This window comes from Streptomyces sp. CBMA152 (assembly GCF_014596475.1).
In the GTDB taxonomy this organism is placed as follows: domain Bacteria; phylum Actinomycetota; class Actinomycetes; order Streptomycetales; family Streptomycetaceae; genus Streptomyces.
Genome location: NZ_MECJ01000002.1, coordinates 1 through 113,077 on the forward strand (window position 1 = coordinate 1; position 113,077 = coordinate 113,077).

The following is a 113,077-nucleotide window of genomic DNA, read 5'->3' on the forward strand; positions in this document are numbered from 1 at the left end:
CAGGCCCTCGGCCTTGAGGATGCGGCAGGCCTGGGTACCCGAGTAGTCGAACTCGGCGGCCTGACCGATGACGATCGGGCCGGAGCCGATGACCAGGACGGACTGGATATCGGAGCGCTTAGGCACGGCTGTGGTTCCAGTAGGTCCGGGCCGACGGGTCGGGCCTGCGCTTCAGGGGGTCGCGCAGCAGCCGTACCGCGAGGCCGACCGGTGTGACGACCAGCAGATAGACGATGGCGAGCAGCGTCGAGACGAACACGCGGTGTGCGGGAGCCATGGGGAGAGCCCTCTCATGTCGAGCCGTGAGCTTGGGACTTCGGTCGTCGATCCGCTGGGGCGTCGGTGAACTGTCAGTCCAACGGAATCAGTTCGCGCCAGTCCTCCTTCTCCGACCACTCCGGCTGCGCGGTCTTCTCCAGCAGGAAGTCACCCATCGCCAATGTGTCGATGTTGGTGCGCATGAAGCACCGGTACGCGTCCTCGGGGGTGGCCACGATGGGTTCGCCCCGTACGTTGAAGGAGGTGTTGACCAGGACCGGGCAGCCGGTCGTCGCGTGGAAGTCCCGCAGCAGCCCGTACAGCCGTGCGTCCTGCTCCGGCGTGACCGTCTGGACCCGGGCCGAGTGGTCCACGTGGGTGACCGCAGGGATGGTGGAGCGGGGGATCCGGAGCCGGTCCAGACCCTGCGCGCCGTCCAGGTCGCCGTTCAGCTCGGCGGTGCGCAGGCGCTGCTGCTCGGCGATGGGGGCGACGATCAGCATGTACGGGCTCGGCTGGTTCAACTGGAAGTATTCCTGGGCGTGTTCGGCGAGCACGATGGGGGCGAAGGGGCGGAAGGACTCCCGGAACTTGATCTTCTGGTTCATCACGGACTGCATCGCGGGATTGCGCGGATCGCCGAGAATGGAGCGGGCGCCGAGGGCTCGCGGCCCGAACTCCATACGGCCCTGGAACCAGCCGACGACCTTGCCCTCCGCCAGCTGTTCAGCCACCCTGCGCGACAGCTCCTCTGGGCTGAGGCGGGTGTGCGGGATCGCGAGCGCGTCGAGGTACGCCTGGACGTGGTCGTTGTCGAACCCCGGACCGAGGCGTGAACCGCGCATGGCGTCACGGGAGTTACGGGTCAGGGTACGGTCCCGGGGCCGTCCGCGCTGGGCGAGCAGGGCCGCGCCGAGCGCACCGCCCGCGTCTCCCGCTGCGGGCTGCACCCACACCTCGTCGAAGATCTCGCGCTCGACGATCTTGCCGTTGGCCACGCAGTTCAGGGCCACCCCGCCCGCCATGCACAGCTTGGACTCACCGGTGAGCTCGCGCGCCGTCCGGGCCAGCTTGACCATGATCTCCTCGGTGACCAGCTGCACCGACGCCGCCAGGTCGAACTCCCGCTGGGTGAGCGGCCCTTCGGGCTCCCGGCGCGGTCCGCCGAACAGCTCCTCGAACGCCCGGCCCGTCATGACCTGCCCGTACAGGAACTCGAAGTAGCGGGTGTCGAGCCGGAAGGAGCCGTCGCCCTTCACATCGACGAGGTTTTCCCGGATCACCCCGGCGTGGACGGGCCTGCCGTACGGGGCGAGGCCCATCAGCTTGTACTCGCCCGAGTCCACCTTGAATCCGCAGAAATAGGTGAATGCCGAGTACAGCATCCCGAGGGAGTGCGGGAAGGACAGCTCGGCGACCGGCTCGACCCGGTCGCCCCGGCCGTGCCAGATGGAGGTCGTGGTCCATTCGCCCACCCCGTCCACACAGAGCACGGCCGCCGACTCGTACGGGCTGGGCAGGAAGGCCGAGGCCGCGTGGGACTCGTGGTGCTCGAAGGACTCGATCTCCGGTACGGGGCCGAGGCCCAGCTCCGCGAGCTTGTCCTTGACCGTGCTGATCGTCCGCATCTTCCAGCTAAGCCAGCCGGGCATGACATCGCGGAAGGAGGTGAAGGAGCGGGGTGCGGTGCCGAGGTAGGTGGCCATGACCCGGCGGAACTTGCGGGTCGGCCGCTCGTAGTAGGCGATCCGGTCGAGGTCGGCGAGGGTGAGCCCGCCCTCGTCCAGGCAGTAGCGCAGGGCCAGTTCGGGGAAGGCCGAGTCGTGGCGGCGCCGGCTGAAGCGCTCCTCCTGGGCGGCTGCCGTGATGCCCTGGCCGGTGACCAGGGCGGCGGCGCTGTCGTGGTAGAAGGCCGAGAGGCCCAGAACGGTGGTGGCCGGTGCGTTGGTGGCCATGCAGAGGTCAGCTCCTCATATCCGAGAGGTGCGGGTCGTACGGCGTGTGCGGTGTGCGCGGCGGCTGCGGATCGTGGCGTACAGCTCGGCGGCCGTGCCGCCGGGGGGATTGAGCGAGCGATAGCCCACCCGTATCCGCTCCCAGACGGCGTCCTGCTGGCCGGGCCCGAGGACCCCGGGCAGATCGGCGAGATAGGCGTCGATCGCGTCGGCCGCCCAGGCCGAGTGGCCGGTGGCCACGTTGTCGATCGTGTTGTGCAGATCCACGAACTGCGTGCTGAATTTGTGGTGGCGCAGCGCCACGCGCGCGTCGCGGTAGCTGCCGCCGACTCCGGAGAGCTCCATGGCGAGGTTCAGGCCGAGGATTTCCGGCATGAACGTCTCGGGGAAGCGGGACACGCTCAGCCAGAAGGCGGGCATGGCGAAGGCCTCGTCGCGGAACCCCGGCCAGTCGCTGAACTCCCGTGACGCGGTGGGCGGAAGGTCGATGCCCATGTCGCGCAGCAGCGCGCGGTAGATACGTGGATGGTTGAGCTCCAGCTCGCCGTTGCCCAGCTCGTCCCAGTACGTACGGAACAGGAAGTGTCCCGAGCGGGACGAGGCGTGCTGGTAGTCCGTGAACCCCTGGAGCCACCCGCCGTCGATCATGATGAGCGGGGCGAGCTGCACGGTGGAGTCGATCAGCTCCGCGCGGCTGGGCAGGACCGCCTCACCTCTCTGGAAGGTGTCGGCGTGCCGGTCGTGCGCGCGGGCCAGCCACTCCCGTAACCCGTTCTCCGGATCCCAGCGCGGCGGCAGCTGCTCCGGCGCGCGCTCCATGGCGTAGCGGGAACGGGCCAGCCAGCGGGTCGCGTACGCGTGGGCGAAGCCGCGCAGCTCGGCGGAGTCCTCGCGGCCCAGCAGGGCGCGGTAGGCGGCGCGGGCGGCGGTGGTGGTCAGAGCGTGCGGTGGCGGGACAGCGGTTGGTCGTGCCGACTCACCCGCCAGGTCGGTGCCCTGGGTATGCCAGGAGTCCTGGGCGCGGTGCAGATCCTGGTGGGTGGTGGTTTCGCTCCCCGGCAGCGGATGCAGGACCGAACCCTCCTCCGGCAGGAGGGCGATCCACCGGTGGAGCGTGGCGATCTCCTCCTCCGTGAAGATCCGGAACATCGGTCCCTTGGGGCCGATCAGCCGCCCGAGCAGCGGGCTCGCGTCCGGTTTTCCGGGGCGTACGAGACGGCTCTTGGCCAGCGCCGTCAGGAACGGTCGCGGGCCCGCGTCCACATTCGCGAACCACTCCGAGAGCGGGCGTCCGGCGAGTTTGAAGCGGGAGTGGTAGACGGCGGCCTGCCGGGCCCGGGCGTGGATCAGCCGCCAGACCCCGTAGTCGGGATGCCGGGACAGCGTCGCCTCGCTGTGCAACTGCTCGCTCCACGCGCGTATTTCACGCTGCGCCCAGCGGAAACCACCGAGCAGTCGGCGCGTTGCGGCCTCGCCACCGGCCGGTCCTTCGAGAGCGTGCTGGTCGTCGAGGTACGCGCGCGTGGCGGCCAGCGACAGCTCACGGCCGCTCACCGCCGTGCCCGGGCGGGCGCCGCCCATGTCGAGGACGTCCGCGTCCGCGCCGAGCGCCGCCGCCAGCGGCGGCAGCAGGCCCACGGTACGCAGACACAGATCGGCCCCGAGGATCTCCGGCAGGAACGTGCCGGGGCGTCGGCTCATCGCGAGCAGCAGCGCGGGCAGCCGAAAGCTGAAACCCTCGACGTACTCGCTGCTCGCCAGTTGTACGCCCGGCAGCTCCTCCACGATCCCGTGCCCGCGCAGCAGCGCGCGGTACGCACTGCCACGGTCCGCCAGCGGACGGCCCGCGCCCACGTCGGACGCGTACAGCGAGAGCACTCGGAGGACCGGCTCCGTCTCGGAGTTGCCGGGGCTGGCGATCCACTGGAGCCAGGCTCCGGCGGAGAGGGCGAGCGGGGCGCAGTTGCGCAGCACACGGCGAACGGTCTCCTGCTGCTCGGGCCCGGCGGGCCCGGGACCGGGCGCGGCCAGGACGGCGCGGAAACGCTCGGCCTCCTGCGCGCTCCAGTGCCCGGCCGCCTCGATCAGAGCGGACAGCTCCTGCCCCTCGTCATCCACTGTCAGCGTCGTACGTACGTGGCGGAGATCGTCGGCGCCGAGCGACAGCGGGCCCTCGGGGGCCAGGGCGCGCAGATAGAGGCTGCGGTAGCGGGAAGACATGACAGTGGCAGACCTTCCCCTCAGAACATCGGGTAGATGGAACTGTCGTTGCGGCGCTTCTTCTTGCGTCGTTTGAACAGCGCGGCGAGCTTGCGGAGCATGGCTGATCACCTCACTTCCGGGTTCGGGTGAGCAAAGGGGGGAGCGGCTCAGCGGTCGAGCCCGAACTCGGCCTCGATGAGGCCGGTGACCACGCGGTTTCCCTCGTCGGTGAGGTGCGTCTGGTCGAGGAAGAGCCAGCGGTCGCGATCCGGCGAGGTGTTCAGCGCCCGGCTGGCGTCGAGGAACGGGACCCCGCGCTGCTTGCAGGCGGCCTCCACCTGCTCGGCGTACGCGGTGTGGACGGCGGGGTCGAGGATCTGCTTGAAGAGGTTCCACATCCGGGCGCGCTCGGTGTCGTTCTCCTCGATGAGGAGCCGCTCCTCCTCGGTGAAGCGCTTTCCGGACCAGGACGCGGTGGGCTGGAGTACATAGCGGACGCGGGCACCGGTCGGCGCGGCCAGTTCCAGGAGCCGGTCGAGATCGCGTGCCGTGTTGCGCAGCGCGATGGCGATGCGCTCCTCGGGGTCCGCGAGCTCCGGCTTCTCCTCCTCCAGCGCGCCGCCACGGCCGATGCGGCGGGCTGCCTGGGCGAGCTTTCCCCGGGCCCAGCCCGGCTGTTCGCCCTGGTCGACGTTGGACGCGCCGAGCTGGCGGAAGAACTCGCCGGAGAAGAAGAACTGCCCGTAACCGGAGCCCGCCATGGGCAGTCCCGCGACGACCAGGTTGTTGAGTCCGGAGAACACGACGATGTCCCGGATGTCGGGCAGCAGGTCGCGGTGCATCAGGAAGATGAGGACTTCCTGGGCCGAATTGAAGGCGGGCGCCGCAAGATTGAGCCAGGTGGCCGACGCCGGTCCCCGGGAAAGCAGTGAGGAAAGGGTGGCGGCGTCACTGGTCGCCCCGAAGCCGAATGCGGGGGAGGCACCAAGGAGGACGCTCACATCGCCCTTGGGGAGTGTTCCCCGGAGCGAGTACGCACCCGATTTCCCGGCCGACATCCGGAACCCACCCGCATCGGTGTTCACCACCGGGGAGCGGAAGTCGGGGCGGTTGAAGAACATGACGTACGGCATCCAGCGGATGTCACCCGTGGCGAATTCCTCGTAATGCCTCATGTGCGGAGTCAGCTTCTTCTGCTGTTCCACTGGTTCCCCTTAGAGCCGATGGGAGCCGACGGCGGGACCGAATGCGTCCGGGCATTCGGTCCCGTCAATTCCGTTCGCTCGGCTGTCGACTCTCGGGACCGGGGCTTGAGCACGGCTCGAAAGCCGTCGGAGCAGGGGTGGGTTCTTGCTGCAGCAGGGGGCATTCGGCCTCCAGGCGGAACCAGCCGCCCTCCGCCGAAGTGCGCAGGCTGCCGTCGACGGCCTCAAGGCGGGCCGCCATGTTGTCGAGCCCGCTGCCCCGGCGCTCCTCGATGAGCGGGGTGGGCGAGCCGGACGCGCCGTCGTTGGAGACGCTGAGCCGGATGGTGCGGCCGCGCAGCGCGGAGTGGCGCTTGAGCTGGATCCGGCACTGGGTCGCCTGGCTGTGCCGCAGCAGATTGGTGACCGCCTCGCGCAGCACGACGGCCAGGACGCCGCTGACCCGTGGCTCCACCTTGTCGAACTCGCCCTGCACGCTCACCGCGAGCCCGGCGGAGTCGAGGACCCGGGAGGCCAGGTCGATCTCCTTGGACAGCAGCATCCTGCGGTTGCCGTGCACGACGGATCTGATCTCGGCGAGCGTTCTGCGGGTGATCTCCAGCGACTCGGAGAGCTCACGCCGGGCCCGCTCGTCATTGGTGCCGATCAGCCGGTACGAGAGCTCGCTCTTGAGCGTGATCGCCGAGAGGCTGTAGCTGAGTACGTCGTGCAGATCCTGGGTGAACCGGACGCGTTCCTTCGACACCGCCACCCACGCCGTCTCCGCGCGCCGCCGATGCAGATCGAAGACGAGATCCCCAAGTCGGCTCAGTGCGAAGGTGATCAGCCCCACGGCACAGGTGGCGAGCGCCATGAAGAGGGTGGTGAGGAAATCGTCCTCTTCCGCCAGGGCGATCAGTACGACAGCGCTCGTGATGAGCCCGAAGAGAAACCAGCCCAGCCGGGGACCGAGAATGACGGTCGCGGCGCCGGCCAGAAATCCGCACATGATGCCCGATTGATGGCCGGTCTGCACGGGGGCGAAAGCGATGAACGCCTGAAGCCAAAGCGTCCAGCGTCCGTACCGGGTCCGTAGCCGCTGGGTGTACGGACTGCAGTGCAGCATCTGTATCGCATAGCAACAGACGACCAGCACGACCGAGCTGTACGAATCGAGCGAACTGTCCGACATCTTCAGGAGGTTGGCGGTGCCGATGGCGGCGAAACCCGCGTAGACCGCAGCCATCAGGTAGACGGCATACCGCGGAGCCATCATCGCGGAACGGGGAGGTCGAGCGAGGTACCCGCCAACCGCTCGATGGATTTCTCCCGCGTACCGACCATCTGGGTACCTCGCGCTTCTGGTGGGGGGCAGCAAAAAGACACGCGATCACGACTCCTACCCGGGCCGGTTGAACGTAAAACCGGAGTCTGTGCTACGTGCAAATAGCTGGCCGAAACGGCATGGGTGCGAGCGACGGCCCGAGGCGGCCTCGACCACGAGTGGAGGCGCCGAGCCTGTCCTACGTGCCGTGTACGTCACAGGGAGGTGCGAGCGTGGCTGATCCTGATGAACTCGACGTCAGCGCACGGGGGTTGCTGGTGTCCGTCTTCGAGAGTGCGCGGAGCTCGCTGGTGGCGCGGGTGGGCGGCGGCGGTGCGGCCGACCGGCCATCGCCGGGAGGGTGCCCGTGCCGATGCCCTCTGTCCCCGCCCTCGTCCTCGTCCGAGGTGTCGGCTGCGTATGTCATCAGCCGACGGTGAGGCCGTCTTGCCCAGCAACACGGTCAGTCGTCCGCGACTTGGAGCGCGATCGCGAAGTACTCGCCGTTCGTCCCGGCTATCAGACTGTCGAAGGCGGGGGTGATTCCGTTGACGGCGCCGCATTCCACGTCGTGATTGGTCCACCATGTCGCGTCCTGCCCGAGCAGTTCCACGACGCGGGACGCGGCCTGCCTGGCCTTGTCGTCGTCCATGAGGCGATGCGAGGGCCAGATGATGTCGACGGCGGCGATACGAGCCATGAAGGCTGAGGCGTCATGGTTCTCAAGGGGTTCCAGGGAGTACCCGATGTCGTTCACGGCCATCGGTTCGCAGCGTGCGAAGAAGCGCTTCCAGGCGTCGTCGACGAAGACGACCTCGGTGAGCAGGGTATGGATCTGCGCCGCCAACTCCCTTATGTCGGCGTCCTCTTCGGTGAATTGTCCGTACGAGACAAACACGCGCGCGTCGGTGGCGAGAGCCGCCATGCGGCTGCCCAACTCGGTCAGAACATCGATGGCTTCCACCACAGTATTCTGACCGCATCGCTGAGGTCGTCCGGTCAGTCCACGATGATGCCCGGGTAGCAGTGCTCGTGGTGCCAGTCCGGGGCCATCGGGTAACCGCAGTGACAGAACTCGGGGCGAGCCGACTCGCCCTTGGCGCGCCGGGTCAGGGCGACGATCAGGGGCTGGCGGTTCAGCCAGGACGCCGCGTCGTCGCGGTCGGTCAGGCCGAGGGCCTGCGGCGTCACGTCGAGCCCGTCGGCGAGCAACTCGATGAGAGCGTCGGCCTGTTTGCGGATGAAGCGCAGGACGTTGCCGCAGTAGGACGGTGGCATCTCGTCCAGTCGGTGGCGGCGGTCCTGGATGTCCTGCCAGACCTCGTCCTGGTTCAGGAGGTTCACCCAGTGCTCCTCCGAGGTCCAGCGTGTGGTGCGCCTCACCGGCGAGTACGCCGTCGACGCCGAGCTGATCCGCAAGGCCGACATCTGGATCGCCACCACCGAGAAGTTCGAGGCCATCTGCCGCACCGGCTCGCTGCGCGACGCCCTCGCCGACGTCGGCTGCCTCGTCGTCGACGAGGTCCACCTGCTCGGCGACCCTGGCCGCGGCCCCATCCTGGAGGCCCTGCTCGCTCGCGTCGGCGAGGACACCGGGCAGCTGCGCGTCGTCGGCCTGTCCGCGACGGTCGCCAATGCCGACGAGGTCGCCGACTGGCTCGGCGCCCGCCTGGTGCGCACCACGTGGCGGCCCACCCGGCTGATCTGGCAGATACCCGTCCCCGCCGCGTCCACCAACAGCGACCGGGGCGCCCGCGCCGTGGCCCGCACCCGCGCCGCCGTACGCCAGGTCCGCGCCATCGCCGACGAGGGCGGCAGCGCCCTGGTGTTCTGCGGCAGCAAGCGCGGCGTGCGCATGACCGCGCTCGCCCTCGCCGAGGAGCGCGGGGCCCGTACCAAAGGCGTCGACAAGGACGACCCGGAGGTCGTCGAGCGGCTCTGCTCGCCGACGGGCGTGCGCATCCACTACCGGGACTGGCCCCACAAGCGCGAGGCGGAACAGGCGTTCCGGAACCGCGAGGCAAACGCTCTGGTGGCGACGTCCACCGTGGCGGCCGGGGTCAACCTGCCCGCGCGTGCTGTCGTCGTACGCGACACCGAGATGTGCGACCGTATGGCTGTGGGACGGCACGGCCGTGGAGTGCCACCCGGTCGAGCGCGCCCCGGTCGAATTCCCCTACCCGCCCCCGGCACCGGACGACCCGGAACCCGGCCACCGGGGCGCGGTCGTCTTCACCCGGAGCGACCACTCGGCCACGGGCTGGCTGACTGCGTACAGCGGCTTGGACTGAGAGCCGCCTGGGTCGGGGCAGCTCGTCGTGCCTGGAAGAAGCCGAGCTTCTTCACCGACGTACGACACCAGCGAGTTCTTCGGCTGCTGGCGGTACACGCCCTGACCTGCTTCCGACCTGGGGCGACGGGTGGAATCTCCTGATGCGAAGTCGAGTTGGTCCGCACCTGGTCCGGACCGGTGCACCGCGCACCCGCGTCCAGGCCGCACCCGTACCGCGTTCACCGGGGCCCTGCTTGAAGCGGTGTCCCCGGCTGGAGGGGAACGCCGCACACCTCTGCTACTGCGACTGGGACCGACCATCTCTCTTCCTCGTGCACGAAAATCTATGTCGGCCGGAGTAGACATTGGGCAGTGCTGTGGTTATGGTTTCTCTCGTAGCCGAGATCAAGCAAGCCCGGCAGAGACGAACTGCCGGACAGCAGTACGCGCGGTACCCGTAGTTGCAGTGCGCAGGACGGTGCGGTGGTGGAGTTTCGAAGCCAGAGAGGTTGCAGGACGGCGACGGGGCTGACGACCGGACCGGGTGGCCCGCAGTGATCAGGGGCCACCGCAAGCAGGACCCGCAGTTGACGCGGTGGCAGTACCGGTAGGTGCAGTACGTAGTACCCAGCAGTGAAGTCAGTGGGCGGTACTGGCAGTACGCAGTTCCGCCCAGCAAGATCAGAGGGAAAGAACGGAGGAGCCAGACGCCATCAGGATCGCCCGGGTCGAAGTTTTGGGCCCGGGTACCGCAGGACATCGATAGTGAGGTGGTCTCCGGTCAAGCAACCGCGATCCCCGCAACCGCCGCTTATCCCCCCGGTGGCGGTGCGGACACAGTAGGTCGGCGCAGTATCAGGCCGGCAGATGGTGTAGCAGTTCCTTCGGGGCCCTGGTGCCATATGGCACCAGGGCCCCTCAACGCGTTCCACAGAGAGGTGCAAATGACAGCAGGCGACTCCAACAGTCGGCTCGATGACGACGACTACCCCGCCTACACCATGGGCCGGGCCGCCGAGATGCTCGGCACCAGCCAGGGTTTCCTCCGCGCCATCGGCGAAGCCCGCCTCATCACCCCGCTGCGCTCCGAGGGCGGCCACCGCCGCTACTCCCGCTACCAGCTTCGCATCGCCGCCCGCGCCCGCGAACTCGTCGACCAGGGCACCCCCATCGAAGCGGCGTGCCGCATCGTCATTCTCGAAGACCAGCTCGAAGAAGCCCAGCGCCTCAACGCCGAATACCGCCGCGCCGGCGAAGCGGCGGACCCGCCCGTGGAGTGAGGCAACGAACCTGCCGGGTGTCGGCGGTCCCGCACGCGTATGCCCGGGTGTGACACAGAGGCGCAGAGGCATCTCCCACGGCGCCAGGGTGCAGACATCAACCGCACCGCCCGCGCTCCACGTTCAGCCATGACCGCTCCGGCGCGACCGACCTTCGTGCCCTCGCCCGCCGCCGCGTCCAGCCAGGGAACCTGGCCAGGGTTGCTGGCGCCGGGCGGGTGGATCCAACTGGTAGGGATCCTCGGCCGGGGCCCCTGGCAGTATGAGCTTGTGGAGACTGTCGACAACTCGGGTGCCCCCCTCCGGCTGCTGTTGGGCCGTGAGGTGAGTGACGTCTGTTTCGTGCGGGACTACGTCGAGCTGCACTTCGACGGACCGGTCCTGCGGGCGCTGAGCGATCCCTTCGGGTTGTACGGCTGCCTCGGGTGGCGCTTTCCTGCGCGGGGGGCGCCGGCGATCATGCGCTACTACGTCGGCAAGACCGTCGACGGCTATGAACTGGATCCGGACTGGATGCTTGCCGTGGACTTCGGCGAACACCGATTCGCCATCCCGCTGGACCGGGCTTCGCGCGTGGGCCCCGAGGCGGCCCACCTGATCGGCGTCGATGAGAGAGGCCAGACTGACGCGACAGCGATGTGGGTCTGGTAGCCGGGGCGGATCCCGCACGGAGTACGCCCTCCAGTTCGCCCGACCCCTGCCCGCCACCGTCGACGCGCGTCACGACACCGAGCTCCCAGGGACATTGCGCCTCGCATGAATAAATATCTGCGCCCGCGAAGTGAGAGTTTGACGGACCGCGCGATCAGGGTTTTTGGCGCAATGACCGAGGGTGAATTATTCAGCGCACACAAACCGTTGCGGCATGCTACTGTCGATCTCAGTTGCAGTTGTGGTTCCCAAAACTTCAAGCTCTCCGATCCGGTTTCCACCGGCGGGAGTGCTTATGTATTTCCGGTCATTTTCCGGGCGGGGCAATCATCGCGGCGACACGGTGTCCGCACAGTGTGGATCCCGATGCACTGCCCCAAAGGAGATATGACATGGCTGCTGGTACCGTGAAGTGGTTCAACGCGGAAAAGGGCTTCGGCTTCATCGAGCAGGACGGTGGCGGTCCGGACGTGTTCGCCCACTACTCGAACATCGCCGCCCAGGGTTTCCGTGAGCTCCAGGAAGGCCAGAAGGTCACCTTCGACATCGCGCAGGGCCAGAAGGGCCCGACGGCCGAGAACATCGTTCCGGCCTGACGCTGACGCGTACTTTGTAGCTGGGGCCCGCATCCTTCGGGGTGCGGGCCCCAGCTATACGCATTTTCACGCGCTCGTTTCACCTGCGAGAGCGCACGGCTCGGAGAAATCCGCAGTCCCACCACACGCGGATCCTGCGTCAGGGATGCAGGAGCCAACCAGAAGCGCTGCACGCGGCCGACGCCCGGATTCCACATCCTCATCACGCCGCCCCTTTTCAGTGACCGCGCCCGCGTGAGTTTTCCGCCAGCAGCATTCGCTTTCTTTTTCCACTGGTTCATACCTGTGATTGCCCGCGCCGCTCATCGCTGCGGGAATTCCTTGATATGTGCCACATTGAGGAAGGTTCCGTATGAACCGCACACGTATGAACGACCGCTCCGCCCGCCCCCGTACCGGCGGTGCCGACGCTGGAAAGGGCGGTAGCCGCTTCGGCTCGCAGGCGCCGCGCCGCTCCGGCGGATCGGCCCGTTCCGGTGGCTACGGCCGCCGACCCGCCGCAGTGCAGGGCGAGTTCGCACTTCCCAAGACGATCACCCCCTCGCTGCCTGCGGTCGAGGGCTTCGCCGATCTCGACATGCCCGAGCAGCTGCTGGCCGAACTCGGTCGGCAGGGCGTGACGGTACCGTTCCCGATCCAGGGAGCGACGCTGCCGAACTCCCTGGCGGGTCGCGACGTTCTGGGCCGTGGGCGCACCGGTTCCGGCAAGACCCTTGCCTTCGGCCTCGCCCTGCTCGCCCGTACGGCAGGAAAGCGTGCCGATTCCAAGCAGCCGCTGGCCCTGGTCCTCGTCCCCACCCGGGAACTGGCCCAGCAGGTCACCGACGCGCTCACCCCGTACGCCCGCTCCCTGAAGCTGCGCCTGGCCACGGTCGTCGGCGGTATGTCGATCGGCCGCCAGGCCGGTGCGCTGCGCTCCGGCGCCGAGGTCGTCGTGGCCACCCCGGGTCGGCTCAAGGACCTCATCGACCGCGGCGACTGCCGCCTGGACCAGGTCGACATCACCGTCCTGGACGAGGCCGACCAGATGGCGGACATGGGCTTCATGCCGCAGGTCACCGGGCTCCTCGACCAGGTGCGCACGGACGGTCAGCGGATGCTGTTCTCGGCCACCCTGGACCGCAACGTCGATCTCCTGGTGCGCCGTTATCTGACCGACCCGGTCGTGCATTCGGTCGACCCGTCGGCCGGTGCGGTCACCACGATGGAGCACCACGTCCTGCACGTCCACGGTGCCGACAAGCACGCCGCCACGACCGAGATCGCGGCCCGTGACGGCCGGGTGATCATGTTCCTGGACACCAAGCACGCCGTCGACCAGCTCACCAAGCACCTGCTCCAGAGCGGTGTGCGGGCGGCCGCTCTGCATGGCGGCAAGTCCCAGCCGCAGCGCACCCGCACCCTGGCGCAGTTCAAGACGGGGCACGTCAGCGTCCTGGTGGCGACCAATGTCGCGGCGCGCGGCATCCACGTCGACAACCTCGACCTCGTGGTGAACGTCGACCCGCCGACCGACCACAAGGACTACCTGCACCGCGGCGGCCGCACCGCCCGCGCCGGTGAGTCCGGCAGCGTCGTCACCCTCGTCCTGCCCAACCAGCGACGTGAGATGAGCCGCCTGATGATGGCCGCCGGGATCACCCCGACGATCACCCAGGTCCGCTCCGGCGAGGCCGAGCTGAGCCGCATCACCGGCGCCCAGGCCCCTTCTGGGGTTCCGGTGGTCATCACCGCACCGGTGGTCGAACGCCCCAAGCGCAGCGCCTCCTCCCGGGGCCGACGCCGCCCCTCTTCGGCAACCCGGCGCGCCTCCGCCCACCGCTCCGGCATCAGCGCGGCGGCCTAGAGCCTTCGTGATCGACAAGCTGACCCGTTCTCTGCAGGAGGTACCTCTTGACGCTGGTCCAGATGCAGCCCCGTCCGGCAGTCGCCGATCCCGTGCACAGGGCGATGGCCGAGGTCATCGACGCGGCCGGACCGCAGGTCAGTGACGACATGAGTGTCGAGGTGGCACTGGCCGTCCTGGCCGCCGCTCGCACGGGTCGGCTGGTCGTCTGTGACCAGGACGGCCAGTGCACCGGCCTGGTCACCCAGGCCGACCTCGCCGCTGTCCGCGACAGCTCCGGCTACACGGACCGCGTCCGCCTGCGTGACATCCTCGGCGGCCACGGATCCGCCGCACCCGTGACCACTTCTGCTGAAGCCGGCCACGCGACGCGCTCCCTCCGGTTCGGTGCCCTGCCGGCAGTCGACGAACCAGGCGGCGCCCGGGGCCTCCTCGCCCTCTCCCGCTGAACCGCCGTACGGCAGGTCCGTGTCCGTTCCCCCTCTTCTCCCTGTGAGGCCACATGCGCTGCGTCATCGCCCGCTTCCCCTTCGAGCTCACCAAGAGCGGCGTGCTGGAATCGATGAAGGGCATCAAGCCCGAACCGGACACCGGCGAATCCGTGACCATCGGCCGTCGCCACTACCCCGTCAAGCAGGTCGGCCAGGTCATCACGCGTCAGGACCGCCGTGACTTCACCGCCGCCGAAGTCCTCCGGGCCATGACTCAGCTCGGTTTCACCTGCCGCACCGTTCCCACGGCCGCACCCGTGCGCACCCTCAGCCCGATGCAGCATGCTTCCGCGATGCTCGGCACCCCTGTGTCCGTCTGACCGAGGGAACAGGCGCGAGCCGACACGTGAACAGCAGGGTGGCTCCGGCCGGCACGCGCCGGCCGGAGCCACCCTGCTGTTCACGTGTTCCCGCCGCAGTGCGTGTCGGCAGGCGGTGTACCGGTCAGCCGGGGGTGCCGTCTGTCGTCGTGGTGGGGTTGGCCAGGGCGTCGAGCCGGGCGGCGAGGTCGGGGTGGCCGGTCGCCAGATGGGGGCGCGCGGCGTTCAGGGGGCTGATGAGGGCTGCGGGGTCGTCCTGGCCGAGGGCCGCATCGAGCTGTCTGAGCGGGGTGCGGGCCGCGGGGGGCAAATCGGTGAGGGCCGTGATCTGGCCGGCGAGACGGCGCAGATCGGCGGCGTTGTCCCGGGCCCAGGCGGCGGCGGTGCGCACGGCGGCACGACGCTCGCGCGTGGCCTGGACCCGCTCTTCTCCCGTACTCCCCGCGAGGCCGGGGCGGTTGCGCAGATAGCGCCTCTCCGCTGCCTGGCGGCTGGCGACGCCGAGAGGCTGGGCGAGATCGGCCCAGCTGGCTCCCGCGTGGCGGGCTGTCTCGATCAGGCCGGTCTCCCATCCGGCGAGCTGCTCGCGGACCTGTCGCAGCAGCAGCAAAGAGGCCAGAGCCTGCTCCGGGCCCACGTCGGGCGCGTCGAGGGACTCGTTCTGGGCGTCGCGCAGGGCGTCGTCTATGGCGCGAAGAGCCGTGGCGGCGGCGAGGAACGAAGCCGGGCCCTGGGCGTCCGTGCTGGACGAGGCGGGGCGTTGGGCTGCCGGCATGGGCACCTCCCTCGGGTTGTCATCCTGCTGATGACATCTTGTTTGTCATCCAATGGATGACATGCTACAACGGTTTCTGTGAGGCGCATTGGCAGCAACTGCCCTGATCTCCTGGAGGTGTTTCACGATGTTGATGCGCACCGACCCCTTCCGTGAGCTCGACCGGCTGGCCCAGCAGCTGATGGGCCCGGGCACCTGGTCGAAGCCGGCCGCGATGGCGATGGATGCCTACCGCGAGGGTGACGAGTACGTGGTGGCCTTCGACCTCCCCGGCGTCACCGCGGAGGCGATCGACATCGACGTCGAACGCAACATGCTGACCGTCAAGGCCGAGCGCCGCCCCGCCGTGAAGTCCGACCACGTCCAGATGGAACTCTCCGAGCGGCCGCTGGGTGTGTTCTCCCGCCAGATCGTGCTGGCCGACACCCTGGACACCGAGCACATCCAGGCCGACTACGACGCCGGGGTGCTGACCCTGCGCATCCCGATCGCCGAGCGAGCCAAGCCCCGCAAGATCACCATCGGCGGGGAATCCGTCCGCAAGGAGATCTCCGGCTGAGCCGGACGGTCACCAGCGGTGACGGAGGACGGGCACAGGGTTCGCCCTCGCCCGTCCTCCACAGCCCCCGGAAACCGCACGAGGGAGGCGGCGGACATGCCCCTGCGCTGGGAAGCATTCCTCGACCACGTAGTGGAGCGCGGCCAATACGGGAACCGGGCCGAAGCAGAGCGCGCGGCGCGGGTCGTGCTCGCCCTGCTGGGCGCCCATATGGTCGGCGAGGTGCGCGCCCACTTGGCGGCGCGCCTGCCGGAAGCCTTCGCGCTGATCCTCCTCAACCCGCTGCAGAGCGCCGAACCGCTCTCCCCGGAGCGATTCGTGCGCGCGACGGCGGCCTGGATCGAAGGGGCCACCGAAAGAACCGCGGCCTGGGATGTGAGCGCCGTCCTCAGCACGGTCGCCGACGCGGCCGGTGACGACCTGCTGGAGCAGATCCTGCTCCAGCTCCCGGCGGGCTACGACCTCCTCTTCGGCCGCCCCCAGCTGACCTGACCACCACACACCCTGCGGTCTCCGGGCCCCGTGGCTGTCGGTGACCGCGACGAGAGAAAGGCGATCTCCCCATGACGCGCGACCAGCGGGCGCCGGGGCAGCACGTGCCCGTGATGACGTACGAGCAGATGCTGGAGACAGTCCGCTACGAAGGCGCCTACCCCACCCGGGAACGGGCCGAGGAGGCCATCCGCCTGGTCCTCGCAGGATTCGGACGCCAGCTGACGGGAGACGAACGCGTCGAACTGGCCGCCCGCCTGCCCTTTGAGGCCGCACGCATCCTCACCGCACAGATCCCCGCCATCCGGCCCCTCACCGGCTGGGCCTTCGTCAAGGATCTCGCCACCCGCTCCGGCGCCCCGATGGGAGCCACCCGCTGGGACACCGGCTCCGTCCTCCACGCCGTCGCAGCCCTGGCCGGCCCCGACCTCCTCACCCGCATCCTGCACCAGCTCCCCTCCGGCTACGCCCTGCTGTTCGGCCGCGCCGAACTCGCCAGCGCCGCCTAGGCCGCCCGGGCCGTCCCGGACCCGGGTGTGGGACGGCGGGACGGGTGCGGGACGGCGGGACGCCCCGCGCGGATCGCTAGGTTTCCGTTGTCGCCGTCCGGTGCGACACCTGCTGCGGGGGAACGGTCCGATGGCGCGATCCCCCTTCGACACCTCTTCGGGAACACTCACATGCGCATGCGCTCTGCCGTCGTGGCCTCCCTCGCCGCGACCGTCGCCGCCCTCGGCACCCTGGTGACCGCCGCCCCGGCCCAGGCGGCCCCGCACCCCAACGTGACGATCAACATCGCCGACAGCTACTGCCTGGACATCCCGAACAGCAACGCGTTCAACGGGCAGGTCGTCCAGCAGTGGCCGTGCAACGGCACCAACGCCCAGCAGTGGAACATCCTCGACGCCGGCGCCAGCCACTTCAAGATCCAGAGCGCTGCGTGGCCGTCCTTCTGCCTGAACAACTGGAGCGGCGGCAACACCACCGGCGACTACATCAAGCTCTACAACAACTGCGACAGCCCCGACGCGGCCTTCAACATCGTCGGCAACGACGGGGGCAGCAACTACATCCGGTTCCAGCCGATGAAGGCGACCAGCAGCTGCGTCAACATGTGGGGCGGCCAGACCCAGGGTGCGGTCGCGCGCCTGTACCCCTGCAGCGAAGACGCCCCCAACGCGCGCTTCCGCCTGTGGATGTCCGGCACCATCTAGCCTCGCCGTTTCACTCGGGTACGGCTGTACGTGCGGCGGAAAAACGAAAGTGCCTTCCTGACCTGGGACGATGAACCTCGCTGAGAGATTCTGTCGGCCCAGGCGGAGGGCACTTTCTCCGTTGACGGGTAAAAGCCCAGGTCAGGCGCCTTTTCTTGTGCCCTTAGAAGAAGCCCAGCTTCTTCGCCGAGTAGCTCACCAGCAAGTTCTTCGTCTGCTGATAGTGATCCAGCATCATCTTGTGGTTCTCCCGTCCGATCCCCGACTGCTTGTAGCCGCCGAAGGCGGCGTGGGCGGGGTACGCGTGGTAGCAGTTGGTCCAGACTCGGCCTGCCTGGATGGCGCGGCCCGCTCGGTACGCCTGGCTGCCGTCGCGGGTCCAGACGCCGGCGCCGAGGCCGTACAGGGTGTCGTTCGCCGTGCGGATCGCGTCGTCGAAGTCCGTGAAGGACGTCACCGCGACGACCGGGCCGAAGATCTCCTCCTGGAAGATCCGCATGCGGTTGTCGCCCTCGAAGATGGTGGGCTGGACGTAGTAGCCGCCCGCCATCTCCCCGTCGTACTCGATGCGCTGACCACCCGTCAGGATCTTCGCGCCCTCCTGCTGGCCGATGTCCAGATAGGAGAGGATCTTCTGGAGCTGGTCGTTGGAGGCCTGCGCGCCGATCATCGTGTCGGTGTCCAGCGGGTGGCCCGCCACGATGGCCTCGGTGCGGGCGATGCCCGCGTCCAGGAACTCGCCGTAGTGGCCGCGCTGGATCAGGGCGCGGGACGGACACGTACAGACTTCGCCCTGGTTGAGGGCGAACATCGTGAAGCCCTCAAGGGCCTTGTCGCGGAAGTCGTCGTCCGCGGACCAGACGTCGTCGAAGAAGATGTTGGGGGACTTCCCGCCGAGTTCGAGCGTCACCGGGCGGATGTTCTCCGACGCGTACTGCATGATCAGGCGGCCCGTCGTCGTCTCGCCGGTGAACGCGATCTTCGCCACCCGCGGGCTCGACGCCAGCGGCTTGCCCGCCTCCACGCCGAAGCCGTTGACGATGTTCACCACGCCCGGCGGGATGAGGTCGGCGACCAGGCCGAGCCATACGTGTACCGACGCCGGGGTCTGCTCCGCGGGCTTCAGGACCACCGCGTTGCCCGCCGCGAGGGCCGGGGCCAGTTTCCATGTGGCCATGAGGATGGGGAAGTTCCACGGGATGATCTGGCCGACGACACCGAGCGGCTCGTGGAAGTGGTACGCGACGGTGTCCTCGTCGACCTGGCTCAGCGAGCCCTCCTGTGCGCGCAGCGCGCCCGCGAAGTAGCGGAAGTGGTCGATCGCCAGCGGGATGTCGGCGGCCAGCGTCTCACGGACCGGCTTGCCGTTCTCCCAGCTCTCCGCGACCGCCAGCTCCTCCAGATGCGCCTCCATCCGGTCGGCGATCCTGTTGAGGATGTTGGCGCGCTCGGTCGGGGCGGTCCGGCCCCACGCGGGCGCCGCCGCGTGGGCCGCGTCGAGGGCGCGTTCCACGTCCTCCGCCGTACCCCGGGCGATCTCGGTGAAGGGTCGGCCGTTGATCGGGCTCGGGTTCTCGAAGTACTGGCCGCCGGCCGGCGGTACGTACTCGCCGCCGATGAAGTGGTCGTAGCGGGACTGGTACGTGACGATCGCGCCCTCGGTGCCGGGCGCTGCGTAACGGGTCATCTCCGTGGCCTCCCTCCGGCGCCACCCGCCCTCGGACGGCGCTCGGTGCGGAGGTTAGGCCCCCGGACGTTGCGGCTCCGTTGCGATGAGGGCCGACGTGGATGGTCGCCCGGGACGACCGACAGCGATCGTCAGTTGTCCGTCGTCTCCCGCAGTGCCCGCCACGCCGTCCGGTCCTCCGCACCCCACGGGCTGCGCGCCCAGTCGGCGAGCAGGCCCGGGTCGGCGCGTTCGATCAGTGCCGCCCGCAACTGACCGGCCAGCCGGGTCCGCATCCGTACGATCGCGGGCGCCTGTGACCCGGGGAGCAGCGGGCCCGCGTACGCGTTCATCGCCGCCGCGACCGCGCCCGAGCCGAGGCGGCGCGCCACCGTGTCGAAGTCGGCGTCGACCGGGAGGGCCAGCCGGTAGGGGCGCGAGCGCAGCAGGTCGGGGCCCAGGAGGCGGCGCAGCCGGGAGAGCTCGGCGCGGATCGTCACGGGGGTCACCGACTCGTCCTCGTACAGATCGACCAGGAGCTGATCACCCGTCAGGCCCTCGGGGTGGCAGGTGAGCAGTACCAGGAGCTCGCTGTGACGGCGGCTGAGACGGACCTTGCGGCCTTCGGCCACCAGGAGCGCCTCGTCGCGGCCGAGGGCGCTCAGGCCGAGCGCGGTGCCGGTGGGCGGCGGGGCGAGCAGGGCGAGTTCCGCCTCCGCCGCGCGGGCCACCGCCTGCACGAACGCCAGGCTGTGCGGATGCGCGAGACCGTCGCCGCCGGTGATGTCGACGGCCCCGAGCAGCCGTCCCGTACGCGGATCGTGCAGCGGCGCCGCCGCGCATGTCCATGGGTGCACCGGGCGCCGGAAGTGCTCGGCGGCGAAGACCTGTACGGGCCGGTCCTCGGTCAGCGCGGTCCCGGGGGCGTTGGTGCCGACGGCGGACTCCGCCCAGCGGGCGCCCGGCACGAAGTTCATCCGGTCCGCCTTGCGCCGGGTCCCGGGGTGTCCGTCGACCCAGAGCAGCCGGCCCTGCGCGTCGCAGACGGCGACCAGATGCTCGCCGTCTCGGGCGTACGCGCCCATCAGTTCCCTGATCACCGGCATCGCCCGGGCCAGCGGGTGTCCGTCGCGGTACGCGGCCAGCTCGTCCTCACCCAGCTCCACGCGCGCGGTCCCGTCCGGGCACACGCGGGCCCGTGCCGAGCGCTGCCAGGACGCCGCCACCAGCGGTCGTACGGGCCGGACCACCCGCCCCGCCGAGGTGAACGCGTCATGGGCGCGGCGCAGCGCACCCGTGCGTTCGGCGGGATCGGCCCCGGCTTCGAGGGCGACCCAGGACTCGTACCGCGAGTCATACCGCGTATCGGTCAACTGGGCCTCCAGAAGGGCGGGGTGCGCTGCGACCGGTCCATCGTCGGCCTGCGTCGAACACCCGGCAAGGCACCTCGCACGCGCCTGGCCGATTGCCGCCCGTGCCCCGGGGCGACCGGCTCGGTGGAGCACCGGCCGCCCTGGGGTTCGCGCGCTACTCCTCGTCGAGCGGACGCACGAACTCCAGCGTCCACGTCTCCTGGAAGTCAGGCTTCGGCGGGACGAACTCGATCTGCGCACCGCGATGCCCGGCGCGCATGGCGAGACCCTTGTCCGAGAGGATCTTCACACCGCCGATGACGTGCTCGAACGTGAACTTGGCCCACTCCTCGCGCGGCACCGCGTTGACGAAGAGCTTGTCCTGGGGGCTCACGAGACCCGCTGCGTCGTGCTGGGCGAGATGGATCACATACGGCGCCCCCGGCACGGGCTCGACGGGCTCGATGATCCATTCCTGCTCGATCGGGAGCGGGTTGAGCCGGTCGGTGATGACGGGGGCGCCGTGCTCGACGGCGTACTCGGTAGCCGTCACCACAGAGGAGGGGCCGATGATGTGTGCGTGGATCTTGTAGATACCAGGTCGTACCGGGACGGGAGGCATACGGAGAATTCCTCTCTCGCGGTTCGCTTCACTGGTGTGGTCAGTTCCACCAGTGCACGCCCAACCTCACCTCATGGGTCACCGCATCAACAGGGCGCGATACCGCCAAGTCGGTACGGCCCGGACTGATCGGTCATAGGTGCGAATCTTGACGCCGAGGGGGCGGAGTACGTACCCGTCGGGCGCGTCGGATCACGCGAAGTTGACGAGGCGGATGTAGCGCACCCAGTCCCAGTTCGGCCCCGGGTCGGTGTGGTCGGTGCCGGGGACCTGGTAGTGGCCGATGATGTGCTCGCGGTCCTTGGGAATGCCGTACCGGTCGCAGACGGACGCGGTGAGCCTGGCCGACTGCTCGTACAGGGCGTCCGTGAAGTACGCGGGCTGGTCCACCCACCCCTCGTGCTCGATGCCGACACTGCGCGTGTTGTAGTCCCAGTTCCCGGCGTGCCAGGCGATGTTCTGCTCGCGCACCATCTGCGCCACATATCCGTCGGCGGAGCGGACCACATAGTGGGCGGAGACCTTCTTGGTGCGGTTCTGGAAGATCCCCAGCGTCGGCGCGAACGCCTCCTGGGTCACATGGATGATCACGTATTCGATCGGATACGTCCCGGGCCGCCCGGACGCCGTGTAGTTGGAGGGCGATGCCGCGACCCAGTGCGCACCCGGGTAGTCGGTGTCCCCGGCGGCCTCGGCGCGGGTCGCGGGGAACAGCATGCCCGCGGCCGCGCTGGCGGCCGCGCCCTGGAGGAGTCTTCTGCGGTTCACGGGAAACGGTGCTCCTGTACGTAGATCGTCGGCGTCGATGGACGTCGATCGTCTCGTTCAACCGGCAAAAACCTGGCCGAGGTTACGGTACGGGCCACCGAACGCGGGACGGAAGACTCGGCGCGCCTCACGGACGCGCGCGCCGCGACGCGCGGTGCGGCTGACCGACTTTGGCGTAACTGCCGTGCAGGGGTGGCGAGATGACCGATTCGGGCCGACTCTGGTGGCTATGGTCACGCCGCCCGTACCGCCACGCCCACCGGGGCCGCCGCCCCCGTCCGGCGGGGGCTTCGGTCCTCCTGCCTGGGAGCCGCCGTCTTCACCGCCACTTCCACCGTCGCCGGGTGCGGGCGGCCGCAAGGGCGTCTTCATACTGCTCGGCATCATGGTGGCCGCCGCAGCGGTCGTCGCGGTGGTGCTGGTGGTGAACGGCAAGAGTGGTGGGTCGGGCGGTAAGTCGACGCGGAGTCCTTCGCCGACGGCGACCGGGTCCGCGACCCCGAATCCGACGCCTTCGCTGAGTCTGCCGAGCGTGCTCCCGTCGGGGTTCCCCTCCGACCTGCCGTCGACGCTTCCGTCGGAGCTGCCGAGCGACTTCCCGAGCGATCTGCTCCCCAGCGACCTCCCCAGTGACTTCCCGAGCGGCCTGCCCACCGCGCTCCCGGGCGACATACTGCCCTCGGCGGCCGACGAGGGCGGCGACGAGCTGCCCTTCTACGAGCTTCAGGCGGGCGCGGTCCTTGGGGGCCATCAGGAATAGGGCGCCCGTCCCGGCCGCACCGGCCGACAACCCGTGGGCGGCTCTGCTCGGCACGCAGCCCCACCGGCCCTGAGTACTGCAGGCCTCAGCGCGCGACCGTTCGCGCGATCGTCGCTTGGCCGCCGACCCGGATTCGGTGCTCCACACCGTCGTGGTGAACGGTTGCTGTGATGGTCGACGGGCAGCCGAGGTGGTCGCCCATGTCGACGACGAGGCGGTCCGTACCGGATCCGGCCGCGTGTGCGGCCAGGCAGGCGGTGCTGTTGGCGTTGGCGATGTCCTCGGGGACTCCGATCGACGGCGCGAACATCCGGGCTGCCGCCCGGCCGTGCCGGTCCGGGAGCGAGTAGGCGTAGCAGCCCAGCAGACCGTGGCGGTCGCAGGCTGCGCGCAGCAGGGTGAAGTCCGGGGTGAGTTCGGCCAGTACGGCGCGGGACCGGACGGGCAGCAGAAGCCTCGGCCGCCCGTTCGACGCCACGCAGGCGTCCCCGGCGACTGCGTCCTCGGGCAGTCCGAGGCCGTGTGCGACCGCCTCCAGTTCGGGCCGTCGGACGTCGCTCAGGCTGACCGGGCCTGGATCGAACGATGCTGTCAGGCTGTCACCGTTTCGGGTGGCCCGGCCGTCGAAGCTGCGGTAGGTCGTCCGCAGGACGGCGCGGTAGTCGTCGCCGCCGTCACGTTCGGCGAGCAGCGCGAGGGCGGCGACGGTGCCGTGGCCGCAGGCGGGCAGTTCGCCTGCGGTGGTGAAGAACCGGAGGGTGTACGAGGGATGGCCGTGCTCGGTTCCGGTCGCACGGAGGAAGACGGCGTGCGATGTTCCCAACTCCGCGGGAATGCGGCATCGTTCCTCGTCGGTCAGCGGCGCGTCGTCCAGAACGGCGGTCGGGCTGCCACCCCTGCGCTGACGCTGACACGCGTCGACGATCGCTACCTCGGGCATGGCACCGGGCCGGTGGTCAGCAGCATCGTCAGGTCGAGTGCGGGCGCGCTGTGTGTCAACGCTCCGACCGAGATGAGGTCGACGCCCGTTTCGGCGATGGCACGGACACTGTCCAGGCGGACGGTGCCCGAGGCCTCCAGCAGGATCCGGGGAGCGTCGGTCCGTCCGGCCCGGATCTTCACCACCTGCTCGATGTCGGCCAACGGCATGTTGTCGAGCATGATCCAGCGGGCCCCGGCATCGAGCGCCTCAGCGGCTTCCGCCACGGTCTGCACCTCGACATCGACCTCCACCGTCTGCCCGGTACGCACCATCCCGTGGCGGACCGCCTCGATCGCTGCGGTCACCCCGCCCGCCGCGGCGATGTGGTTCTCCTTGAGCAGGACCATCGCCGCGAGGTCGAGCCGGTGGTTGCGGCCACCGCCGACGGTCACCGCGTACTTGTCGAGGGCACGCAGGCCCGGTGCCGTCTTGCGGGTGTCCAGAATGCGGGTCTCGGTCGCGGCCACGGCCTGGACGTAGCGGTCGGTCAGTGTCGCGATGCCGCACAGGCGCTGCAGGAAGTTCAGCGCCGTGCGCTCGCCGGTGATCAGGCTGCGCGCCGGGCCGGACAGGCGCAACACGACGTCGCCGTCGGTCAGCCGGGCCCCGTCGGCGACGCTCGCCTCGATCTCGATCTCGACCTCGGGATCGACCTGCGCGAAGACCTCGGCGACCACGGGGAGGCCGGCGGCAATGCCACTCTGCCGGGTGCGGACTTCGGCCGTGGCCGCCAGGCCTTCGGGAACACTCCACGCGGTGGTGATGTCGTTCCCCGAGGCGTCCTCGGCCAGGGCGACGGCGACGGCGGTTCGTCCCGCAGCCGAGGGAAACGGTGTCGTGGTCATCTGGTCTCCATCTCCGAGTGGGCGTTGAGCCTGGCGGTCACCACCACTGACGCAACTGCAGCGAAGGCAGTGCTCCCAGGCGGTGATCGTGGGATTCCGCAGCGCACGGTGCGGGGCGACGCGGATGGGTGGTTGCCACGACGGCCCCCTTCGTTTCGTTTTCCGAAGCGGTCACCGATGCTAGCGTATCGGAATCCGAAGCATCAACCTTGGAGGCTGGACTCCACGCCATGTCAACTCCCAAGCCCGGCAAGCCAGTTCGTGGTTCGATCACCGGTCGCCCCCTCATGGCCGCACTCGACCTGTTCGGGCGGCGGTGGAGCCTGCGCATCCTTTGGGAGCTGCGCGGGGGCCCGCTTGGGTTCCGCCCCCTGCAGAAGCAGTGCGACGACATGTCCTCCAGCGTGATGCGGCAGCGCCTGACCGAACTGCTGGATGCCCACGTGGTTCACCAACTACCCGACAGTCGGTACGAGCTCACTCCACTGGGGCGGGATGCCTCCCTCGCACTCGACCCCCTCGTCCAGTGGTCGAAGCGCTGGGCGGCGATGCTCGACCCGCAACCGGCGCACCGCGACAGCGGGCAGCCCGCCGACTGACACCCGTGCGGCCTGAGTTGACGGTGCGGCCATGGCCGGGCGCCCTGAATCGGACCCTCGTACCTGTGAACCCGGCCGAGGCGTTCTGACTTCCACGTCTACTCCTTGCGCTTCTGGTTTCGAAGCATCATAGTGATGCGAAAACCGAAGCAGGAGGTGTCCATGCCGCGCATCGAACCGCTCACCCGCCATATCCCGCCCCATCGACCAGGCATTGCGTCGATGGCTGCCTCCGGGCGTGACACACGAGGCCCTGGGGCGCCCCGTTCCCGGCGCAGTGAGCCTTTCCAACGTCTATCTCAACAGCACACCACAATCAGCCAGTTCCTTGCGAGCCGTCCTCTGAAATGCCCGGCGATCCGTCGCCGGGGCCGATCAATCCGAGTGTCGAATCGAAGCCTGGCACGCTTGTCCGAACACAGGAGGTTTCCATGGCCAAGGGCTACTGGGTCAGCGTCTACCGCACCATTTCCGATCCCGAGAAGCTGGCCGCCTACAACAAGCTGGCCGGTCCGGCCGTCACGGCCAGGGGCGGGCGGAGGCTCGCCGTCGGCGGTCGGGTCGTCGCCCACGACGCCGGAATCGCCGAGCGCACCATCCTGATCGAGTTCGACACCTTTGAACAGGCGGTCGCGGCACGCGAGAGCGCGGCATATCAGGAGGCGCTGGTCGTCCTTTCCGACGCCGTCGAGCGAGACTTCCGCATCATCGAAGGCGTCGACTCACCGGCGCACTGACGTTCAGGCCGGCCTGGCGGCCCCGCCGGTCTCAGTGCGCGCCATCATGCGCGCTGGGTGGTGATGGTGCACAGGCGCTTGGTGGCCCGGGTCAGGGCCACGTACAGGTCCCTCTCCCCGCCGGGGCGAGCCGTGATGATCTCCTCGGGGTTCAGGACGACGACCCCGTCGAACTCAAGGCCACGTGCTTCGGACGCGGGCACGATGCGTGCGTGGTCGGCGATGCCGTGAGCCGTCAACTGGCTCACCCGGGTGTCCGCGCAGATCACTCCCAGGAGTTCGTCCGGCTGCGCGGTGCTCTGGGCGCGCAGTTCCTCCACGACGGCGGTGACCAACCCGTCCCCATGTGCGGTCACGGTGCGCGGGCTCTCACCGCTGCGCAGTGACCTTGTGGGCCGCTGGTCCGGAGCGATCCGCGCGAGCAGGTCCCGGACACTCTCCAGGATCTCCTGCGTGGTGCGGTAACTGACCGTCAGGTCGTGCAGCCTGAACCGCGTCCCGACATGCGGGCTCAGGGCTTCCTTCCAGTCGCGTGCCGTCGTGACCGGGCCCGACTGGGCGAAGTCGCCCACCAGCGTCATCGCCCTCGCCGGGCAGCGGCGGACGATCATCCGCCACTGCATGGCGGTCAGTTCCTGCGCCTCGTCGACGACGACGTGCCCGTACGTCCGCTCGGGCGGGCCGTCGACCAGGCTCGCCGCCTCGTCCAGCAACGGCACGTCCGCATCGGTCCACGGGGCGTCCGGGGCGCGTAGGAGAAGGGACCGCTCCTGCGGGGTCAGGTTCGGCAGGCGCTCGGCCAGGGCGTCGGCATCCGTCAGCAGTGCCTTCACGAGGTCGCCGGGTACCAGCCTCGGCCACAGCGCCTCGACCGCCCGGTCGACAACGGCGTCGTCGAGGAGATCGGCCCCGATGGCGTCCAGGTCCAGCTCGTGGACCGGGCCCGGGTCGGCGGCGCCCTCGGCGCGGCGCTGGGCGACCCCCGTGAACCGGTCGAGGTTCAGGCCCGTCATCTGCTCGGCATCGGCGTCGATCTGCTCCAGGAGGTCGCCCATGTCCCGTTGCATCGCGTCGGTGACGGCGTCGACCAGGAGTTCCTTGAACGCCTGGCGCGCGGGGTTGTGGCCGGATGCGGCCGCCAGGGCGGCGGCGCGTGCAGTGGCGACCTCCTTCTCGGACAGGTGGACCAGTTCCTGCCCGACCCGGACGGTGAAGTCACCCGCGGGGGCCTGGTGGTCTCGCAGCAGGCCGGCCAGGGCGTCGGCGAGGTCCAGGCCGCCCTTGAGGCGCGCCGTGTCGAACGGGTCCACCGCGTCCGGGGACACTCCGGCCAGCTCCTGACAGGTCGCCAGTTCGACGTCGTTCTCCCCGAGCGAGGGAAGGACCTGGGAGATGTAGTCGAGGAAACGGGCGTTGGGGCCCACCACCAGGACGCCTTCCTCCGCGGCGCGCGGGAACGCGTACAGGACGTAGGCCGCCCGGTGCAGGGCGACCACCGTCTTGCCGGTGCCGGGTCCGCCCTGCACCACGGTCACCCCGCGGTGGGCGGAGCGGACGATCTCGTCCTGCTCGGCCTGCAGCGTCGCGACGGCCGCGTGCATCCTGCCCGTACGCCGTGCCGACAGAGCCTCGGTCAACGGGCCGTCCCCCACGACGTCTTCGTCGGTCGGGGCGGTCCCGTCGAGCAGTTCGTCGCTCACCGAGACGACCGTGCGCTCTTCGAGGCGCAGGTGCCGGCGCCGCCGCAGATCCATCGGGTGGACCGGTGTCGCCTCGTAGAAGGGCCGCGCCGCGTTCGCGCGCCAGTCCACGAGCAGCGGCAGGTCGTCCTCCTCCGTGTGCAGTCCGATCCGCCCGATGCGCAGGGCCGTGCCGTCCGTCCAGTCGATGCGACCGAAGACCAGCCCCTTCTCGGCGCCTTCCAGTCGGCCGATCTCCTTGGTCAGACGGTCGGCGGCGAGCTCTCTCTCGTACGCCTCGCCGGCGCCGTCCGCTGGGGCCTTCAGCACACTCGCCCGATTCGCTCGCGCCTCGGAAATCCGCTCGGTGAGCAGCTCATACAGTGAGGACACATAACCTTGCTCTGATTCAACCGCACGCACGGCAGAATCATTTATCTTTGACAACAAGGGGCTCCTTCGATTCGAGCCGCACCATACGGCCAAAGTTCCCTGAAGGTAAGTCTTGACTTGCTTGTTGCGTCTATGGCCTTACGGCTGGCCGCACTTCAAGTCATGTATTCCGTCGTTTTCCTTGAATGCCGGTGATACTTCCTGTGCACGGGAAAGTCGGTGAATCCACGGGAAAGGTTCGTGGTCGCGTCACAGGCCGGGACGGGGCTGGCCCGCATTCCCAATGCGGACACCGGCGGCCGCCGTGATCCGGTTGTGCGACGCGGCGAGTTGGGTGGTGTTCCCGCCGCCGTGCAGGGAGATGCGGACGCCCCCGTCGTGCCCGGTGGCCACATCGGCCGCCCAGGCACGCTGCTCCGGCAGCCGTTGGGGTGCCTCGGCGGGCAGGAAGGCGACGTGGCGGCGGGCGAGTTCGTCGATCGCGGAGGGTGGGGGAGAGGGCGTGGACGTGGGGAGCGTGTGACCGGTGATGACACATTCCTCAAACTTGACTACTGCGGGTCGGAATCGCCGAGGATACAGGGCGGGGGCGTAGACCGGACGCCCCCACGCCGTGACCTGGGTCACTGTTCAGGCGGCGGCTGACGCCCTTGCGGGGACCCCCTACCGGTGCACCCGACCTCTCAGGGTGGCGTCAGCACCACCCTGCCCCCGGGACAGTCCCCCCAGCGGTCCGGGTGGTGGCGCCATGGCGGCAGTGGGCCCCCGATTCGTACGTTTCATGAGGTCAGCGCAGGTCACCGCGAGGGACCGCCGACCGCCTGCCGACCCGCTATCGACCGGAGATCCGTCATGCCCCAGGCCATCGTGAACGCCGAGTCCGGCACGGCCACTGTGAGGCTTGTGCCTCCTTCTCGCCCCGCAGGCCGGAGCAGCGAATTCACCCCGCTCCTCAAGGCGGTGAAGGGGCAGGGGCTGCTGGAGCGGCGCACGGGCTGGTACGCGGTGGGCATCGCCGTCAACTTCCTCGCCCTCGCCGCGACCGTCACCGCCATGGCGCTCACCGGCGACACCTGGTGGACCCTGCTGTACGCCGTACCGCTCGCGGTGCTGTGGGCCCGCACCGCGTTCTTCGGGCACGACGCGGGCCACGCCCAGATAACCCGCGGCCGACGCGCGGGCAGGATCATCGGCCTGATCCACAGCGATCTGCTGCTCGGGATGAGTTACGCCTGGTGGAACGACAAACACAACCGCCATCACGCCAACCCCAACCACGTCGACAAGGACCCGGACGTCGGCGTCGGCGCGATGGTGTGGACCGAGAAGCAGGCGGAGCGCCGTGAAGGCTTCGCCCGCTGGCTCACCCGCAACCAGGCCCGGCTCTTCTTCCCGATGCTGCTGCTCGAAGGCATCGCGCTGAAGGTGTACGGATTCCAGGACCTGCGCAGGCAGCCACCGCGCGAACGCGTCGTCGAGGCCCTGCTGCTCCTCGCCCACCTCGCCGGATACGCGACCCTGCTCCTCACCGTGCTCTCGCCGGGCAAGGCGCTGGTCTTCGCGCTGCTCCACCACGCCCTCTTCGGGCTCCACCTGGGCATGACCTTCGCGCCGAACCACAAGGGCATGGAGATGCCGGACGCTGACGACGAAGGCTGGGGCCATCTGCGCCGCCAGGTCCTGACCTCGCGCAACGTACGCGGCGGACTCCTGACCGACTGGTTCCTGGGCGGCCTGAACTACCAGATCGAGCACCATCTCTTCCCGAGCATGCCCCGCCCGCACCTGCGGCTCGTCCAGCCGATGGTGCGCGCCCACTGCCGTGCGGTCGGCATCCCGTACACGGAGACCTCGCTGATCGACTCCTACCGGCAGGCCCTGCGGCACATGCACGCGGTCGGGGCGCCGCTGCGGCGGGGTGGGGCGGGGTAGGCGCTCGCGCTCGTGTCGTCCTCCTGGAGGAGTGCCGTACGGCGGGGGTGCGCCGCATAGTGGAAGCAGACGGCCGGTGTGCGGTGCGGATGACGGATTCGGGACATGTGTACGTAATCGGATGCCGGGCGGCGGAACCAGGGGAGATCCCCACACGTTCCCCAGACAGAGAGCGGCGGCAGCAGCGGCCGCGAAGGAGGCCACGGACATGTCGAAGCGCGCGATGATCGCCGCCGGTGGAGTGGTGGTGGGACTCATCCTGATCCCGCTGATCGGATTCCTGCCGGCGTTGCTGGTCCTCATAGGGGTGCCCGTCGTGGCCTATCTGATGCTGGACCCGAGCCAGCGCCGCCGGCTGCGCCACATCACCCGCAAGGAACTGGGCCGCTGACCTGCTGAGACCGTCCGGGAGGCCCCCCGACCGCCCGGACGGCTCGCCACCGCGCCGGGATAGGGTCGCGGTGATCGACGGCACGGTATGCAAGGGGGTCCGCGCGATGGGCGGAACGGTCACAGCGGTCAGCAGCAACGGCGAGTACACGTTCACCAAGCCGAACAGGGACAGCATCACGCTGCTCCGGGGTCTCGGTGTGGAGGGCGACGTCCATGCGGGTGTGACGGTCAAGCACCGCTTCCGGGTGGCACAGGACCCCACTCGGCCGAACCTGCGCCAGGTCCACCTCATCCATGAGGAGCTGTTCCGCGAAGTGGCCGAGAAGGGCTTCGAGGTCCTCCCCGGCCAGCTCGGCGAGAACATCACCACGGGCGGTCTCGACCTGCTCTCCCTGCCCACCGGCACCTTGCTGCACATCGGCGCGGAGGCGGTCGTCGAGATAACCGGCCTGCGCAACCCGTGCGCGCAGATCGACACCTTCCAGAACGGTCTGCTCAAGCAGGTCGTCGGCCGCGACGAGACGGGCGCCGTCGTGCGCAAGGCCGGGATCATGAGCGTGGTCCGGTCGGGCGGCGTCGTCCGGCCCGGCGACCCGATCGAGGTGGAGCTCCCGGCGGAGCCCCATCGCCCGCTCGAACAGGTCTGAGCCCGGCCGAGCCCCGGTGACTGGCCGGGCCGGGCGGCGGGGTGGCCGGGAGCACCGCCGGGGTGGGTGGCGAGGTGACCGGGAGCGCCGCGTCGGGGCGGGTGGCGGCCTCAGTCGCCCACGCCGCTCTACGCTCCCGCCTCACCCGCGTAGTAGTCCCGCATCAGCTCCGCCGACCAGGCCGGCTGGACCGTCTCGCCGCGCGGTCCGAACTCCGCCATATACGGCTTGATGTCCAGCACCGGTGTGCCGTCCACCGCGTCGAGGCCGGTCACATGGACGTCGAGCCCGTCGACCTTCACGAGTCGGCAGCGCGAGACCCCGAGCCGGTTCGGCCGGTTCTTGCCGCGCTGGGCGAAGATCCCGACCAGCGGCCACTCGGGGTTGCCGCGCGGGTGCCGGGCGCCCGACTCGATCTTCTCGGTCGCCACCTGGTCGAAGTGGTAGACGACCTCCAGATGCGAGAACTCCGCGAGTCCGAACAGCGCGTCGGGGCCGAACTGTTCGGCATCGAGCCGGATCACCGCCGACTCGCCGCCCCAGTGGTCGTCGACCACCTCCACCCGTCCGCCGACGACCCGCGCCACCGGACAGCACACCACTTCGCCGCCGAACCCGCCCACTTCACCCTCAGCAGCCATCCGCGTTCCTCCCGTAGGCCCGTATAGGACGCCCAACCCACCGCGTTCCGGAACGTTCCCGGCGTACGCGAACGGGTCCCGCCGTACTCGTAATTGCGTTGCACCCGTGATCCACGGGCTGCCAGGATCGTACGCATGATGATCCGAAAGGAGGCCGTCCGATCCCACGGTGATCGCTGATGGCCCACTCCACCCCGCCCCAGCCGCTGACCCCCGAGTGGATCAGCACCCACTTCGGCTCCCTGCCGTTCCCGGCCCGGATGCCCGCCCTCGCGCGGTACGCGCGTGCTCTCGACCCGGCTGCCTATGCCACCCTGCACCGCGCGCTCGACGTCGGTGACCAGGACGAACGGCACACCGGACTCTTCCTCGCCACCGCCCGCCGCGACCTCGACACGGTGGCGGCCGCGCTCGACGACCCGGTGCTCCGGCGCCGCGCGCTCGCTGCGGCCATCCGCCTGCCCGTGCCCGAACAGGCCCTGGCGGACCTGGTGTTGAGCGACATCTCCTCGGTCCGCCACTCCACGTATCGCGTACTTCGGCTCAGCCGCCGTGCGCGCCTCGCCGACCGCCTCCTTCCCGAGGTGTACGAACGCCACGGCGCCCCGGAGGCGGCCCGGCTGCTCACCGCCTGTTCCCCGCGCGTGGTCGACCGCTGGCTGCCGAGGACCGGTGCCCCGGACGGCGTGCTGTCCTCGCTCGCGCGCACCGCGCCCGCCGCCGTCGCCGTACTCCTGAGCAAGGAGTACGGGGAATGGGCAGGCGGTCCGTATGTCCACCGCTATGCGATGCGGCGCAAGCTCCTCGCTGCCGTCGTTGCGGAACGCGACCCGGCGGCGGGGCTGCATCTGCTGCGGAACGCGCCCTGGCTCATCGGGGAACGAGCCGCGGTCGCCCTCCTGCGGCGTCCCGCCGACCTCCTGGAAATCCTTCGTACACTCCAGACCTCCGCGTCCGACGACGAGAACGCCTCCTTCGAACTCGCTGTACCACCTGGCCCATTGGCACCGACAGCTGTCGCGGCCCTGCGCGCCCTGCCCGAGTCCGACCTGGTGGAACTGGCGACCCGGTGTCCGAGCAGAGGCGGCCGACTGCGCCGTCCAGGACGACTGGAGGTGGCCGCCGACCCGCTGCTGGCCTTGTTGCCGCCGGGCGAACGGCGACGGCTGGTGGCCGAGCGTGCCCGTGATCCCCGTGGGCGCAGGATGCTGCCGTCCGCGTTCGCTGCCCTCGATCCGGCGGACCGTGCCGAATTCAGCGACGTGTGGCTGGAACGCTGGAAGCGGCGCCCCGCCCGGCTCGCCGCGCTCGCTGTCACTCTGCCGCTCGCGACCGTCGAACCCGTCCTGCGGGAACAGGCTTCCCGACACCGTGCCCACGATCGGGCCCTGGCCTGGCCCGTACTGCTCGCCTGTGCCGAACTCGGCGGTGATCCGGCGGAGTTCGCGCGGATCGCCCTGAGCTGCGAGCGGGCTTGGCATGATCAGGAGGAGGTGCGTCGCCACACCCTTCAGCAACTTGCGGGAACGGCGGGGAGGTTGCTGCACGCCGTTCCTGAGCAGGTCCTCCGAGACGTGACCATGACGGTCGTCGAGTCCCGCGACTCCACGGCGGCAACCCTGGGCCCCGCCGCCCTGCTGCTGCGCCGGGCCGCCGAGAGCGCCGCCGCCCGAGGCGACCGGGCGCGTGCGGCGTACGCCGCCGCGCTGCTCTGCCGGGTGGTGACCGATCCCCGCCACACCGGTTCGTATCGTCCGCTGAACGTTGATCTCCCGACGGCGCGGCACATTTGGGCGGCGACGGACCCGGCGGTCGCCGATGGTCCCGGCGTGCGTATCGCGCTCGCTGCGCTCCTCGCACCCCATCTCACCGAACTGCCCGAGGCCGGCGCCCTGATGCGGCGTACGGCTCTGGAGGACGAGGATCCCGAGGCGGCGGCGCGTGCGGCAGCGGTGTGGATCACGCCGACGGCGGTCAGGGAGGAACGGTGTGCCCAACTGATCGCCGTTGACCCCTCCTTCGCCGCCGTCCCCGAGGTGCTGGTGACGATCGCTGAACGGCGGACGGATCTGCTCTACACCGTCCTCGCCGCAGCGGTGGCGTCGGTCGGCGGTGGCCGGGGGTTGCGCGGCAGAATCCGGCCGAGGGGCGGTGCCTGGGTGCCACGTCCGCGAGCCGGAGCCACGGGACGCTGGCACCCGAGCCAACGCCAGGCGTGGTACGACGTGTTGGCGACCGTCGCCACGGATGAGCACGCTCCGATACGGGACCGCGCCGACGCGGCCGCATACCTCCGGTCGCCCGCGCGCCTCCATGCCCTCGCCGAGCACGCGCCCCAGCCGGTGGCAGCCGCCGCCCTCACCGCCCTCGGCGAAACGGGCCCGGCAACTCCGGACCTCCTCGACACCCTGCTGCGACACGCCGGAACGGGCGGCGTCCGGGGCCGAGCGGCCGTCGCCTCCGTACGCCGTCTCCTGACCGAAGCCCCCGACGGCGAAGCCGTCCGACAACTGGGACCCCTCCTCAACTCACCCTCTTCACCGATCGGTTCACGCAAGGAGGCCGCCCGGACCCTGGGCGTCGTGGGTGGTTCCGCTGCCGCCAGCACACTGCTCGCCGCCTGGGACCAGCCGCATCAGCACCGCGACGTACGGGCGGCGATCGCGCCCTTCCTGCTGCGGCACGTGGATCACGAGGACATCGTCGTACGGCTGGTCGAGGGCGCCCAGGAGCCAGCGATACGCGAAGCGGTCATCACCCGGGCCATCACGTCCCCCGCGTATCTCACGTTTCTCACCCGCCTCGTGCGCGACGGCGAGGACGACGCGGCGGCTGCCGCGTGCAGTGCTCTGAACGGGCGGATCGTGGGAGCGACGGAGGCCGTCGTCGACGCGGCTCGCGCGCTCGGCGGGGCCGCCGTCGACCCGGTCCGGCCGAGGGCGGTGTGGTACGCGGCGATGACGACACTCGCCACGGCCGCCGACCCACCGGCGGACGCCGCGGTGCGCGAGATGCTGAACACCCTTGTACGCCGGGGCAGGGCGGCGCTGGGAGCCTCGGTGTCGCGAGCGGCCGCCCTCCGGCGGCTCAACAGCTATGCGAGCGTGCTCCATTCGATGTACGGCCCAAGCGTCGCGGAAGAGCGTGCCGCCGCGCTGTCGGCCGCGCTGGAGGAGACCGGTCTGCTCCGCGAGGCCGCACGTCTCGCAGTGGACGCCGCGTTGGCGGCACTCCGGCGCGACGACCCGGCGCCCGAGCGGTGGGCGAAGGCGCTGCGGCTGATCGAGGGACACCCGGCCCGGATGCCCGACGTCGGCTCGTACGGCCTCGGCTCCGCCGTTGACCACCCCACCGAGACCGCGCGCCTCACAGCCCGGACACTACGCGAGCGCGGCACCCCGGCCGCGGGACTGCTGGCCCTGGCACTCGTACGGGAGGCAGGCGCGCGGACTCGGTGGGACGAGGCGTGGCGAGCCGAACTGGACGCGCTCCGCCGCCATCCGGATGGGGATGTGGCCATGGAGGCGTTGCTGGTCGAGCCAGTTGATGCGTGTTGAGGGGTTGCTGACGGGCCCGGTGACCGGGCCGGGCTGGTGGCGCGGGGCGTGCGGCCTCAGGACGGCCGTACGGCCATGGCATCCAGGGCTTCGAGCAGCCCCGGCAGCTTTGGCCCGCGTCCCACGGGCACCAGCTGGCCGGGCTCGTCGTCGAGCAGTATGAACGCGATGTCATCGGTCCTGGCGACCATCGACCACCCCGGACCATCGGCCCGCAGCATCCGCGCTCCGCCCGGCGCAAAGCTCGACCGCACGCGCCCGAGCGGGGGAGGGGAGTCGAGGTACTCGCGTACCTCGGCGAGCACTTGCTCCACGCGCGCGTTGAGGTCGTCCGCGGCGGAGTCGGGGGTGCCTTCGCTGTCGTCGTCATCGGGCGCGACCGTCGGGGTGTCGTCGTCAGGTCGGCGGACCTCGGCGTCCGTCTGGTCCTCCTCCGCCTCACCGCCCGGGCTTGCCGCCTCATCCTCGTCGCCGTCGGAGATCTGCTCCCGCCACATCGCCCACTGCAACGCGACCTCGTCGGCGCCGAGGCGCCGCTGCGGCGCGCCCCACATACTCGTGTCGGGCGGGGTGAGCGGCGGCCGCACCGTGCCGTCTTCGTCCGGTTCGGGCTCCGGATCGTGCGGCGGGGCAACTCCCGGCGCGGCGACGGCGAGTTCCAGTGGCCAGCCGGGCAGCGCGGCGACCACCGTACGCTCGTCCGGCGACAGGTCGTACTCCATGCCACAGTCCCAGGAGGCGATCGCGACCGCGACCAGCGAGACGTCATCGACGACCACGGTCCAGCGCGCGCCGGCTCCGTCCTGGCCGAGGACCATCCCGTACCCGCCCGCGTACGGTTCGAGGCCGAGTGCCGCGCACGCCTCCGGGAAGTCGTCGCCGAGCACGCTGGGGAACTGCGCGGGCGTCAGCAACACCGCCGTGAGCACGTACAGCGCTTCGTCGGCTGTCGCGGCTGTCTCGGCCTCGGCTGTGGCAGCCGCCGCCTCGTCCGTCCCGGTCACGGAACCCACCCCTTCGGATCGCTCGTCGGCGCACCATAGCTACTCCACAAGCCGATCGTCGAGGGTTTGCGGCACCGGACGCCGCAGATGACAACAGCCGAGATCAGACGGCATGAAGAAGCTGCACGACGAGATCCGCCAAGATCAGATGGATCAGGCGGGATCAGCCGATGTGAGCCGGGATCGGACGGGTTGAGGAGGGGTGCTCACCAGCGGCGCTCTCCGGCCAGCGCGCTGAATCCTTCGTTTTCCGATGGGCGCCGGGGGCCGGGGAGGCTCAGCTGACCGGCAGCCCCATCAGCGACCGCGCGACGGACTGCGGCGACTCATCGCGCTCACGCGCCAGCGCGATCACCGCGCGGCACGCCAGCTCCCGCACCCCGAAGGACATCGCCTCGGGCGACACCCACCCCGCGACCTCGTCGAGCGTCTCCTGGTCGTCGTCCGCGCAGGCGGCGACATACATGGCCGCCGCCTCGAATATGTTGTGCCGCCGTACGGGCTCACGCCGCGCCGGTTTCCGGACTCTGCCGAACATACGAAACATCCGGACTGCCTTCCCCATGGGTGCTTCTCGCAAGTTGCCCATGAGATGCCCACCAAACGTCCTTTCTCAACGTGGAGTTGAACGCCAGGCAAAAGAAGGCCTCGCGCGGCGTCCGACGGATGCCGCCCGCGCGACCGCTCACGATTCGAGCGTACGAAGCGTGGTACGCAACCACTTCAGCTCCGCCGCACTCGTGGCCCGCGCCACCACGAGGATTCCGTTGCGGAACGGGTCGTCCAACTCCTCGGCCGCGAGCGGTCGTTCACCGTCGTAGAAAAAGCTCGCCGGCTCTTCGAGGAAGCTCAACCGCCGACGCAGCACCGCCGCCTGCCGCTTCGGTTCGGACAGGTGCCGCAGAAAGGCGAGCAGCGTGAACCACCGGTTCTCGTCCGTGATCTCCACCTGCTCGGGCTCGGCGAGCCGCCGCCGCAACTCCGCCCGGCCCTCGTCGGTGAGCGTGAGCACATGGCGGGGCGCCGCCCCCGCCCCCGGCTGCGTCTCCCGCGCGAGCAACCCGGCCTTCTCCAGCCGCTTGATCGCCGGATAGAGGGTGCTCTCGCCGACCGGGCGCACGTGCCCGGTCAGCGCCGTGATGCGTTTACGCAGCTCATACCCGTGCAGCGGCGCTTCGTACAGAAATCCCAGGATGGCGAGCTCAAGCATGCGTGCAGTCTGCCGTACGCACGCATTACATCGCTATCGTAGTACATCGATGTCGATGTATAGTCGCGCCGCAAGAAGAGGCAGCAGGCACAACGGGGGAGTGGACCATGCGACAGACAGCGTTCGACGAGCACGGCAGTCAGATCCGGTGGACCGAGTCGGCGGGAGCGAGCCGGGAAGGCGCGAGCCTCGGGAACCCGAGGCCGGATGGACCGAAGCGACCGAACGCTTCGAGCACGCCGAACGCTTCGAGCGCGCTGGACGGTTCAAGCGGGCCGGACGGTTCGAGCGGGCTCGACCGCTTGAGCGAGGCCGACCGTTCGAGTGGGGCCGCCCGGCTGAACGGGGCCGACGGATCCAAGTCGCCCCTCGTGTACGTACACGGGCTCGGCTCGGCCTCGACCGTCTACCACGCCCACATCGCGGCCACCCCCGAACTCGCCTCCCGCAGGCAGATCTTCGTGGACCTGCCCGGCCATGGCATCAGCGACCGCCCGGCCGACTTCGGCTACAGCCTGGAGGAACACGCGGACGCTCTCGCCGCCGCCCTCGACGCCGCAGGCGCCACCGGGGCCGAGGTGGCAGGCCACAGCATGGGCGGCGCGGTCGCCATCGTCCTGGCCGCCCGTCGTCCCGACCTCCTGTCCCGCCTGGTCCTCACCGAGGCCAACCTCGACCCCCACCCCACGCCGACGGCCGGGAGCAGTGGGATCGCCACATACACCGAGGACGACTTCGTCCATGGCGGCGGCTTCGCAGCCGTCCTGGACCGGATCGGCCCGCTGTGGGCGGCGACGATGCGGCTCGCCGACCCACTCGCGCTGCACCGCACGGCCGTCGGCCTCGTACGAGGCACGCGGCCCACCATGCGCCACCTGCTGATGGGCCTGCCCATCGACCGCACCTATCTGGTGGGCGGAATCGACGACGACCTCGCGGGTCGCGACGAGCTCATCGCCTCGGGGGTCCACGTCGAGGTCGTACCGAACGCGGGCCACAACATCATGTTCGACAACCCGAGCGCCTTCGTCCGGGCGATCGCCGACCGGCCCTGACCGTCACGCGAGCCCACCACCCTCCCTCCTGCTACCCCTCGCGCACCGCGAGCGCGAGGAACCGCGAGTCCTCGTCCACATACGACACCAACCGCCATCCCGCCCCCGCGAGCAACGGCCGCAACTGCGGCTCCGCTCGCAGATCCTCCGGCGTGATCTGCCGCCCCTGGCGCGCGGCGAGAGCCACGCGCCCGATGGGGTGGAAGAGCGCCAGCTGCCCGCCCGACCGCACCACTCGCGCCAACTCCCGCAGGTTCTCCACCGGTTCGGGCAGATGCGAGATCAGGCCCGCGCCGAAGACCGCGTCGAGCGAACCCATGCGCAGCGGCAGCCGGGTCACATCCCCCAGCAGCAGCTGCCCGGCCTCGTCGCGCCCGGCCCGCACCGCCGCTTCGAGCATCTCGGGCGTCAGGTCGACCCCGAGCACGGCCCCCGTGGGGCCCACCGCATCGCGCAGCGGGGGCAGCGCCCGACCGGTCCCGCAGCCGGCGTCGAGCACGGTGTCCCCCGCACGCAGCCCCAGCTCCGCGACAGCTGCCGCATACGCCGGACCGTCGTCCGGAAAGCGACTGTCCCAGTCCGCAGCTCGGACACCGAAGAATTCCTGAACCTGCGTGTGGTCGTCGGCCATGTGCCCATGATCCCTCATTGGCTCGTCTCCTCCACCCTGGCGTGGATGGCTGAAACACATGCTCGATGCGCACGTTCGAACCCTGCTCGATCGTTCGGTAGCGCAGCTGTGTCAAATTTCAACAGCTTTCGAAATGCGCCCCAACCGCGCGCCCCCTTCCGGACTACCGTCCCGGGGTCATGGGACACCTGGACCACGCCGCCTTTGGCTGGCTGACCCCCGTGCTGTCGTATCTGATGGCCTGCATCGGCGCAGCTCTCGGGCTGCGCTGCACCGTACGGGCGCTCGGTGCGACCGGCCGCTCCCGGCGCAACTGGCTCGTCACCGCCGCGTCCGCGATCGGCACCGGCATCTGGACCATGCACTTCGTGGCGATGCTCGGTTTCGCTGTCACCGGCACGGACATCCACTACAACGTTCCACTCACCCTCCTCAGTCTGCTCGTCGCGATGATCGTCGTCGGTGTCGGAGTCTTCGCCGTCGGCTATGGCAAGGACCGCACCCGGGCCCTGCTGCTGGGCGGCCTCACCACCGGCCTCGGCGTGGCCAGCATGCATTACCTCGGCATGGCGGCTCTTCGCATGCACGGCCAGATCCACTACGACCCGGCGCTCGTGGGCCTTTCCGTGGTCATCGCCGTCGTCGCGGCCACAGCTGCCCTATGGGCGGGACTCAACATCAAGTCCCCTGCCGCCGTTGCCGTCGCGGCCCTCGTCATGGGCGCGGCCGTCAGCAGCATGCACTACACCGGAATGATCGCGGTGAGCGTGCACGTCACCCCGTCCGGTGGCGGACTGCCCGGAGCCACGGCGATGCAGTTCATCTTCCCCCTCGCTGTCGGTCTCGGCTCCTACCTCTTCATCACCTCTGCTTTCGTCGCGCTCTCGCCGACGGCCCGCGAACGCACGGCGTACCGCTCCGCCGAGTTCGCAGAAGCCGACGATCCCGCCCTCGCGTACGTCGACACGGTCATCCCTCATCCAGCTGACGCGTCCAGGTGACCCCGTTCACCTTCCGCGCCACCGCTGCCTCACCCACCCACTCTCACAATGGCATTCCCCGCATCGAAGTTCCGCTCCCCGAACGGAAGTTCCTCGGAATTCCGCAGAACCGTTCCCCTTGACGCAGAACCGTTTCCCGTAAATGAGGCGATCCGTGCGCATACCCCGCAAGGCCCCGGGCGCCGCCCCCCGGCCGCTTCCACCGTCACACGCCCGCGGCCGACGTGCGCATGCCGGGCCGCCCGCCGCCGAGGAATATTCGGCCTCCGAGCACCTCGGCGCCGACGAACATGTCGGTGGGGCGGGCCGGTTCGAAGGGGGCGGGGCATACGAGCGTGGAGCGGGTCCGGCGGCGGATGCCGGGTTCGGGGCTGGTTCTGTGGCTGAGACCGGGGCGGGCGGGATCGGATCCGGCGCCTGGCTGAGGGGACGGCTGAAGCCGACGACGGTCCGGGCCAAGATCGTTTCTCTGCTGATGGTTCCGGTCGTCTCGCTGCTCGCCCTCTGGGGATTCGCCACCGTCACGACCGCGCAGGACGTCTCCGCACTGCGTGAGCTTCGCCGCGTCGACGAGCAGGTCCGCACGCCGATGGCCTCCGCCATCACGGAACTGCAAGCCGAACGGCGAGCTGCGGTCCGGTATTTGGCGGTACCCGCCGACGACCGCTCGGCCGCGCTGGCCCAGCAGGCCAAGCGGACGGACACCGCGATCGGGCGACTCCGACTGGGGGAGAGGAACACCGTCGCCGACGCCGGGGACCTGCCGGGTGACGCGGCAGACCGACTGCGGCAGTTTGTGGCCCGGGCCCAGCGCCTGTCGGTTCTCCGGACCGACATCGCGGATCGCAAGGCGAACTGGGACACCGCATATCAGCAGTACACGGACACCATCACCTCGGCCTTCGATGTCACCGGTGCCCTCACCGGGATCCGGGACTCCGAAATCGGCTCCTACGCGCGCGTGGTGTACGAGTTCGCCCGCGCCGGCGAAATGCTCGCCCGTGAGGACGCGTTGCTCACCTCCGCCCAGCTGACGCACGTATTCACCGCTGCCCACCACGCCAGGTTCACCGGTGCGGTCGACACCCGCCGCACCCTCACCGACGCGGCCACCACCGACCTGAGCGGCGCCGAACGAGCGGCATGGCACACCCTCGACGAACAGCCCGCATACGCCGCGCTCCGTACAGCCGAGGACAAGGTTCTGGCCGCCGCACCCAGTCACGAAGCGGCCCAGGCTGTCCCGGGATCGTCGTGGGACGACGCGCTCGGCACTGTCCAGAAGGGCATGCGCGACATCGAGAGCGGCGCTGCACGCGATGTCGTCGGCCGCGCCGATCCGTTCGCGCGAGGCCTCATCACCCCGGCCGGCGCGGCCGTGCTCTTCGGCCTCGTCGCAGTCGCCGCCTCTCTGGTCATCTCCGTACGCATCGGCCGTGGCCTGGTCGTCGAGCTCGTCAGTCTCCGTAATACCGCCTTGGAGATCGCCCGCCGCAAACTACCCGCTGCCATGGGCAGGTTGAGAGCTGGCGAGGATATCGACATCGAGGTGGAGGCGCCCCGAGGGCCGGTGTCCGAGGACGAGATCGGGCAGGTCGGGGAGGCGCTCGGCACCGTCCACCGGGCCGCCCTCGCGGCCGCTGTGGAGCGCGCTGAACTGGCGAGCGGCATCTCCGGAGTCTTCGTCAACCTGGCCCGGCGCAGTCAGGTGCTCGTCCACCGCCAGCTCAATCTGCTCGACAGCATGGAGCGCCGAGCCGAGGATCCGGGTGAACTGGGTGATCTGTTCCGGCTCGACCATCTCACCACCCGGATGCGCCGCCACGCCGAAAGCCTGATCATCCTGTCCGGTGCCGCTCCCGGCCGGGCATGGAGCGTGCCCGTTCCGCTCACCAGCGTCGTACGGGCTGCGGTTTCCGAAGTCGAGGACTACGCGCGCGTAGAGGTGCGCCAACTACCGGAGGCGGCGGTCACCGGAGGAGCCGTCGCCGACCTCACCCACCTGCTCGCCGAACTCGTCGAGAACGCCGCCCAGTTCTCGCCACCGCACACCAAAGTGCGCGTCAACGGCGAGCCGGTGGGCAACGGCTACGCCCTGGAGATCGAGGACCGTGGCCTGGGCATGGGCCGGGAGAGCCTTGACGAGGCCAACCACCGGATCGAGCACTCCGAAGCGGTCCACCTCTTCGACACCGACCGGCTCGGCCTCTTCGTCGTCAGCCGACTCGCGGCGCGACACGGCATCAAGGTCCACCTGCGAACCTCGCCGTACGGCGGCACGACCGCGGTTGTCCTCCTGCCGACAGGGCTGTTGGACCGCGCCATCACCGTCGCCGCGCAGCAGACCGTGCATGTGGCGCACCACACCGCCGGACACGGTGACCGACATGCTGTCGCCGGGGGCGACACCCCGTCGTCATCTGCCCAGCACAACGATCAGGCGGCGCTCACGGTGATGAGAGACGACCTCGCGCCGGGACACACCGACACGCCCGCTCTCCCCATGTCCACCCCGGCGCGTCCGACCTTGGTTGCCCAGTCCGACACCGCCTCCACGCGCGCGACCCCACCGCCCGTTGCGCCACCGACACCATCACCTGGTGTCGCCACCCTCCGCCAACGGGCCCGTACGGTCGCCCCCGAGAGTGGCCACGGCGAAGGACTCCCGCGCCGCGTACGCCAGGCGAGCCTCGCCCCCCAACTGCGCGAAGCCCCTACCGAGGAACCCCCGATGGTCGAAGCCGACATACGCACCCCGGAACTGGTCCGCGACCGTATGACCGCGTACATGGGCGGCTGGACTCGTGGTGGCGCCTCGCGTGCCACCGCAGCCGTCGGCGGCACCGAGCGCGCTGCCAGCGGCACGTCCCCCGTCGACAGCGCCTCCATAGACGACGACACGAGCGAAGGAGACCACACATGATCGATCACCAGAGGCTCGACTCCCCACACCGCACCGGGGAACTCGACTGGCTGCTCGACGACCTGGTCGTGCGGGTCGGCGAGGTCCGGCACGCCGTTGTGCTCTCCAATGACGGGCTCGCCGTCGGCGCGTCCACTCACCTGAGTCGCGAGGACGCCGAGCATCTCGCCGCCGTTGCTTCCGGGTTCCACAGCCTCGCCAAGGGCGCCGGACGCCACTTCCACACCGGAGGTGTGCGCCAGACGATGGTCGAGATGGACGAAGGCTTCCTCTTCGTAGCGGCTGCCGGGGACGGCTCGTGCCTCGCCGTACTGACCGCCCTCACGTCGGACATCGGGCTGATCGCGTACGAGATGGCCCGCCTTGTGAAGCGCGTCGGCGAGCACCTTCACACCCCGCCCCGGCACACCATGCGGCCTCCGGCCGCTGGATGACCGAGCGACAAGGGCGCCCCATCCCATGACCGACGATCAGGCAGCCGCTCCGAAACCGGCAGGAGACCGCTGGTACGACGCCGACGCGGGCCCGTTGGTGCGTCCGTACGCCATGACCGGCGGGCGCACCGAACCTGCCGTCGGCAGCATCCGGCTCGATCTCATCGCCCTCGTCTCCATGGCAGCCGACACGCCGGGCGCCGCCGAGGAGTCCTTGCTGGGGCCCGAACACCGGTCCCTGCTCGCCTTGTGCCGGACGGAAACCCAGTCCGTCGCCGAGCTCTCGGCGGACGCCGACCTGCCTGTAGGGGTCGTCCGCGTCCTCATCGGCGACCTCCTGGAGGCCGGTCACATCACCGTGCGGCGGCCCGTGCCGCCGGCCCTGCTACCCGACGAGAAGATCCTGAGAGAAGTGATCGATGGCCTCCGAGCACTCTGACCCCACGCCCGCTCTCGCGTTGAAAATACTGGTCGCGGGTGGATTCGGGGTCGGTAAGACCACCCTCGTCGGAGCGGTCAGTGAAATCCGGCCGCTGCGCACCGAAGAAGTCCTCAGCGAGGCGGGCGAGTCAGTCGACGACACGGGCGGCGTCGACCACAAGACGACCACTACCGTGGCCATGGACTTCGGGCGGATCACCATCCGCTCGGGGCTGTCCCTCTACCTCTTCGGCACCCCAGGGCAGGACCGTTTCTGGTTCCTGTGGGACGAACTCTCCCAGGGCACGCTCGGCGCGGTCGTTCTGGCCGACACCCGCCGGCTGGAGGACTGCTTTCCCGCCGTCGACTACTTCGAGCACCGGCGCATCCCGTTCGTCGTCGCCGTCAACTGCTTCGCGGGCGCACGCACCTTTGGTGCCCACGAGGTGTCCCAGGCCCTCGACCTGGACCGGGGCACCCCCGTTGTGCTGTGCGACGCCCGAGACCGCGACTCGGGAAAGGAGGTCCTGATCCGGCTCGTCGAGTACGCCGGACGCGTCCACACCGCCCGGCTCCTGGATTCCGTTGGCTGACCCATGCCTTTTCTGCCTCGGAGACCTGCTTGCCCCCGAGCGTCCCTTGGGTAAGGCTTGCCGCAGACCTGGGGGGAAACGGGGTACACATGAGCGGGGTGAGGCCGTAATGGCACTGAACAAGGAACTCGACTGGCTGCTCGACGACCTGACCAAGCGGGTCGAGCACGTACGGCACGCCATCGTCCTGTCCAACGACGGTCTGGTCACCGGAGCCAGCGCCGACCTGCCCCGTGAGGACGCGGAGCATCTCGCCGCCGTGTCCTCCGGGCTTCACAGCCTGGCCAAGGGATCCGGGCGCCATTTCGGGACCGGTCATGTGCGTCAGACGATGGTCGAGTTCGACGAGGCGGTCCTCTTCGTCACGGCGGCGGGGGACGGCAGCTGCCTGTGCGTGCTGGGCACGGCCGAGGCCGACATCGGCCAGATCGCGTACGAGATGACGCTCCTGGTCAATCGCGTCGGCGAGCACCTCGGCGTCTCGGCCCGCCGCCCCGGCCCGTCCATATCTGGCCTCTGACCAGCGGGTTCTTGGGCGGAACGGAACAGCCGACGGGAGTTATCCACAGGCCAAGCGCGATGTCCGCACGGAGGGTTACGGTCGTCACCGAGAGTATTCGCACTCACGGGGAGGACCTCATGATCACAGACTTCATGACCGCAACGGACGCGGCCGAAGTGGGCGGCAGGACGCTGGCCTTGGGCCGCGCCGCACAGCAACTGGAGCTGAAGCGGGGCGAATTCGACCTGGCCGTGCAGCTCGGCCATGTCCGTACCGTGCGGGAAGACCTGAATGCGCGGCCTCGGGTCGCCGTCGAGGAGATCGAGCGTATTCGCTCGGCCGAAGGGTTCCCGGACGCCCTGCGCGAGCGGGTCCGGGTGGTGGGGACGACGGAGGCGTCCCAGCTGCTCGACATCGCCACCCACCGCTTCACCCGCCTCGCGCGCGCGGGTCACTTCACACCGGTCAAGTGCTATCTGAACCGCTACCGGGCAGTGGTCTGGCTCTATCTCGCCGAGGAACTGACGGACATGGCCCTTCGGCATCCGTCGCTGCTCTCCGACCGACGGCTGCCGAAGGAACTGCTGGGCCGACTGGAGACGGGAGAGGACCGGCGCCCGCGCAACTGGCGCGGGCGCCGCGCCTCGATGCTGCTGCGGCAGACCGAAGATCCCTGGGAGCGGGCGGCGGGCATCGCCACCGCACTGGACGCCGCGCATCTGGCGGAGATCGTGAGTGATCCGTACGAGCGGGCGTATCTGGCCCGGTTGCGGCCCGAGCCGACACGGGTCGGCCCGGACTCGCCGGCCGCCCGGGAGATCATCGAGCGGCTACAGCTGGCCCAGGATCCGGACGAGGTTCTCTGGTACCGGACGGATCTCGCGCGGACCCTCGAAGTCGCCCGCTTGACCCGTCCGGCACCCCGGCCGGAGTGGGAGCGCAGGCCGTTCGAGGCAGCGGCGCTTCCGGTTTCTGCGGTTGCGGATTCTGTCCCCGCAGCCTCAGCTCCTGAACCCGTGGTTGCGTTTCCCGCACCCGCACCCGCATCCGCATCCGCCGTTCCAGGCGGGGCGCTTGTGCTTCCCGTCCCCGCAGCCGCCGTTGTCGACCCTGAGGTCGGGGCTCCCGCTCCCACGCCCGCCTCTGCCGTTCCCGAACCGACGGTCGCGGTTCCCGCCGCCAGGCCGCTCACCGCGTACCAGCCTGCCCCGGCCCTGATCCCGAGGCCCCAACAGGTAGAGCCCGTGGCAGGTCGGGGAAGGCTGCGGCGCGGGCTGGCGCGCATCAGGCGCCCGAGGGCGGCCCGTGCGACGACAACGACCGCGCCCTGATCGCGGCGGCGATGAGAGTGCGACGCTTCATGCGCCGGATCGGGGCGGCGATGTCAGTTCTGCAGCGAATGCTGCGCCGTGGCGGGCGACCTGCCCCGGCGCCCGCGCCTTCGCCCGCGCGTCCGGTCTCTTTGTGGCCACAGCAGTACGTATGTGGTGGAGACCACCACGAAGGCGAGCCGTATCAGTCCCTTCGTGGAGTCGTCCGGGATGACGAAGACGGTGCCGTAGAGGGAGATCAGCGCGAGCCAGCTCCACCACGGAACAAGCCGGCGCTGTCCGATGACGTCCCAGAGCAGCGTGCCCAGCAGGACCGACGCCGTGTAGTACGTGTAAACGCTCGGGTCGAGAACGATTCGGGCGTTGGCGCCGAGCAGCACTACGGCAGCCCAGCGCTTGCGCCAGACCGCGATGCCGCCGAGTGCAAGGCTCAGCGCGGCCTGGGCGGGCCGGTCCCAGCCGGGTGTCTCGGCATCCCCGACACCGAGCCAGCGCAGTGCCGACGCGGGTTGGTTGGGTATGGCGAATCCGGTCGCCGCGAAACTGCCCGAGTTGCCTATGAAGAACGGCAGCCAGGCCACGGCGATCAGCCCCGCGCACCACAGTCCGGCGCGCAGCCACGACTGTCTTGGCAGCGCGAACAGCAGCATGGCGAAGCCAAGCGCCGTCGGCTTGGAGTCCACGGCGAGTGCCAGCCAGATGCCGGTGCCGACCGCGTTGCCCCGGGTGACCGCGCGCACGGCGAGGGTGGTGAAGAACAGCGCCAGCACATCGTCGAGGTGGCCGAACCGGACCGAGACCTCGATCCACATCGGGATGAAGGCAAGCCCCGCGATCAGGACTCGCTGGCGCAGCCGCTGATGGTTGGTGCCGGTGCCCAGGAAGTGCCAGGCGGCGCTGCGGCCGACCAGCACCACGATCACCAGACCGAGCACCGACATCAAGGCGGCGGCGAGGAACTGGCCGGTCGATTCGCGGAACGGGTTGAACAACCCGGCGACGAGGAAGCTGATCGGCCCCATCTGGAGCTCGGGGTGGTGCGCGTAGAGGTTGAGACCACCGGTGCCGTCGCCGGACGGCCCCTGGTAGATCAGCTCCCCGCCGGTGCGCAGATAGTGCCAGGAGAACCCACCGTTCGGCTCCACCACGACGAACCAGAGGACGGTCCACGCGGTGAGCAGCACGAGGTGCATCCGCTGACTGATGACCGGCACGTGTGTTCAGCTCCTGATTCCCCGCCGGGTGCGTCGACTGCTCTCAGGGGCCTGCGGAGCCCAACAGTGAAGACGGGAGTCTGGAGTGACTCGTTCATCCAGAAGCGAATTTGTGCTTCCGCCCACACCCGAAGGGTGACGAATGGGTCAGTCGGCGCTGATGACACCGGTGAGGGTAGGTATGCCGTGTGTACGGATTGCGAACGGCCGGTGAGCGCCGGAAAGCAAGATCCCGGAGTCATGGCCCATCCGGTGTCCGCTCGTTGCTTCTCCGTCCTATCTGTCGCGTATCTCGCGTCTACCGCGCCACTTCGTACGCCGTCGCGCCGGCCCTCCGCCCCGCCATCGCCAGCAGCGCGACACCGGTCAGGGTCCCGGCCACGAGGACCCCCGCCCCGGTCCACGCCGCGTACCTCACAGCGTCGGTGAAAGCCTCGCCCGGGTTCGTGGTGCCTCCTGCGAGGCGGTCCGTGAAGCGGGAGGTCATCAGGGTGCCCAGGATGCTGGTGCCCAGGACCGCGCCGACCTGGCGGGCGGCGTTGACCGTGCCGCTCGCCTCGCCCTCGCGGCCGCGCGGCACATGGCTGACGCCGAGCGCGGTGGAGGGGGCGTTGGCAAGGCCGCACCCAAGGCCGAAGACGACGAGGGCTGCGGCGTACCCGGTGAAGGTGTCGCCCGGCTCGACGGTGGCGAAGAGTCCGGCGCCGAGTGCGGCCAGGAGCAACCCCGCGACGATCAGCGGCCGCGGCCCCCACTTCCGTATGAGAAGGCCCGACGCCACCGACGCGGCGATGAACGTGACGAATTCGGCGAGGAGCTGGCCGCCGACCTCCAGCGCACTGAGCCCCCGCACCCGCTGGAGCCAGAGCACCTGCAGAAGGGAGATACCGACGAAGCCGAACAGGACGGTCGCGGCGAGCAGCAGGGAGGCGCTGTACGTGGGGTCGCGCATCAGGCGCAGGTCGACCATGGGGTGGTCGCGGCGCAGTTCGACGGTGACGAAGACGCCGAGCAGCACCATGGCCCCGCCGAGAGAGGAGAGGGCGCGGGCGGCGCCGTAGCCGTGGTGGCCGCCGTCGATCAACCAGTAGATGAGCAGGGCGAGTCCGGCCGTGCCGAGCACCTGCCCGGCCCAGTCGGGGCGGCCGCCAGGGACACGGGACTCCGTCACACGGGTCAGCGCGACGAGGACGGCGAGCGCGCCGAGCACGAGGTTCAGCCAGAACGCCGCGTGCCAGGTCCACCACCGCAGCGCCAGCCCTGCCGTGACCGGGCCGATCGCCAGACCGAGCCCCGAAGTGGCCGCCCAGGCGGAGATCGCTCCGGCGCGGCGGCGCGGGTCGGGGAACGCGTGGCTCACCAGCGCGAGTGAGCTCGGCGTGATCAGCGCGCCGCCCAAGCCTGCCAGCGCCTGGCCTGCGAGGACGGTCGACAGGCCGGTGGCGAAGACGAGGACCAACCCGCCCGCACCCATCGCCACGGCGCCCGCCACGAAGATCCGCCGGCGCCCCCAGCGGTCCGAGAGGGCACCCGCACCGAGAACGAAGGAGGCAACGACGAGTGTGTACATGCTGGGCACCCAGACCAGGTCGGCGGGCGCGATCCCCAAGTCGTCCTGGACGGCGCTGAGCGTGCCGATCGTCTGGGTGGTCTGCAGGAAGACGGTGAACAGTCCGAGGCAGGCGGCGATCAGTACGGCCCGGGGGCTGTCCGTCGGGCGGAGTTCAGCGCGCGCCATGCGGTACTCCCGAGAGGGCGGCCTTGACCTGGCGGGTGATCTCGTCCGCGAGTACTTCCTCGTGGCCTGCCTCGACCGCGTCGAGCACCTGGTGGGCCACGTCGGCGGGGCTCGTCTTCGGGTGGTCGACGCCGGTTGCCATATCGGTGTCGATGAAGGCCGCGTGCACCGCGACGGTCAACGTGCCCTGCGGGCGCAGCTCTTCGCGTATCGCGTTGGTCATCGACAGGGCGGCCGCCTTGGAGACACCGTACGAGCCGATCTGGGGGTGTGTGTGCCAGGAGAGCACGGAGAGCATGTTGACGAGGGCGCCGCCGCCGTTGCGAGCGAGTACGGGGGCGAAGGCGCGGGACATTGCGAGGGTTCCGAAGAGGTTGGTCTCCAGCTCGGCTCTTGCTCCGTCGAGTGATTCGGATCTGATCAGTGAACTGCCGTTCAGAATCCCGGCGTTGTTGATGAGGAGGGAGGTGTCGGAGCAGAGTTCGGCGGCAGCGGCGACCTGGGCCGAGTCGGTGATGTCCAGTGCGACGGGGACGAGGCCCGGGTCCGTCACCGTGCGCGGATCGCGCGCCGCCGCGTAGACGGTTTTCGCGCCCCGCTCCAGCAGGGCGAGCGCGAAGGCGCGGCCCAGACCTCGATTGGCGCCGGTCACCAGCGCCGTGGTGTTGCGCATGCGCGTCTTCTTTCACGTTGTCCGAGGCGCGTGCGCCCCGTTATGAGTGAGTAGGAAATCTGGACTCACCATAGCCGAGTGGGTTGGATATTCAAATGAACTAGGGGAGGTGGGTGTGGGGTTAGATCGCTGGCTCGACTTCGAGGTGGCGGTGGCGGCGTGCGCCTCGGTACTCCAGTGTTTCCCAGCCCAGTGGTCGCAGTGCGTCCGCGCACCGCCGGAGTGCCTCGGCCTCATCCTGTGCGGCGCCGCTCCCGGCCGGGCCCAGCCATTCCACGATGACGACTTGGGGTCGGTCAGCCGGGGTGACGCGGTAACCGGTCGCGTTGCGTCGGCCTGTGGCGTCGACGGTGGATGGCGGGATTCCGGCGGCCTCCAAGGTCAGGGCCACTGCCCGCACCATCTGGTTGTGCTCCCAGACGGCGGGCGTGGAGAGCGGGTCGGGGTGGTCGGTGTTCATCAGGCGGCGGATCTGTCGCAGTCCCTCGAACGCCACCCGGACGGCGGTCTCTCGCTCGGCAGCCGGTTCGGTTGATGCCAGCTCGTTGCCTGTCGCTGGCTCGAAGGGGGAGGTCCGTTCGCTGTGCTCGCTGGAAGGCGCCACCGTCATTCCTTCCGTGCGGGGATCGGGGTGTCCAGTGTTGCCGACTGGGTGGCTGGAGTGTGGGGGAGTTCGGGGTGCTCGCGTTCCCCGCCCGCGCTCCGATTCCCTGCTCGCCCTGGAGGCTGTGGACCGCATTGCCCTTCGCCGCCGTCATTCGTGAGTAAAGTTTGCACCATGTGAGACAGATTTGTATCATATGAAGCATGGGAGGATCGTCATGCTGAGAGATGAAGAGCTGCTCGATGCGGCGGCGCGGGTGCTCGCGGACAATCGCGGGGCCTCGCTGGTGCAGGTCGCCACTGGTATCGGCATCAGTCGCGCGACGCTGAGCAGGCGCTATCCGACCCGGGAAGCGTTGATCAGAGCCGTCGCGGCGCGCGCCATCGAGGTCATCGACGAGCGGCTGGCCGAGACCGATCTGCCTGACGACGCCGACGCGGCGGCCTTCGACGCGTCACTCGAACGGCTGATCGCCGACCTCGCGCCCGCTGTCGATCTGTACGGGTTCACCGCGCACGACGGCCTCGTTCTCGCCGACCCGGTCTTCCGGGCCGGGCTTGAGCGGCACGATCAGCGGGCGCTGCGTTTCGTGGCTCTCGGGCAGCGGCTCGGACGGCTTCGCGGTGATCTGCCGCCGTACTGGATCTGGTACATGCTGTGGGGACTGCTCGACGCGGCCGCCGAGGGCGTCCGTGACGGGCACCTCGGTCACCGGGAGATCCGCCGCCTGGTCGGCACAGTGTTCCGCCATGGCGCGGAACCACCGGACGCCTCGCCCTGACGATCGCGTCCACCTTGCTCGTACCGGCTGACGCCACGGCGTACAGGCCGGGTACGGCACCTCGAACAGCTCCGAACGGAACACCCATGCAAGCCCCTGTCTCCCGGCCCGTTACCGCCGACCTCACCGAGCGCCTGGATCCCCGGCGTTGGATCGTTCTGGCGATCCTCTCCGGGAGCCTTCTGCTGATCGCGATGGACACCACGATCCTCAACGTGGCGTTCCCGTCGCTCGTCGCCGACCTTCAGCCCGGCTCGGTCGAGCAGCTCTGGATCATCGACGTGTACGCCCTCGCCCTCTCCGGGCTCCTCGTCACCGCGGGCGGTCTCGGTGACCGATGGGGGCGCAAGCGCCTGCTGCTGCTCGGCTTCGCGATATTCGCGCTTGCCTCGCTGCTCGCGGTGTTCGCCACTGCAGCCTGGCATGTCATCGGGGCGCGGGCCCTGCTCGGCGTCGGCGGCGCCGCGATCATGCCGTCCACGTTGTCGATCCTGCGGGATGTCTTCACAGACGCGCGCGAGCGGGCGTTCGCGTACGCCGTGTGGGCGGCGGTGCTCGGCGGCGGCATGGCGCTCGGCCCGATCATCGGTGGGCTGCTCGTCCAGGACCACGGCTGGCAGTCGGCCTTTCTGCTCAACATCCCTGTTGCCGCGCTGGTGATCGGCTTCGGGTTGTGGTTCCTGCCCGAGTCGCGGTCGGCGCGGAGTGGCAAATGGGACTGGTGGGGTGTGGGTCAGTCGGTCGTCGGCATGCTCGCTCTCGCGGGCGGTATCAAGCAGCTCGGCAAGAGCGGTGTCACCGACCCGATGCCATGGGTCCTGCTGGGGATCGCGGCGGTCGCGCTGACCGTGTTCGTGCGCCGTCAGCTGCGCCTGCCTGTTCCGCTGCTACAGGTGCGGCTGTTCACCAACCGGGCCTTCAGCATCGCCGCCATCGCCATTTTCCTCGGCATGGTCGGTATGGGTGCGGTGTTGTTCCTGGTGACGCAGTGGTTCCAGTACGCCCAGGGGTATACGCCGTTGCAGGCCGGGTTGCGGCTGCTGCCCGCGCCGCTGGGGCTGATCGTCACCTCGATGGTCACGCCCACGCTGATGCAGCGTTTCCCGATCCGGCATGTCATGGGTGCCGGGCTCGTCGCGATGGCGGTGGGGCTGGCGCTGCCGTGGGTTGTCCAGCGGTTCGCGGAGGTCGGGTACCCGGCGTTCGGTGTTGCCTTGGCGGTGCTCGGCCTGGGGGTCGGTGTGGCGACCACGGTTGCGTCCGTGACTCTGATGGCTGCGGCTCCGGCGAGCGACGTCGGTGGTGCGGCGGCGATCGAGGAGACGTGTTACGAGCTGGGTGCCGCGATGGGTGTGGCCATCCTGGGTAGCCTCGCGACCGCGCTGTACACGGCCAACCTGCCGTCGGTGGGGCTGGATGGGGTGGCCGTTGGCAAGGTGCGCGACTCTGTTGGCGAGGCGGCGCATGTGGCCGAGGGGATCGGCGGGCCGGCCGGGAAGGCGCTGCTCGATGTTGTGTCGCACGCGTACAGCACGGCGATCACGCCCGCGTTCTTGGTCGGTGCCGGGCTGGTGGTCGCGGCTGCCGCGATGGTGTGGGCGTGGATTCCGCGGGATCTGCGGCCGACTGAGAATGCGCACTGAGTGAGCCCCCACCCCACCCGTTCCCTTAACCCTCCGGGGGGAGGGGGGTTTCCCGGGGCTCCGCCCCGGGCCCCGGCGGGGGCTACGCCCCCTGCACCCCGCTACAGAGCTCCGCCCCGGACCCCGGCGGCGGCTGCCCGCCCTCTGCGCCCCGCTACAGAGCTCGCCCCTGCGCCCCGGGCCTGGGGGCGGGTGGGTAGCGGCCCCCTGCGCCTTCTCCCACCTTCTCCGGGCTGCGCCCTGGACCCCCAGCGGAGGTTGCGCCCCTGCACCCCGCTGTGGGGCTCCGTCTCCGTGCCCCGGGCCCGGGGGCGGGTGAGTAGCGGCGCCTGCCACCCATGCGCCCCGCTATGGGAGTTCGCCCGTCACTCGCCGTACCCCCGACCAACGCCCTTGAGCTTCTCAGGGTTCACCTGGAGGCGCAGGCGGTGGATTTGGTTGTTGCGTAGGTCGAAGGTGAGGGCGCCCAGGGGGTGGCCGGCCAGCGTGAACAGGACGCCCTGTTCGCCGTTTATGGATGCGGGGTGGATCTCCAGCGCATCGAGGCCCGGCTTGGTCAGGACGCCCACGATCCAGCGGGCGACGCGGTCCGGGGTGTGCAGGGGCTTGCGGGCGGCGGTGACCTTGCCGCCGCCGTCGGACCAGGCGACGACGTCGGGGGCGAGCAGCTCCATCATGGCGTTGAGGTCGCCGCCCTGGCAGGCGGCGATGAAGCTGCGGGTGACCGTGTCGCGGCGGGCCGGGTCGGCGTCGTAGCGAGGGCGGCGCGCTTGGACGTGCTGCCTTGCGCGGTGGGCGATCTGACGGATCGTCGGTTCCGGGCGTTCGAGGACCTCGGCGATCTCCGCGTGGCTGTAGCCGAAGACTTCGCGCAGGAGAAAGACGGCCCGTTCTACCGGGCTCAGCGTTTCCAGGACTACCAGCATCGCCATGGAGACGGTGTCGGTCAACTCCGCCTCCTCGGCGATGTCGGGGGTGGTGAGCCACGGCTCGGGCAGCCAGGGGCCCACGTACGCCTCGCGGGTGGCCGCCGCCGAAGTGAGCCGGTTGAGGGCCAGGTTGGTGACGGTGCGTACGAGGTAGGCCTTGGGGTACCGGATGTCGTCACGGTCGGCGGCGGACCACTTGAGCCAGGCGTCCTGGAGGATGTCCTCGGCGTCGCTGACGCTGCCGAGCATGTGGTACGCGGTGGCGAACAGCAGCCGTCGGTGCTCGGTGAACGGGTCGGGGGTGCCGGGCTCGGCCGTCGGGTGGATCATGGCGGCCAGGGTGTCAGGCACCCAGGTCGCGGGCAAGGGACCGGACGCCCGCCACGCTGTCGGGGTGGCTGGGCTTCCAGCCCAGCTCCGCCTTGGCCTTGCTGCTGTCGAGCCGCAGGTTCGTGGCCATGATGGTGTGCGCGAGCGGCGCAGCCCTGAGCAGCCACAGTGGTACGCGCAGTGGGGCCGGTGCGCCGAACGCCTCGGCCACCGCACGCACATGGGTGCCGAAGCCGGTCGGTAGATCGTCCGCGATGTTGTACGCCTGGGAGGGGCGGCCACGTTCGACAGCGGCCGCCAGCGCGCGGGCCGCGTCGTCCACATCCACCCAGGCCAGCTCGCGGCCGTTGTCGGTGACGGCCGGTAGGCTGCGCTTGCGCAGCATGGAGAGCACGGTGGTGTCGGTGACGTCCTTGCCGTAGAAGAGGCCGAACCGCAGGCTGACGGCGTCGATTCCGTCCGCGCCGAAGGCCAGTTCCTCCTTGGCACGCATCGCGCCGACATGGCGCTCCAGCCAGGCGTTGGTGCCCGCCGGGCCGAACTTCGTACCGTCCTCGGTGAGGGGCCGGTCGCTGTGGTCGCCGTAGCCATAGCCGAACATCATGTTCTCCAGGACGATCCGGCGGGCGCCGGTGGCGCGGGCGGCGGCCAGCAGGTTGGCCGTGCCCCGGGTGCGCAGGGCGTTGGTGCCCGCCATCTCCTTGTGGCGGATCAGCGACGTGCCCTGGAGCGCGGTGGCCGCGTGGATCACGACGTCGAACGCCAGGCCGTCCACCGCCCGCAGCACCGCGTCCCCGTCGAGCAGGTCCGCCCGTACCGTGTTCGAGGCGCCGCGCCCGAGCCCGGCCACCTCGTGTCCGGCGGCGGTGAGCTCCCGTACCGTCCGCCGACCCAGCACACCGCTCGCCCCTGCCAGCAGAATCCTCATCGCCGCGCTCCCTGCGTTGTCCCGTTGTTCTGTCGTGGTGACACGTATACGACAAGCGAGGACGGGCGGATGTGACAGGCCGCGGGGTGACCCGTGTCACGAGTTCAGGAGTTCCACTCCGATCTTGTCGGTGGTCTCCGCGTCGCCGCTGAGCCGGTGGACCACGACCCAGCGGCCGTCGGGCAGGGCGCCGGTGAAGACGGAGGCGTCCTTGGTGGCGCCGTTGTGCCACAGCAGGCCGCCGGCCCGCTGCCAGGAGGGAGCCGGGTCGCCGAGCCGCCGTTCGACCAGGAGTGAGGTGACCAGCCGGGCGGTCGAGTGGGAGGTCGCCCACAGGCCGCCGGCCGGGAGGATCGCGCCGGTCATCGTCCATGGCGTGACCGGGCGGCCGAAGAGTCCGCGGGCGACCAGCCGTCGGTCGTGCGGGGGAGTGGAGGTGACGTCGGATATGCCGAGCGCGGCGAGGACGTACCGGCCGAGGAGTTCTTCGTACGGCGCACCTCCCGCCACCGCGAGCGCCGAACCGAGCACCGCGTAGCCGAAGTTGGAGTACTCCTCGCGCTCGCCCGGGCGGGCCGTCGTCAGCGAGTCGAGGCGGCGGAGCAGGCCGTCGAGTGCCGGGGCGTCGAAGGGGGCGTAGGGGTCCCGGAAGCGGCGCAGTCCCGGAGGCAGCCGGGGCAGGCCGGAGGTGTGTTCGGCGAGGTGGCGCAGTGTGATGCCGGTGCCGGGTGGTACGGGCAGGAAGCGTTCGAGGGGGTCGTCGAGAGCGAGCGCGCCCTCTGCGGCGAGGCTGACCAGGAGCGTGCCCGTGAGGGGCTTGGTCAACGAACCTATCTGGACGAACAGTCGGGGGTCGTGACCGTTCTCGATCCGCAGTGGGGCGGATTCGCTGAGGACGCAGAGCGGGACGGGAGCCATCGTCCCATGATCACCGACGCCGGATCGCGGGCTGCTGCGGGGGCCGCCGCTGGACATCGCGGGCCCCCATCTCGCCGGGCCCGCCCCCAAGTTGCTGAGGAGGCGGGCCGGTCATCGCGTCCCTCGGACGTCAGCCTCGCGGCAGCGTCAGGCCCTGGACCAGGGGAAGCGCGGTCCAGTCGTTGGAGGCGATGGTCGCGTGGGACTTGGCGAGCAGGGCGATTCGGGCCTGGGCGTCGGCCGGGGACGGGTTCTTGTCGTCGAGGGCCGGTGCGACGTTCTGCGCGTCGGTCATGACCAGCAGATAGTGCCGGGCGTCGTACCACGCGGTGTCGATCGTGCCGTTGAGATACGTGGCGGCGTCACCGTCGAAGACGACGAACCACGGGCGGAGCGAGGTGTCCGAGTAGCGGGTGCGCGGGTCGCCGCTCTGGGCGTTGTGGACGGTGGGGAAGACCTGGGCCTGGGCCGTGCGCCCGGCGGTGTGCAGATCGCGCAGGTAGGTCGCGTACTCCTTGTCGGTCCACAGCGTGTCGGTCGGATTGTTCTCCTCGACCGTGCCCGGGATGATCTCCAGGATCACCTTTCCGGCGAGCTGCGCGCGCGTGGGCCAGTTCCCGGCGGTGGCCGCCTCGTCGAGCGTCGCGTACTGACCGCCGCCGGGCTTGGCCAGCAGATCGGCCGGGCGGAAGACGGCGGAGCCGAGGTGGGCGCTGATCGTCTGGTCCAACTGGGCCGGGCCGAGGCCGAAGCGGGCCTGGAAACCCGCCTTCATCTCCAGCTTGATCATGAGAGGCGCGTGCCCGGGGTGGGCCGCGAGCCAGACGCGTACGTCGTCGAGGCAGCTCTCCAGGTCCTTGTTCGCACCGCCGGAGTAGAGCTGCGCGGGCGTGCTGGCGTTCACGCAGTTGTTGCTGTTGCCCAGGGGGTTGGAGTGGCTGACCTTCCACTCCTTGGTGATGAAGTCGTCCCACACATCGAGCTCGATCATGGAGGTGCCGGTGTCGAGCGCCTGCGCCAGATACTTGAACGCGGCCGGGTCGTATGTGTTGTGCAGACCCGACGAGGTGGCGCCGGACAGCGGCAGGCCGTCGGTTCCGGAGGCTCCGGCGGTCCCGGCGGTCCCGGCGGTTCCGGCGGTTCCGGCGGTTCCAGTGGCGGAGGCGGCCTGGCTGCCGGCGGTGCCGACGAGCACGAGACCGGCGGCGAGCGCGCCGGCCAGCGCGGTGCGCAGGACTACGGGAAATCGGCGCCTGGGCAGGGGTTTTGACACGGGTGTCCTCCTGTGGGGGATGGCTCTTCGCCGGACGGTGACAGCAGAGTGTGAATCGACGAAGTCATGACAAGCAACACGAGCTGCATTCCGGTTGCATTCCGCCTGCGTGGCCGTCGGACGACGCCATGACCGAAAGGTGCTCTGGCCGCCCCGTCATCGGCACAGCAGGATGCTGTCCGGCTTGGGCGGTGCTCGGCGCGTCGCCCCACGCGCCGGGAGAAGGAGATCATGCCGATGACCCGAAGACCGTTGAGGCAACTACTGTGCGGAGCCATCGCGTTGGGCCTCCTCTGCGCGGCTGGTACAGCCACCGCCTCCACCGCCGAGGCCGCCTCGGCCACCGCTTCCACCGCGGAGGCCGCCTCGGCCACTGTCGCCTGCGCGATGGACAACGGCGCGCAGGGGCTCGCCAGCAGCCCCGTCGCGGGGAGCCTGTTCTCGGTGCCGCGTGCGGACGGGCGGGTCGATCAGTTCCAGCTGTTCTACGACTCCACCGCGACCGGCGGGCTGCCCTTCATCTGGCATCGCGACCAGTCGGAGCCGAACGGTGCGTACGGGCCGTGGGTGCGGGTCAGCGCCGCGACCGTCGGTCCGAAGGCGCCCTATGTCACCGCCGCCGAGAACACCGACGGCAGCATCGAGTTGCTCTTCGCGACCTACGGCCAGTTCTGCCACTCGGTGGAGGACGACCAGGTGGGGTGGACCGCGCCGGAGCCGTTCGGGCTCGTCCCCTCCCCGTACATGGGCGGCGTCGTGCTGTTCAAGGAGCGGGACGGCAGTCTCGACGCCTTCGCGTCGACCATGGCCACGGGCAGCTCGATGCAGCTGCGCACTCAGCGCGCCCCGAGCATCGACTGGGGGACCGTCGAGTCGATGGGGAAGGTGCCCGATCCCAATGTCGGGCTCAGCCAGCCGAGTACGGTCGACGAACTGCCGGACGGGCGGCTGCACTTGACGGTCCGCGAGTGGAATCGGGACCGCTACTGGCAGATCACCCAGCTCGCCCCGCAGGGTGCCTGGGGCTCCTGGGAGCTGTGCGCCACGCAACAGTGCGCCTGAGCGCCGGACAACACCACTCACGTCCCTCAACCGGCTGGGAGGCCGAGCCAATGACCCGTACCGCCTTACGCACCCGACGCAGACGCGCGCTCTTCGGCGCCGCCGCCGTGTGCGGCACCCTCGCGCTCACCCTGGTCGGCACCCAGCCGAGCTCGGCCGCGCCCATAACCGGAGCCGCCGCGCCCGCACTGACCGTGAACAAGACGACCGGCATCCGCGACGGCGACATCGTCAGCTTCGGTATCACCGGTGGCCCGCCCAAGGAGTACGTCCGGGTCGAGCAGTGCGTGGCAACGGCAGAGGGCGGAACGGCCTGCGACGAGAACACCGGGCGCCAGTTCCGTGTCTACCCGGACGGTACGTACCAGCTCTCGCCGAAGAAGCTGTACGCGCGCCTGGACACCCCGGCCGGGCCCGCCGACTGCCGGAGTGCGACGGCGGCCGAGCAGTGTCTGCTGGCGCTCACCGACAACGCGGGCGCCGTGCTCACCACCGTGCCCCTGCGCTTCAGGCCGCACGCGCCCCTTGAGGCGCCCCCGACGCTGCACGCCACGCCCGACAGCGGTCTGACGGACGGCCAGAGTGTCCATGTGACCGGGCGGAGGTACGAGCCGCAGTACCACATCCCGGTCCTGGAATGCCTTGCCGGAGCGACCGACACGTTCGCCTGCCGCCCGGGCTCGCGGCCGCCCGCGACGACCGACGACGGCCGGATCGACCAGGACAGCACCCTCTCGGTCGCGTTCACGACGATCGACGGGCACGCGGTCGACTGCCGCAAGGACACCTGCGAGCTCATCGCGTTCGCCTCGCGCTACCACGGCCCCGGCACGGTCCGGACCCCGCTGAGCTTCGACAAGACCGCCACCGCGTCCACCAGGCGCTGACCCGGACCGTACCGACACGCGGCACAGGCCGGGGCGGACACACGGATGGCCACCCCGGCCGTGTCGTGCGGCCACGGCAGGCTCCACCACGTCGATGATGCGCAAATGCGCAGGTTCAATGCCAAACAGGTACTTGTCGGTCGACCGCTCGACACCTCACGGCTCGGCGAGACGCTGCTGCCGAAGCGCCTCGCCCTGCCCATCTTCTGCAGCGACCCACTCTCCTCCGTGGCGTACGCGACCGAGGAGATCCTGCTCGTCCTCGCGCTCGGCGGCGTCACCCTGCTGCATCTGGCCTGGTACGCGGCCGCCGCGATCGTCTTCCTGCTCGTCGTGGTCGTCGCCTCGTACCGGCAGACCTGCTACGCCTACCCCGGCGGTGGCGGCGCGTATGTGGTGAGCTCGGAGAACCTCGGTGCCACCGCCGCCCTCACCGCCGCGAGCGCCCTACTGGTCGACTATGTGCTCACCGTCGCCGTGTCGGTGGTCTCCGGCGTGCAGGCCATCACCTCGGCGGTCCCCTCGCTGCACGACCACCAAGTGGCGCTCTCCGTCGGCTTCGTCACCATCCTGACCCTGCTGAACCTGCGCGGGGTGCGCGAGTCGGGGCGGATCTTCGCGATCCCGACGTACGGATTCGTCGCCATCATCTACGTGATGTTCCTGATCGCGGGGATCCGGCTTGCCGGCGGCACCACCATCCGGGCCGAGTCCGCGCATCTGCCGATCCAGCAGGCGGGTACGTACGCCGGGCTCGCCCTTGTGCTGCTCGCGATGCGGGCGTTCGCGTCCGGCTGTACCGCGCTCACCGGTGTCGAGGCGATCAGCAACGGGGTGCCCGCCTTCCGGAAGCCCAAGAGCCGCAACGCCGCCGCGACACTGGCTGCCATGGGCTTCCTGTCGGTGACGATGTTCGTCGGGATCACCGCACTGGCCCTGGTCTACAAGGTCCATGTGGCCGCGGATCCCACCGAGTTGGGCCTGCCGGCCGGTACGGCGACGTCCACCGCGCTCGCCCAGATCGCCCGGGCCAGCTTCGGCCATGTGGACATCCTCTTCTATCTGGTGCAGGCGTTCACCGCGGGCGTCCTGATCCTCGCCGCCAACACCGCCTTCAACGGCTTCCCGATGCTCGCCTCGATCCTGGCCCGGGACCGGTACGCGCCGCGCCAGCTCTACAACCGGGGCGACCGGCTGGTGTACTCCAACGGCGTCGTGCTGCTCGCCCTCGCCGCGATCGGCCTCATCGTCGCCTTCGACGCGGAACTCACCCGGCTGATCCAGCTCTACATCATCGGGGTCTTCGTCTCGTTCACGCTCTCCCAGGCGGGCATGGTCCGGCACTGGCGCAAGGAGCTGGCGGCGAATCCGACGGGCGCGCAGCGGCACAAGATCCACCGCTCCCTGGCGATCAACGCGGTGGGTGCCACCCTCACGGGCCTCGTCCTGGTCATCGTGCTCATCACCAAGTTCACGCACGGCGCCTGGCTGGTCATCATCGCGATGCCCCTGCTGTTCGTGGGGATGAAGGGCGTACGACGCCATTACGATCAGGTGGCCCGGCAGGTTGCCGTCGCGCCGGACGCGCGGCCGCGCAAGCCCGCGCGCCACCATGTGATCGTCCTGGTCGCCTCGGTGCACGCCCCCACCCTCAAGGCGATCGGCTTCGCCCAGGCCCTGCGGCCCAGCACGCTCACCGCGCTCACGGCCGCCGCCGACGAGGACGCCGAACGGCTGCGCCGGGCGTGGGACGAGCACGAGCTCGGCGTCTCGCTGCGGATCCTGCACTCGCCGTACCGGGAGGTGGTGAGCCCGATCATCGCCCATGTGCAGGAGGTGGCGGCGGCGGACCCCGAGTCGGTGGTGTCCGTCGTGATCCCCGAATACATCGTGGGCCACTGGTGGGAGCAGCCGTTGCACAACCAGAACGCGCTGCGTCTGAAGGCCCGACTGCTGTTCACCCCGGGGGTGACGGTCATCGACGTGCCGTACTTGCTGCAGTCGGGGCGCGAGGTCAGCCGTTGAACGACCGGTGTCGAGCGGTGCGAACGGCGTTGCGGCCCGCGCCGGACCGGCCGTCACCAGGGATCCGGCGACGGCCGCGAACCCGGCCGCCAGGGCGGTGAGCCCCGTCTTCCATGATCTTGGCATGGCCAGGAAGGGCAATCCTCACAGCGGAGGGCGGACATCCCGGGCCGGGGAGCTGAAGTGGTAGACGGGGCCCTGCTCGGCGTGCGGGAAGGTGAGGAGGGTGATCTCCAGGGTGCGGTGGTGCTGGTCGCGCACCTCACGGTGGATCTCCAGCTGGGGAACGCCGTTCGACGTCTCGTCGCCGGGCGCCATGATCAGCTGCTCGTTGTGCTCCAGGCTGAGCCCCGCGTCCGCCGCCCACGCGTACAGCCTGCGCAGATCGCTGTGGGTGTGGTGGGAGAGCGTGCGCTCGTAGCGGGCGAGCAGGGGGATCTGGGCGATGAGGCTGGGGGCGAGGTAGCTGACGGCGTGCTGGATGACCCGGTCGGCGGCGGAGGCCACGTAGTAGTGGACGAGGGTGCGGGCGCCGGCCCGCATGCCGAGCTTCGCCGCGTAGTGCGCGGGAGTGGGCTCCCAGACGAGCCGGGTGGCGGCCGGGACGCCCGCGCGGGGGCTGAGCGCGCCCAGCGGGAACTGCGCCTCCGGTGGCGCCTGGAGGAGCCGCGCGTGCGCCTCGCCGGGGCGGTCGCCGCGTACGAACGAGCCCCGCTTCTCGGTGCTGATCAGGCCCTCCTGCCGGAGTACGTCTAGGGCCTGACGGATCGTCTGGCGGTTGCTGCGGTAGTGCTCGGCCAGGATGCGCTCGGCGGGCAGCCGTCGGCCGGGGGTCGAAGTGCCGGACTCTATCGTGGACTTGAGGTCGTGGGCGATCTCCATGTATCGGGGAACGGGGGGAAGGGAATGACCATGTGTGCCGGGCATGTGTCTCCCTGGAGTGATCACTGCGGGTGTCTGAATGGTTCTGTGGAGCGACTGCCTTTGTATCATTGGTCTAGACCGCCAAAGCGACCCACGGCCTCCGATTGGCGAGATTGCAACACGCGGGAGAGGCCGCGCGCGGGTCACGCGGGCAGGAATGGCCGGAGCGCGTCGATCGCTTCCGGGAAGCCGCGCAGGTCCGCCTCCGTCGCGAACTCGTGGTCCGCGTAGTCGAAGCCGGGCGTGACCACCTCGGCGACCAGGCCTTGTGCGGCGTCGTCGACGAGGTGGGACGCCTTCCAGTGGCCGCCGGGGACGAGCAGGAATCTCTCGTCGTCCGCGCCGAGCCGGACGCGGTCGAGCGTGCCGTCCGGGGTGAGCGTGACGTATTCCAGCGGTCCGCCGTCGATCAGGAAGTGCAGGATGTCGCTGCGGTTGCGGTGCAGACGGCCGCGCGGCTCGTCCCGGGTGAGCAGATACTGGATGGACGTGGCGGTCGGCCGGGGGCCCCGGGGCAGCGACAGGGTGTGCGCGCTGGTGTAGATCCGGCGGAAGTAACCGCCCTCCGTGTGGGGTTCGAGCCCGAGCTCGGCAACCCAGTCCCGCATGGCGTGCACCCTTTCCGATCGCCGTCGCCCCCGGAGCCCCCATAGTGGCAGGTGCGCCCCGCCGTCATGGACCCGAGGCGCACGTATCGGTCTGGAGGTCCTCCACCAGGGCGAACAGTCTGGCCTCGTTGCCCGCCAGGCCCGCCGCCCGCAGGGACTCCTCCGCCTCGGCCATCGGCCCGGCCAGCAGCGCAAGCGCGCGCGGGGCCGTCCGCGGGTCGGCGAGCACGGCCTGCGTGGTCCGCAGCAGCCGGACGTACGCCTTGGCGGCCGTGCGCTCCGGTTCGGTCATCTCGGCTTCTCCTCGTCTCTGTCCTGTGCGTCGTATCCGGCGTGAAGGTGTCGGACCGTCAAGCATCTCTCGCGGCACTGACAATGAGAGGAGCGCGGCGCGCCAGGGGCGTCGGCAGGGGCGTCATGGGGCGCGTACAGGCTCGTACTCCCGCTCGTACGTTGTACGTTCAAGGATTCCCCATGGTCTAGTCCAAGTCGTTGACGTGCCCCGGACACGGCTCGATTCTGCTGGGAACCCATCCCCCCTCGGGGTCCGATCGGGATCCCTCGGGACTCCTCCCCCCACCCAGGAGACCTGGACATGAAGCGTCTTCGCGCGCTCCTCTGCGGTGCCGCCACCGCCGCGCTGGCCACGGCCGGCCTCTCCGCCTTCGTCGCCGGGCAGGCCGCCGGGGCGACTTCCGGCGCGACCGCCCTGAGCAACCGGTGGTACGCGGCGGCGCCTTACCTCATGCCGCTCGACAACAACCCGCCCAACGCCGCCGCCATCATGGACGCCACCGGGCTCAAGGCCTTCCAGCTCGCCTTCGTCCTCGCACCCAACGGCGGCGGCTGCAGCCCGACATGGGGCGGCACCGCGCCCGTCTCCTCCGACACGGCGGTCGCCGGGGTCATCGACTCCATCAGAGCCAAGGGCGGCGACGTATCGGTCTCCGTCGGCGGCTACGGCGGCACCAAACTCGGCCAGAACTGTTCCGACGCGGCGAGCACCGCCGCCGCGTACCAGCAGGCCATCACCAAGTACCAGCTCAAGGCGATCGACTTCGACCTGGAGGAGCCGGAGTACGAGAACAGCACGGCCATCGCCCATGAGATCGGCGCGGCCAAGATCCTCCAGCAGAACAACCCCGGCCTGTACGTCTCGGTCACCACGGCCGGGACCGCCGACGGCACCGGGTGGTTCGGCAAGCAGATGCTCAACGAGGCCAAGGCGCAGGGGTTCGTGCCCAACAACTTCTCGATCATGCCGTTCGACGGCGGGTTCAGCGGGGCCGCCGCCCAGACGAGCGCGTTGACGAACTTCAACTCCATACTCCAGTCCACGTTCGGCTGGAACGAGGCGACCGCCTACGCCCACGAGGGCTTCTCCGGGATGAACGGCCGCAGCGACAGCGGCGAGTACTTCCGTCAGGCCGACTTCCAGACGGTGCTCGACTATGCGACGAGCCATGGCATGGACCGCTTCACGTTCTGGTCGCTCAACCGCGACCGGCAGTGCTCGCCGCCCGACAACAACGGCACCACCTCCGGAACGTGCAGCAGTGTGGCGCAGGCCGACTGGGACTTCGCCAAGTACTCGGTGACCTTCGCGGGTGCCACACCGCCGCCCACCAACCCGCCCACCACACCGCCCACTTCGCCCCCCGGCACCTGCGCGGTGGCCGCCTGGAGCGCCACGGCCGTCTACACCAAGGGCAACGAGGTCTCCCACAGCGGCCACAAGTGGCTCGCCAAGTGGTGGACCCAGAACGAGGAGCCCGGCACCACCGGCGAGTGGGGGGTCTGGCAGGACGAAGGCGCCTGCTGATTCGCTCGTATGTCCGGCGCGCCCCCTTGACCGGGGGCGCGTCTACGTATTTCCGGTGGTCGATCGGGGCAGTTGAGTCGGTTCGGGCGCGCGGTGCGTATGTGAGGTGGTGGAATCCGTCACTAACACCACTGCCCGTTTCGTCATAGGGGACATAGAGGCGACGCCGATGCCGTCCCGAGGGGGGAATCATGAAAGAGATCTGCGTACCGCTGTATGTGGAGCTGTTGCACGAGGGGGGTGATGCCATGACCCCGGTGGAAGCGGTGATGACCTACGACCCGGACGACCCGCTCGCGGTGTCGGTGGACTTCGTCTGCGGCAACGGCACGCACACCACCTGGACGATGGGGCGGGACCTGGTGGCCGAGGGCCTGCTGTCGCGCTGTCCGGTCGGCCTCGGTGATGTACGGGTCTGGTACTGCGGCGACGGGGGGCTGCGGATCAGGCTGGATTCGGACGAGGGCAGCGCCGACCTCCTCGCGGGCCTGGAGGACGTCGCGGTCTTCCTCTCGCGTACCTACCAACTCGTGCCGGAAGGAACCGAGTTAGAAGGCTACGACGTGGACCGGGCCGTGGGGTTGCTGCTCGCGGCCACTCCGACTCCCACGGTGGCCCGCTGCCGGTGCGGGCGGGAGTGTCCATGTCGTGACCACGGCGGCCAGTAGCGCCGGCGGGGGGTTGAACGCTCGCCATGCAGGGCCTGTCCCGATGCTGCTCGGGGCGGGCCCTGCGGCGCGAAAGCATCCCGCGTGAACGTGTGTGTTCCCGGTGTCCCCGGCGGCTATTGACAGTTCTGTCAATGACATGGACATTACTAGTCGCTCACCCGGTTCCGTCGCGGCGCATCACCCCGCGCTGCCCGCGAGCCGTGCTCCGACCCCCCACCGTCGTACCCCATGACGTCCGGACGCCCCGTCCGGTACTGGAGGAGCCACGTGAACAGACACACGCGCGCGAGATCCACCACCAGATCCCTGAGAGCCGTCCTCGCGGCCGCGCTGCTCGTGGTCGCCGCCGCGCTCGGCGCGCTGCCGGGCGCCGGGAGTGCCGCCGCACGCCCCCTCGGCGCCGCACCCTCGCCCGACGCCCCGCACCACGGAACCGTCGCCCACGCGCGCGTGCCCGGCCACGACGCCGGCCGCGACCGGGCCGTGAAGGCGCTCAAGGACGGCCGGGCCGCACACCGCCACATGCGCGCGGCCGACCTCACGCACAACTGGTGGGGGATATTCCCGCAGCCCGGCACCCACGACGGCATCACCGCCACCCACAGCGTCGACCCCGCCTACCACGTCACCGGCCCCGACAACTTCACCTACGCACCCACCACCAAGGCCCAGAACTCCTGCATCGAGGTGGTCACCGCGTACTGGAACAGCGGCAATGAGCTGTGGGCGTGGGACTGGTGCTCACAGGACGGCGGACCGGCCAAGATCCTGCCGATCGACGCGGACTTCCGTACGAAGTACACCACCACGGTCGGCGGCCGCCCGTCCTTCAGCATCCAGCTGGTGAAGGACACCGGCTCCGGCAACCGGTGGTCGTCCTACCTGTACAACTACGCCACCGCGCAGTGGGAGTTGCTCTACCGCCAGTCCGGCACCGACCAGAGCGACCTCGACTACGGCTGGGACATCTTCGAGATATACGCGAGCACCGACCCGGCCACCGGAGTGGGCTACTTCTGCACCGAGGCGAGGAACACGGTCTTCGACAGCAGCGCCATCCAGCTGCGCAGGAACGGCGCCTGGAACCCCGCGCGGCCGGGCGACTCCCCGTGGACCGAGGCAAACCCGTCCGGTCGCGACTTCCTCTGCCCGCCCCTGAAGTTCCTCCAGGTCGGCGCCAACGACCACTGGACCGTACGCCAGTGAACCGAGTGCACCCTCGCGTCCGGCCGCTTCTCCCGGCGGCCGGACGTCAGGGCGCGTCGGCCGTCCACCACCGCGCCTTGTACAGGCTCGACCCCTTCAGCTCTTCCTCGTCGCCCGGACCGTGGAAGCGGATGTGCGAGGTGCACCAGGCGCAGGGCGAGCCCGCACCGGGGCTGACGGTGAGGACCTGCCCGGTCACCGGGTTCTGGCTGACGCTCTTGACCGTCGGCAGATCGATACCGCCCTGGCGCCTGAACGGGAAGAACCGGCCGTCGCGGACGCTGAGCCGGTGCACATGATCGCTCGTCGACACCCACAGTCCGCCCTCGGTGCCGACCGCCTTCGCCAGGTCGTGGCCGCCGGACTCGGGCAGGGCGATCGTACGCGCTGCCGTCAGCCGGGGGTTGGCGGCGGTGCCGCCCACGGCGAGGCCGACGAGTCGGGTGTCGCCCAGGGCCCATAGCAGCCCGCTCGCCCCGTCCCAGAACAGCCCGTGGGCTTCCGGGAGTTCGTATTCGGCGTACACGTCGGAGCGCTCGCCCTGCGAGGCGGTGTAGACGCGTACGAAGCCGCCGGTGGTCGCCGCCACCGCGATGTTGCCGTCCGGCAGCAGCTCGACGCTGTGCGGGTTGGTGCCGGACGGCAGGGCGGTCGCCCAGTACACCGTCGAGTCGTTGCGGTGGACCGCCGCCGCGAGGCCGCCGGAGGCGCAGGTCAGCAGGAGCGGGCCGGTGGCGGGGAAGCGGGCCTTGGCCTCGCTGACGTTCTGCCAGGCCGTGGTGGTGTCGAGGTCGTCGAGGGCGGAGTCGCCGACGGGCGACCAGGACCAGAGCGGGACCAGATCGGCTGCGCGCGCGTAGCCGTCGAAACCGCCGGAGTGCCAGTAGGCACTGGTCGCGTCGAGCAGGAGCACCGACTGGGACGCCTGGTCGCAGGCGAGGATCTGGGTCTGTGACGCCTGGTGCGCGCGAGGCCCGGGCAGCGGGCGCGGGGCGTACCCGGCCGCGTGGGCGGGCGACGCCGCCATCATGGCCAGAGCACCGGCGACCGAGGCACGCAGCACGGCCCGGCGGGGTGCGGCACGGCCGTGCGCGGGACCGGGAACGGATTCGGTGGGCACGGGGCCATACGTTGGCAGGTGTGGTCATTTCATATGCCTAACCGGGCACCGATTCTCCCGCACTCCACCCGGACGGATCAGTGGTCGACGGATTCTCGATGGGCGCGGGCGTCCCGTACGTATGACTATGGAGCGGTGAACACGCCGACATCCGCACCCGGGGGTTTGCTCGCGCGGCCGATGGACAAGGCCGATGTGCCTGCCTGGCTTGAGCTGCGCGACGACACGGAACGTGTCGACCAAACGGGCCACCACGTCGACGCGGACGATCTCGCCGAGGAGCTGGAGAACCCGAAGCTGGACCTGGCCGAGGACACGCTCACGCTGTGGGACGGGGAGCGGATGGCGGCGTACGCGCTGGTGCACGCGCCCGACGGTGCGGTGGACGCGGCCCGCTTCCGGGGCGACGCGGCGGTCCGCCCGCGCTGGCGGCGCCTGGGGCTCGGCGGGCATCTGGTCGAGTGGATGGACGTGCGCGCCCGCGCGCGATACGCCCAGGACTTCATCCACCTGCCGGGCGAGCTTCTGATCAGCGGAAAGTCGGGCGACGACAACCTTCAGGCGCTCGCCGCGAAGGCGGGCTTCAGCGCCTGCCGGTGGTGGTTCGAGATGACCCACCCGCTGGACGCGAGCCGCCCGATGCCGGGCGGTGTGCCCGCCGGGCTGCGCCTTGTCACCTTCGAGCCCGCCTACGACGAGGCGACCCGGATCGCCCACAACGACGCCTTCCGCGACCACTGGGACTTCACGGAGCTGGACGCGACCGACTGGCGGACGTGGGTCGTGGGGGCCCGCTCGTTCCGCCCGCACCTCTCGCGGCTGCTCCTCGACGGCGACGAGGTCGTGGCGTATCTGATCGCCGAGGAGTACGACGCGGACACCGCGGCCGACGGCACCCGCGACTGCCACATCGGTTATCTCGCCACCCGCCGCACCCACCGCGGGCTCGGCGCCGCCCCCGCGTTGATGGCCGCCACCTTGGACGCGGCCCTCGCCCTCGGCTACGACAGCGCCTCGCTCACCGTCGACACCGCCAACCCGTCCGGCGCGCTCGGCCTCTACGAGCGCCTGGGCTTCACCACGCACCGCGAATACGTCACGTACGCAAGGCCGTTGGAGACGGGCTGACCACCGCCCTGACCCGCGCCACTGTGGGTACGGGAATTCGTCGGGGGATGAGGTAAGCGGTTCGCCGCCCCCGGGCGTGTAGGGGGTGTGAAGCAGCTGGAGTTCAAGGAGTTCTACCGCGACAGCCGGGACGCGTGCCTGCGTACCGTCCTGGCGAGTGTGGGCGACCGTCAGCTCGCCGAGGACCTGGTCGCCGAGGCCTTCACCCGGGCCTGGACCGCCTGGCCGAAGGTCGGCCGGCATCCTGCACCGCGTGCGTGGGTCGTGCGTACGGCGCTCAACACCCGGGTCTCGTGGTGGCGCAGGCGCCGCCGGGAGGTCGCCCTGGACGGTGGCGTCGACGTCGCGGACACCTCGGCCGGTGACAGCGGCCTGGACCCCGTACTGCTCGCCGCGCTGCGTCAACTGCCGCGCCGGCAGCGGGAAGTGATCGCGCTGAGGGTCTTCCTCGACCTCGACACCCAGGCCACCGCCAAGGTGCTCGGGATCGCCCAGGGGACCGTCACCGCCCACCTCTCGCGGGCCGTCGCGACCTTGCGCGGCCATCTCGTCACCGTCGACCGACCGGAGGTTGGGCCATGACCGACATGGAGACACAGGCAGCACACGACGTACTGGACGCGCTACGGGACTCGATGGACGGGGTCACCATGGGCACGCCGGTCGAGCGCATCGAGGCGGCGGGCCGCGCCCGGCGGCGCCGGCGGCGCATCGCGGGGGTGGCCACCGTCGCCGCGGCCGCGGGCCTCGCCCTCGGCGTCCCGACGTACGGCCACCCCTCGACCGCCCCGCCGCAGGCGAGCCCGGCCACCGGCGCCGCGCCCGTGCACATCCGGACGGCGGCGTACGAGGTGGAGAGCAGGCCCGACGGAACGGTCCGGCTGACCTGGTCCAAGCAGCAGTACTTCCAGGACCCGGCGGGCCTGCAGGCGGCCCTGCGCAAGGCGGGCTTCCCCGTACTGATCAAGGTCGGCGAGTTCTGCAAGGGGCCGCACGACGACGGGAGCCTCGATCCGAGCGGGTCGGGCCCGGGGGTGCGGCGGGTCATGAAGGGGCACCGGCAGGCCGACGGGAGCGTGGTGTTCGACTTCACGCGCTCGGCGATGCCCGCCGGGACCGAGCTGTTCATCGGCTATCTGAACCCGGCCCAACTGGCCGTCACCCACGGCCGACCGGGGTCCGTGGAACGCCTGGTGCCCATCGGGACCCCGCTCGTCTGCACCACTCAGGCGCCGCCACCGCACGCGTAGCCGTCGCCCGAGTACGCCGAAGGCGCCCCCGCGGATCCCGCGGGGGCGCCTCCTGGTGAACCGCGTCAGGCGTCAGTGCTTGGGCGTGTTCGCCACGGTGACGTTGACGGCGGCCCAGGCCTTGTCGGCCGTCTTGTACTCGGTGCTGTTCGCGCCGTACAGGTCGGACGCCGCCTTCAGCGTCGCGACGCGGGCGTCGTGGAAGTCGGTCGAGGAGACCATGTAGCGGGTCAGGGCGCGGTAGAAGATCTGCGTCGCCTTGTCCCGGCCGATGCCGGTGACCGTCGAGCCGTCGTACGTCGGGGAGTCGTACTGGACGTTCCCGATCGTCTTCTGGCCGCTGCCCTCGGCGAGCAGGTAGTACGCGTGCGAGGAGACGCCGGAACCGGCGTGGACCTCGGTGTCGTACGACGCGGGCGACCAGTAGTCGACCGTGCCCTCCAGCTGGTCCATGGACGGCTTGTCCAGGCGGCGCAGGAAGGTCTGCGCGAGCCCGAGCTTCTCGCCGATCAGGTAGTTCGGCGGGTTGTTCGGGTTGTTGGTCTGGAACTCGACGTTGCTGCCGAAGATGTCCGCCAGCGACTCGTTCAGCGAGCCCGCCTCGCCGAACTGGCTGCCCTGCGCGTCGACCCGGGTCGGCTGCAGGTTGGCGGTCGCGTCGACCACGCCGTGGGTGAGCTCGTGGCCCGTGACGTCGAGGACGACCAGCGGCTTGGTGAAGGTCTCGCCGTCACCGTCGCCGTAGAGCATGCAGCCGCAGTCCGAGGACCAGAACGCGTTGCCGACGTTGGAGCCGAAGTGCACCAGCGCGTGGGCACCGGCACCGTCGTTCTTGATGCCGTTGCGGCCGAACACCTTCTTGTAGAAGTCGAGGGTGCTGGTGATGCCGTACTGGGCGTCCACGGCGGCCGTCTGGCGGTTGCTCGTGGAGCCGTTGCCCCAGGTGTTGGAGTTGTTGGTGAGCAGCTTGCCCTGGGCGAACTGCTCCAGCTCCTGGCCACCGGCGTCACGCGTCTCGGTGTTGCCGCGCGTGGCGTCCTTGAGGAGGTAGGAGGACTTGCCGGTCTTCAGCGTGTTGAGCTGGACCTGACCGACGAAGATCGAGGAGCCGGTACCGATGGAGGGGATGCCCACGGTCTTCGGCGGGTTGAATCCGAACGCCGTGCTCGCCGAGGCGGTCGCCTTGGACGTGGCGGCGGCGGCCCCGGTCTTGGGAGCGAGCGTCTCGCCGCGCTGCTTGAGGGTCTTCTTCAGTCGCGGCGAGACGAACTCGTCGTTGACCGGGGTGTTGCTGAGCACGGCACCGGTCGCGGCGTCGATGACGACCGTACGGGCGCCGCCCGCCTCGGTGGTCTTGCTGCCGCTGACCTTGATCTGGTAGGCGAGCGCCGTGCGGCCGGCGCGCGCGTCGACGACCAGCTCGGCGGTGCCGGCGTCGCCCTTCGCGGCCGAGGCGGCCTTGGCCTTGGCCTGGTCGGCCGTCAGCTTGGGAGTGCTGGAGGCGACCTGCACCTGGTGGCGGACCGCGCGGGTCACGTCCAGGTACTTGGACTTGGCGTCCAGGTGCACGACCAGGTCGCCGCCGAGGACCGGCAGGCCCTTGTGGGCGCGGACGAAACGGACGTGCGACTTGCCGTCCGCGTCGACCAGCGCGTCGGTGGCCGTCAGGGTGTCGTCCTTGGAGACACCGGTGGCCGAGGCGTGCGCGAACGCGGCGGCGCGCGCAGCGTCCACGACCGACTTGGCGGCCTTGGTGGAGGCGACGGAGGAAGTCCCCGTGGCGGCCGGGGTCGCGAAGGCGGTGCCCACGCCCCCTGCCGCGATGGTCGCGGCCGTGGTGACGGCCAGGGCTATCGCCAGGCTGCGTATGTGGGGTGTACGCACTATGGAGGGTCCTTAGTGGTGCAGGGGCGGCCGGCTACAACCGCCCGTACGCACGGTGCTGTTGTGCACCGAGGGGACCGTGTGGTCCCGATCGGAACCCTGCTATGCCTGACATGCGCATGTAAAGGCGTTTGATCACCATAAGTGCCTTTGGAACTCAGATTTAACAATCGCGTGTTCAATCAGTCGCGCGGAGGTGACGCTGAGGTGACCGACACGCAAGCTTGCTGTGTGGTTCCTGTGTTCCAACGGTCCAGATGCGTGGACGGGGTAAATGGTTGCACGCCTCGCGCACTGTGCTTCTGATCACAGTGCGCGGGCGTCGTGTGCTCCATGTACGCGTGTAACTGCGGGGGTTGAGGGCGTTCTTTCATCTTGACCCAGCTTGGGACAGATCATCCGTTTCGTAATTCTGAGGTCAGCCTGCCGAGGGGCCGGTCCAGTCGGCGGGGACGTGCCCGATCCGCACCCGCTGCGGATGGTCGCCGACCGGGATCGAGACGGTCTTCTGTCCGGTGGCGAAGTCGATCGCGGTGATACGGTCCGCCCCGCTCTCCGAGATGACGCAGGACCTGCCGTCGCCGCTCACCGTCGCCCAGTACGGCTTCGACGCGGGAACCAGCGGGCCTTCCTGCAACGTTGTACGGTCGACGACCGTCGCGTAGTCGTCCATCGTCCCGGCGACGCAGAGCTTGGTCCCGTCGGGGCTCATGGAGAGCCCGTGGTGGCGCGAGTCGTTGACCCAGGTGGTGCGGTCCTTGCTGGTCGCGGGGTTCTCGGGGAGCGTCTTCGACCGGGTGATCTTGTCGCTGGCGACGTCGTACTCCAGGAAGCCGTTGAAGAACGAGACCTGGAAGTACGCCTTGGACTCGTCGGGCGTGAAGACCAGCGGCCGCACGGCGTTGGACAGGTCCTTGCGTCCGAACGCGTCGAGCCGGGAGCGCATGTCGATGACCTTGACCTGCTTGTAGGTGTGCGCGTCCACCACCGTGATGTGCCGGTCGCCCTTGGTCCAGTCGAGCCAGGGGGCGTCCAGCGCCGTGTCGACCTCGCCGATCGACATGTTCCAGAGGTACTTCCCGCCGTCCGTGAAGACGTTCTCGTGGGGTTTGTCGCCGGCCGTGAACGAGCCGAGCTGTTGGCCGGTGACGATGTCGAGTACGTGCACGGTGTTCGAGGTGGAGGCGGAGACGGCGACGCGGGCGCCGTCGGGGGAGACCGCCATGTGGTCGGAGCGGTAACCCGACACCGGGAAGCGCCAGTTGATGTGTCCGGTGGTGAGGTCGATCGAGACGACGTCGGCGAAGCTGGGGCGGGAGACCACCACGGACGACCCGTCGGGCGTGGTGTACATGTCGTCGACGAACTGGTCGTGCCCCTCGCCCGGCCCCTGTCTGATGCCGAGGAAATAGGCGAGTTTGATGGGGTTGAGGTAGATCTCGGCGAGCCGCTGGTCCTTGTCGGGGATGACGTTGATCCGCCCGATCTTCGCGAAGTCGCCACTGGATCTGACGACATCGGCGGTGCCGTCCCAGTTGTTGCCGACGAACATGACCTCCCGCAGCCCGGCGGCACCGGCGTGCCGCGCGGCGGTGGCGGAGGCGGTCGTGGAGGCGGAGGTACCGGCCACGGCCAGGGTGAGAACGGCCGCCAGGGAGCCGAGTGTTCTGGAAACAGACATCGTCACTCCGGTTGATCTTGTGGGGGGCATGACCATGACGTGCGGCGTGGCTACGGGAAAGTAATGAGCGCCGGTTCACTTCACAAGGGCCGTGACGATGAATGTTGCGGCGTGCAACACAACGCGGAAGGCCCGCCGCCGACCCGCGAGGGGTGGGCGACGGACCTTGCGTGGGACTGGGGTGACGTCAGCTGACGTCGAGTGCCGTGTCGTCGACGACGAACGACGTCTGGAGCGTGGAGCCCTCGACTCCGGTGAACTTCACCGTCACCGTCTGGCCCGCGTACGCGCTCAGGTCGAAGCTGCGCTGGGTGTAGCCGCTGCCCGCGTCGAGGTTGGAGTACGTGGCCAGGGTGGACAGGACCGTCCCCGAACCGTCCACGACCTGCGCCTTCAGCGTGTCGTACGCCTTGGTGGTCGTGGTCTCGTCCGTGTCGATGTGCAGGTAGTAGCTGAGCTTGGCCGCGCAGCCGGACGGGATGGTGACCGTCTGGGCGAGCGTGTCGGTGTGCGCGGTGCCGGTGCCGTTCAGCCACGCCGTGTACGAGCCGCTGTGCGCGGGCTCGCTGGAGTCGTTGGTGATGACCCCGCTCGTGGCCGACCACGCCGAACTTCCGGACTCGAAGCCCGGGTTGGCGAGCAGCTGACCGGCCGTGCAGGTGCCGGTGCCCCCGCCGCCGGTGCTGCCGCCAGTGCTGCCTCCGGTGCTGCCACCCGTGCTGCCTCCGGTGGTGCCGCCGGTGCTGCCGCCCGTGCCTCCGCCGGTGGTGCCGCCCGTGCTGCCGGAACCACCCGCTCCGGCGAGCCACTCCGTACCGTTGAGGGCGAGCGCCGCGTCCGTGCCGGCCGGGTCGTCCCAGCCGTCGAAGAGGTTGTTGTTGGGCTGGCCGGTGCCGTCGTCGATCGGCGAGCTGTCGCCCCAGAACGCCACCCGGCCGCTGCCGAACGTGCTGGTCGCGAAGAAGGCGCCGGTGTTGCCGGAGTAGCCGGTGCGGTACACCAGGCCCTTGACCGCCGGGTTGTCCGCGGGCTTCAGGGTGGCCGTCGTGCCGTTGCGGATGATGCTGCCGGTGACCTTGCCGAAGGAGCCGTTGAGCACCGGGTCGGTGCTGTCGGAGATCGCCCTCGGGTTGTCGTTGGCGATGTTCAGCGAGTCGATCGAGAAGCCGAACGGGTCGTTGTTGTTGACCCCGTTGTTGGTCATCAGATCGTTGAGGATCTTGACCGCGTCGGAGCCGTCGTTGTTGCGGTCCGAGCCGGTGTGGTCGGAGATCATGAACAGACCGCCGCCGTGCTGCACGAACTTCATGATCGCGGTCTTCTCGGACGCCGACAGCAGGATGTTCGGCTCGGGCAGCACGAACGTGTCGAAGTTCTGCAGGTCGAGCGGCGACGACGTGCCGTAGGTGATGGTGTTGCCCGAGGGCAGCGTCTTCAGCGAGTAGTTGCCCGTCTTCTGGAGCGAGACGCCCCACGACGAGAGTGCGCCGGTCCAGTCGGTCTCCGCCGACGGGTTGGCGTTCTCGGCCAGCGGGTCGGGCTGGCTGGTGCTGATGATCCAGTCTGCGTTGCCGGCGGTCTCGGCCTTGGAATTGTCGAAGAGCACGCGGTGCGGGGTCACCGCGGCGGCTGCGGGGGCGGTGACGGCCAGGGCCGCCGTGCCCGTGCCCAGCATGCCGAGCGCCACGAGCGCGGTGGCGAGTCTGTGCCGTGGCCTTTGGGAACTCCGGGTTCGGAGCATCCTGCTACCTCCATGAGGGGTGGGGGAGAGGCGGTGCGGGCGCCCAGTCTGCGCGCGTAGAACGGCAGTTGGGATACTCCCGGGCTGCGCGCGTTTGAACGGTACATGGCGAGATTGCATCGGTGCAGTGTCTCGGCCATGACTCTTCGAACCGGCCCCTCGCGCAGGACGCGCACGAAGGCCCCCGTCGACCGGGTCGACGGGGGCCTGACGCAGTATCAGATTCCTTGGTGGGTAAGGAGACTGTAGAAGCCACGGCCGAAGGTGGCCGCGACCAGGCGATGGTGGGTGGGGTCGTATGTGATGTCCGACACCGGCACCAGCGGCAGCCCGCCGCCGAGCCGCTGCCAGCCGCCCCGGCCGTTGACGAACACGCCCTGGTCGGTGGCCACATAGAGCGTGTTTCGGCCGATCGGCACCACATCGTTCACCGGCGCCTGGGGAAGGTTTCCGGACAGATCGGTCCAGCTCGCGCCCGCGTCCCTGGTCCGCAGCAGATGCGGCTGCGGCGAGCCCGCCCGGTACCCGGACAGCGATACGTACGCGGTCGCCGGATCGTCCGCGTCCACCGCGATACGGGTCACCCACGGCTGCCCGGACAGGACCTGGGTCCAGTGGGCACCCAGATCGCGGGTCACCCACACCCGGCCGTCGTCGGTGCCCGCCCAGACGGTGTGCCCGTCATGCGCGGCCGCGACCGTCGTGATCGTGCCGTAGGGGTAGGAGTCGTGGCCCGGCCCACCGGTGAGGTCGGGGCTGATCGGCTGCCAGGTGGCGCCGCCGTCGGTCGACCGGTTGAGCCGGTTGCCGCCGTAGTAGAGGACGTTCGGGTTCACCGGGTCGAACTGCACGGGGGTGAGCCAGTTGCGGCGGTCGGCCGTGGTGGAGTTGGTGTACTCGGTGAGGGTGGCGCCGCCGTCGGTGGAGCGGAAGCAGTTGCCGTACTGGTAGCAGGCGTACACCCGGTTCTTGTCGGTGGGATCGATCAGGTTCTGCAGCCCGTCGCCGCCCAGGTACTCGTTGAACGCGTCGCCGCCCCAGGAGCGCACCGAGCCGTTGTCCTGGGCGCCGCCGGATATCCGGGTGGTGTCCTGCGGGGTCGCCGCCACCGTGTAGAGCTGGGTCCACGGCTCGTACGTCGCCTTGGTCCAGCCCGAGTCACCGCGCGCGTCGGAGCGGTAGACGCCGCCGTCGTTGCCGAGGTAGACGCGGCCGGGGGTGCGCGGGTCCCAGAGCATGGCGTGCTGGTCGGAGTGGACGGCGTCCTCCTCGGCGGTCCAGGTCGCGCCGCCGTCCTTGGTGGTCAGCAGGCCCACCCCGGCCGCGTGCACATGCCGGGCGTCGGCCGGGTCGACCCACACCTTGCCGAACCACCAGGAGTAGCTGGACTGGTTGTCGGCGAGGGTCGGGTTGTCGGGCAGTTTCGTCCAGCTGTCGCCGCCGTCGGCGGAGGTGAGGAAGCTCCCGAAGGTCCCGCCGGTGGCGCCGACCAGGGCGTACAGGCGGCCCGGTTCCGAGCGCGCGATGCCCAGGCCGATGCGGCCCGAGTCGGCGGTGGGGAGCCCGCCGCCGAGATGCTTCCAGTGGGCGCCTCCGTCGTCGGAGCGGTAGACGCCGGAGCCCGTTCCGCCGTAGGTGCGTTTGTCCGGCTCGCGCCGGTGGTCCCACAGCACGGCGTACACCCGGTCGGGGTTGGCCGGGTCGCGCTGGACGTCGACGGCTCCGGTGAAACCGTTCGGCACATCCAGCACGCGCCGCCAGGAGCCCCCGGCGTTCTCGGAGAGGTAGACACCCCGGTCGCCGCCCGCGTTGTAGAGCGATCCGGTGGCCGCGGCGAGCACCCGGCGGGGTGCGCGCGGGTCCACGTCGAGGGCGCCGACCGCTCCCGAGTCCCGCAGTCCGACCGCCCGCCAGCTGCGGCCCTGGTCGGTGGAGCGGTAGATTCCGGTCCCCTCGTAGGTGACGCTGCCGCCACCGGGGTTGGGCTCGCCCGTTCCCGCGTACAGCGTGCCGTCCGGGGCTGCCGCGAGCGCGCCCATCGCTTGCGTGCCGCGCTCCGGCCACGCCGGGGTGAACGTCTTTCCGGCGTCGGTCGAGCGCCACACCCCGCCGCTGGCGGCCGCCGCGTACAGCGTGTCGGCATGGCGGGGGTCGAGGGCGAGCGAGACGACCCGGCCGCCGATGTTGGTGGGGCCGATCGACTGCCAGGAGCCGGGGGTCTGGGGCAGTGCGGCGGCCTGCGCGGCCGCGGTGTCGTAGGCGTGCCGGGGCAACGGCTGCCCGGGAACGGCTTTTTGCAGATAGCTGTACTCGGCGGGAGCGGCGGGGCCGCCTCCGTCGTCGTCCTCCTGGACCGAGGCCGAGGCGGTATGACCTCCCGGCGCCAACAGCCCGGCGACCGCGAGGACCGCGATCGCGGCCGTACGTATCCCGCTGGATCTCCCTGTACGCATGGACGGCTCCTTACGCGGCCGGGATCGCCGGTCCGCGACGAGTGGAAGAGCGTTCCGATGGCGCGCAACTCACGTAACAGGGGGAGAGTGTTCATCAACTGCCGCAGCCGCACCAGTAGTTGGTGGCAGAACGCGGTGTGAATGCACCGGTGATCCGTATGCCGGTCCGCCCACTTGGGCGCTGACCGTTCATCACGATCGGGTCTCGGAGGTCGGGCGAGGGCTTGTCCGAGCTCGTGTAATCGATTCCAATCCTCGGTGTAATCGTTTCCACGGCCCCGCGAGCAGGAGGAGGTGGTCCGGCGATGGCCGGCATCAAGGACGTCGCGGCCGAGGCGGGAGTGTCGGTCGCCACGGTCTCCCGCGTCCTCAACAGCCACCCGTCCGTCAGCCCCGAGGCGCGCTCGCGCGTCCTCGCCGCCGTCGACGCGCTCGGCTACCGCCCCAACGCGGTCGCCAGATCGCTGCGCACCGACCAGACCCGCACCCTGGGGCTGGTCATCAGCGATGTGCTCAACCCGTACTTCACCGAGCTCGCCCGTTCCGTGGAGCAGGAGGCGCGGGAGCTCGGCTACAGCGTCATCATCGGAAACGCCGACGAACGGCCCGAGTTGCAGGACCACCACATCCGCACCCTGCTCGACCGCCGCATCGACGGGCTGCTGGTGTCGCCCACCGAGGGCGGCTCCGCGCCGATGGTGGAGGCGGCCCGCGCGGGCACCCCGATGGTCTTCGTCGACCGCTGGATCCCGGGCGTCGACGTCCCTGTGGTGCGGGCCGACGGCCGTGCGGCCGTCCGCGACCTCGTCGCCCATCTCTACGGCCTCGGCCACCGCAGGCTCGCCATCATCGCTGGCCCGGCCGCCACGACCACGGGCAGCGAGCGGGTCGAGGCGTTCCGGGACGCGCTGCGCGAGCACCAACTCCCGCTCCCCGACGCCTATATCGGCCAGGGCGACTTCCAGGCCGACAGCGGCCGCCGGACCACCGAACGCTTCCTCGCGCTCCCCGAACCGCCCGAAGTCGTCTTCGCCGCCGACAACCTGATGGCGCTCGGCGCCCTCGACGCGATCCGTGCGCACGGGCTGCGGGTGCCGCACGACATCGCGCTCGCCGCCTTCGACGACATCCCGTGGTTCGTGCACACCGATCCGCCGATCACCGCGATCGCCCAGCCGACCGACGAGCTGGGCCGGGCCGCGGTACGCGCTCTGGTCGACCGGATCGAGGGGCGGCAGCCGGAGTCCGTCACCCTGCCCGCCCGTCTCGTCGTGCGCCGATCCTGCGGCGAGCGTGCCGCCGACCAGAGGAGCAACGCGTGAGCGAGCAGGGCGAGTTGCTGCGTATTGAAGGCATCCGGAAGGCGTTTCCCGGCGTGGTCGCGCTCGACGGCGTCGACTTCGACCTGCGCCGCGGTGAGGTGCACGTTCTCCTGGGCGAGAACGGCGCGGGCAAGAGCACCCTCATCAAGACGCTCTCCGGCGCCCACCGCCCCGACAGCGGCCGCATCCTCGCCGACGGGCGCGAGGTGCGCATCCACAGCGCGCAGGACGCCGAACGGCTCGGGATCGCCACCATCTACCAGGAGTTCACCCTCGTCCCCGATCTCACCGTCGCCGAGAACATCTTCCTGGGCCGCCAGCCGCGCCGCTTCGCAATGATCGACCGCAAGCGCATGGAGGCGGACGCCGCCGTGCTCCTGGAGCGGGTCGGCGTCGATGTCGCGCCCCACGCGCGCGTACGTGAACTCGGCATCGCCCGGCTCCAGATGGTCGAGATCGCCAAGGCGCTCAGCCTCGACGCACGTGTCCTGATCATGGACGAGCCGACCGCCGTGCTCACCTCCGAAGAGGTCGACAAGCTCTTCGCCCTCGTACGCGGTCTGCGCGCGGACGGTGTGGGGATCGTCTTCATCACCCACCACCTCGACGAGATCGCGGCGCTCGGCGACCGGGTCACGGTGCTGCGCGACGGCAGAAGCGTCGGCCAGGTGCCCGCCTCGACGCCCGAGGACGAACTCGTACGCATGATGGTCGGCCGGGACATCGACCAGCAGTATCCGCGTGAACGCCCGGACGTCGGCGCCCCGTTGCTCTCGGTGCGCTCACTGACCCGCAAGGGCGCCTTCCACGACGTCAGCTTCGAGGTGCGCGCCGGTGAGGTCGTGGGCTTGGCCGGACTGGTCGGTGCCGGGCGCACCGAGGTCGCCCGGGCCGTCTTCGGCGCCGACCGCTACGACAGCGGAACCGTCGACGTGCGCGGCGAACCACTGCCCCGGCACGACGTGAACGCCGCGATGGGCGCCGGGATCGGTCTGGTCCCCGAGGACCGCAAGGGCCAGGGCCTGGTCCTCGACGCCTCCGTCGAGGAGAACCTGGGCCTGGTCACGCTGCGCTCGGCCACCCGCGCCGGGCTCGTCGACCGCAAGGGCCAGCGGGCGGCGGCCGCGCGCATCGCCGAACGCCTCGGCGTACGCATGGCCGGGCTCGGCCAGCCGGTGCGCACGCTGTCCGGCGGCAACCAGCAGAAGGTCGTCATCGGCAAGTGGCTGCTCGCCGACACCCGGGTGCTCATCCTCGACGAGCCGACCCGGGGCATCGACGTCGGCGCCAAGGTCGAGATCTACCAGCTCGTCAACGAACTGACCGCCGCCGGGCACGCGGTCGTCATGATCTCCAGCGATCTACCCGAGGTGCTCGGCATGAGCGACCGGGTGCTGGTCATGGCCCAGGGGCGCATCGCCGGGGAACTCCCGGCGGGCGAGACGACCCAGGAGGCCGTCATGGAACTCGCCGTGGGCACGGCGGCCGCGCCCGCCCCCGTACAGAACGAAGTGGAGGGCTCCCGTGGCCACTGACACGCTCCGGAGCGGCGCGAGCGGCATACCGGCGCTGCGCCGTCTCCTGCTCGACAACGGCGCGCTCAGCGCCCTGGTGGTCCTGCTGGTGGCGATGTCGCTGCTCTCCGGCGACTTCCTGACCACGCAGAACCTGCTCAACGTCGGTGTGCAGGCAGCCGTGACCGCGATCCTCGCGTTCGGGGTCACCTTCGTCATCGTCTCGGCGGGCATCGACCTGTCGGTCGGCTCGGTCGCCGCGCTGTCCGCGACCGTGCTCGCCTGGTCGGCGACGAAGCAGGGCCTGCCGGTGTGGCTCGCGGTCGTCCTCGCCGTCGGCACGGGCATCGCCTGCGGCCTGGTCAGCGGCGTCCTCGTCGCGTACGGCAAACTCCCGCCGTTCATCGCCACCTTGGCCATGCTCTCGGTCGGCCGGGGCCTGTCCCTGGTGATCTCGCAGGGCAGCCCGATCGCGTTCCCCGACTCCGTCTCCCGGATCGGCGACACCATCGGTGGCCGACTGCCCGTCCCGGTCCTGGTGATGGTCGCGATGGGGCTGCTCACCGCGCTGATCCTGTCGCGTACGTACCTCGGACGCTCGATGTACGCGATCGGCGGCAACGAGGAGGCGGCCCGGCTCTCCGGGCTGCGGGTCAGGCGGCAGAAGATCGCGATCTACGCGCTGTCCGGCCTGTTCGCCGCCGTCGCCGGAATCGTGCTCGCCTCCCGGCTGGTCTCGGCGCAGCCGCAGGCCGCCCAGGGGTACGAGCTCGACGCGATCGCGGCCGTCGTCATCGGCGGCGCCAGCCTGTCCGGCGGTGTGGGCAAGGCGTCCGGCACCCTGATCGGCGCGCTGATCCTGGCGGTGCTGCGCAACGGCCTCAACCTCCTTTCCGTGTCGGCCTTCTGGCAGCAGGTCGTCATCGGCGTCGTCATCGCGCTCGCCGTCCTGCTCGACACCGTGCGCCGCCGGGCCGGGGCCGCACCCGGGGCGGCGGGTACGGGTTCGGGCGGCGGATTCGGCGGCAAGGGCGGAGCCGTGAAGGCGGCGGTCGCCGCCGTGGCCGTGGCGGCCGTCCTGGGCGCGCTCTCCTTTGTCAACACCGGCTCGTCCGGCGCCTCCACCAAGGTGGGCATGTCGCTCTCCACCCTCAACAACCCCTTCTTCGTCCAGATGAAGGCTGGGGCCGAGGCGGAGGCCAAGGCGGCCGGTGTCGACCTCACCGTCACCGACGCGCAGAACGACGCCTCCCAACAGGCCAACCAGATCCAGAACTTCACGGGTGCGGGCATGAAGTCGATCATCGTCAACCCGGTGGACTCGGACGCCGTCGGGCCGTCGGTGCGCGCCGCCAACAAGGCGGACATTCCCGTGGTCGCCGCCGACCGAGGCGTCAACAAGGCGACCGCGGCCACCCTGGTCGCCTCCGACAACGTGGCGGGCGGCAGGCTCGCCGCGAAGACGCTCGCCGACAAGCTCGGCGGCAAGGGCAGGATCGCCGTCCTCCAGGGCACCGCGGGCACCTCCGCCAGCCGCGAGCGCGGCCAGGGCTTCGCCGAGGGCATCAAGGCGTACCCCGGCATCACGGTCGTCGCCCGTCAGCCCGCCGACTTCGACCGCACCAAGGGCCTCGACGTGATGACCAATCTGCTCCAGTCCCACCCCGACGTCACCGGGGTCTTCGCCGAGAACGACGAGATGGCGCTCGGCGCGGTCAAGGCGCTCGGCGCCAAGGCGGGATCGACCGTCGCCGTAGTCGGCTTCGACGGAACTCCCGACGGTCTCAAAGCAGTTGGGGCGGGCACACTGTACGCATCGGTCGCGCAGCAGCCCGCCGAGCTCGGCCGGATCGCCGTGCGCAACGCGGTCAGGGCGGCGAAGGGCGACCAGGTCGAGAGCACGGTGAAGGTTCCGGTCAAGGTCGTCCTGCGCGAAAACCTCGCCCAGTTCTCCTGAACGTCGCAGACTTCTCCTCGACGGAAACCGGCCACCCCCCAACCTCGGCCACACAGCGAAAGCAGGACAGGGATGTACGACTACGACCTTCTGGTCGTCGGGTCCGCCAACGCCGACCTGGTCATCGGCGTGGACCGCCGCCCCGCGCCCGGCGAGACCGTGCTCGGCTCGGACCTGGTCGTCCACCCGGGCGGCAAGGGCGCGAACCAGGCCGTCGCGGCCGCCCGGCTCGGCGCGCGCACCGCGCTGCTGGCCCGGGTCGGCGACGACGGCCATGGACGGCTGCTCATCGACTCGCAGCGGGCGGCGGGCGTCGACACCGTCGGCATGCTCGTCGGCGGGGCGCCCACCGGGGTGGCGCTGATCACCGTGGACCCGTCCGGCGACAACAGCATCGTGGTCTCGCCCGGCGCCAACGCCCGGCTCGCCCCGCAGGACGTGCGGGCCGCCGCCAGCCTCTTCCAGGCGTCCCGGGTGGTCTCCGCGCAGCTGGAGATCCCGCTGGAGACGGTGGTCGAGACGGTACGGAGTCTGGCCTTCGGCAGCCGATTCGTGCTCAACCCGTCCCCGCCCGCCCGGCTGCCCGCCGCCGTGCTCACCGCCTGCGACCCGCTGATCGTCAACGAGCACGAGGCGCGCTTCATCCTGGGCGACTCGGCGGGCCCCGCCCCCGAGGACTGGGCCCGGGCGCTGCTGCTGCGCGGCCCGCGCTCGGTGGTGATCACCCTGGGCGCGGCGGGCGCCCTGGTCGCGGCCGGCAGCACCAACTCCTTCGTACGGGTGGCCAGTCCGCAGGTCGACGTGGTGGACACGACCGGCGCCGGGGACGCCTTCACGGCCGCCCTGGCCTGGCGGCTCGGCCTGGGCGAGGACCTGGCGGAGGCCGCCGCGTTCGCGGTCCGGGTCGGGGCGGCGGCGGTGACCCGGCCTGGCGCGCAGGAGTCGTATCCGACGGCCGAGGAGGTCTTCGCGCGGTGAGGTGAGCGGCTTTTCCGCGCGTCCGGCCGCCGTTCGGACCACGGCGGTTGTCGGCCATCCGCGCGGAATCGGCCATACCCCTACAAATCCCGGAAAGCGCCCGGCCCCAGCCCCTACCGTGATCCCGATGCGTCGGCCGACGCAGCACGACGGCCCACGGGGGCCATGCGCCAGGGAGTTGCAGTAGATGAAACGACGGTTGGGCATCCTCGTCTCGGTCGGTGCGCTCACGTTCGGGGCCACCGGTGTGGGCACCGCCGCGGCCTCCGCCGCACCGGCCCACCCCACCGTGACCGCCGAGATCTTCGCCACCAGCAACACGGCCGTCATCACCGACCCCGCCGACCCCCGGCTGCGGACCCAACTGCGCGGCTTCGACCGCGAAGTGCGCTCGGTCATCCACGCCAACGGCGCCAGGGCCGGGAAGTCGACCCTCCTGAACGGCGTGTTCTGGTCGTCCGACCTCAAGCAGGCGACATACGAGCGCTCGCGCGAGTTCGACGTCAACCATGTCAGCGCGAACGGCCTGCACCACATCGCGGACGTCGTCCGCAAGCAGTTCAAGCAGGAGTCCGTCCTGACCTTCCGCTATCTCCCGCGCACCTCGGCGCAGACCAACGCCGTCGACATCGAAGCGCCGGGCGTCACCTCGCGCACACTCCACGACGCGCTGCTCGCGAACCCCACCGCCCGTGACGAACTCGGCGGCGGCTCCGTCACCGCCCGCGACGGCAGGCTCATCCTCATCGCCCCGCTCGCCGACCTCCCGCTCGCCAAGAAGTTCGTGGGCGAGCTCGGGGTGGACTGGACGAAGGCCCAAGTGCGGTACGGGGCCGAGGAGTTCGTCGGCAGCTGACGCGCGGCCGCGCGCGCGGACCCGGAGGCCTGTGCGCGCAGGCGAGTGATCCCCGCACACCGATTACGTAACGTAACCGCGTGTGCACCATGCGCCCCGTTACCCGCGTAGCTGTCCCTGAGCAGCGGAATTGGCCACTTTAAGTGGTCGCACGACCGGTGCTTTTCGTGGGAGGGCGGCGCAAGCTGGAGGCGGAGCCGGGCCGTCTATCCCCGAGCAGACGGCCCAGCTCCGCCCGGGGCGCCGCCACGGAGCGGGAGGACGGCGCCCCTGGGACGCCTCCCCGATCAGCCCACCAGCTCCGGGTGGTGACGCCGCGCCACCTCCGGGTGGGCGCGCAGCCAGCCCTTCAGTTCATTGCGGCCGTACTCGGCGTGCAGCGGGTTGTCCGCGCTGTGCGCGACGCCGGGCGCGTGCGAGAGATAGGCGCCGGGGACCGTCTCGACACGGGCGTCCAGGCGCGGGTTGTAGAAGAACGGCACCGAGTACCGCTCCACGGCACCGGGCGGCGAGACGACGCGGTGGTCGGTCGCGGACAGATAGCCCTCGGTCGCGATCTCCAGGAGCTCGCCGAGGTTGACGACGAAGGCGCCGGGCAGCGGCGGAACGTCCACGAAGCCGTCGCCGAGCCGGACTTGGAGACCCCCGACGGAGTCCTGGAGCAGCAGCGTCAGGAACCCGTAGTCCTTGTGCGCGCCGACGCCCTGGCCGTCGCCCTCCGGAGCGCTTCCGGGGTAGCGGATCAGCTTGGTGTGCAGATGCGGGCGCTCGGCGAAGGCGGCGTCGAAGAAGTCGGCGGGGGCGCCGATGGAGGCGAGCAGCTCCTGGAGCAGCCGGTGCGCGACGGCCGCGAGCCGGTCCTGCCAGTCGAGCACGACGGTGCGCAGCTCGGGCAGCGCGTCGGGCCACTGGTTGGGCCCTTCGAGCCAGCGGTACGCCGGGTCGTCCGGCCCCACCACGGGCGCGGGCCGCTCGGCCCCGACGTCGAGCTGGTCCCGCCAGTCCGAACGCCCGCCCGTCAGCTCATGGCCGATGCGCGTGTAGCCCCGGAAGTGCGGCGAGCGCAGATTGCTCAGGGCGAGCCGATCGGCCTCGGGCAGTGCGAAGAACTCCCTGGTCAGCCGCGCTATGCGAGCGACCTCGGCGTCCTCGATGCCATGCCCCACGAGGTGGAAGAACCCGGTGTCGCGGGCCGCGCGGTGCAGCCCCTCGCGGAAGGCGTCACGCGTGACCGGGTCATCCGCCTGCGACAGGTCGACCACGGGCAGTGAGGTGGAAAGCAGGGTGCTGCTGGACATGGCGGGTTCCGTTTCCGTTCCGGGATATACGGAGGTCCTGTTCCCGGGGGTGCCGGGAGGACGGCCGGAACGGCTCGGCGAAAGGGGTGCGCCGGAACCGGGGTGTGACCGCGACAGGACCGTGGGGCAGAAGGGCGGGCCCGGGGCGAGGCTCGAAGAGCCGGGCCGGGGGCCAGGGCCGAGAAGGCCGCGAAGGTCAGTCCTGCGGGCGACAGCTCATGCTGGTGACGCGCACGTAGTCCACGTGTCGGCGCATCACGAGAAGAGTCATGCCACGAAGAGTACGCCTGGTGGGCGGGGGCGTGGGGGAGATCTTGACCACACTCGCGCGGAGGCGGCCCGGTGCGGTGAGGCGGTTGCCTAGGTTGGCGCCATGGGAACGCGACCGGCAGCAGACGTCCAGCACTCCGTCTCGACCTGGCAGCAGCCCTCGCCGCCGCCCGCGTCCCTCGAACGCGCCGAACTGGTGGAGTGGGTGGCCCGGCGGATCATCGCCCGGGGAGAGGGCCGCCTCCTGGTCGGGATCGACGGTTTCACCGCCTCCGGGAAGACCAGCTTCGGCCATGAACTGGCCGAGTGGATCAGCGGCGCGGGCCGCCCCGTACTGCGGGCCACGCTCGACGACTTCAAGAAGCCGTGGAAGGACCGGCATCTGTACGACCGGGAGTCGGGCGAGGGGTACTACCGCAACGCCTACGACTACGCCGCCGCCAAGCGGCTCCTGCTCGACCCGTGCCGTTCGCGGGGACCGGTGGACTGCGCCCTGTGCTCCATCGACCCGCTGACCCAGGTGGACCACTCGTCGACCACCCGTCCCGTCGCCCCGGACGCCGTACTGATCGTGGACGGTGTCTTCGCCTTCCGCCCCGAGATCGACGACTACTGGGACTTCCGTATCTGGCTGGACGTCGACGCGGAGCTGTCGGTGCGGCGGGGCGCCGCACGTGACCAGAACTGGGCGGGTTCCGACGCGGAGGCGATCCACCGTGACCGCTATCTGGTCGCGGAGCGCATCTACTTGGACGAGGTGGATCCGCTGAAGAGGATGGACGTCGTCGTGGACAACTCGGACTTCGCGCGCCCGCGCGTGATCGGCACCCAGGGCGACATGCCCCGCCCGCGCTGATCCGATCAGGGGAACGACCAGCCTGTCGGGTGGGCGTGCGGGCGCTGGTTGGCGAGAGTCGAGGCGACCAGTCGGACACCTCACCCAAGGGACTCCCATGCTCCGTCGCCTCGCCGTCGTCCTCGTCAGCCTTTCCGCCGCGGCCTGCTTCACCGCCGGTACCGCGACCGCCGCGTCGCACGACGACCCGCGGGAGCTGACCCCCCGCGAGCAGGCGGGCCTGGAATTCGCGGGCCACGTACTCGGCGGCCTCCTCGGCGGCTCCCCCCTGCGCGGCGCGGGCTTCTGACGCCGTACGTCCCGGTGCTGATCCGGGGAACGTGACACGGGCGCCCACCCCCGTCGGGGTGGGCGCCCGCGATGTCTCAGTGGTCCGCCTGGCGGATCACTTCACGTTGACCGCGGCCCAGGCCGCGTCCACCGTCTTGTACTCGGTGCTGCTCGCGCCGTACAGCGCGCTCGCCGCGCTGAGGGTGGCGGTGCGGGCGCCCTTGTAGTCGGTCGTCGAGGTCATGTACTCGGTCAGCGCCTTGTACCAGATCTTGACGGCCTTGTCCCGTCCGATGCCCGTGACCTTGGAGCCGTCGGACGTCGGGGAGTCGTAGCTGACGCCGTTGATGGTCTTGGCGCCGCTGCCTTCGGAGAGAAGGTAGAAGAAGTGGTTGGCCACACCGGACGAGTTGTGGACGTCCAGGTCGCCGACCCCGGCGGACCAGCTGTCGGCCGAACCGCCGTCCTTGCTCGGCTTGTCCATGTACCGCAGCGGCTTGCCGTCACCGTTGATGTTGATCTTCTCGCCGATGAGGTAGTCGCCGACGTCCGTGGAGTTGTTCGCGTAGAACTCCACCGCGGTGCCGAAGATGTCCGAGGTCGCCTCGTTGAGGCCGCCGGACTCACCGCTGTAGTTGAGTTTGGCGGTGGCCGCCGTCAGGCCGTGCGACATCTCGTGGCCCGCGACGTCCAGCGAGGTCAGCGGCGCGGAGTTGCCGTTCCCGTCCCCGTACGTCATGCAGAAGCAGCTGTCGTCCCAGAAGGCGTTGACGTAGTTGTCGCCGTAGTGGACCCGGCTGTACGAGGCGACGCCGTCGTTCTTGATGCCGTTGCGGCCCAGCACGTTCTTGTAGAAGTCCCAGGTCACCGCCGCGCCGTAGTGCGCGTCCACGGCCGCGGTCTGGGCGTTGGACGCCTTGCCGTCGCCCCAGGTGTCGACCGTGTTCGTGAAGAGCGTGCCCTTGCCGTCCTGCTTGTGGCCGAGGTCGTACGTCTTGTGGCCGCCGCGCGCCGAGTCGTCGAGCTGGAAGTTCGAGCCGGACTTCGAGGTGCCGAGCGTGACGCTGCCGCTGTACTCGCTGGCGCCCGTACCGGTCTCGATGGCCTGCCACTGGGAGAGCTTCTTGCCGGTGTTGGCGTCCGTGACGATGTGCAGCCGGCTCGGCGTGCCGTCGTCCTGGAATCCGCCGACGACGGTCTCGTAGGCGAGGACCGGAGTGCCCTTCGCCGCCCAGATCACCTTGCGCGGCGCCTGGTCGGCCGTGGCCTTCTGCGCGCCCGCGCTCTTGGCGATGCCAAGAGCCTTCTGCTGCACGCCACTTGCGGCGATGGCCGGCGTGGTGGACGCGACCTTGATGGCAGCTCCGGCCGCCTTGGTCACGCCGGCGCTCTTGCCGTTCTTGGTGACGTGGACGACCAAGTCGCCGCCGAGGACAGGGAGTCCGTCGTACGTGCGCTCGTAACGGGTGTGGACGGTGCCGTCGGCGTCCTTGATCACGTCACGGACGACCAGCTTCTCCTGGGCGCCGAGGCCCAGTTCGGCCGCCGTCTTGGCGGTGGTGGCGGTCTGCTGACGCATCAGCTCGGCCCGCTGCGAGGCGGAGAGGCTGAACGGCTTCGCGGCGGCGTCGGCGCTCGTGGGGGAGGCGCCGGCGGATCCGGAGGCCACACCGGTGAGACCACCGGCGAGGAGCGCGGCGGCGGCGACGGAGCCGGCGACACGCGTAGAACGCGTTATACGAAAAGTCACGCGAGCATCCCTTTCTAGGGAGTGGGGGGTTGATGGTGCAGGTGTCACGTGTGGGCCCAGAGTGACAGGAGGGGTAAGTACATGTCAGGAAGGCGACCACGAAATGGCCGGAACGCTTCTCGGAGGCGGCGCGGTGGCGCGTGGGGGTGAAGTGGCCTGTCAGGCAAGGGGTTTCGGGACCGAACGGTCGTCCGAGGGTGAGCGGCGAACCGGCCGTCGCGAAAAGTACCTGACCGAAAATCGACCCAACTGAAGTGGGTTCTCGATCGTCTGCGGGCCGAGGTCTGGACGCCCGGCGCCCGGCTGGTTACTCTCCAGTGCACCTAGTCAACAAGTTGAGTACCTGAGCGTGGAGAGGTGGCTGAGGCGATGTCCGCCTTCCGTAAGGCCGTGGAGTCCGGGGACCATGACGCCATCGAGGCGCTGCTGGCCGAGAACGTCGTGTTCACCAGCCCGGTGGCCTTCAAGCCGTACCCGGGGAAGGCGATCACGGCCGCGATCCTGCGGGGCGTGATCCGGACCTTCGCCGACTTCCGCTATGTGCGCGAGATCGTGAGCGCCGACGGCCGGGACCAGGCGCTGGTCTTCAAGGCCACGGTCAACGGCCTTGAGGTCAACGGGTGCGACTTTCTGCACTTCGACGACGACGGCCTGATCGACGACTTCACCGTCATGGTCCGCCCGCTGTCGGGGGCCAACGCCCTCTCCGAGGCCATGGCCGCCCAGTTCGACCGCATCCGCCAGGAGGCGGCCGCCGGTTGATCCGGCCCTGTACGCGCGAAAGCCCGGGTCGGCGAGGTGTTCCTCGCCGACCCGGGCTTCTGGCTGTTGCGGGCGATTACTCGATGACGAGCTCGACCTCGATGTTGCCGCGCGTGGCCTTGGAGTACGGGCAGTAGGCGTGCGTCGCCTCGACCAGCTTGCGGCCGGTCTCGCCCTCCAGGGCGTCCGGCAGCTCCACGCGCATGACGACCGCGAGCCCGAAGCCGGTGTCGTCCTTGCCGATGGAGACCTCGGCGGTGACGGCGACGTCCTTGGTGTCGAGCTTCATCTCGCGGCCGACCGCTCCCATGGCGCTGGCGAAGCACGCGGCGTACCCGGCGGCGAAGAGCTGCTCGGGGTTGGTGCCCTCGCCGTTGCCGCCGAGCGCCTGGGGCATCGCGAGGGGGAGGTCGAGCCGGCCGTCCGAGCTCACGGCCCGGCCCTCGCGCCCGTTGGCGGTGGCGGCGGCGGTGTACAGCGCGTTCATGGAGGTGCCCTCTTCCGTCCGGTGGGGAGCGGGTGCCCGCTCCTCTCTGCCCCTAAAGAGTTGCACACAACTAAATTGCGCGCAACTCAATGGCGGGCGACAAGCTACCCTGGATCCATGACCTCCTCGTCGACCCCTGCCCCGCCGTCCTCGCCCCTCGCGTCCGACGTCGATCTGCTCCGCCTCGACCACCAGGTCTGCTTCTCCCTGCACGCCGCGTCGCGCGCCTTCGGCGGCATCTACCGCGACGCCCTGAAGGACCTCGGCCTCACCTATCCGCAGTACCTGGTGATGCTGGTGCTCTGGGAGCACGGACCGCAGCCCGTCAAGGTGATCGGCGAGCGGCTGCGGCTCGACTCGGGCACGCTCTCGCCGCTGCTCAAGCGCCTGGAGACGGCCGGGCTCGTGACCCGCGAGCGCAGCGCCCACGACGAGCGGTCGGTCACGATCCGGCTGACCGAGGACGGCGCCGCGCTGCGCGAGCGGGCGCTGCCGGTGCCGCTGAAGATCCTCTCGGCGACGGGCCTCTCGGTGGAGGAGGTGCTGTCCCTCCAGCAGCTCCTCGGCCGGATCACGACGTCTCTGGACCAGGCGAGCTGACCAGGCCGGACCGAGCCGGGGTACGGGTGTCCGTCCGCGCCTTGGCCTCGGCCGCATAGGTGTCCACGTACTCCTGCTCGGAGAGCTTGCGGATCGCGTACATGATCTCGTCCGTGACCGCGCGCAGCACTTCGCGCCGATCGGGCATGTTCGCGTACCGGGAGAAGTCCAGCGGGGCGCCGAAGCGGATGGTGACCGGTACGCGGCGCGGCAGTCGCTGGCCGCGCGCCTGGGCCTCGAACGTGCCGATCATCGCGCAGGGGATCACGGGCGCGCCCGAGCGCAGCGCCATGGCCGCGACCCCGGCCTTGCCCTTGTACAGGCGGCCGTCGTGCGAGCGGGTGCCTTCGGGGTAGATGCCGAGCAGTCCGCCGCCCGCGAGGACCCGCACTCCGGTGTCGACCGCGGCCTGTGCCGCGTCTTTGCCCGAGCGGTCCACCGGTATTTGCCCGACGCCCCGGAAGAACGCGGCGGTCAGTCGTCCTTTGACGCCCCGGCCCGTGAAGTACTCCATCTTGCACATGTAGGTGATCCGGCGCCTGATGGCCACGGGAACCAGGAATGAGTCGCAGAACGAGAGATGGTTACCCGCGATGATCGCCGCACCGCCGCGCGGCACATGCCGCAGCCCTTCGACCTTGGGTCGCATGGGCCACCGCAGCAGTGGCACGAGCACGATGTATTTGAACGCGTAATAAAGCACGCCAGTGAGACCCTTTCCCCGGAGTGACCCCCGCGCCGAGGCACGCTAATAGGGGGTCGGGCGAATGGGGAGAGGGCCTAATGAGCCACGCGTGATGGTTCGAAAACGCCGTTCCGCCCCGGCGTTGACGCCAAGGCGGAACATTTGCGTTCAGAATTCAGCCGTTTGCTGCCCGGCTTGCCGCCGGGTGCTTCAACTGATCTGTCTCATCCGTATCGTTACGGGTGCCAGACTTCCTTGATGGCGACAACGTTGCCCTTGGCGTTCAGGGTGACGTCGTAGATGCTGCCCGAGCAGGTGAACGGGGGCTTGACGGCGTCGTGGTCGTTGGCGAGGCAGTCGCCGATGTGGTCCCAGAGCTGGTACAGCTCGACCTTCTTGGTCTGGCCGGAACCCGTGGCGAGCTCGGCCGTGACGTTGTTCTCGAACCAGTACGGCTTGTGCGGGCCCTCGCCGTGGTAGATCCAGTCGTTCGGCGTGCACGCGGGCTTGGCTTCCTGTGCGTGCATGGTGTTCTGCCTGGGCCGCTCGATCGGGTGCAGCATCTTGTGGCCGGCGGGCAGCTTGGGCGGGTTGCCGCAGTCCTGGTTGGGGTCGCCGGCCGGGGTGCCGGCCGACGGAGTCGCCTTGGCGGCGGCGGACTTGGCGGCGGCGGGCGAGGAGCCCTTGTCGTCGGACGGGCCGCACGCGGTGACGGTGACCAGGGCCGCCGCGAAGGCGGCGGCGGTGAGCAGACTACGAGTTGACGCCATGTCAGATATCCCCCGAGGTGGTGCTGAATTTGCGGCATGATCATGCCATACGGCGAGATCAAGCCACCAATCGAGCGGTGTCGGGGGCGATGGCTGCCCGAACCCGGCGTCCAGCCGTCGCGAGCGGGGGCTTCAGTGCTTTCCGGGTTGCTCCCGCGTCACTTCAGGCCCATCGCCTCACATGCGTCCCTGACGTTGGCCGTGCAGATCTCGGACGCCGAGTAGACGCCGTCGCGGATGACGGTCTCCTTGATGTTCGCCTTGGTGAGCGCGACGATCGGGATGATCACGGACGGGATGGCCTTCGTCGTGGGGGAGTCGACCGTCGACTTGGTGATGAGGGTCAGCGGTTCGCCCTTGGCGAGCGAGACCGCCATCTGCGCGGCCACCGGGCCTTCTTGGACGTACGGCTTGTAGACGCTCATGAACTGCTCGCCTTCGACGATGCGCTGCACGCCGGCGAGTTCGGCGTCCTGGCCGGTGACCGGGGGGAGCTTGGAGAGGCCGGCGGCCTTCAGGGCCGTGATGATGCCGCCCGCCATGCCGTCGTTGGCGGAGTAGACGCCGATGATCTTGTCCTTGCCCAGGGCCGAGATCGCGCCCTCCATGTTGGCGTTGGCGTTCTCCGGCTTCCACTCCTTGGTGTCGTACTCCTTGCCGATGTTCACCTTGCCGTCGAGCTCGGCGTGCGCGCCCTTCTTGAACAGCGCGGCGTTCGGGTCGGTGATCGCACCGTTCATCATCACGATGTCACCGTCCTTCGCCTTCGAACCCAGCGCGTCCACCAGGGCCTTGCCCTGCACATGGCCGACCTGCTCGTTGTCGAACGACGTGTACGCGTCGATCGGACCCTCGGCCAGACGGTCGAACGCGACGACCGGGATACCCGACTCCTTGGCCTTCTTCACCGCACCCGCGATCGCCTTCGAGTCCACCGCGTCCACGATCAACGCGTCGACCTTGTTCGTGATCATCGCGTCGACCTGCTGCGTCTGGACCGTGGCGTCCTGCTTGGCGTTCGCGTAGACCACCTTGCCTTTGCCGGCGGTGAGATCGCTGACCATCTTCTCGATCAACGGCTTGTCGAACTTCTCGTAGCGCGCGGTCTGGTTCTCCGGCAGCAGCAGACCGACCTTGATCGCCCCGCCCTTCTTCGCGCCCGGATCCTTGGGGGTGTTGTCGGACTTCTTGGCGCTGCCGCAAGCGGCGAGGGAAACGGCCATCGCGGTGACGCTCACGGCCACGGCGGCACGACGCATACGTGTGTTCATCCAGATACCTCCCTGACGAGGCCGCATCGCTGCGACCGAGGTGGCTGGAAGTCAACTGGGAGGTGTATGGGGCGTCAAGGAGTTGAGGGTTAACGAGACGGCAACTCGCCTTTCCATTGATTAGTCGAACAGGCAACGATTCCGGTTAGTCGGCGTGGTGGTCACGTCAACTGGCCCTGGTGTCACGCCAGTCGGAATCCATCCGCCAGTGCGTCCATCTGTGCCGTGAGCAATGTCCGGGCCCGGTGGCCCATTCCGTCGTACTGGCCCGACACCGCGAGGCTCACCGTGCCGTGCAGCTGCGACCAGGCAACTACCGCGCCCGCCAAGGCCGTTGCGGCCCCGGCGTCCTGGGCCGGGCGGTCGGTGTGCTCCGCGACCCAGTCGGCGACGGCGCCGTCCTGCCGTAGCCACGCGGCCATTTCGTCGACCGGCGGGCGGAACGCGTCGACCGGATCTCCGGCGGCGAAGACCGTGAGGAACGGGCCGAGCGCGGCCCGGGCGCGCTCCAGGGTGTCGGGCGGAGCGGCGTAGCCCGGTACGGGAGTTCCCTGGATCAGCAGATAGCGGTGCGGCTCGGCGGTCGCCCAGTCGAGGCAGGCGTCGGCGAGCGCGTGCAGCGCGGTGCGGGGCGTGCCCACGGTGCTGGCGCCCACGCGTGCGATCGCCTGCGCCAGATCGTCGTACGTGTCCCGGATCAGCTCGCTCAGCAGCTCGTCGCGGCTGGCGAAGTAGCGGTAGAGGGCGGGGCCGGAGAGCCCCATGTCCTTGGCGATCCGGGTGAGCGCCACGGCGGGCGCGCCGCCGTCGGCGAGCTGCTGGAGCGCCGCCGCCTTGATCTCCGCGCGGGTCTGCTCCCGGTAGCGGGCGCGCGGGCTCTTCACTTCGGCGGCCATGGGTCCTCCTGCGTACACGACGGTCTCCGTGTCCGGCACGGCGTCCGAACGCAGTGCACATTCAATCATCCTCTTGCGAGTCGGGATCGCAACAGTTACTGTCCATAACAGAAGCGACAGTACATAACTCAACGCGAAGGGGATCCCCATGTCCAGCACGCCCACCACCTCAACAGCCCGCTCTCTCCATGTCGTTCTGGGCTCGGGCCCGGCCGGCCGGACGCTCGCCGCCGAGCTCGTGAGCCGGGGCCACGTCGTGCGACTGGTCGACCGTTCGGGGTCGGGCGACGCCATCGAGGGCGTCGAGCGGTACGTGGCCGACGTCAGCACCGCCGAGGGAGCCCGCGCCGCCGTCGAGGGCGCGGCCGTCGTCCACCACTGCGTCAACGTCGGCTACCACCTCCAGGTCGAGGTGATGCCCCGCATCCAGCAGGCCGTGCTCGCCGCCGTCGAGGCGGTCGGGGCGCGACTCGTCGTCCTCGACACGCTCTACCCGTACGGGCCGACGCACGGCGAGGTCATGACCGAGGACACCCCGTGGCGGGCCACCTCCCGCAAGGGGCGGATGCGCGCCGAGCTGGACGAGGCGTATCTCACGGCCCACCGCGAGGGCCGTGCCCGTGTCGTCCTCGGCCGGTCGGCGGACTTCATCGGGCCGCAGGTGCTCAACTCCTCGCTCGGCGGCGCGGTGTTCCCGGCCGTGCTGTCCGGGGGCGAGGCGCTGGGGATCGGCGACCTCGATCAGCCGCACAGCTACACGTACATCGGCGATGTCGCCGCCGGACTCGCCACGCTCGGCGAACAGCCCGAGGGCGACGGACAGGTGTGGCATCTGCCCACCGCGCCCGCGGTGACCACCCGTCGGATCCACGCGATGATCGGCGAGCGGGTGGGCGCCCCCGTCAAGGCGACGGTCCTCACCGAGCCTCGCCCGTTCGGGCCGTTCGACGAGGTGTTCATGGCCGAGTACGCCGAGCTCTTCTACCAGCACACCGAGCCGCAGATCCTGGACTCGTCCGCTTTCGAGCGAGCCTTTGGCGCCCGGCCCACACCGCTCGCGCAGGCGCTCGACGCCACCATCGACTGGTACCGCGCGCTGCTCGCGGGGCGGGTCTGACGGGCGGTCGGCGGACGGCGCGCGAGTGCGGGGTGGGGCGAACGGCCCCGCGCATGGGCGATTATGCCCATGCGTCCCCTTCCTGCCGTCCACCTGCGAAAGAAGGCCGCTGTGGCTCCGCACACCGAGGACGGCCGTGGCGGTCGGCCGGGCGCCGCCGGGCCCGCCGCGCCGCCGCCCGACCCGAGCCGTTGGCGGGCGCTCACCGTCTGTCTGGTGGCGGGGTTCATGACGCTGCTCGATGTGTCCATCGTCAATGTGGCGCTGCCGTCGATCCGCGCGGCCCTCAAGGCCCCGGAAGCGGATCTGCAGTGGGTGCTGTCCGGATACGCGCTCGCCTTCGGCCTGTTCCTCATCCCGGCCGGGCGGATCGGCGACGCACGGGGCCGACGCGCGGTGTTCATGACCGGGCTCGCGCTGTTCGTCGTCGCCTCCGCCGCCTGCGGGGCCGCGCAGTCCAGCGGCTGGTTGGTGGCGGCCCGGGCCGTCCAGGGCCTGGCCGGTGGCCTGATCTCGCCGCAGATCTCCGCGCTCATCCAGCAGATGTTCTCCGGAGCCGAACGCGGCCGCGCTTTCGGGATGCTCGGCAGCGTCATCGGCATCTCGACGGCGGTGGGCCCGCTGCTCGGCGGGCTGCTCATCCACGCGGCGGGCGCGCACGAGGGCTGGCGCTGGGTGTTCTACGTCAATGTGCCGATCGGCGTGGTGTGTCTGGTCCTGGCGCGGCGACTGCTGCCCGACACACCATCGGCCCGCCGTGTCTCGTTGCGCAGGCTCGACCCGGTCGGCGTGGCGCTGCTCGGCAGCGGAATGCTGTCGCTGCTGCTCCCGTTCATTCAGGCACAGCAGTGGCACGGCCCCGAGAAATGGCTGCTGTTGGTGCCGGCGGCGGCTCTTCTGTCGGGGTTCGTGGTGTGGGAGCGCCGACAGACCGCACGCGGCCAGTCCCCGCTCCTGGACCTCACGCTGTTCCATGAGCGCAGCTACTGGCTGGGCTGTGCGCTGATCCTGCTCTACTTCGGCGGGTTCACCTCGATCTTCTTCATCACCGCCCTCTACCTCCAGGCCGGGGTGCATCTGAGCGCGCTGGCCGCAGGCCTCGCCATCACCCCGTTCGCCGTGGGCTCCGGGGTCGCCGCCGGGATCGGCGGCCGTCTCGTCGCCCGCTTCGGCCGACGCCTGGTCGCCGTGGGCCTGGCCATGGTCGCCACCGGCCTCGTCGGCACGGCACTCGCGGTGCACCTGGTGGCGGGCAAGTCCTCGGCATGGGCCATGGCCGCGCCCCTGCTCCTCGCGGGGCTCGGCAGCGGCCTTGTCATCGCACCCAACCAGACCCTGACGCTCTCCAAAGTCCCGGTGCGCTCGGCGGGCAGCGCCGGTGGCACCCTCCAGACCGGCCAGCGCGTCGGCTCGGCCGTCGGCATCGCCGCCGTCGGCGCGGTGTTCTTCGCCCGACTCACGCACCACGGCTGGGCGTCGGCGTACGACCACGGCCTGATCGTGTCGATCGCCTTCGTGCTCGGGGCGTTGCTGCTGGCGCTCGCGGACCTGGGAACAGGACTGGAGAGTTGACAGCGACTGTTCGGCGTCAGGTGGTCACCTTCCGAGTGCCGCGAGGCCCTTACGCAGGTCGTCCCGGTCCATGACAGGGGTGACATAGATCTTGGCGCCGAGCTCCATGAAGAACGGCTCCGCGATCTTGGGCATCTGGGACGGGTCCTCAAGGTCGAAGACGATGTACGCCGTACGACAGCCGTTCTGCGTCGTGAAGTAGGCGGCTTCGGGGTTTATGGCCTCCAGCGCCGACTCCATGGTCTTCTGCATGCTGCCGCTTCTGATGTTCTCGTTCGCCTTCTCGGTGTCCATTTCCGCTCTCAACAGCACACGCACGGAACTCACCCTCTCCCGATCGACCGGGCGGGTGCTCGTTCTCGACGCACCGGTCACTCCCGGCCGCGTATAGCACCAGCGTCTCGCTTTCCCCTCATGACCACAACGCGGGGCAGGCCCTGCCAGCCCGGGCGGCAGGGTCTCGTACAAAATGAAGCCCGAGTTCCTGTTATCCCGGCGTCCGGCGGGGGTCTCCGATCGACGGGAGCGTAGAGACGACGCCATGGGTGAGGAACGCATGCACAGGGACAGCACGTCCATGCCGGAGCTGGTCGGCGCGGCACGGACCGGGGACGCGGGGGCGCGGGAACGGCTGGCCGCCGACTATCTGCCGCTGGTCTACAACGTCGTCGGCCGCGCCATGGACGGGCACGCCGACGTCGACGACGTGGTGCAGGAGACCATGTTCCACGCCCTGGAGGGCCTCGACGGGCTGCGCGAGCCGTCCAGGTTCCGGTCCTGGCTGATCGCCATAGCCATGAACCAGATACGCAGACGCTGGCGCACGCAGCAGCAGGCGCCCACCACCAGCCTGGAGCGCCTGGCCGAACCCCTCGACCCCGAGCCGGACTTCGTGGACGTCACCATCCTGCGCCTCGGCCTCTCCGGTCAGCGCCGCGAAGTGGCCGAGGCGACCCGGTGGCTCGACGCGGACGACCGTGAACTGCTCGCGCTGTGGTGGCAGGAGGCGGCGGGCGAGCTCACCCGCCCCGAACTGGCCGAGGCGATGGGGCTGAGCGCCCAGCACGCCGCCGTACGCGTCCAGCGGATGAAGGCCCAGCTGGAGGTCGGCCGGATCGTGGTGCGGGCGCTGGCCAACCGGCCGCTCTGCGACGAACTGGCCGCGCTGACCGCTGCCTGGGACGGCCGCCCCGAACCGGTGTGGCGCAAACGAATAGCCCGGCACACCCGGGAGTGCCGCGCCTGCTCCGGCCACGGCTCCGACCTGGTGCCCGCCGAGGGCCTGCTCGTCGGCCTCGCGCTCATCGTCCCGCTGTCGGGTCTGTACGCGTCCGTCCTCGCCCCGGACCGACTCGGCCTCGCGGCATCGGCGACACCGCTGACGTCCCCCGGCAGCGCGGATATCTCGCCGAAGCCCGGTGCGCGTACGTACGTGGTCAAGGGCGCCGCAGCCGTCGCGATCGGCGTCGTCCTCGGCATCCTCGTCGTACTGCTGTGGCCGGACAGGCGACCCGAGGCCGCCCCCGCCCCGGCGACGGTGACGACTGCGTCCGCCGTCGCTCCTTCACCTTCGTACGTGTCGCCCTCGGCCAGCCCCACACCGCAGCCGACGACGGCCGCTCCCTCGCCCAAGGCCACCACGAAGAGCCCCCGGCCGACTCCGCCGCCCGCGCCGACCCCGGAACAGCGACTCATCCAGCTGGTCAACAGCCGTCGCAGCGCGGCGGGTTGCGCCCCGCTGCGGCGCGATCCTCAGCTCACGACGGCGGCGGTCAGACATGCCCGGGACATGGTGGCGCGTGGCTACTACGGCCATGAGAGCCCCGAGGGGCAGCACGCCGACGCCCGGATGAGGGCCGCCGGATACCCGGTCGGGGCCTGGGCGGAGAACCTGGACAAGGGGACGACGGACCCGGCGGCCGTCGTCAAGGACTGGACCGACGGCTCGATCCACCAGCAGAACATGCTCGACTGCGGTTACCGCGACACGGGCGTGGCCGCCGTGCCCGGCCCGGACGGCACGGTGTGGGTGCAGGACTTCGCCGGAACGCAGTCCTGACCCCACACCCGTGCGGCGGTCGGCTCAGCTGCCGAAGTTCTGGACCCACCAAGGGCCGTTGTCGCTGAGGTTCACGCCCACGCCGATGTCCTTGAAACCGCAGTCCAGGATGTTGGCGCGGTGGCCCGGGCTGTTCATCCAGTCGTGCATCGCGGCCTCGGGGCTCTTGGGGCCCCGGTGGATGTTCTCGCCCCACTTGTGCCAGTCGTATCCGGCGGCGGTCATCCGGTCGCCCGCGTTCTTGCCCTCCGGGGTGTCGTGCTCGTAGTAGTTGCGGGCCGCCATGTCGTCGGCGTGCTCCTGCGCGGAGGAGTTGAGCCGGCTGTCGGCCTTGAACGGCGAGCAACCCGCCTTGGCGCGTTCGGTGTTGGCGAGCGCGATGACCTGCTGGACGTACTGGGCGGCGGTGCCGGTCACCGCGCTTCCAGGCTGCGACACGGGGGACGTACGAGAGGTCCCGCTGTCCGTGTGCCCGGTGGTCGTCGTCGGGGTGGTGTGCGTCTGCGCAGGGTGGGGAGCGGGAGCGGTGTGGCTCGGCTTCGGCTTGGCGGAGGCGGACTTCGAAGGCGTGGCGGAGTGCGTCGGCGACGGTGACGAGAGTGGGGCGGCCGGGTTGGCGGCGGTGTCGAGGATGTGCTCGGTGGGTGCCGCAGCCTCGGTGGCGACCGTCTTGGCGTGGTCGTCGGACTGCGGCCAGCACAGCGCCCCCGTGATGGCCGTGACCGCCACGGTCCCGGCCACCGCTGTGCCGACGGTCTGCGCGGACCACCGCCGCCGCGCGTGCCGCCGCGCGGCCCGCCCCTGGGGCGCCGAGTGCCGGGCGTGGGGGTGCTCGTCGTGGTGCTGCATGGGGCTCCGCTCTCTTTCGGTGCTTGCCGGGGTTGTCCGGCGCATGGGAGAGCGGGCGGGGAGACGGCGATAACGTTTTCTTGCGAGGGTGACGTGGATCACGGTCCGATGTGGGGTTGGGTGCACCTACAGGGGCGCGGGGAACTGCGCGACCAGCCCAGCACGGTCCGCAGCCGAACAACCGCATCCATAAGGCGGCGCTCAGACAACCCGCAACACCGGCTCCGCCGGCCCCGCGGTCGACGAGTTGAGCAGCCCGAGACCGGCCGGAGCCGGGGTGTGCAGGACCGCGTTGCGGTCGCGCGCGGTACTGATCAACCCGGCCGACCGCAACACCGTCGCATGCTCACTCGCACTCGCCGCGGAGATCCCCGCGCGAGCAGCGAGCTGACTGGTGGTCAGACCGGGCTGCTCGGCGATCGCGCACAACACGGTCGCGCGGGTCCGCCCGAGCAGCGCCGACAGCGAGCGCGGCGCGGTCGTCAGCGCACCGGCCGTCGACGGGGCGGGCAGCGCGAGCCCCGGCACCCCGTCCTGCCCGATGGGGAAGCTGATCCACGGCTGGGGCTTGGCGGCGTCGTCGAACAGGGGATGCTCCGACCCGAACAGTGTCGGGATCAGCAACAGACCTCGTCCGTCGAGATACAGGTCGCCCTCATGGCCGGAAATCATGGTCAGTTCGAGCACCGGCGGGTTCCAGCGCACCCGGCGCGGATGGAGCCCCTGGAGCAGCCGCTCCACCCCGCCCTCGGTGAGATGCCGCATCCGGATGGCCCGGTCGGCGCCCGCCAGTTGCTCGATGCGCTGCCAGTAGGGAGCGACGATCTGTTCGTGCGCGTCCTCGAAGACGTCGACGAGACTCTGCAGGAACCGGGGATCGCTGTCCGTATGCCGCATCCACTCCGGGACCCGGCCCGTCCGGTCCACCCACTGCTCCACGTACCGGCGAACGAGCCGGGGCGGTGTGGCCCGTACCTTCTCCCACAACTCCTGCGGACTGCCCGGCTCCACGGGCAGCAGGAAGTCCAGCGACCAGCCCTTGGTGGGGACCACGTCGAAGGCCATACGGGTACGCGGGTCGAGGCGGCCGAACGACTCGCGCCGCCAGGTGTCGAAGCGCGCGTGGTGAAAGTTCTCCTGCAACACCCGCAGGGCGATGTCCAGTTCGAGCAGCGGGCGCGGTCCCTGGGCCACCCGCGTACGGGCGAGATCGTCGGCGGTGAAGTGTATGCGCAGCGTCACTTCGCCGAGCATTGCCGCATGGCGTGTTTCGGACCAGCCCGAAACACGTCACCTCTGCCGTCGGCGGCTTGGCACTCTGAGGGTGCGCAACGGGGGAGTGCCGGCTGGTACACACGGGGGGAGCGACGGCGTGTACCGGCCGGCACGCTGTTGTGCGCGGCCGGGTTGCCCGGTCGGCGTGGCGGGTGCCCGATGCTTGGAAGACCGAACGGCTCGGTTTAGTTTCTCGTTGCACCGGGTGGCCGACGCTGTGCGGCCTCCGTTCCTCGAAAGGATCGAGCCTCATGCGTTACGCAGTCCTCGGTACCGGCGCCGTCGGCCGGAACATCGCCGCCAAGCTCGCCTCCCTAGGCCATGAAGTCGTCGTCGGCACCCGTGACCCGAAGGCCACCCTCGCCCGCACCGAGTCCGATCAGTTCGGCAACCCGCCGTTCGCCGTCTGGCAGCAGGAGCATCCCCGGGTGGGCCTGGAGACGTTCGCCGACGCCGGGGCGTTCGGCGACAGCGTCGTCAACACGACGGCCGGGATGGCGAGTCTGGCGGCTCTGGGCGCTGTGGGCGCGGAGAACCTGAACGGCAAGGTGCTCATCGACGTCGCCAACCCGCTGGACTTCTCCCAGGGCATGCCGGCCTCGCTCGACCCGGTCAACACCGACAGCCTGGGCGAGCGGATCCAGCGGGCGTTTCCGCGGGCGCATGTGGTGAAGACCCTGAACACCATGAACACCAAGATCATGGTCGAGCCGTCCCGGGTCGCGGGCGAGCACAACGTGTTCCTGTCCGGGGACGACGAGGCGGCCAAGAAGGCGGTCGCCGCGCTGCTGATCTCGTTCGGCTGGCCCCAGCAGAGCATCCTCGACCTCGGCGACATCACCACCGCGCGCGGCACCGAGATGATGCTGCCGATCTGGATGCGGCTCATGGGCGCCCTGGGCCACACCGACTTCAACTTCCACATCCAGGGCGCCTGACAGCGGGCCCGCTACGGGGGCGGGGTCGAGGGCGGGCTCATGGACGGCCGGGTCGTCGGCCGCTTCGACGGCTGACGGCTCGGACCAGGGGCGGGCTGCCGGACCGGGCCGCCGCGCGTCGCCTTCGAGGCCCCGGGTGTCGGTACGGCAGGTGAGGTGTCGGGGTCCGCGGTGCTCCTGGTGCCGGTCGGCGGCCGCGAGGGCTCGGGCCGGGGCGACACGCCCGGGGAGGGAACGGTCGAGGGCCGGGGCGCGACTGGACCGGGCGTGGCCGGGCGCACCGGAGTGTGGTCGGGGGCGAATGCCACGTAACCGATCGCCACGGCCGCCACGGTGGCGAGCGCGGCCAGCGGCAGGGCGAACCGCCGGGTCGTCAGGCCGCGAAGTCCCGCCAGTGCAAAGGCGGTTCGGCGCAGATGAGGGCCGGGTGGGTCGGCCGGGCGCAGGTCGCGGACGGTGATGGTCTGCGCGCGGGCCGCGAAGGCATGCCGCAGCCGCGCCTCGACCGGGCGCTCGGGACCCTCGTGGCCGCCCATGTCCACTCCTCTCACGACCGCTCCTTCAAGATCTTCTCCAGTGAGTCCAGGCCCCGGCTCGCGATCGACTTCACCGAACCCCTGCTGATCCGCAGCGTCTGCGCGATCTCCGCCTCGGTCAGCTCGCCCCAGTAGCGCAGCACCAGCACTTCGCGGCGCCGGGCGGTCAACTGCCCCAGTGCAACGAGGACTTCACGGTGCTCCTCGTCGAGCACCACGTGTTCCTCGGCGGAGGGCGCGTCGGCCTCATGAGGAGGTGTGTACGCACGCGCCGTGCGCCGTCTGCGCAGCACCGAGCGCGAGGCGTTGACCACGGCCGTACGCAGATACGCGAGCGCGTTGTCGATCTCGCCGATGTGCTCGCCGTGCCGCCGGTAGAGCGCGGTGAACGCGTCCTGCACCACGTCCTCGGCCGTGGCCCGGTCGTCGACGAGCATCACCGCGAGGTGCACCATGCGCAGCCGGTGCGCGTGGTAGAGCTCGCTGACGGTGGGCCGTACGACACCCGGACCGGACCCGCCCGGGGAGGCGAGGGGCAGCTCGCGGTCGGCCAGCCGGTCCCGGCGCAGCAGCCAACGCCCGAACGCGCGCAGGCCGAAGCCGCCTGGTGGTGCCGGTTGCCGGACAGCGGTGTACTCCATCACGTCCTCGGGTGGAACGGCGCGGCCCCGCCGGGCGGGGCCGCCTGCGCCTCGGTGGTCCGGCGTCTCAGTGGCCGTGCCGCCGCCGGACGGCGTACACGGTTCCGGCGCCCGCCGCGATCAGTACGCCCGCTCCGGTGCCCAGGACCGTGTTGGTGGCGGACGAGCCAGTATGGGCCAACTCGTCGCGGCCGGCGGGCGCGGGGCTGGGTACGGCGCTGGGTCCGGCGTCCGTGGGGGCCTTCGCCGAGGGGCGCGCCGACGGCTCCGACCCCTCGGTGCCCCTGCTCGGCTTCACGGACGGCTCGGCGCTGGGCGGGGACGTCGGGGACTTGTTGGGCGCGGGCTTCTTGGCGGGCGCCGAGGGGGTGGCGCTCGGCTCGGCGGCGTGCGGCGGCACGGCGCTCGGAGCGGTGTGCGCCCGGGCGCCCGAGTCGTCGGCGTACGCCGCACCGGCCAGGGCGGGGACGGCGAGCGCCGCCAGGAGTCCGGTGGCGGCGGCCCCACGGGCGAAGGTGCGGCGGTGGTGCTGGGTGGTGTTCACGTAGGAGCTCTCCAGGTCGGCCGAACAGCGCCGGACGGCGCCCTTCACCCCTGACGACGTGCGGCGAGGGGTGGGGTTGCCGCCGTTCCGGAAAAAGTTTCGGCGCCCTGCGAACCGTCGGCGCACCCGCTCATTGCGCGCCCAGCAGTTCCCCCACCGCCGCGATCCCGGACCGGATCGCCTGCTCGCCCGCATTGCTCGCACGGTCAGCGCGCTGTGGCACTTCGCGTACGACGCCGGAATGGGCCTGGGTGCCATGGGATTCGGGGTGCTCGCGGACCGTACGGGGTATTCCGGGGCGTTCGTGTTCGCGGCCGCGCTGATGCTCCTTGCGTCGGTCCCGGGATGGCGCGACCGCAACGCGAAGGCGGTCGCGCTCACGGGTGGGCGGTGAGGCTGTCGACAACCGTCTGTGCGAACTCCTGGGTCAGCGGCCCGAGCGCGTCCCACTGCCGTACCGCCCAGCCCGCCGCGAGCGGGGGGAGCGCCGGGATGGGGATCAGCCGGAGCGCGCCGTGGCCGGATCCGGTCCAGCCGGGCAGCGCCGGGACGACGGCGTGCCCGAGTCCGAGCTCGGCCAGCAGGATGGCCGTGTCCCAGTCGGCGACACTGGTGGTCGAGGCCAACTGGATGTCCTGGCGGTCGAGTTGGTCCTCAAGATGGGACCGTGACATCGAGTTGGCGGGCAGCTGGATGTGATGGATCAGGGCCAGGTCGGCCGCGTCGATGCTGTCTTTCTCTGCGAGCGGGTCGTCCGCGCGCACGGCGAGGACCCACGGCAGCTCGATCACCGGACGCTGCTCGATGCCGCGTGCGGGCGGGCCGACGGTGATCCAGGCGAGGTCGGACTCACCGGCGGCGAGCGCGTCGAAGCAGCCCCGGCTGGAGTTCTCGGTACGGAACTCCAGCTTGACGCCGGGGTGGCGGCGCCGGAACGCGACGACCCCGTCGGACATGAAGTGGCGCACGGTGGTCGCGCCGGTGGTGATCCGGACGGCGCCGCCGTCGCCCTGCTTGAGGTCCCGCAACTGACGCAGCGCCAGTTCTATCTGGCCGATGCCCTGGGCGGCGGCCTGTTGGAGAATCCGCCCGGCCTGAGTGGGCGCGACACCGCGCGGCTGGCGCTCCAGCAGCGGCAGACCGAGTTCGGTCTCCAGCCGTTTGACGTGCTGGCTCACCGCCGACTGCGTACGGGACAGATCGCGCGCCACCGCGCTCAGATTGCCCGTCTCGCATGCGGCGACGAAGACGCGGAGATCATCGAGAGTCATGCAACCCAAGGTATTGCTTGGATCATTGGAAGAAAACCAGAGGATTGACTTGGGTTTCGGCTCGGTACAACGATAGGGACCGACCCCGGGGCGGCAACCCGACCGTGGTCGTCGACGGGGATCCGGACCTCGACGGCGATCGGCTGCGGAGGGTGTCGACCTTGGTGTCGACACGGGGGAGTTCGGGGGCGGGCCCCAGGTACCTGGGGCCATGTCCCGCCGATCCACGTTCTGCTGACGTCCTGTTTCCTGTCTGGTGTTACTGGTGAGAAATATGTGACGCTGACCCGGCGCGGGTGCGCAGTTGGACGAAAGGACAGTTGATGGCAGCGTCGGGTCGACCTGAGCGTGCGGACGAGGCCACCGTCCATGAAGTGGGACGGCGGCGGTTTCTGGGATATGTGCTCGCCGCCTCGACGCTGACGGTGGCCGCGAGCCTCGGTGAGGCGGCCGTCGCGCCCGTACAGGCAAAGGCGGCGATCCCGTCGCTCCCCGGGCCGTCCGAGATCTACGACCTCAACGACATGCTCACGGACGCCGCACTGCCAACCGCCAACCTCATCACGATCCAGGTCGACGCGGACGGCACCGCCTCCTTCGTCCTGCCGCGCGCCGAGGTGGGCCAGGGCATCACCACCTCCTCCGCGATGCTGATCGCGGAGGAACTGGACCTGCCGCTGGAGAAGGTGAAGGTCTCGCTGGCGGACGCACGGCCGGAGCTCCTGTTCAACCAGATGACCGGCGCGTCCAACACCACGATCTCCACATTCACCCCGATCCGGGTGGCGGCGGCGACCGCCCGGGCCCGGCTCCTGGAGGCCGCGGCGGCCCAGTTCGGCGAGGCCGCCTCGACGCTCACCACCCGCGCGGGTGTGGTCACTTCACCGAGTGGAAAGACCGCCACCTACGGCGAGCTGGCGGCGAAGGCGGCGAGCCGGACCACGCTCCAGCTGGCGGTCACGCTCAAGAAGCCCGCGCAGTTCGGCGTCATCGGCACCCCGCGCGGCCGCATCGACGCGCTCGCCGCCGTCACCGGTCGCAAGCAGTTCGCGATGGACGTGCAGGTCGCGGACGCGCTGCCGACGATGGTGTGCCGCCCACCGACGATCAACGGAACGGTACGGTCGGTCGACAACCGGGCCGACGTCCTCGCGATGCCCGGCATCACCGATGTCGTCACCGTTCCCACAGGAGTGGCGGTGCGCGGGCGGACCTTCGGACAGTGCATCGACGCCGTACGGGCGCTGCGCGTGTCCTGGGGCCCCGGCACCGCGGACGGGGCGTCCGACGCCACCGTCCTCAAGGAGCTGCGCAACGCCGAACTCCCGCTGGTGATCCCGGCGTTGGACCCCCTGGTCAAGTCGGTGGACGCGCGCTTCACCTTCCACTTCGCCAGCAACAGCGCCCTGGAGCCCAACTGCGCGATCGCGGACGTCAGGAGCGACCGCGCCGAGATCTGGGGGTCCCTGAAGACCCCGATCGTCGCCCAGGAGCGGATCGCCCTCAAGCTCGGCCTGCCGCTGTCCGCCGTGAAGGTCCATGTCACCGAGGGCGGCGGCTCGTTCGGCCGCAAGCTCTTCTTCGACGCGGCGGTCGAGGCGGCCCAGATATCGCAGGCGATGGGCAAGCCGGTCAAGCTGATGTGGCACCGTACGGACGACTTCCGCCAGGGCCGCACCCATCCGATGTCGACCTCGCGTGTCCGAGCCACGTACGCGCTGGGCGAAGTCCTCTCGTACGAGCAGCGGCACACCTCCGTGGCCACCGACTTCGGGCACGGGCTCGGCGAGATCATCACCTCGATGGCGGCGAAGCTGCCGGTCGGCGATCTCGCCTTCTCCGAGACGATCTTCGAGCTCACCCAGCAGAGCCCGTACCACTTCGGCGCGACCACCCAGCTGCTCAGCGAGGTCGACAAGGGCTTCAACACCGGCAGTATGCGCAACATCTACTCACCCAATGTGCGGTGCGCCCAGGAGCTCGTCGTCGACCAGCTCGCGGCGAAGATGGGCAAGGACGCGTACCGGTTCCGCCGCCAGTTCCTCAAGGAGGACCGGGCGCGGGCCGTGCTCGACAAGGTCGCCCAGGTCGGCGAGTGGGGCCGCCAGATGCCGGCGGGCACCGCGCAGGGGATCGCCGTGCACCCCGAGTACCACGGGTTCGTCGCGGTCCTCGCCGAGATCGACTGCCGCCCTGAGACGACGGGCAGGCAGATCCCCGACGCGTACACCGGCCCGCGGGTCACCCGGGTCGTGTGCGCGGTCGACGTGGGTCTGGCCGTCAACCCGCGCGGTCTGGAGGCCCAGATGATGGGCGGGATCATGGACGGCATCGCCGTCACCCTCAGCTCCGGCCTCCATCTCCAGGACGGCCACTTCCTCGAAGGCAGCTGGGACAACTACTTCTACACCCGTCAGTGGAACACCCCGCCCGAGCTGGACATCATCGTGATGCCGTCTACCAGTGAGAAGCCGGGCGGCGCGGGGGAGTTGGCCGTCGCGGGCGCGATGGCGGCGGTCGCCTGCGCGTATGGCCGGGCCACCGGCACCATGCCGACCACCTTCCCCATCAACCACGACGGCCCGCTCGGCTTCGAACCGCTGCCGACCGTCCCCCCGATCCCCGCGTCCCCCACCGACGGCCTCGGCCGCGCCTACTAGGAGCATCCGTGCCTCTGCACACCTTCATCCTCAACGGAAAGCCGGTCTCGGCGGACGTCGAGGACGACGTACGGCTGCTCTGGGTGCTGCGCGACGTCCTGGGCGTGACCGGACCGAAGTACGGCTGCGGCCTCGGCGTCTGCCAGGCCTGCACCAGCCACATCAACGGCAAGGCGTTCAACCCCTGTTCCGTGCCGGTCAAGGACATCCGCCCGACGGACGAGGTCACCACCATCGAGGGCCTGCCCGCCACGGTCGGCAAGGATCTGCACCCGATGCAGGAGGCCTGGCTGGAGTACGACGTCGCCCAGTGCGGCTACTGCCAGCCCGGCCAGATCATGGCCGCCGTCGCCAAGGTCCGCCAGGCCCGCGCCGCCGGCCATGAGATCGGCGACGCGGACTTCGACGAGATCCGCAACATCTGCCGCTGCGGTACGTACCACCGCATACGGGAGGCGATCAGGGCGGGGGCTAAGAACTTCTGAGCGCTGCCGGAGGTCCCCCCGTCGTTCGGCTGCGGGGCGGTGGGGGCTGGTCGCGCAGTTCCCCGCGCCCCTTAAGTGGCCGGGACCGCAGCGGACTTCCACCAGGGCGCTTCAGCGGAGCTTCACGTGGCGCCGTGCCCTGTTTGGTGTGTTGAGGGGCACGGGGCCACGCATGGTCCGCAGTCGAAATCAGCCCAACCCGTCCGCTCCAAACTCCGCCTGAACGGCGGCGGCCTGATCGAGCAGCCGGACCATCTCGGCCCGCATGGCGATGCTCTCCGCGCTCTCTGGGTCCTCCTCCTCATGGAGGACGTCTTCCAGCAGCGCGGCCATCTGCCGCCACGTCTGCGCCAGCTCGTACCGCAGCGCGGGTTCCGCCGACCCCTCGACAACGGCCAGTGCCTGGTCCATCAGGGCACGGGCCCGCCCGTACGCCGCACCCGGATCCGTATCCGGAGACTCGTCGCTCACGGCCAGCCACGCCAGTGACCGCAGCACCCGCACCTCGCCCACCGGGTTGTCACCCGCGAGCCGCCACAGCTCCAGGGCCCGCCGGTACGCGGACTCCGCCTCGGCGCGCAGCCCCGCCGCCCCCAGGCATTCCGCCGCCGAGTGCGCGAGGCTCGCCTGCGGCCGGGGGGCGTCCCAGTCCTTGGCGGTCTCGGCGGCCAGCAGATACTGCTCGGCCGCCGCCCGGGGATCGTGCAGCTTGCGCAGCAGCGCGCCGAGCGTCTGCCGAGCCTCCACAGCCGCCTCATCGCCCTGTTCCACCAGGTCGGGCAGCGCCGACTGCAGCACCTCGGCCGCCTCGGCCGTGCGCTCCGCCTCGGCGTAGGCACGGGCGAGCAGCAGCCGTGCCCGGGCTCCGCCGGTCGCCGCGAGCCCCTCCTGGTCGAGCCAATGTGCCGCATCGAGGGCGTGCGCCGCCGCCTCGTCGGCCCCGTCGGCTCGCGGCGCAACAGGATGTCCGCGAGGGTGAGCCGTACGGCCGCCTGCGCCTCGCCGTCGGTCAGCTCGGCGGCGTGCCCCAGCGCCGTACGCGCGGTGGACTCGGCCGCTTCCAGGTCGCCCCGGGCAGCCAGCACGCTCGCCCGTATCGACAGCGCCTCCACCGCGTCCCAGGGCCGCTCCACGCCGAGGCAGCGGTCCGCCGCCGACACGAGCAGCCGCTCGGCACGGTCGAGCTGACCCACCGTCAGGGCCAGTCGTGCCAGCGTCAGCTCCGCATCGGCGAGCACGTCGTCGACATCCGCCTGGCCGTCCGCCTCCCCGACGGCATGCCTGGCGACGAAGTCCTCCAGCTCGGCCACGAACTGCGGGTCCACCGTCTCCTGCGACTCGCGGCCGCGCAGATACGACTCGATCTGGATGGTGGCCAGTTCGGCCGCCACGATCCGGCGACGGCGGGCCGGGTCCGCCTCGTCCAGGGCCCGCGCCGCATCCGTCGCCGCCGCGAGCAGCTCCCGTATCTCCGTGGGCTCCGCGCCGAACTGGGCGGCGGTGCCCGCGAGCGCCAGCTCGGCGTACGCCGCCCGGGCGTGCTGCCCGGCCGACCGGTGAGCCTCCGCCGCCTCCACGAACAGGGTCCGGGCCCGGTCGGAACCCGCGCGCGCAGCGCCGACCGCGCGGTGCTCAAGCACTTCGCCCGTCACGCCCGTGTCGGGCAACTCCTCGCCCGCATCGGCGAGTTCGGTGATCCGTGCCCACAGTCCGTCGGCCGCCGGATGCCCCTGCTTACGCAGCGCACGCGCACGCTCGACCAGCGACGCGATGTCGGGGGCGGCCGTGTCCGGGGCGCTCGCGGCGGGGGCAGCCGTCCCGACGGGCAGCCCCGCACTCCGCACCCCCAGCGGCAGCACCTCCACCAGCGGCTGCCGCTCGATCCGCTCGGCCAGCCGGTCGGAGACGAGCGTGGTGCCGTTGCGGGCGTCGAAGCGGGCCGCGATGCCGGTGGCGTCCGCGTACAGCCGCTCGTACAGCTCATTCACCGAGCTGGCCGAGCCCTGGGAACCGGGGACCGCCGGACGGTCGCCGTGGCCGAGCTCGATGAGCCGGCGCAGCAGTACGAGGATGCCGCCCGCGAACTCCATCTGCGACTCCGCGTCCGCGAGCGGGCCCAGGTGCGCGGCGTGCTCGGCCAGGATCTCCAGGCCGCGCGACTCGTTCCCGGTCAGCGCGCAGAACTCGATGTGCTTGCCGACCGAGCGCAGAAGGCTGTCCTTGCCGCGCGCCATCCGGTATCCGCGCAGATGGTGGGCGCGGGCCTCGTCGAGGCGGCCGAGGCGCACCAGCGGGAACAGCGAGTGGGCGAGCACCCGGTGCGGCTCCTCCATGCAGGACTTGCCGCCGGAGAGCACCGGCTCCCACACCTCGATCGCCTTGGCGTCCTCGCCCTTGCGCGCCCAGTACCAGCCCTGGGTGTTGATCTCACAGGCGTGGCAGTCGCTCATTTGGTCGCGCGGCGCCGCCGTCCAGCCCGCCGCGGCCCGGTCCATGCGCCCCTCGTCGCCGGTCGCGTCGGCGAGGTGGAACTCGGCCTGGCGCACGGCCCGTTCGCTGTATCCGGCCAGCCGGTAGCGCCGCTCCATGTCGGTGAGCCAGCGCTCCACCGCGGCCAGCGGGATCTCCGGGGACTCGACGATCCGCCCGGCCACCCACTTGAAGCGCCAGAACAGGCTGTGCACCTCATAGGCGGCGAAGGCCGACGGGTCCCGGTCGTACTCCTGGAGCAGCCGGGCGAACGGCACCACCATCTTGGTGCGCTCGGCGCTCCACTCGTACGCGTCGATCAGCCGGTCCAGCGCCTGGCGGAACAGCTCGCGGTCGCCCGTGGCCTCGGCGGCGGCGCTCAGCGACTCGGCGCGCGCGTTGCGCGCGGCGCCATACGGAGCCTGCCCGTTCTCCGCCAGGCCCTGGCGGATCTGTTCGGGGGTCAGCGCGCTCACTTCTGGTCCTCCTGCGGGTCGGCGCCGCGGTCGGCGGAGTGGGTCGCCCATTCCAGGAGCCCGAGGAAGGCCCGGTTGAGCAGGGTGGTGTCGGCGGGGCGCAGCGGGCGCTGCGACATGAGGAGCGCCTGGCCGTAGAGCGATTCGACCGCCGTGCCGGTGAGGTCGGCGTCGGGCAGCGCGGCGATACGGCGGATCAGCGGGTTGTTGTGGTTGAGCACCAGCCGGGCGCGCGGGGCCGAGCCGTGCAGCGCGCCGAGGATGTCGTTCCACAGCGAGTCCGCGTTCTCCTGTGCGGTGGCCCGGTCCCGCTCGTGCCGGGCCTGCCGGTCGTCGAGGAACAGCGCGGGCACGCTCACCGGCTGGAAGGCGCGCAGCACCACGTCGCAGCCGTGCGTGTCGAGCCGTGTGCGCGCGGTCGCGAGGAAGCCCGCGAGGGAGAGCTCCGCCGTGGTGGGGACGGGGTCGAGCCGGTCGGTGACGGCGCCCGCGTCGAGCTCGGTGACCTTCAGGCCCGGCCGGATGCCGGGCAGCAGGGCGAGCAGATCGGCGTCGTACGTATAGCCCGCGTTGACCACACCCAGGCCGTGCGCGGCGGCGATCGGGGCGATCTGGCGGAACTCCTCCACGGTCCGGGTGAAGTGGATCTCGGAGTGGGCGGCCGTGAACTCGTCGAGGCTCTGCTGTCCGTCGTTGGTCTCGAACGGCAGCCACGGCAGCATCAGCTCGAACAGCTCGGCGTCGTGCCGGGCCAGCGACTTCACCCCCAGGTGGTGCACGGCCAGGAACGCGGCCAGGCGCTGCGGGTCGCCCGCGGCGAGCTCCGCCAGCCACTGCCGTACGCGCGCGCCCAGAGCGTCACGGACGGCGGCCAGCGTCTCGTCGTCGTACAGGTTCTCCCGAGAGGCGGTGGGGCGCAGCGAGTCGGTGTCGACCACGGCCCGGACGAAGAAGGCCCACTCCGGCAGCAGATTGTCCGCGTGGTCGGTGAGCAGCATGCCCTTCAGATATGTCCGGTGCCCGGCCCTGTGCGCCGGACTGGTCGGCTCCGGCAGCACATACGCGACCCCGCGCACCCCGGCGACCGGCAGGTCGAGGTCGATCGAGTCGAGCGGAGTGAAGCCGAAGAGCTGAGCGCAGTGCCCGGAGAGCGCCACCCGGCGGGCGGTCGGGGTCGCGTACTCCCGGTCCCAGACGGCGGGCCGGTCGGTGACCGGACGCTCGGCGCCGTCGTCACCGGCGAATGTGATGTCGTACGGCAGCAGGGCCCCGAAGTCGCGGGCCAGCTCCTCCACGCGCGCGGCGGCCGTCCACTCCTCGGCGCCGGGGCGCGGCTCCAGATACACGGTGGTGCCGGGCTCGGGCCGGGCCTCGTCGGGCAGTGTCCGGACGGTGTACGAGCCGTCGTCGCAGGCCAGCCACTCCACCGGGGCGGCGTCGGGGGTGCGGGCGGAGCGGGTGACCACACGGATCTGCCGGGCCACCACGAAGCAGGCGAGCAGGCCGATGCCGAACTGGCCGAGGAACTCCCGGCGGGCGGACTCCAGACCGTGTTCCCCGCCGCGCTTGGAGCTGCGGCCGATGGTCGCGAGCAGCGTGTGGACCTCGTCGGCGGTCAGGCCGATGCCGCTGTCCTCGATGGCGACGCGGCCGGCCACGGCCGTCAGCCGGATCCGGATCCGCGCGCCGGGTTCATGCGCCCGGCGGGCGGTCACCGCGTCCACCGCGTTCTGCAGCAGCTCGCGGACGTAGACCCGGGGGCTGGAGTAGAGATGGTGGGAGAGCAGGTCGACCAGACCCCGCAGGTCGACCTGGAAGCTGCTGACGTCCGGCGGGTTCTCGTCGGTCCGGGCGGCAGAAGTCATGGCGCATCACCTCGCGTGCACGTGGAAGCAAGCGATCGCGAGGTCCCCCCTCACCGATCACGAAGTGACACTCAGCGTAGGGGCGGGCACTGACAATCTCCTCCGAATAGCCCCGGGGCGGGCGTGGGCCCTGGTATGCCAGGGTCCGTACGGACTCGTGGGATGATCGCCGCGTTGGTCCGGGGAACG

General features: G+C 70.2%; 107 protein-coding genes. 53 read left to right on the forward strand and 54 right to left on the reverse strand.

Annotation, left to right across the window (positions count from 1 at the left end):
• Positions 1-118: 118 nt before the first annotated feature.
• From BG418_RS01000 to BG418_RS01030, 7 genes are all read right to left on the reverse strand, one after another.
• Positions 119-277, reverse strand: coding sequence for a hypothetical protein (locus tag BG418_RS01000; protein WP_188271692.1), 159 nt, complete (start codon positions 275-277; stop codon positions 119-121).
• A gap of 73 nt (positions 278-350) precedes the next feature.
• The gene (locus BG418_RS01005) at positions 351-2,213 is read right to left on the reverse strand and encodes a carbamoyltransferase (RefSeq protein WP_188271693.1); all 1,863 of its coding nucleotides are present in this window, start codon (positions 2,211-2,213) and stop codon (positions 351-353) included.
• Positions 2,214-2,228: 15 nt separating this feature from the next.
• Positions 2,229-4,433 (reverse strand): iron-containing redox enzyme family protein, encoded by a 2,205-nt coding sequence (locus BG418_RS01010; RefSeq protein WP_188271694.1) that lies wholly within the window; start codon positions 4,431-4,433, stop codon positions 2,229-2,231.
• Between the two features lie 149 nt (positions 4,434-4,582).
• The gene (locus tag BG418_RS01015; RefSeq protein ID WP_317453453.1) at positions 4,583-5,620 is read right to left on the reverse strand and encodes an SGNH/GDSL hydrolase family protein; all 1,038 of its coding nucleotides are present in this window, start codon (positions 5,618-5,620) and stop codon (positions 4,583-4,585) included.
• Positions 5,621-5,684: 64 nt separating this feature from the next.
• The gene (locus BG418_RS01020; protein ID WP_188271695.1) at positions 5,685-6,875 is read right to left on the reverse strand and encodes a sensor histidine kinase; all 1,191 of its coding nucleotides are present in this window, start codon (positions 6,873-6,875) and stop codon (positions 5,685-5,687) included.
• Between the two features lie 511 nt (positions 6,876-7,386).
• A complete protein-coding gene (locus BG418_RS01025; protein WP_317453454.1) occupies positions 7,387-7,887 on the reverse strand; it encodes a hypothetical protein in 501 nt (166 codons plus the stop codon).
• A 35-nt stretch (positions 7,888-7,922) separates the two neighbouring features.
• A complete protein-coding gene (locus BG418_RS01030) occupies positions 7,923-8,267 on the reverse strand; it encodes a hypothetical protein (protein ID WP_188271696.1) in 345 nt (114 codons plus the stop codon).
• A 25-nt stretch (positions 8,268-8,292) separates the two neighbouring features.
• Here BG418_RS01030 and BG418_RS01035 point away from each other — a divergent pair, with 25 nt between their 5' ends.
• The 7 genes from BG418_RS01035 to BG418_RS01065 all read left to right on the forward strand — a co-directional run bounded on the left by BG418_RS01035 (position 8,293) and on the right by BG418_RS01065 (position 14,379).
• Complete coding sequence (locus BG418_RS01035; protein ID WP_317453455.1) at positions 8,293-9,357, forward strand: DEAD/DEAH box helicase; 1,065 nt, start codon at positions 8,293-8,295, stop codon at positions 9,355-9,357.
• Positions 9,358-10,139: 782 nt separating this feature from the next.
• Positions 10,140-10,475 (forward strand): MerR family transcriptional regulator, encoded by a 336-nt coding sequence (locus BG418_RS01040; RefSeq protein WP_188271697.1) that lies wholly within the window; start codon positions 10,140-10,142, stop codon positions 10,473-10,475.
• Between the two features lie 270 nt (positions 10,476-10,745).
• The gene (locus tag BG418_RS01045; protein ID WP_188271698.1) at positions 10,746-11,126 is read left to right on the forward strand and encodes a hypothetical protein; all 381 of its coding nucleotides are present in this window, start codon (positions 10,746-10,748) and stop codon (positions 11,124-11,126) included.
• 392 nt (positions 11,127-11,518) lie between these two features.
• Positions 11,519-11,722 carry a cold-shock protein gene (locus BG418_RS01050; RefSeq protein ID WP_020133169.1) on the forward strand — a complete coding sequence of 68 codons (204 nt, stop codon included), beginning with the start codon at positions 11,519-11,521 and terminating at the stop codon, positions 11,720-11,722.
• Between the two features lie 352 nt (positions 11,723-12,074).
• On the forward strand, positions 12,075-13,568 hold the full coding sequence (locus BG418_RS01055) for a DEAD/DEAH box helicase (protein WP_188271699.1): 1,494 nt from the start codon (positions 12,075-12,077) through the stop codon (positions 13,566-13,568).
• A 47-nt stretch (positions 13,569-13,615) separates the two neighbouring features.
• Positions 13,616-14,017 carry a CBS domain-containing protein gene (locus tag BG418_RS01060; protein WP_188271700.1) on the forward strand — a complete coding sequence of 134 codons (402 nt, stop codon included), beginning with the start codon at positions 13,616-13,618 and terminating at the stop codon, positions 14,015-14,017.
• Between the two features lie 53 nt (positions 14,018-14,070).
• Entirely contained in the window at positions 14,071-14,379 is a 309-nt protein-coding gene (locus tag BG418_RS01065; protein ID WP_188271701.1) for an SCO5918 family protein, read from the forward strand.
• Positions 14,380-14,503: 124 nt separating this feature from the next.
• Here the strand turns inward: BG418_RS01065 and BG418_RS01070 are convergent, their stop codons facing one another.
• A complete protein-coding gene (locus BG418_RS01070) occupies positions 14,504-15,154 on the reverse strand; it encodes a type III effector protein (RefSeq protein WP_188271702.1) in 651 nt (216 codons plus the stop codon).
• A gap of 127 nt (positions 15,155-15,281) precedes the next feature.
• On the opposite strand from BG418_RS01070, the gene BG418_RS01075 reads away from it, so the two are divergent.
• From BG418_RS01075 to BG418_RS01090, 4 genes are all read left to right on the forward strand, one after another.
• Entirely contained in the window at positions 15,282-15,713 is a 432-nt protein-coding gene (locus tag BG418_RS01075; RefSeq protein WP_188271703.1) for an Hsp20/alpha crystallin family protein, read from the forward strand.
• 96 nt (positions 15,714-15,809) lie between these two features.
• The gene (locus BG418_RS01080; RefSeq protein ID WP_188271704.1) at positions 15,810-16,205 is read left to right on the forward strand and encodes a DUF2267 domain-containing protein; all 396 of its coding nucleotides are present in this window, start codon (positions 15,810-15,812) and stop codon (positions 16,203-16,205) included.
• Between the two features lie 71 nt (positions 16,206-16,276).
• Complete coding sequence (locus BG418_RS01085) at positions 16,277-16,714, forward strand: DUF2267 domain-containing protein (RefSeq protein WP_188271705.1); 438 nt, start codon at positions 16,277-16,279, stop codon at positions 16,712-16,714.
• A gap of 171 nt (positions 16,715-16,885) precedes the next feature.
• Positions 16,886-17,419, forward strand: a complete 534-nt coding sequence (locus BG418_RS01090) for an RICIN domain-containing protein (protein WP_188271706.1) — start codon at positions 16,886-16,888, stop codon at positions 17,417-17,419.
• 163 nt (positions 17,420-17,582) lie between these two features.
• Here BG418_RS01090 and BG418_RS01095 read toward each other — a convergent pair whose 3' ends face one another.
• The 4 genes from BG418_RS01095 to BG418_RS01110 form a co-directional block, all read right to left on the reverse strand.
• Positions 17,583-19,106, reverse strand: coding sequence for an aldehyde dehydrogenase family protein (locus BG418_RS01095; RefSeq protein ID WP_188271707.1), 1,524 nt, complete (start codon positions 19,104-19,106; stop codon positions 17,583-17,585).
• A gap of 131 nt (positions 19,107-19,237) precedes the next feature.
• On the reverse strand, positions 19,238-20,458 hold the full coding sequence (locus tag BG418_RS01100) for a GAF domain-containing protein (RefSeq protein WP_188271708.1): 1,221 nt from the start codon (positions 20,456-20,458) through the stop codon (positions 19,238-19,240).
• 154 nt (positions 20,459-20,612) lie between these two features.
• Complete coding sequence (locus BG418_RS01105; protein WP_188271709.1) at positions 20,613-21,059, reverse strand: hypothetical protein; 447 nt, start codon at positions 21,057-21,059, stop codon at positions 20,613-20,615.
• A gap of 192 nt (positions 21,060-21,251) precedes the next feature.
• Positions 21,252-21,827 carry an N-acetylmuramoyl-L-alanine amidase gene (locus BG418_RS01110; protein ID WP_317453456.1) on the reverse strand — a complete coding sequence of 192 codons (576 nt, stop codon included), beginning with the start codon at positions 21,825-21,827 and terminating at the stop codon, positions 21,252-21,254.
• Positions 21,828-22,212: 385 nt separating this feature from the next.
• Here BG418_RS01110 and BG418_RS39425 point away from each other — a divergent pair, with 385 nt between their 5' ends.
• Positions 22,213-22,587: a hypothetical protein gene (locus tag BG418_RS39425; protein WP_223184198.1), complete on the forward strand. Its 375-nt coding sequence runs from the start codon at positions 22,213-22,215 to the stop codon at positions 22,585-22,587.
• Between the two features lie 85 nt (positions 22,588-22,672).
• Here BG418_RS39425 and BG418_RS01120 read toward each other — a convergent pair whose 3' ends face one another.
• Together BG418_RS01120 and nadC are read right to left on the reverse strand one after the other, a co-directional pair.
• Positions 22,673-23,527, reverse strand: a complete 855-nt coding sequence (locus BG418_RS01120; protein ID WP_188271710.1) for a PhzF family phenazine biosynthesis protein — start codon at positions 23,525-23,527, stop codon at positions 22,673-22,675.
• Positions 23,515-24,414: a carboxylating nicotinate-nucleotide diphosphorylase gene (gene nadC / locus BG418_RS01125; RefSeq protein ID WP_188271711.1), complete on the reverse strand. Its 900-nt coding sequence runs from the start codon at positions 24,412-24,414 to the stop codon at positions 23,515-23,517. The genes BG418_RS01120 and nadC overlap by 13 nt, the downstream gene beginning before the upstream one ends.
• A gap of 230 nt (positions 24,415-24,644) precedes the next feature.
• Here nadC and BG418_RS01130 point away from each other — a divergent pair, with 230 nt between their 5' ends.
• Positions 24,645-25,013: a helix-turn-helix domain-containing protein gene (locus tag BG418_RS01130; RefSeq protein ID WP_188271712.1), complete on the forward strand. Its 369-nt coding sequence runs from the start codon at positions 24,645-24,647 to the stop codon at positions 25,011-25,013.
• A gap of 431 nt (positions 25,014-25,444) precedes the next feature.
• Positions 25,445-25,750: a DUF1330 domain-containing protein gene (locus BG418_RS01135; RefSeq protein ID WP_188271713.1), complete on the forward strand. Its 306-nt coding sequence runs from the start codon at positions 25,445-25,447 to the stop codon at positions 25,748-25,750.
• 44 nt (positions 25,751-25,794) lie between these two features.
• Here the strand turns inward: BG418_RS01135 and BG418_RS01140 are convergent, their stop codons facing one another.
• Both BG418_RS01140 and BG418_RS01145 read right to left on the reverse strand, forming a co-directional pair.
• Positions 25,795-27,822, reverse strand: coding sequence for an AAA family ATPase (locus BG418_RS01140; protein ID WP_188271714.1), 2,028 nt, complete (start codon positions 27,820-27,822; stop codon positions 25,795-25,797).
• Positions 27,823-28,071: 249 nt separating this feature from the next.
• Positions 28,072-28,449, reverse strand: a complete 378-nt coding sequence (locus tag BG418_RS01145; RefSeq protein ID WP_188272344.1) for a hypothetical protein — start codon at positions 28,447-28,449, stop codon at positions 28,072-28,074.
• A 225-nt stretch (positions 28,450-28,674) separates the two neighbouring features.
• Here BG418_RS01145 and BG418_RS01150 point away from each other — a divergent pair, with 225 nt between their 5' ends.
• From BG418_RS01150 to BG418_RS01160, 3 genes are all read left to right on the forward strand, one after another.
• Positions 28,675-29,754 carry an acyl-CoA desaturase gene (locus tag BG418_RS01150; protein WP_188271715.1) on the forward strand — a complete coding sequence of 360 codons (1,080 nt, stop codon included), beginning with the start codon at positions 28,675-28,677 and terminating at the stop codon, positions 29,752-29,754.
• Between the two features lie 208 nt (positions 29,755-29,962).
• Positions 29,963-30,145, forward strand: coding sequence for a hypothetical protein (locus tag BG418_RS01155; protein ID WP_188271716.1), 183 nt, complete (start codon positions 29,963-29,965; stop codon positions 30,143-30,145).
• 106 nt (positions 30,146-30,251) lie between these two features.
• Positions 30,252-30,794, forward strand: a complete 543-nt coding sequence (locus BG418_RS01160; protein WP_188271717.1) for an MOSC domain-containing protein — start codon at positions 30,252-30,254, stop codon at positions 30,792-30,794.
• Positions 30,795-30,922: 128 nt separating this feature from the next.
• Here the strand turns inward: BG418_RS01160 and BG418_RS01165 are convergent, their stop codons facing one another.
• Positions 30,923-31,435 carry an SAM-dependent methyltransferase gene (locus BG418_RS01165; protein WP_188271718.1) on the reverse strand — a complete coding sequence of 171 codons (513 nt, stop codon included), beginning with the start codon at positions 31,433-31,435 and terminating at the stop codon, positions 30,923-30,925.
• A gap of 179 nt (positions 31,436-31,614) precedes the next feature.
• On the opposite strand from BG418_RS01165, the gene BG418_RS01170 reads away from it, so the two are divergent.
• A complete protein-coding gene (locus BG418_RS01170) occupies positions 31,615-34,992 on the forward strand; it encodes a hypothetical protein (protein WP_188271719.1) in 3,378 nt (1,125 codons plus the stop codon).
• A gap of 56 nt (positions 34,993-35,048) precedes the next feature.
• Here BG418_RS01170 and BG418_RS01175 read toward each other — a convergent pair whose 3' ends face one another.
• From BG418_RS01175 to BG418_RS01185, 3 genes are all read right to left on the reverse strand, one after another.
• Positions 35,049-35,996 carry a hypothetical protein gene (locus tag BG418_RS01175; protein ID WP_188271720.1) on the reverse strand — a complete coding sequence of 316 codons (948 nt, stop codon included), beginning with the start codon at positions 35,994-35,996 and terminating at the stop codon, positions 35,049-35,051.
• 277 nt (positions 35,997-36,273) lie between these two features.
• Positions 36,274-36,534, reverse strand: a complete 261-nt coding sequence (locus BG418_RS01180; RefSeq protein ID WP_398997170.1) for a hypothetical protein — start codon at positions 36,532-36,534, stop codon at positions 36,274-36,276.
• Positions 36,535-36,681: 147 nt separating this feature from the next.
• Positions 36,682-37,206 carry a PadR family transcriptional regulator gene (locus BG418_RS01185; protein ID WP_188271721.1) on the reverse strand — a complete coding sequence of 175 codons (525 nt, stop codon included), beginning with the start codon at positions 37,204-37,206 and terminating at the stop codon, positions 36,682-36,684.
• A gap of 107 nt (positions 37,207-37,313) precedes the next feature.
• Between BG418_RS01185 and BG418_RS01190 the strand changes: the two genes are divergently transcribed.
• On the forward strand, positions 37,314-38,261 hold the full coding sequence (locus BG418_RS01190; RefSeq protein WP_188271722.1) for an alpha/beta fold hydrolase: 948 nt from the start codon (positions 37,314-37,316) through the stop codon (positions 38,259-38,261).
• A gap of 31 nt (positions 38,262-38,292) precedes the next feature.
• Here BG418_RS01190 and BG418_RS01195 read toward each other — a convergent pair whose 3' ends face one another.
• Positions 38,293-38,892, reverse strand: coding sequence for a class I SAM-dependent methyltransferase (locus BG418_RS01195; protein ID WP_188271723.1), 600 nt, complete (start codon positions 38,890-38,892; stop codon positions 38,293-38,295).
• 179 nt (positions 38,893-39,071) lie between these two features.
• On the opposite strand from BG418_RS01195, the gene BG418_RS01200 reads away from it, so the two are divergent.
• The 7 genes from BG418_RS01200 to BG418_RS01230 all read left to right on the forward strand — a co-directional run bounded on the left by BG418_RS01200 (position 39,072) and on the right by BG418_RS01230 (position 46,096).
• Positions 39,072-39,893: an MHYT domain-containing protein gene (locus BG418_RS01200; protein WP_188271724.1), complete on the forward strand. Its 822-nt coding sequence runs from the start codon at positions 39,072-39,074 to the stop codon at positions 39,891-39,893.
• Positions 39,894-40,035: 142 nt separating this feature from the next.
• Entirely contained in the window at positions 40,036-42,816 is a 2,781-nt protein-coding gene (locus tag BG418_RS01205; RefSeq protein WP_188271725.1) for an ATP-binding protein, read from the forward strand.
• On the forward strand, positions 42,813-43,250 hold the full coding sequence (locus BG418_RS01210) for a roadblock/LC7 domain-containing protein (RefSeq protein WP_188271726.1): 438 nt from the start codon (positions 42,813-42,815) through the stop codon (positions 43,248-43,250). The genes BG418_RS01205 and BG418_RS01210 overlap by 4 nt, the downstream gene beginning before the upstream one ends.
• A gap of 25 nt (positions 43,251-43,275) precedes the next feature.
• Positions 43,276-43,689: a DUF742 domain-containing protein gene (locus tag BG418_RS01215; RefSeq protein WP_188271727.1), complete on the forward strand. Its 414-nt coding sequence runs from the start codon at positions 43,276-43,278 to the stop codon at positions 43,687-43,689.
• Positions 43,670-44,263, forward strand: a complete 594-nt coding sequence (locus BG418_RS01220) for an ATP/GTP-binding protein (protein ID WP_188271728.1) — start codon at positions 43,670-43,672, stop codon at positions 44,261-44,263. Before BG418_RS01215 ends, BG418_RS01220 begins: the two co-directional genes overlap by 20 nt.
• A gap of 109 nt (positions 44,264-44,372) precedes the next feature.
• Positions 44,373-44,783, forward strand: a complete 411-nt coding sequence (locus BG418_RS01225; RefSeq protein WP_188271729.1) for a roadblock/LC7 domain-containing protein — start codon at positions 44,373-44,375, stop codon at positions 44,781-44,783.
• Positions 44,784-44,902: 119 nt separating this feature from the next.
• A complete protein-coding gene (locus BG418_RS01230; RefSeq protein ID WP_188271730.1) occupies positions 44,903-46,096 on the forward strand; it encodes a DUF6397 family protein in 1,194 nt (397 codons plus the stop codon).
• Positions 46,097-46,149: 53 nt separating this feature from the next.
• Here BG418_RS01230 and BG418_RS01235 read toward each other — a convergent pair whose 3' ends face one another.
• From BG418_RS01235 to BG418_RS01250, 4 genes are all read right to left on the reverse strand, one after another.
• Positions 46,150-47,310: a hypothetical protein gene (locus BG418_RS01235; RefSeq protein WP_398997178.1), complete on the reverse strand. Its 1,161-nt coding sequence runs from the start codon at positions 47,308-47,310 to the stop codon at positions 46,150-46,152.
• 298 nt (positions 47,311-47,608) lie between these two features.
• A complete protein-coding gene (locus BG418_RS01240; RefSeq protein ID WP_188271731.1) occupies positions 47,609-49,048 on the reverse strand; it encodes an MFS transporter in 1,440 nt (479 codons plus the stop codon).
• A complete protein-coding gene (locus BG418_RS01245; RefSeq protein ID WP_188271732.1) occupies positions 49,035-49,721 on the reverse strand; it encodes an SDR family oxidoreductase in 687 nt (228 codons plus the stop codon). Before BG418_RS01245 ends, BG418_RS01240 begins: the two co-directional genes overlap by 14 nt.
• A gap of 121 nt (positions 49,722-49,842) precedes the next feature.
• Positions 49,843-50,325, reverse strand: coding sequence for a hypothetical protein (locus BG418_RS01250; RefSeq protein ID WP_317453457.1), 483 nt, complete (start codon positions 50,323-50,325; stop codon positions 49,843-49,845).
• 217 nt (positions 50,326-50,542) lie between these two features.
• Here BG418_RS01250 and BG418_RS01255 point away from each other — a divergent pair, with 217 nt between their 5' ends.
• Both BG418_RS01255 and BG418_RS01260 read left to right on the forward strand, forming a co-directional pair.
• The gene (locus BG418_RS01255) at positions 50,543-51,106 is read left to right on the forward strand and encodes a TetR/AcrR family transcriptional regulator (protein ID WP_188271734.1); all 564 of its coding nucleotides are present in this window, start codon (positions 50,543-50,545) and stop codon (positions 51,104-51,106) included.
• Between the two features lie 86 nt (positions 51,107-51,192).
• Positions 51,193-52,749 carry an MFS transporter gene (locus tag BG418_RS01260; RefSeq protein ID WP_188271735.1) on the forward strand — a complete coding sequence of 519 codons (1,557 nt, stop codon included), beginning with the start codon at positions 51,193-51,195 and terminating at the stop codon, positions 52,747-52,749.
• A 365-nt stretch (positions 52,750-53,114) separates the two neighbouring features.
• Here BG418_RS01260 and BG418_RS01265 read toward each other — a convergent pair whose 3' ends face one another.
• The 4 genes from BG418_RS01265 to BG418_RS01280 all read right to left on the reverse strand — a co-directional run bounded on the left by BG418_RS01265 (position 53,115) and on the right by BG418_RS01280 (position 57,049).
• On the reverse strand, positions 53,115-54,008 hold the full coding sequence (locus BG418_RS01265) for an RNA polymerase sigma-70 factor (RefSeq protein ID WP_188271736.1): 894 nt from the start codon (positions 54,006-54,008) through the stop codon (positions 53,115-53,117).
• Positions 54,009-54,021: 13 nt separating this feature from the next.
• Positions 54,022-54,936 (reverse strand): NAD(P)-dependent oxidoreductase, encoded by a 915-nt coding sequence (locus BG418_RS01270; RefSeq protein WP_188271737.1) that lies wholly within the window; start codon positions 54,934-54,936, stop codon positions 54,022-54,024.
• A 96-nt stretch (positions 54,937-55,032) separates the two neighbouring features.
• The gene (locus BG418_RS01275) at positions 55,033-55,854 is read right to left on the reverse strand and encodes a serine hydrolase (RefSeq protein WP_188271738.1); all 822 of its coding nucleotides are present in this window, start codon (positions 55,852-55,854) and stop codon (positions 55,033-55,035) included.
• 130 nt (positions 55,855-55,984) lie between these two features.
• Positions 55,985-57,049, reverse strand: coding sequence for a phosphatidylinositol-specific phospholipase C domain-containing protein (locus BG418_RS01280; RefSeq protein WP_398997511.1), 1,065 nt, complete (start codon positions 57,047-57,049; stop codon positions 55,985-55,987).
• A gap of 315 nt (positions 57,050-57,364) precedes the next feature.
• On the opposite strand from BG418_RS01280, the gene BG418_RS01285 reads away from it, so the two are divergent.
• The 3 genes from BG418_RS01285 (at position 57,365) to BG418_RS01295 (ending at position 61,101) form a co-directional block, all read left to right on the forward strand.
• Positions 57,365-58,189, forward strand: a complete 825-nt coding sequence (locus BG418_RS01285; RefSeq protein ID WP_188271739.1) for a hypothetical protein — start codon at positions 57,365-57,367, stop codon at positions 58,187-58,189.
• 50 nt (positions 58,190-58,239) lie between these two features.
• Positions 58,240-59,076, forward strand: coding sequence for a neocarzinostatin apoprotein domain-containing protein (locus BG418_RS01290; RefSeq protein ID WP_188271740.1), 837 nt, complete (start codon positions 58,240-58,242; stop codon positions 59,074-59,076).
• Positions 59,077-59,181: 105 nt separating this feature from the next.
• Complete coding sequence (locus BG418_RS01295; RefSeq protein ID WP_188271741.1) at positions 59,182-61,101, forward strand: APC family permease; 1,920 nt, start codon at positions 59,182-59,184, stop codon at positions 61,099-61,101.
• Between the two features lie 144 nt (positions 61,102-61,245).
• Here the strand turns inward: BG418_RS01295 and BG418_RS01300 are convergent, their stop codons facing one another.
• The 3 genes from BG418_RS01300 to BG418_RS01310 form a co-directional block, all read right to left on the reverse strand.
• Positions 61,246-61,983: a GntR family transcriptional regulator gene (locus BG418_RS01300; RefSeq protein ID WP_188271742.1), complete on the reverse strand. Its 738-nt coding sequence runs from the start codon at positions 61,981-61,983 to the stop codon at positions 61,246-61,248.
• Between the two features lie 185 nt (positions 61,984-62,168).
• Positions 62,169-62,633 (reverse strand): cupin domain-containing protein, encoded by a 465-nt coding sequence (locus BG418_RS01305; RefSeq protein ID WP_188271743.1) that lies wholly within the window; start codon positions 62,631-62,633, stop codon positions 62,169-62,171.
• A 64-nt stretch (positions 62,634-62,697) separates the two neighbouring features.
• Positions 62,698-62,925 carry a hypothetical protein gene (locus BG418_RS01310; protein ID WP_188271744.1) on the reverse strand — a complete coding sequence of 76 codons (228 nt, stop codon included), beginning with the start codon at positions 62,923-62,925 and terminating at the stop codon, positions 62,698-62,700.
• A 303-nt stretch (positions 62,926-63,228) separates the two neighbouring features.
• On the opposite strand from BG418_RS01310, the gene BG418_RS01315 reads away from it, so the two are divergent.
• The 3 genes from BG418_RS01315 to BG418_RS01325 all read left to right on the forward strand — a co-directional run bounded on the left by BG418_RS01315 (position 63,229) and on the right by BG418_RS01325 (position 66,332).
• Positions 63,229-64,455, forward strand: a complete 1,227-nt coding sequence (locus tag BG418_RS01315) for a carbohydrate-binding protein (RefSeq protein WP_188271745.1) — start codon at positions 63,229-63,231, stop codon at positions 64,453-64,455.
• Positions 64,456-64,646: 191 nt separating this feature from the next.
• On the forward strand, positions 64,647-65,123 hold the full coding sequence (locus BG418_RS01320) for an SsgA family sporulation/cell division regulator (protein WP_188271746.1): 477 nt from the start codon (positions 64,647-64,649) through the stop codon (positions 65,121-65,123).
• A gap of 270 nt (positions 65,124-65,393) precedes the next feature.
• On the forward strand, positions 65,394-66,332 hold the full coding sequence (locus BG418_RS01325; protein WP_317453459.1) for a carbohydrate-binding protein: 939 nt from the start codon (positions 65,394-65,396) through the stop codon (positions 66,330-66,332).
• Between the two features lie 46 nt (positions 66,333-66,378).
• On the opposite strand, the gene BG418_RS01330 is transcribed toward BG418_RS01325, so the two are convergent.
• Positions 66,379-67,452, reverse strand: coding sequence for a DUF6528 family protein (locus BG418_RS01330; RefSeq protein ID WP_188271747.1), 1,074 nt, complete (start codon positions 67,450-67,452; stop codon positions 66,379-66,381).
• 135 nt (positions 67,453-67,587) lie between these two features.
• Here BG418_RS01330 and BG418_RS40695 point away from each other — a divergent pair, with 135 nt between their 5' ends.
• From BG418_RS40695 to BG418_RS01345, 3 genes are all read left to right on the forward strand, one after another.
• A complete protein-coding gene (locus BG418_RS40695) occupies positions 67,588-68,580 on the forward strand; it encodes a GNAT family N-acetyltransferase (protein ID WP_188271748.1) in 993 nt (330 codons plus the stop codon).
• Positions 68,581-68,667: 87 nt separating this feature from the next.
• Positions 68,668-69,162 carry a sigma-70 family RNA polymerase sigma factor gene (locus tag BG418_RS01340; RefSeq protein WP_188271749.1) on the forward strand — a complete coding sequence of 165 codons (495 nt, stop codon included), beginning with the start codon at positions 68,668-68,670 and terminating at the stop codon, positions 69,160-69,162.
• Positions 69,159-69,830 carry a hypothetical protein gene (locus BG418_RS01345; RefSeq protein ID WP_188271750.1) on the forward strand — a complete coding sequence of 224 codons (672 nt, stop codon included), beginning with the start codon at positions 69,159-69,161 and terminating at the stop codon, positions 69,828-69,830. Before BG418_RS01340 ends, BG418_RS01345 begins: the two co-directional genes overlap by 4 nt.
• A gap of 72 nt (positions 69,831-69,902) precedes the next feature.
• Here the strand turns inward: BG418_RS01345 and BG418_RS01350 are convergent, their stop codons facing one another.
• From BG418_RS01350 to BG418_RS01365, 4 genes are all read right to left on the reverse strand, one after another.
• Entirely contained in the window at positions 69,903-71,714 is a 1,812-nt protein-coding gene (locus BG418_RS01350; RefSeq protein WP_188271751.1) for a M4 family metallopeptidase, read from the reverse strand.
• 418 nt (positions 71,715-72,132) lie between these two features.
• Positions 72,133-73,395, reverse strand: a complete 1,263-nt coding sequence (locus BG418_RS01355) for a YncE family protein (protein ID WP_188271752.1) — start codon at positions 73,393-73,395, stop codon at positions 72,133-72,135.
• 187 nt (positions 73,396-73,582) lie between these two features.
• A complete protein-coding gene (locus BG418_RS01360; RefSeq protein WP_188271753.1) occupies positions 73,583-75,136 on the reverse strand; it encodes a hydrolase in 1,554 nt (517 codons plus the stop codon).
• A 218-nt stretch (positions 75,137-75,354) separates the two neighbouring features.
• Positions 75,355-77,589, reverse strand: a complete 2,235-nt coding sequence (locus tag BG418_RS01365; protein ID WP_188271754.1) for a sialidase family protein — start codon at positions 77,587-77,589, stop codon at positions 75,355-75,357.
• A 305-nt stretch (positions 77,590-77,894) separates the two neighbouring features.
• Between BG418_RS01365 and BG418_RS01370 the strand changes: the two genes are divergently transcribed.
• The 5 genes from BG418_RS01370 (at position 77,895) to BG418_RS01390 (ending at position 84,216) form a co-directional block, all read left to right on the forward strand.
• Positions 77,895-78,911 (forward strand): LacI family DNA-binding transcriptional regulator, encoded by a 1,017-nt coding sequence (locus BG418_RS01370; protein WP_188271755.1) that lies wholly within the window; start codon positions 77,895-77,897, stop codon positions 78,909-78,911.
• Positions 78,908-80,446 carry a sugar ABC transporter ATP-binding protein gene (locus BG418_RS01375; RefSeq protein ID WP_188271756.1) on the forward strand — a complete coding sequence of 513 codons (1,539 nt, stop codon included), beginning with the start codon at positions 78,908-78,910 and terminating at the stop codon, positions 80,444-80,446. Before BG418_RS01370 ends, BG418_RS01375 begins: the two co-directional genes overlap by 4 nt.
• Positions 80,436-82,382, forward strand: coding sequence for a substrate-binding domain-containing protein (locus BG418_RS01380; protein ID WP_188271757.1), 1,947 nt, complete (start codon positions 80,436-80,438; stop codon positions 82,380-82,382). The genes BG418_RS01375 and BG418_RS01380 overlap by 11 nt, the downstream gene beginning before the upstream one ends.
• A gap of 72 nt (positions 82,383-82,454) precedes the next feature.
• The gene (locus tag BG418_RS01385; protein WP_188271758.1) at positions 82,455-83,360 is read left to right on the forward strand and encodes a ribokinase; all 906 of its coding nucleotides are present in this window, start codon (positions 82,455-82,457) and stop codon (positions 83,358-83,360) included.
• A 187-nt stretch (positions 83,361-83,547) separates the two neighbouring features.
• Positions 83,548-84,216, forward strand: a complete 669-nt coding sequence (locus BG418_RS01390) for a hypothetical protein (protein WP_188271759.1) — start codon at positions 83,548-83,550, stop codon at positions 84,214-84,216.
• Between the two features lie 287 nt (positions 84,217-84,503).
• On the opposite strand, the gene BG418_RS01395 is transcribed toward BG418_RS01390, so the two are convergent.
• Complete coding sequence (locus tag BG418_RS01395) at positions 84,504-85,514, reverse strand: isopenicillin N synthase family oxygenase (protein WP_188271760.1); 1,011 nt, start codon at positions 85,512-85,514, stop codon at positions 84,504-84,506.
• 373 nt (positions 85,515-85,887) lie between these two features.
• Between BG418_RS01395 and BG418_RS01400 the strand changes: the two genes are divergently transcribed.
• Positions 85,888-86,640, forward strand: a complete 753-nt coding sequence (locus BG418_RS01400; RefSeq protein WP_188271761.1) for a uridine kinase — start codon at positions 85,888-85,890, stop codon at positions 86,638-86,640.
• Positions 86,641-86,737: 97 nt separating this feature from the next.
• Positions 86,738-86,929 (forward strand): hypothetical protein, encoded by a 192-nt coding sequence (locus BG418_RS01405; protein ID WP_188271762.1) that lies wholly within the window; start codon positions 86,738-86,740, stop codon positions 86,927-86,929.
• A gap of 96 nt (positions 86,930-87,025) precedes the next feature.
• On the opposite strand, the gene BG418_RS01410 is transcribed toward BG418_RS01405, so the two are convergent.
• Positions 87,026-88,660, reverse strand: coding sequence for a M4 family metallopeptidase (locus BG418_RS01410; protein WP_188271763.1), 1,635 nt, complete (start codon positions 88,658-88,660; stop codon positions 87,026-87,028).
• A 369-nt stretch (positions 88,661-89,029) separates the two neighbouring features.
• Between BG418_RS01410 and BG418_RS01415 the strand changes: the two genes are divergently transcribed.
• Positions 89,030-89,422: a nuclear transport factor 2 family protein gene (locus BG418_RS01415; protein ID WP_188271764.1), complete on the forward strand. Its 393-nt coding sequence runs from the start codon at positions 89,030-89,032 to the stop codon at positions 89,420-89,422.
• A gap of 76 nt (positions 89,423-89,498) precedes the next feature.
• Here BG418_RS01415 and BG418_RS01420 read toward each other — a convergent pair whose 3' ends face one another.
• Complete coding sequence (locus tag BG418_RS01420; protein WP_188271765.1) at positions 89,499-89,909, reverse strand: organic hydroperoxide resistance protein; 411 nt, start codon at positions 89,907-89,909, stop codon at positions 89,499-89,501.
• A 117-nt stretch (positions 89,910-90,026) separates the two neighbouring features.
• On the opposite strand from BG418_RS01420, the gene BG418_RS01425 reads away from it, so the two are divergent.
• Entirely contained in the window at positions 90,027-90,509 is a 483-nt protein-coding gene (locus BG418_RS01425) for a MarR family winged helix-turn-helix transcriptional regulator (RefSeq protein ID WP_188271766.1), read from the forward strand.
• On the opposite strand, the gene BG418_RS01430 is transcribed toward BG418_RS01425, so the two are convergent.
• The 4 genes from BG418_RS01430 to BG418_RS01445 all read right to left on the reverse strand — a co-directional run bounded on the left by BG418_RS01430 (position 90,481) and on the right by BG418_RS01445 (position 94,131).
• A complete protein-coding gene (locus BG418_RS01430) occupies positions 90,481-91,212 on the reverse strand; it encodes a 1-acyl-sn-glycerol-3-phosphate acyltransferase (RefSeq protein WP_188271767.1) in 732 nt (243 codons plus the stop codon). The two genes, BG418_RS01425 and BG418_RS01430, sit on opposite strands and share 29 nt — an antisense overlap.
• Positions 91,213-91,430: 218 nt before the next feature.
• On the reverse strand, positions 91,431-91,964 hold the full coding sequence (locus BG418_RS01435) for a hypothetical protein (RefSeq protein ID WP_188271768.1): 534 nt from the start codon (positions 91,962-91,964) through the stop codon (positions 91,431-91,433).
• Positions 91,965-92,122: 158 nt separating this feature from the next.
• The gene (locus BG418_RS01440; RefSeq protein WP_188271769.1) at positions 92,123-93,235 is read right to left on the reverse strand and encodes a sugar ABC transporter substrate-binding protein; all 1,113 of its coding nucleotides are present in this window, start codon (positions 93,233-93,235) and stop codon (positions 92,123-92,125) included.
• Positions 93,236-93,417: 182 nt separating this feature from the next.
• Positions 93,418-94,131: a TetR/AcrR family transcriptional regulator gene (locus tag BG418_RS01445; RefSeq protein WP_188271770.1), complete on the reverse strand. Its 714-nt coding sequence runs from the start codon at positions 94,129-94,131 to the stop codon at positions 93,418-93,420.
• Between the two features lie 148 nt (positions 94,132-94,279).
• Between BG418_RS01445 and BG418_RS01450 the strand changes: the two genes are divergently transcribed.
• Both BG418_RS01450 and BG418_RS01455 read left to right on the forward strand, forming a co-directional pair.
• A complete protein-coding gene (locus tag BG418_RS01450; protein ID WP_188271771.1) occupies positions 94,280-95,248 on the forward strand; it encodes an NAD-dependent epimerase/dehydratase family protein in 969 nt (322 codons plus the stop codon).
• Positions 95,249-95,317: 69 nt separating this feature from the next.
• The gene (locus BG418_RS01455; RefSeq protein WP_188271772.1) at positions 95,318-96,820 is read left to right on the forward strand and encodes an MFS transporter; all 1,503 of its coding nucleotides are present in this window, start codon (positions 95,318-95,320) and stop codon (positions 96,818-96,820) included.
• Positions 96,821-96,844: 24 nt separating this feature from the next.
• Here BG418_RS01455 and BG418_RS01460 read toward each other — a convergent pair whose 3' ends face one another.
• Positions 96,845-97,114, reverse strand: coding sequence for a DUF3303 family protein (locus BG418_RS01460; RefSeq protein WP_223184202.1), 270 nt, complete (start codon positions 97,112-97,114; stop codon positions 96,845-96,847).
• 262 nt (positions 97,115-97,376) lie between these two features.
• Between BG418_RS01460 and BG418_RS01465 the strand changes: the two genes are divergently transcribed.
• Complete coding sequence (locus BG418_RS01465) at positions 97,377-98,879, forward strand: sigma-70 family RNA polymerase sigma factor (protein WP_188271774.1); 1,503 nt, start codon at positions 97,377-97,379, stop codon at positions 98,877-98,879.
• 24 nt (positions 98,880-98,903) lie between these two features.
• Here BG418_RS01465 and BG418_RS01470 read toward each other — a convergent pair whose 3' ends face one another.
• Complete coding sequence (locus BG418_RS01470; protein ID WP_188271775.1) at positions 98,904-99,728, reverse strand: CAP domain-containing protein; 825 nt, start codon at positions 99,726-99,728, stop codon at positions 98,904-98,906.
• A 201-nt stretch (positions 99,729-99,929) separates the two neighbouring features.
• Positions 99,930-100,970, reverse strand: a complete 1,041-nt coding sequence (locus BG418_RS01475) for a MarR family transcriptional regulator (RefSeq protein ID WP_188271776.1) — start codon at positions 100,968-100,970, stop codon at positions 99,930-99,932.
• A 284-nt stretch (positions 100,971-101,254) separates the two neighbouring features.
• Here BG418_RS01475 and BG418_RS01480 point away from each other — a divergent pair, with 284 nt between their 5' ends.
• Positions 101,255-101,941, forward strand: a complete 687-nt coding sequence (locus BG418_RS01480) for an NADPH-dependent F420 reductase (RefSeq protein ID WP_188271777.1) — start codon at positions 101,255-101,257, stop codon at positions 101,939-101,941.
• 11 nt (positions 101,942-101,952) lie between these two features.
• On the opposite strand, the gene BG418_RS01485 is transcribed toward BG418_RS01480, so the two are convergent.
• The 3 genes from BG418_RS01485 to BG418_RS01495 form a co-directional block, all read right to left on the reverse strand.
• Positions 101,953-102,492, reverse strand: a complete 540-nt coding sequence (locus BG418_RS01485; protein ID WP_188271778.1) for a hypothetical protein — start codon at positions 102,490-102,492, stop codon at positions 101,953-101,955.
• The gene (locus BG418_RS01490) at positions 102,489-103,118 is read right to left on the reverse strand and encodes an RNA polymerase sigma factor (protein ID WP_188271779.1); all 630 of its coding nucleotides are present in this window, start codon (positions 103,116-103,118) and stop codon (positions 102,489-102,491) included. The genes BG418_RS01485 and BG418_RS01490 overlap by 4 nt, the downstream gene beginning before the upstream one ends.
• A gap of 67 nt (positions 103,119-103,185) precedes the next feature.
• Entirely contained in the window at positions 103,186-103,662 is a 477-nt protein-coding gene (locus BG418_RS01495; protein WP_188271780.1) for an LPXTG cell wall anchor domain-containing protein, read from the reverse strand.
• Positions 103,663-103,795: 133 nt separating this feature from the next.
• On the opposite strand from BG418_RS01495, the gene BG418_RS01500 reads away from it, so the two are divergent.
• Positions 103,796-104,056 carry a hypothetical protein gene (locus BG418_RS01500; protein ID WP_188271781.1) on the forward strand — a complete coding sequence of 87 codons (261 nt, stop codon included), beginning with the start codon at positions 103,796-103,798 and terminating at the stop codon, positions 104,054-104,056.
• On the opposite strand, the gene BG418_RS01505 is transcribed toward BG418_RS01500, so the two are convergent.
• Positions 104,040-104,933: a LysR family transcriptional regulator gene (locus BG418_RS01505; RefSeq protein WP_188271782.1), complete on the reverse strand. Its 894-nt coding sequence runs from the start codon at positions 104,931-104,933 to the stop codon at positions 104,040-104,042. The genes BG418_RS01500 and BG418_RS01505 overlap by 17 nt on opposite strands.
• Positions 104,934-105,256: 323 nt before the next feature.
• On the opposite strand from BG418_RS01505, the gene BG418_RS01510 reads away from it, so the two are divergent.
• A complete protein-coding gene (locus BG418_RS01510) occupies positions 105,257-107,593 on the forward strand; it encodes a molybdopterin cofactor-binding domain-containing protein (RefSeq protein WP_188271783.1) in 2,337 nt (778 codons plus the stop codon).
• An 8-nt stretch (positions 107,594-107,601) separates the two neighbouring features.
• Positions 107,602-108,078: a (2Fe-2S)-binding protein gene (locus BG418_RS01515; RefSeq protein WP_188271784.1), complete on the forward strand. Its 477-nt coding sequence runs from the start codon at positions 107,602-107,604 to the stop codon at positions 108,076-108,078.
• A gap of 189 nt (positions 108,079-108,267) precedes the next feature.
• Here the strand turns inward: BG418_RS01515 and BG418_RS01520 are convergent, their stop codons facing one another.
• From BG418_RS01520 to BG418_RS01530, 3 genes are read right to left on the reverse strand one after another with little or no spacing between them, the layout of a single operon-like run.
• A complete protein-coding gene (locus tag BG418_RS01520; RefSeq protein WP_188271785.1) occupies positions 108,268-108,549 on the reverse strand; it encodes a hypothetical protein in 282 nt (93 codons plus the stop codon).
• Complete coding sequence (locus BG418_RS01525) at positions 108,546-111,023, reverse strand: hypothetical protein (RefSeq protein ID WP_188271786.1); 2,478 nt, start codon at positions 111,021-111,023, stop codon at positions 108,546-108,548. The genes BG418_RS01520 and BG418_RS01525 overlap by 4 nt, the downstream gene beginning before the upstream one ends.
• Positions 111,020-112,888, reverse strand: a complete 1,869-nt coding sequence (locus tag BG418_RS01530; protein WP_188271787.1) for an HSP90 family protein — start codon at positions 112,886-112,888, stop codon at positions 111,020-111,022. Before BG418_RS01530 ends, BG418_RS01525 begins: the two co-directional genes overlap by 4 nt.
• Positions 112,889-113,077: the final 189 nt, after the last annotated feature.

Excerpts from the sequence above, each read along its gene's own strand:
- BG418_RS01155 (WP_188271716.1), top strand. The coding sequence starts at position 29,963 with ATGTCGAAGCGCGCGATGATCGCCGCCGGTGGAGTGGTGGTGGGACTC.
- BG418_RS01470 (WP_188271775.1), bottom strand. The coding sequence starts at position 99,728 with ATGCAGCACCACGACGAGCACCCCCACGCCCGGCACTCGGCGCCCCAG.
- BG418_RS01390 (WP_188271759.1), top strand. The coding sequence starts at position 83,548 with ATGAAACGACGGTTGGGCATCCTCGTCTCGGTCGGTGCGCTCACGTTC.
- BG418_RS01090 (WP_188271706.1), top strand. The coding sequence starts at position 16,886 with ATGCGCATGCGCTCTGCCGTCGTGGCCTCCCTCGCCGCGACCGTCGCC.
- BG418_RS01320 (WP_188271746.1), top strand. The coding sequence starts at position 64,647 with ATGAAAGAGATCTGCGTACCGCTGTATGTGGAGCTGTTGCACGAGGGG.
- BG418_RS01190 (WP_188271722.1), top strand. The coding sequence starts at position 37,314 with ATGCGACAGACAGCGTTCGACGAGCACGGCAGTCAGATCCGGTGGACC.
- BG418_RS01055 (WP_188271699.1), top strand. The coding sequence starts at position 12,075 with ATGAACCGCACACGTATGAACGACCGCTCCGCCCGCCCCCGTACCGGC.
- BG418_RS01300 (WP_188271742.1), bottom strand. The coding sequence starts at position 61,983 with ATGGAGATCGCCCACGACCTCAAGTCCACGATAGAGTCCGGCACTTCG.
- BG418_RS01275 (WP_188271738.1), bottom strand. The coding sequence starts at position 55,854 with ATGGCTCCCGTCCCGCTCTGCGTCCTCAGCGAATCCGCCCCACTGCGG.
- BG418_RS01355 (WP_188271752.1), bottom strand. The coding sequence starts at position 73,395 with ATGTCTGTTTCCAGAACACTCGGCTCCCTGGCGGCCGTTCTCACCCTG.
- BG418_RS01505 (WP_188271782.1), bottom strand. The coding sequence starts at position 104,933 with ATGACTCTCGATGATCTCCGCGTCTTCGTCGCCGCATGCGAGACGGGC.
- BG418_RS01370 (WP_188271755.1), top strand. The coding sequence starts at position 77,895 with ATGGCCGGCATCAAGGACGTCGCGGCCGAGGCGGGAGTGTCGGTCGCC.
- BG418_RS01420 (WP_188271765.1), bottom strand. The coding sequence starts at position 89,909 with ATGAACGCGCTGTACACCGCCGCCGCCACCGCCAACGGGCGCGAGGGC.
- BG418_RS01265 (WP_188271736.1), bottom strand. The coding sequence starts at position 54,008 with ATGATCCACCCGACGGCCGAGCCCGGCACCCCCGACCCGTTCACCGAG.
- BG418_RS01490 (WP_188271779.1), bottom strand. The coding sequence starts at position 103,118 with ATGGAGTACACCGCTGTCCGGCAACCGGCACCACCAGGCGGCTTCGGC.
- BG418_RS01260 (WP_188271735.1), top strand. The coding sequence starts at position 51,193 with ATGCAAGCCCCTGTCTCCCGGCCCGTTACCGCCGACCTCACCGAGCGC.
- BG418_RS01455 (WP_188271772.1), top strand. The coding sequence starts at position 95,318 with ATGCGTCCCCTTCCTGCCGTCCACCTGCGAAAGAAGGCCGCTGTGGCT.
- BG418_RS01135 (WP_188271713.1), top strand. The coding sequence starts at position 25,445 with ATGGCCAAGGGCTACTGGGTCAGCGTCTACCGCACCATTTCCGATCCC.
- BG418_RS01365 (WP_188271754.1), bottom strand. The coding sequence starts at position 77,589 with ATGCGTACAGGGAGATCCAGCGGGATACGTACGGCCGCGATCGCGGTC.
- BG418_RS01315 (WP_188271745.1), top strand. The coding sequence starts at position 63,229 with ATGAAGCGTCTTCGCGCGCTCCTCTGCGGTGCCGCCACCGCCGCGCTG.
- BG418_RS01460 (WP_223184202.1), bottom strand. The coding sequence starts at position 97,114 with ATGGACACCGAGAAGGCGAACGAGAACATCAGAAGCGGCAGCATGCAG.
- BG418_RS01465 (WP_188271774.1), top strand. The coding sequence starts at position 97,377 with ATGCACAGGGACAGCACGTCCATGCCGGAGCTGGTCGGCGCGGCACGG.
- BG418_RS01445 (WP_188271770.1), bottom strand. The coding sequence starts at position 94,131 with ATGGCCGCCGAAGTGAAGAGCCCGCGCGCCCGCTACCGGGAGCAGACC.
- BG418_RS01270 (WP_188271737.1), bottom strand. The coding sequence starts at position 54,936 with ATGAGGATTCTGCTGGCAGGGGCGAGCGGTGTGCTGGGTCGGCGGACG.
- BG418_RS01065 (WP_188271701.1), top strand. The coding sequence starts at position 14,071 with ATGCGCTGCGTCATCGCCCGCTTCCCCTTCGAGCTCACCAAGAGCGGC.
- BG418_RS01295 (WP_188271741.1), top strand. The coding sequence starts at position 59,182 with ATGCGCAGGTTCAATGCCAAACAGGTACTTGTCGGTCGACCGCTCGAC.
- BG418_RS01150 (WP_188271715.1), top strand. The coding sequence starts at position 28,675 with ATGCCCCAGGCCATCGTGAACGCCGAGTCCGGCACGGCCACTGTGAGG.
- BG418_RS01385 (WP_188271758.1), top strand. The coding sequence starts at position 82,455 with ATGTACGACTACGACCTTCTGGTCGTCGGGTCCGCCAACGCCGACCTG.
- BG418_RS01510 (WP_188271783.1), top strand. The coding sequence starts at position 105,257 with ATGGCAGCGTCGGGTCGACCTGAGCGTGCGGACGAGGCCACCGTCCAT.
- BG418_RS01415 (WP_188271764.1), top strand. The coding sequence starts at position 89,030 with ATGTCCGCCTTCCGTAAGGCCGTGGAGTCCGGGGACCATGACGCCATC.
- BG418_RS01085 (WP_188271705.1), top strand. The coding sequence starts at position 16,277 with ATGACGCGCGACCAGCGGGCGCCGGGGCAGCACGTGCCCGTGATGACG.
- BG418_RS01240 (WP_188271731.1), bottom strand. The coding sequence starts at position 49,048 with ATGGCGCGCGCTGAACTCCGCCCGACGGACAGCCCCCGGGCCGTACTG.
- BG418_RS01070 (WP_188271702.1), bottom strand. The coding sequence starts at position 15,154 with ATGCCGGCAGCCCAACGCCCCGCCTCGTCCAGCACGGACGCCCAGGGC.
- BG418_RS01095 (WP_188271707.1), bottom strand. The coding sequence starts at position 19,106 with ATGACCCGTTACGCAGCGCCCGGCACCGAGGGCGCGATCGTCACGTAC.
- BG418_RS01225 (WP_188271729.1), top strand. The coding sequence starts at position 44,373 with ATGGCACTGAACAAGGAACTCGACTGGCTGCTCGACGACCTGACCAAG.
- BG418_RS01310 (WP_188271744.1), bottom strand. The coding sequence starts at position 62,925 with ATGACCGAACCGGAGCGCACGGCCGCCAAGGCGTACGTCCGGCTGCTG.
- BG418_RS01205 (WP_188271725.1), top strand. The coding sequence starts at position 40,036 with ATGAGGCGATCCGTGCGCATACCCCGCAAGGCCCCGGGCGCCGCCCCC.
- BG418_RS01010 (WP_188271694.1), bottom strand. The coding sequence starts at position 4,433 with ATGTCTTCCCGCTACCGCAGCCTCTATCTGCGCGCCCTGGCCCCCGAG.
- BG418_RS01170 (WP_188271719.1), top strand. The coding sequence starts at position 31,615 with ATGGCCCACTCCACCCCGCCCCAGCCGCTGACCCCCGAGTGGATCAGC.
- BG418_RS01200 (WP_188271724.1), top strand. The coding sequence starts at position 39,072 with ATGGGACACCTGGACCACGCCGCCTTTGGCTGGCTGACCCCCGTGCTG.
- BG418_RS01440 (WP_188271769.1), bottom strand. The coding sequence starts at position 93,235 with ATGAACACACGTATGCGTCGTGCCGCCGTGGCCGTGAGCGTCACCGCG.
- BG418_RS01195 (WP_188271723.1), bottom strand. The coding sequence starts at position 38,892 with ATGGCCGACGACCACACGCAGGTTCAGGAATTCTTCGGTGTCCGAGCT.
- nadC (WP_188271711.1), bottom strand. The coding sequence starts at position 24,414 with ATGACCACGACACCGTTTCCCTCGGCTGCGGGACGAACCGCCGTCGCC.
- BG418_RS01345 (WP_188271750.1), top strand. The coding sequence starts at position 69,159 with ATGACCGACATGGAGACACAGGCAGCACACGACGTACTGGACGCGCTA.
- BG418_RS01305 (WP_188271743.1), bottom strand. The coding sequence starts at position 62,633 with ATGCGGGACTGGGTTGCCGAGCTCGGGCTCGAACCCCACACGGAGGGC.
- BG418_RS01230 (WP_188271730.1), top strand. The coding sequence starts at position 44,903 with ATGATCACAGACTTCATGACCGCAACGGACGCGGCCGAAGTGGGCGGC.
- BG418_RS39425 (WP_223184198.1), top strand. The coding sequence starts at position 22,213 with ATGGTGGCCGCCGCAGCGGTCGTCGCGGTGGTGCTGGTGGTGAACGGC.
- BG418_RS01290 (WP_188271740.1), top strand. The coding sequence starts at position 58,240 with ATGACCCGTACCGCCTTACGCACCCGACGCAGACGCGCGCTCTTCGGC.
- BG418_RS01425 (WP_188271766.1), top strand. The coding sequence starts at position 90,027 with ATGACCTCCTCGTCGACCCCTGCCCCGCCGTCCTCGCCCCTCGCGTCC.
- BG418_RS01180 (WP_398997170.1), bottom strand. The coding sequence starts at position 36,534 with ATGTTCGGCAGAGTCCGGAAACCGGCGCGGCGTGAGCCCGTACGGCGG.
- BG418_RS01120 (WP_188271710.1), bottom strand. The coding sequence starts at position 23,527 with ATGCCCGAGGTAGCGATCGTCGACGCGTGTCAGCGTCAGCGCAGGGGT.
- BG418_RS01160 (WP_188271717.1), top strand. The coding sequence starts at position 30,252 with ATGGGCGGAACGGTCACAGCGGTCAGCAGCAACGGCGAGTACACGTTC.
- BG418_RS01130 (WP_188271712.1), top strand. The coding sequence starts at position 24,645 with ATGTCAACTCCCAAGCCCGGCAAGCCAGTTCGTGGTTCGATCACCGGT.
- BG418_RS01450 (WP_188271771.1), top strand. The coding sequence starts at position 94,280 with ATGTCCAGCACGCCCACCACCTCAACAGCCCGCTCTCTCCATGTCGTT.
- BG418_RS01215 (WP_188271727.1), top strand. The coding sequence starts at position 43,276 with ATGACCGACGATCAGGCAGCCGCTCCGAAACCGGCAGGAGACCGCTGG.
- BG418_RS01360 (WP_188271753.1), bottom strand. The coding sequence starts at position 75,136 with ATGCTCCGAACCCGGAGTTCCCAAAGGCCACGGCACAGACTCGCCACC.
- BG418_RS01435 (WP_188271768.1), bottom strand. The coding sequence starts at position 91,964 with ATGGCGTCAACTCGTAGTCTGCTCACCGCCGCCGCCTTCGCGGCGGCC.
- BG418_RS01220 (WP_188271728.1), top strand. The coding sequence starts at position 43,670 with ATGGCCTCCGAGCACTCTGACCCCACGCCCGCTCTCGCGTTGAAAATA.
- BG418_RS01400 (WP_188271761.1), top strand. The coding sequence starts at position 85,888 with ATGGGAACGCGACCGGCAGCAGACGTCCAGCACTCCGTCTCGACCTGG.
- BG418_RS01285 (WP_188271739.1), top strand. The coding sequence starts at position 57,365 with ATGACCCGAAGACCGTTGAGGCAACTACTGTGCGGAGCCATCGCGTTG.
- BG418_RS01530 (WP_188271787.1), bottom strand. The coding sequence starts at position 112,888 with ATGACTTCTGCCGCCCGGACCGACGAGAACCCGCCGGACGTCAGCAGC.
- BG418_RS01210 (WP_188271726.1), top strand. The coding sequence starts at position 42,813 with ATGATCGATCACCAGAGGCTCGACTCCCCACACCGCACCGGGGAACTC.
- BG418_RS01000 (WP_188271692.1), bottom strand. The coding sequence starts at position 277 with ATGGCTCCCGCACACCGCGTGTTCGTCTCGACGCTGCTCGCCATCGTC.
- BG418_RS01185 (WP_188271721.1), bottom strand. The coding sequence starts at position 37,206 with ATGCTTGAGCTCGCCATCCTGGGATTTCTGTACGAAGCGCCGCTGCAC.
- BG418_RS01395 (WP_188271760.1), bottom strand. The coding sequence starts at position 85,514 with ATGTCCAGCAGCACCCTGCTTTCCACCTCACTGCCCGTGGTCGACCTG.
- BG418_RS01075 (WP_188271703.1), top strand. The coding sequence starts at position 15,282 with ATGTTGATGCGCACCGACCCCTTCCGTGAGCTCGACCGGCTGGCCCAG.
- BG418_RS01040 (WP_188271697.1), top strand. The coding sequence starts at position 10,140 with ATGACAGCAGGCGACTCCAACAGTCGGCTCGATGACGACGACTACCCC.
- BG418_RS01255 (WP_188271734.1), top strand. The coding sequence starts at position 50,543 with ATGCTGAGAGATGAAGAGCTGCTCGATGCGGCGGCGCGGGTGCTCGCG.
- BG418_RS01020 (WP_188271695.1), bottom strand. The coding sequence starts at position 6,875 with ATGATGGCTCCGCGGTATGCCGTCTACCTGATGGCTGCGGTCTACGCG.
- BG418_RS01105 (WP_188271709.1), bottom strand. The coding sequence starts at position 21,059 with ATGCCTCCCGTCCCGGTACGACCTGGTATCTACAAGATCCACGCACAC.
- BG418_RS01245 (WP_188271732.1), bottom strand. The coding sequence starts at position 49,721 with ATGCGCAACACCACGGCGCTGGTGACCGGCGCCAATCGAGGTCTGGGC.
- BG418_RS01050 (WP_020133169.1), top strand. The coding sequence starts at position 11,519 with ATGGCTGCTGGTACCGTGAAGTGGTTCAACGCGGAAAAGGGCTTCGGC.
- BG418_RS01405 (WP_188271762.1), top strand. The coding sequence starts at position 86,738 with ATGCTCCGTCGCCTCGCCGTCGTCCTCGTCAGCCTTTCCGCCGCGGCC.
- BG418_RS01080 (WP_188271704.1), top strand. The coding sequence starts at position 15,810 with ATGCCCCTGCGCTGGGAAGCATTCCTCGACCACGTAGTGGAGCGCGGC.
- BG418_RS01165 (WP_188271718.1), bottom strand. The coding sequence starts at position 31,435 with ATGGCTGCTGAGGGTGAAGTGGGCGGGTTCGGCGGCGAAGTGGTGTGC.
- BG418_RS01005 (WP_188271693.1), bottom strand. The coding sequence starts at position 2,213 with ATGGCCACCAACGCACCGGCCACCACCGTTCTGGGCCTCTCGGCCTTC.
- BG418_RS01480 (WP_188271777.1), top strand. The coding sequence starts at position 101,255 with ATGCGTTACGCAGTCCTCGGTACCGGCGCCGTCGGCCGGAACATCGCC.